This window comes from Lactobacillus sp. OTU4228, from assembly GCF_001006945.1.
GTDB lineage: Bacteria > Bacillota > Bacilli > Lactobacillales > Lactobacillaceae > Lactobacillus > Lactobacillus amylovorus.
The window spans coordinates 57,672-173,014 of record NZ_CDLD01000012.1; the positions used below are offsets into that span (position 1 = coordinate 57,672).

Annotated in this window: 105 protein-coding genes, 1 tRNA gene, 1 pseudogene, 1 riboswitch and 1 other annotated feature (2 of these 109 cut by a window edge); of the genes and pseudogenes, 88 read left to right on the forward strand and 19 right to left on the reverse strand. The window is 38.4% G+C overall.

Features of this window, described 5'->3' with window-relative positions:
* The 4 genes and pseudogenes from BN1206_RS02585 to BN1206_RS10305 all read left to right on the forward strand — a co-directional run.
* On the forward strand, window positions 1-1,713 hold the 3' portion of the coding sequence (locus BN1206_RS02585) for an ABC transporter ATP-binding protein (protein WP_013437387.1). 18 nt of this gene lie to the left of the window's left edge; the window shows 1,713 of its 1,731 coding nt (coding positions 19-1,731); its start codon lies beyond the left edge, outside the window; its stop codon occupies window positions 1,711-1,713.
* A complete protein-coding gene (locus tag BN1206_RS02590) occupies window positions 1,713-3,482 on the forward strand; it encodes an ABC transporter ATP-binding protein (protein ID WP_013437388.1) in 1,770 nt (589 codons plus the stop codon). The genes BN1206_RS02585 and BN1206_RS02590 overlap by 1 nt, the downstream gene beginning before the upstream one ends.
* Window positions 3,483-3,508: 26 nt before the next feature.
* A riboswitch (TPP riboswitch) is annotated at window positions 3,509-3,601 on the forward strand.
* A gap of 50 nt (window positions 3,602-3,651) precedes the next feature.
* Complete coding sequence (locus BN1206_RS02595; RefSeq protein ID WP_052542878.1) at window positions 3,652-4,230, forward strand: ECF transporter S component; 579 nt, start codon at window positions 3,652-3,654, stop codon at window positions 4,228-4,230.
* A gap of 88 nt (window positions 4,231-4,318) precedes the next feature.
* Window positions 4,319-4,671: pseudogene (locus BN1206_RS10305) on the forward strand (MFS transporter); the annotation flags it as partial.
* Between the two features lie 220 nt (window positions 4,672-4,891).
* Here BN1206_RS10305 and udk read toward each other — a convergent pair.
* Window positions 4,892-5,530: a uridine kinase gene (gene udk, locus BN1206_RS02605; protein WP_013437392.1), complete on the reverse strand. Its 639-nt coding sequence runs from the start codon at window positions 5,528-5,530 to the stop codon at window positions 4,892-4,894.
* 156 nt (window positions 5,531-5,686) lie between these two features.
* Window positions 5,687-5,929 (forward strand) — a binding site (T-box leader).
* A 219-nt stretch (window positions 5,930-6,148) separates the two neighbouring features.
* Here udk and BN1206_RS02610 point away from each other — a divergent pair.
* The 6 genes from BN1206_RS02610 (at window position 6,149) to BN1206_RS02635 (ending at window position 10,468) form a co-directional block, all read left to right on the forward strand.
* Window positions 6,149-6,889 (forward strand): amino acid ABC transporter ATP-binding protein, encoded by a 741-nt coding sequence (locus tag BN1206_RS02610; RefSeq protein ID WP_052542879.1) that lies wholly within the window; start codon window positions 6,149-6,151, stop codon window positions 6,887-6,889.
* An 11-nt stretch (window positions 6,890-6,900) separates the two neighbouring features.
* Window positions 6,901-7,716 (forward strand): transporter substrate-binding domain-containing protein, encoded by an 816-nt coding sequence (locus BN1206_RS02615; protein ID WP_052542880.1) that lies wholly within the window; start codon window positions 6,901-6,903, stop codon window positions 7,714-7,716.
* Complete coding sequence (locus tag BN1206_RS02620) at window positions 7,716-8,357, forward strand: amino acid ABC transporter permease (RefSeq protein ID WP_052542881.1); 642 nt, start codon at window positions 7,716-7,718, stop codon at window positions 8,355-8,357. Before BN1206_RS02615 ends, BN1206_RS02620 begins: the two co-directional genes overlap by 1 nt.
* Window positions 8,358-8,374: 17 nt before the next feature.
* The gene (locus BN1206_RS02625) at window positions 8,375-9,031 is read left to right on the forward strand and encodes an amino acid ABC transporter permease (RefSeq protein WP_052542882.1); all 657 of its coding nucleotides are present in this window, start codon (window positions 8,375-8,377) and stop codon (window positions 9,029-9,031) included.
* Between the two features lie 76 nt (window positions 9,032-9,107).
* Window positions 9,108-10,028, forward strand: a complete 921-nt coding sequence (locus BN1206_RS02630) for an alpha/beta fold hydrolase domain-containing protein (RefSeq protein WP_052542883.1) — start codon at window positions 9,108-9,110, stop codon at window positions 10,026-10,028.
* A complete protein-coding gene (locus BN1206_RS02635) occupies window positions 10,025-10,468 on the forward strand; it encodes a hypothetical protein (RefSeq protein WP_022087402.1) in 444 nt (147 codons plus the stop codon). Before BN1206_RS02630 ends, BN1206_RS02635 begins: the two co-directional genes overlap by 4 nt.
* Before the next feature lie 160 nt (window positions 10,469-10,628).
* On the opposite strand, the gene BN1206_RS02640 is transcribed toward BN1206_RS02635, so the two are convergent.
* On the reverse strand, window positions 10,629-11,933 hold the full coding sequence (locus BN1206_RS02640; RefSeq protein WP_014565657.1) for an extracellular solute-binding protein: 1,305 nt from the start codon (window positions 11,931-11,933) through the stop codon (window positions 10,629-10,631).
* Between the two features lie 157 nt (window positions 11,934-12,090).
* On the opposite strand from BN1206_RS02640, the gene BN1206_RS02645 reads away from it, so the two are divergent.
* The 6 genes from BN1206_RS02645 to BN1206_RS02670 all read left to right on the forward strand — a co-directional run bounded on the left by BN1206_RS02645 (window position 12,091) and on the right by BN1206_RS02670 (window position 18,535).
* On the forward strand, window positions 12,091-12,894 hold the full coding sequence (locus BN1206_RS02645) for a DUF4931 domain-containing protein (protein ID WP_013437400.1): 804 nt from the start codon (window positions 12,091-12,093) through the stop codon (window positions 12,892-12,894).
* 86 nt (window positions 12,895-12,980) lie between these two features.
* The gene (gene rbsK, locus BN1206_RS02650) at window positions 12,981-13,907 is read left to right on the forward strand and encodes a ribokinase (RefSeq protein ID WP_052542884.1); all 927 of its coding nucleotides are present in this window, start codon (window positions 12,981-12,983) and stop codon (window positions 13,905-13,907) included.
* Complete coding sequence (rpiA, locus tag BN1206_RS02655; protein ID WP_052542885.1) at window positions 13,907-14,599, forward strand: ribose-5-phosphate isomerase RpiA; 693 nt, start codon at window positions 13,907-13,909, stop codon at window positions 14,597-14,599. Before rbsK ends, rpiA begins: the two co-directional genes overlap by 1 nt.
* Window positions 14,600-14,749: 150 nt before the next feature.
* Window positions 14,750-16,765, forward strand: a complete 2,016-nt coding sequence (locus BN1206_RS02660; protein WP_022087400.1) for a KUP/HAK/KT family potassium transporter — start codon at window positions 14,750-14,752, stop codon at window positions 16,763-16,765.
* A 118-nt stretch (window positions 16,766-16,883) separates the two neighbouring features.
* Entirely contained in the window at window positions 16,884-17,810 is a 927-nt protein-coding gene (locus BN1206_RS02665; RefSeq protein WP_013437405.1) for a nucleoside hydrolase, read from the forward strand.
* Entirely contained in the window at window positions 17,810-18,535 is a 726-nt protein-coding gene (locus BN1206_RS02670) for a GntR family transcriptional regulator (protein WP_022087399.1), read from the forward strand. Before BN1206_RS02665 ends, BN1206_RS02670 begins: the two co-directional genes overlap by 1 nt.
* 32 nt (window positions 18,536-18,567) lie before the next feature.
* Here BN1206_RS02670 and BN1206_RS02675 read toward each other — a convergent pair whose 3' ends face one another.
* The 3 genes from BN1206_RS02675 to BN1206_RS02685 form a co-directional block, all read right to left on the reverse strand.
* The gene (locus BN1206_RS02675; RefSeq protein ID WP_013437407.1) at window positions 18,568-19,386 is read right to left on the reverse strand and encodes a Cof-type HAD-IIB family hydrolase; all 819 of its coding nucleotides are present in this window, start codon (window positions 19,384-19,386) and stop codon (window positions 18,568-18,570) included.
* A gap of 133 nt (window positions 19,387-19,519) precedes the next feature.
* Window positions 19,520-19,873, reverse strand: a complete 354-nt coding sequence (locus BN1206_RS02680; RefSeq protein WP_052542923.1) for a bacteriocin immunity protein — start codon at window positions 19,871-19,873, stop codon at window positions 19,520-19,522.
* 5 nt (window positions 19,874-19,878) lie between these two features.
* Window positions 19,879-20,643, reverse strand: coding sequence for a DeoR/GlpR family DNA-binding transcription regulator (locus BN1206_RS02685; protein ID WP_022087397.1), 765 nt, complete (start codon window positions 20,641-20,643; stop codon window positions 19,879-19,881).
* Between the two features lie 295 nt (window positions 20,644-20,938).
* Here BN1206_RS02685 and BN1206_RS02690 point away from each other — a divergent pair, with 295 nt between their 5' ends.
* The 11 genes from BN1206_RS02690 (at window position 20,939) to hpt (ending at window position 32,407) form a co-directional block, all read left to right on the forward strand.
* Window positions 20,939-23,335: a phosphoketolase family protein gene (locus BN1206_RS02690; protein ID WP_052542886.1), complete on the forward strand. Its 2,397-nt coding sequence runs from the start codon at window positions 20,939-20,941 to the stop codon at window positions 23,333-23,335.
* 67 nt (window positions 23,336-23,402) lie between these two features.
* Window positions 23,403-24,251, forward strand: coding sequence for a patatin-like phospholipase family protein (locus BN1206_RS02695; protein WP_013437411.1), 849 nt, complete (start codon window positions 23,403-23,405; stop codon window positions 24,249-24,251).
* A gap of 398 nt (window positions 24,252-24,649) precedes the next feature.
* On the forward strand, window positions 24,650-24,877 hold the full coding sequence (locus BN1206_RS02700; protein WP_231575953.1) for an immunity protein: 228 nt from the start codon (window positions 24,650-24,652) through the stop codon (window positions 24,875-24,877).
* 546 nt (window positions 24,878-25,423) lie between these two features.
* Window positions 25,424-27,304, forward strand: a complete 1,881-nt coding sequence (locus tag BN1206_RS02705; RefSeq protein ID WP_022087393.1) for a PTS sugar transporter subunit IIBC — start codon at window positions 25,424-25,426, stop codon at window positions 27,302-27,304.
* Between the two features lie 60 nt (window positions 27,305-27,364).
* Window positions 27,365-28,174, forward strand: a complete 810-nt coding sequence (locus tag BN1206_RS02710) for a MurR/RpiR family transcriptional regulator (RefSeq protein ID WP_013437414.1) — start codon at window positions 27,365-27,367, stop codon at window positions 28,172-28,174.
* Entirely contained in the window at window positions 28,161-28,658 is a 498-nt protein-coding gene (locus tag BN1206_RS02715; RefSeq protein ID WP_013641630.1) for a hypothetical protein, read from the forward strand. The genes BN1206_RS02710 and BN1206_RS02715 overlap by 14 nt, the downstream gene beginning before the upstream one ends.
* A 20-nt stretch (window positions 28,659-28,678) precedes the next feature.
* Window positions 28,679-29,164 (forward strand): PTS sugar transporter subunit IIA, encoded by a 486-nt coding sequence (locus tag BN1206_RS02720; RefSeq protein WP_013437416.1) that lies wholly within the window; start codon window positions 28,679-28,681, stop codon window positions 29,162-29,164.
* Window positions 29,165-29,310: 146 nt separating this feature from the next.
* Window positions 29,311-29,571, forward strand: a complete 261-nt coding sequence (locus BN1206_RS02725; RefSeq protein WP_013641631.1) for a hypothetical protein — start codon at window positions 29,311-29,313, stop codon at window positions 29,569-29,571.
* Between the two features lie 38 nt (window positions 29,572-29,609).
* Window positions 29,610-30,266, forward strand: a complete 657-nt coding sequence (locus BN1206_RS02730; RefSeq protein ID WP_013437418.1) for a nitroreductase — start codon at window positions 29,610-29,612, stop codon at window positions 30,264-30,266.
* Between the two features lie 105 nt (window positions 30,267-30,371).
* Complete coding sequence (locus BN1206_RS02735) at window positions 30,372-31,733, forward strand: hemolysin family protein (protein ID WP_022087392.1); 1,362 nt, start codon at window positions 30,372-30,374, stop codon at window positions 31,731-31,733.
* Window positions 31,734-31,837: 104 nt separating this feature from the next.
* The gene (hpt, locus tag BN1206_RS02740; RefSeq protein ID WP_013437420.1) at window positions 31,838-32,407 is read left to right on the forward strand and encodes a hypoxanthine phosphoribosyltransferase; all 570 of its coding nucleotides are present in this window, start codon (window positions 31,838-31,840) and stop codon (window positions 32,405-32,407) included.
* A gap of 48 nt (window positions 32,408-32,455) precedes the next feature.
* On the opposite strand, the gene BN1206_RS02745 is transcribed toward hpt, so the two are convergent.
* A complete protein-coding gene (locus BN1206_RS02745) occupies window positions 32,456-33,760 on the reverse strand; it encodes an APC family permease (RefSeq protein WP_052542887.1) in 1,305 nt (434 codons plus the stop codon).
* A 107-nt stretch (window positions 33,761-33,867) separates the two neighbouring features.
* On the opposite strand from BN1206_RS02745, the gene BN1206_RS02750 reads away from it, so the two are divergent.
* The 4 genes from BN1206_RS02750 to BN1206_RS02765 all read left to right on the forward strand — a co-directional run bounded on the left by BN1206_RS02750 (window position 33,868) and on the right by BN1206_RS02765 (window position 37,271).
* Window positions 33,868-34,575, forward strand: a complete 708-nt coding sequence (locus BN1206_RS02750) for a GH25 family lysozyme (RefSeq protein WP_013437422.1) — start codon at window positions 33,868-33,870, stop codon at window positions 34,573-34,575.
* Window positions 34,575-35,816 carry a DEAD/DEAH box helicase gene (locus BN1206_RS02755; protein WP_013641634.1) on the forward strand — a complete coding sequence of 414 codons (1,242 nt, stop codon included), beginning with the start codon at window positions 34,575-34,577 and terminating at the stop codon, window positions 35,814-35,816. The genes BN1206_RS02750 and BN1206_RS02755 overlap by 1 nt, the downstream gene beginning before the upstream one ends.
* Window positions 35,813-37,141 (forward strand): PTS sugar transporter subunit IIC, encoded by a 1,329-nt coding sequence (locus BN1206_RS02760; RefSeq protein ID WP_013641635.1) that lies wholly within the window; start codon window positions 35,813-35,815, stop codon window positions 37,139-37,141. The genes BN1206_RS02755 and BN1206_RS02760 overlap by 4 nt, the downstream gene beginning before the upstream one ends.
* A gap of 57 nt (window positions 37,142-37,198) precedes the next feature.
* Window positions 37,199-37,271, forward strand: a tRNA-Arg gene (locus BN1206_RS02765).
* A gap of 39 nt (window positions 37,272-37,310) precedes the next feature.
* On the opposite strand, the gene BN1206_RS02770 is transcribed toward BN1206_RS02765, so the two are convergent.
* Complete coding sequence (locus tag BN1206_RS02770) at window positions 37,311-37,499, reverse strand: hypothetical protein (RefSeq protein WP_013437425.1); 189 nt, start codon at window positions 37,497-37,499, stop codon at window positions 37,311-37,313.
* 112 nt (window positions 37,500-37,611) lie between these two features.
* On the opposite strand from BN1206_RS02770, the gene wecB reads away from it, so the two are divergent.
* On the forward strand, window positions 37,612-38,754 hold the full coding sequence (gene wecB, locus BN1206_RS02775) for a non-hydrolyzing UDP-N-acetylglucosamine 2-epimerase (RefSeq protein WP_013437426.1): 1,143 nt from the start codon (window positions 37,612-37,614) through the stop codon (window positions 38,752-38,754).
* Between the two features lie 16 nt (window positions 38,755-38,770).
* Here wecB and BN1206_RS02780 read toward each other — a convergent pair whose 3' ends face one another.
* Both BN1206_RS02780 and BN1206_RS02785 read right to left on the reverse strand, forming a co-directional pair.
* On the reverse strand, window positions 38,771-39,292 hold the full coding sequence (locus BN1206_RS02780) for a GtrA family protein (RefSeq protein ID WP_013437427.1): 522 nt from the start codon (window positions 39,290-39,292) through the stop codon (window positions 38,771-38,773).
* Complete coding sequence (locus BN1206_RS02785) at window positions 39,285-39,731, reverse strand: flavodoxin domain-containing protein (protein ID WP_013437428.1); 447 nt, start codon at window positions 39,729-39,731, stop codon at window positions 39,285-39,287. The genes BN1206_RS02780 and BN1206_RS02785 overlap by 8 nt, the downstream gene beginning before the upstream one ends.
* 134 nt (window positions 39,732-39,865) lie before the next feature.
* On the opposite strand from BN1206_RS02785, the gene map reads away from it, so the two are divergent.
* The 6 genes from map (at window position 39,866) to BN1206_RS02815 (ending at window position 46,235) form a co-directional block, all read left to right on the forward strand.
* On the forward strand, window positions 39,866-40,693 hold the full coding sequence (gene map, locus BN1206_RS02790) for a type I methionyl aminopeptidase (RefSeq protein ID WP_013641639.1): 828 nt from the start codon (window positions 39,866-39,868) through the stop codon (window positions 40,691-40,693).
* Window positions 40,694-40,701: 8 nt separating this feature from the next.
* Complete coding sequence (locus BN1206_RS02795; protein WP_013437430.1) at window positions 40,702-41,619, forward strand: YihY/virulence factor BrkB family protein; 918 nt, start codon at window positions 40,702-40,704, stop codon at window positions 41,617-41,619.
* A gap of 65 nt (window positions 41,620-41,684) precedes the next feature.
* Entirely contained in the window at window positions 41,685-42,584 is a 900-nt protein-coding gene (gene galU, locus BN1206_RS02800; protein ID WP_013437431.1) for a UTP--glucose-1-phosphate uridylyltransferase GalU, read from the forward strand.
* Between the two features lie 116 nt (window positions 42,585-42,700).
* Window positions 42,701-43,861, forward strand: coding sequence for a thiolase family protein (locus BN1206_RS02805; RefSeq protein ID WP_014565664.1), 1,161 nt, complete (start codon window positions 42,701-42,703; stop codon window positions 43,859-43,861).
* Window positions 43,861-45,072, forward strand: a complete 1,212-nt coding sequence (locus BN1206_RS02810; RefSeq protein WP_013641641.1) for a hydroxymethylglutaryl-CoA reductase, degradative — start codon at window positions 43,861-43,863, stop codon at window positions 45,070-45,072. Before BN1206_RS02805 ends, BN1206_RS02810 begins: the two co-directional genes overlap by 1 nt.
* A complete protein-coding gene (locus BN1206_RS02815; protein WP_052542888.1) occupies window positions 45,072-46,235 on the forward strand; it encodes a hydroxymethylglutaryl-CoA synthase in 1,164 nt (387 codons plus the stop codon). Before BN1206_RS02810 ends, BN1206_RS02815 begins: the two co-directional genes overlap by 1 nt.
* Window positions 46,236-46,282: 47 nt before the next feature.
* Here BN1206_RS02815 and BN1206_RS02820 read toward each other — a convergent pair whose 3' ends face one another.
* Window positions 46,283-46,567, reverse strand: a complete 285-nt coding sequence (locus tag BN1206_RS02820) for a hypothetical protein (protein WP_013437435.1) — start codon at window positions 46,565-46,567, stop codon at window positions 46,283-46,285.
* 96 nt (window positions 46,568-46,663) lie between these two features.
* On the opposite strand from BN1206_RS02820, the gene BN1206_RS02825 reads away from it, so the two are divergent.
* Window positions 46,664-47,584, forward strand: coding sequence for an alpha/beta hydrolase (locus BN1206_RS02825; protein ID WP_013437436.1), 921 nt, complete (start codon window positions 46,664-46,666; stop codon window positions 47,582-47,584).
* 438 nt (window positions 47,585-48,022) lie between these two features.
* Here the strand turns inward: BN1206_RS02825 and rlmD are convergent, their stop codons facing one another.
* Entirely contained in the window at window positions 48,023-49,402 is a 1,380-nt protein-coding gene (gene rlmD / locus BN1206_RS02830) for a 23S rRNA (uracil(1939)-C(5))-methyltransferase RlmD (protein ID WP_013437437.1), read from the reverse strand.
* 126 nt (window positions 49,403-49,528) lie between these two features.
* Between rlmD and recX the strand changes: the two genes are divergently transcribed.
* The gene (gene recX, locus BN1206_RS02835; protein WP_013437438.1) at window positions 49,529-50,341 is read left to right on the forward strand and encodes a recombination regulator RecX; all 813 of its coding nucleotides are present in this window, start codon (window positions 49,529-49,531) and stop codon (window positions 50,339-50,341) included.
* Between the two features lie 13 nt (window positions 50,342-50,354).
* Window positions 50,355-50,834: a hypothetical protein gene (locus BN1206_RS02840; protein ID WP_013437439.1), complete on the forward strand. Its 480-nt coding sequence runs from the start codon at window positions 50,355-50,357 to the stop codon at window positions 50,832-50,834.
* Between the two features lie 7 nt (window positions 50,835-50,841).
* Here BN1206_RS02840 and BN1206_RS02845 read toward each other — a convergent pair whose 3' ends face one another.
* Window positions 50,842-51,303 (reverse strand): hypothetical protein, encoded by a 462-nt coding sequence (locus BN1206_RS02845; RefSeq protein WP_013437440.1) that lies wholly within the window; start codon window positions 51,301-51,303, stop codon window positions 50,842-50,844.
* Window positions 51,304-51,407: 104 nt separating this feature from the next.
* On the opposite strand from BN1206_RS02845, the gene BN1206_RS02850 reads away from it, so the two are divergent.
* Entirely contained in the window at window positions 51,408-52,274 is an 867-nt protein-coding gene (locus BN1206_RS02850; protein WP_013437441.1) for a hemolysin family protein, read from the forward strand.
* Window positions 52,274-53,845, forward strand: a complete 1,572-nt coding sequence (locus BN1206_RS02855; protein ID WP_013437442.1) for a peptide chain release factor 3 — start codon at window positions 52,274-52,276, stop codon at window positions 53,843-53,845. The genes BN1206_RS02850 and BN1206_RS02855 overlap by 1 nt, the downstream gene beginning before the upstream one ends.
* A gap of 61 nt (window positions 53,846-53,906) precedes the next feature.
* On the opposite strand, the gene BN1206_RS02860 is transcribed toward BN1206_RS02855, so the two are convergent.
* Both BN1206_RS02860 and BN1206_RS02865 read right to left on the reverse strand, forming a co-directional pair.
* On the reverse strand, window positions 53,907-54,188 hold the full coding sequence (locus BN1206_RS02860) for a DUF1827 family protein (protein ID WP_013641645.1): 282 nt from the start codon (window positions 54,186-54,188) through the stop codon (window positions 53,907-53,909).
* Window positions 54,189-54,373: 185 nt separating this feature from the next.
* Window positions 54,374-56,557, reverse strand: coding sequence for an ATP-dependent Clp protease ATP-binding subunit (locus tag BN1206_RS02865; protein ID WP_041808183.1), 2,184 nt, complete (start codon window positions 56,555-56,557; stop codon window positions 54,374-54,376).
* 184 nt (window positions 56,558-56,741) lie between these two features.
* Here BN1206_RS02865 and BN1206_RS02870 point away from each other — a divergent pair, with 184 nt between their 5' ends.
* From BN1206_RS02870 to BN1206_RS02895, 6 genes are all read left to right on the forward strand, one after another.
* The gene (locus BN1206_RS02870) at window positions 56,742-56,930 is read left to right on the forward strand and encodes a hypothetical protein (RefSeq protein ID WP_052542889.1); all 189 of its coding nucleotides are present in this window, start codon (window positions 56,742-56,744) and stop codon (window positions 56,928-56,930) included.
* 113 nt (window positions 56,931-57,043) lie between these two features.
* Entirely contained in the window at window positions 57,044-57,310 is a 267-nt protein-coding gene (locus BN1206_RS02875; protein ID WP_005718606.1) for a phosphocarrier protein HPr, read from the forward strand.
* A complete protein-coding gene (gene ptsP / locus BN1206_RS02880; protein WP_013437447.1) occupies window positions 57,310-59,043 on the forward strand; it encodes a phosphoenolpyruvate--protein phosphotransferase in 1,734 nt (577 codons plus the stop codon). Before BN1206_RS02875 ends, ptsP begins: the two co-directional genes overlap by 1 nt.
* A gap of 234 nt (window positions 59,044-59,277) precedes the next feature.
* A complete protein-coding gene (gene spxA, locus BN1206_RS02885; protein ID WP_013641647.1) occupies window positions 59,278-59,676 on the forward strand; it encodes a transcriptional regulator SpxA in 399 nt (132 codons plus the stop codon).
* A gap of 94 nt (window positions 59,677-59,770) precedes the next feature.
* Window positions 59,771-60,514: an adaptor protein MecA gene (locus BN1206_RS02890; protein WP_013437449.1), complete on the forward strand. Its 744-nt coding sequence runs from the start codon at window positions 59,771-59,773 to the stop codon at window positions 60,512-60,514.
* 76 nt (window positions 60,515-60,590) lie between these two features.
* A complete protein-coding gene (locus BN1206_RS02895) occupies window positions 60,591-61,451 on the forward strand; it encodes a competence protein CoiA (protein WP_052542890.1) in 861 nt (286 codons plus the stop codon).
* Here BN1206_RS02895 and BN1206_RS02900 read toward each other — a convergent pair.
* Window positions 61,448-62,065 carry a DsbA family protein gene (locus tag BN1206_RS02900; protein WP_013437451.1) on the reverse strand — a complete coding sequence of 206 codons (618 nt, stop codon included), beginning with the start codon at window positions 62,063-62,065 and terminating at the stop codon, window positions 61,448-61,450. The two genes, BN1206_RS02895 and BN1206_RS02900, sit on opposite strands and share 4 nt — an antisense overlap.
* Before the next feature lie 85 nt (window positions 62,066-62,150).
* Window positions 62,151-62,759, reverse strand: coding sequence for a CYTH domain-containing protein (locus tag BN1206_RS02905; protein WP_013437452.1), 609 nt, complete (start codon window positions 62,757-62,759; stop codon window positions 62,151-62,153).
* Between the two features lie 73 nt (window positions 62,760-62,832).
* On the opposite strand from BN1206_RS02905, the gene BN1206_RS02910 reads away from it, so the two are divergent.
* From BN1206_RS02910 to BN1206_RS02925, 4 genes are all read left to right on the forward strand, one after another.
* The gene (locus tag BN1206_RS02910) at window positions 62,833-63,465 is read left to right on the forward strand and encodes a GTP diphosphokinase (RefSeq protein WP_013437453.1); all 633 of its coding nucleotides are present in this window, start codon (window positions 62,833-62,835) and stop codon (window positions 63,463-63,465) included.
* Entirely contained in the window at window positions 63,462-64,262 is an 801-nt protein-coding gene (locus BN1206_RS02915) for an NAD kinase (protein WP_013641648.1), read from the forward strand. Before BN1206_RS02910 ends, BN1206_RS02915 begins: the two co-directional genes overlap by 4 nt.
* Complete coding sequence (locus BN1206_RS02920) at window positions 64,255-65,160, forward strand: RluA family pseudouridine synthase (RefSeq protein WP_013641649.1); 906 nt, start codon at window positions 64,255-64,257, stop codon at window positions 65,158-65,160. Before BN1206_RS02915 ends, BN1206_RS02920 begins: the two co-directional genes overlap by 8 nt.
* Before the next feature lie 104 nt (window positions 65,161-65,264).
* Window positions 65,265-67,040, forward strand: a complete 1,776-nt coding sequence (locus tag BN1206_RS02925) for an oleate hydratase (RefSeq protein ID WP_013437456.1) — start codon at window positions 65,265-65,267, stop codon at window positions 67,038-67,040.
* Between the two features lie 37 nt (window positions 67,041-67,077).
* Here BN1206_RS02925 and BN1206_RS02930 read toward each other — a convergent pair whose 3' ends face one another.
* A complete protein-coding gene (locus BN1206_RS02930) occupies window positions 67,078-67,770 on the reverse strand; it encodes a TVP38/TMEM64 family protein (protein WP_052542891.1) in 693 nt (230 codons plus the stop codon).
* A gap of 92 nt (window positions 67,771-67,862) precedes the next feature.
* The gene (locus tag BN1206_RS02935) at window positions 67,863-68,891 is read right to left on the reverse strand and encodes a lactonase family protein (protein WP_052542892.1); all 1,029 of its coding nucleotides are present in this window, start codon (window positions 68,889-68,891) and stop codon (window positions 67,863-67,865) included.
* A gap of 150 nt (window positions 68,892-69,041) precedes the next feature.
* Between BN1206_RS02935 and BN1206_RS02940 the strand changes: the two genes are divergently transcribed.
* The 14 genes from BN1206_RS02940 to BN1206_RS03005 all read left to right on the forward strand — a co-directional run bounded on the left by BN1206_RS02940 (window position 69,042) and on the right by BN1206_RS03005 (window position 86,186).
* Entirely contained in the window at window positions 69,042-71,798 is a 2,757-nt protein-coding gene (locus BN1206_RS02940) for a cation-translocating P-type ATPase (protein WP_013437459.1), read from the forward strand.
* An 80-nt stretch (window positions 71,799-71,878) separates the two neighbouring features.
* Window positions 71,879-72,259 (forward strand): PTS glucitol/sorbitol transporter subunit IIA, encoded by a 381-nt coding sequence (locus BN1206_RS02945; RefSeq protein ID WP_013437460.1) that lies wholly within the window; start codon window positions 71,879-71,881, stop codon window positions 72,257-72,259.
* 16 nt (window positions 72,260-72,275) lie between these two features.
* Entirely contained in the window at window positions 72,276-73,478 is a 1,203-nt protein-coding gene (locus tag BN1206_RS02950) for an AI-2E family transporter (protein ID WP_013437461.1), read from the forward strand.
* 51 nt (window positions 73,479-73,529) lie between these two features.
* Window positions 73,530-74,090 carry a tRNA (cytidine(34)-2'-O)-methyltransferase gene (locus BN1206_RS02955; protein WP_013437462.1) on the forward strand — a complete coding sequence of 187 codons (561 nt, stop codon included), beginning with the start codon at window positions 73,530-73,532 and terminating at the stop codon, window positions 74,088-74,090.
* The gene (locus BN1206_RS02960; RefSeq protein ID WP_013437463.1) at window positions 74,090-74,479 is read left to right on the forward strand and encodes a DUF1149 family protein; all 390 of its coding nucleotides are present in this window, start codon (window positions 74,090-74,092) and stop codon (window positions 74,477-74,479) included. The genes BN1206_RS02955 and BN1206_RS02960 overlap by 1 nt, the downstream gene beginning before the upstream one ends.
* Window positions 74,480-74,499: 20 nt before the next feature.
* Entirely contained in the window at window positions 74,500-76,935 is a 2,436-nt protein-coding gene (locus BN1206_RS02965) for an FtsK/SpoIIIE family DNA translocase (protein WP_052542893.1), read from the forward strand.
* Window positions 76,922-78,136, forward strand: coding sequence for a M16 family metallopeptidase (locus BN1206_RS02970; protein ID WP_052542894.1), 1,215 nt, complete (start codon window positions 76,922-76,924; stop codon window positions 78,134-78,136). Before BN1206_RS02965 ends, BN1206_RS02970 begins: the two co-directional genes overlap by 14 nt.
* A complete protein-coding gene (locus BN1206_RS02975; RefSeq protein ID WP_052542895.1) occupies window positions 78,133-79,383 on the forward strand; it encodes a M16 family metallopeptidase in 1,251 nt (416 codons plus the stop codon). The genes BN1206_RS02970 and BN1206_RS02975 overlap by 4 nt, the downstream gene beginning before the upstream one ends.
* Before the next feature lie 6 nt (window positions 79,384-79,389).
* Entirely contained in the window at window positions 79,390-80,118 is a 729-nt protein-coding gene (gene ymfI / locus BN1206_RS02980; protein WP_013437467.1) for an elongation factor P 5-aminopentanone reductase, read from the forward strand.
* A gap of 67 nt (window positions 80,119-80,185) precedes the next feature.
* Window positions 80,186-81,301: a helix-turn-helix domain-containing protein gene (locus tag BN1206_RS02985; protein WP_052542896.1), complete on the forward strand. Its 1,116-nt coding sequence runs from the start codon at window positions 80,186-80,188 to the stop codon at window positions 81,299-81,301.
* 22 nt (window positions 81,302-81,323) lie between these two features.
* Window positions 81,324-81,884, forward strand: coding sequence for a CDP-diacylglycerol--glycerol-3-phosphate 3-phosphatidyltransferase (pgsA, locus tag BN1206_RS02990; protein ID WP_013437469.1), 561 nt, complete (start codon window positions 81,324-81,326; stop codon window positions 81,882-81,884).
* A gap of 188 nt (window positions 81,885-82,072) precedes the next feature.
* Window positions 82,073-83,167, forward strand: coding sequence for a recombinase RecA (gene recA / locus BN1206_RS02995; RefSeq protein WP_052542897.1), 1,095 nt, complete (start codon window positions 82,073-82,075; stop codon window positions 83,165-83,167).
* Between the two features lie 116 nt (window positions 83,168-83,283).
* Window positions 83,284-84,915 (forward strand): ribonuclease Y, encoded by a 1,632-nt coding sequence (rny, locus tag BN1206_RS03000; RefSeq protein WP_013641657.1) that lies wholly within the window; start codon window positions 83,284-83,286, stop codon window positions 84,913-84,915.
* A gap of 104 nt (window positions 84,916-85,019) precedes the next feature.
* On the forward strand, window positions 85,020-86,186 hold the full coding sequence (locus BN1206_RS03005) for a glycosyltransferase family 4 protein (RefSeq protein WP_013437472.1): 1,167 nt from the start codon (window positions 85,020-85,022) through the stop codon (window positions 86,184-86,186).
* A 33-nt stretch (window positions 86,187-86,219) separates the two neighbouring features.
* Here BN1206_RS03005 and BN1206_RS03010 read toward each other — a convergent pair whose 3' ends face one another.
* Window positions 86,220-86,882, reverse strand: a complete 663-nt coding sequence (locus BN1206_RS03010; RefSeq protein ID WP_013437473.1) for a YigZ family protein — start codon at window positions 86,880-86,882, stop codon at window positions 86,220-86,222.
* 46 nt (window positions 86,883-86,928) lie between these two features.
* Between BN1206_RS03010 and BN1206_RS03015 the strand changes: the two genes are divergently transcribed.
* The 21 genes from BN1206_RS03015 to rapZ all read left to right on the forward strand — a co-directional run.
* A complete protein-coding gene (locus BN1206_RS03015) occupies window positions 86,929-88,215 on the forward strand; it encodes an ATP-dependent helicase ComFA (protein ID WP_052542898.1) in 1,287 nt (428 codons plus the stop codon).
* Window positions 88,212-88,907 carry a ComF family protein gene (locus BN1206_RS03020; RefSeq protein WP_052542899.1) on the forward strand — a complete coding sequence of 232 codons (696 nt, stop codon included), beginning with the start codon at window positions 88,212-88,214 and terminating at the stop codon, window positions 88,905-88,907. The genes BN1206_RS03015 and BN1206_RS03020 overlap by 4 nt, the downstream gene beginning before the upstream one ends.
* Before the next feature lie 80 nt (window positions 88,908-88,987).
* Window positions 88,988-89,530: a ribosome hibernation-promoting factor, HPF/YfiA family gene (gene hpf / locus BN1206_RS03025; protein ID WP_013437476.1), complete on the forward strand. Its 543-nt coding sequence runs from the start codon at window positions 88,988-88,990 to the stop codon at window positions 89,528-89,530.
* A gap of 142 nt (window positions 89,531-89,672) precedes the next feature.
* Window positions 89,673-92,072: a preprotein translocase subunit SecA gene (secA, locus tag BN1206_RS03030; RefSeq protein ID WP_046433309.1), complete on the forward strand. Its 2,400-nt coding sequence runs from the start codon at window positions 89,673-89,675 to the stop codon at window positions 92,070-92,072.
* Between the two features lie 58 nt (window positions 92,073-92,130).
* A protein-coding gene (prfB, locus tag BN1206_RS03035) for a peptide chain release factor 2 (protein ID WP_165443882.1) occupies window positions 92,131-93,247 on the forward strand; the annotation gives its coding sequence in 2 pieces (ribosomal slippage) (window positions 92,131-92,202 and window positions 92,204-93,247; 1,116 coding nt in all).
* A gap of 8 nt (window positions 93,248-93,255) precedes the next feature.
* Window positions 93,256-93,534 carry a hypothetical protein gene (locus tag BN1206_RS03040; RefSeq protein ID WP_013437479.1) on the forward strand — a complete coding sequence of 93 codons (279 nt, stop codon included), beginning with the start codon at window positions 93,256-93,258 and terminating at the stop codon, window positions 93,532-93,534.
* 15 nt (window positions 93,535-93,549) lie between these two features.
* Window positions 93,550-94,518, forward strand: coding sequence for an HPr(Ser) kinase/phosphatase (gene hprK, locus BN1206_RS03045; protein WP_013437480.1), 969 nt, complete (start codon window positions 93,550-93,552; stop codon window positions 94,516-94,518).
* Window positions 94,511-95,350, forward strand: coding sequence for a prolipoprotein diacylglyceryl transferase (lgt, locus tag BN1206_RS03050; protein WP_013437481.1), 840 nt, complete (start codon window positions 94,511-94,513; stop codon window positions 95,348-95,350). The genes hprK and lgt overlap by 8 nt, the downstream gene beginning before the upstream one ends.
* Window positions 95,351-95,395: 45 nt before the next feature.
* Window positions 95,396-96,415 (forward strand): NAD(P)H-dependent glycerol-3-phosphate dehydrogenase, encoded by a 1,020-nt coding sequence (locus BN1206_RS03055; protein ID WP_013641660.1) that lies wholly within the window; start codon window positions 95,396-95,398, stop codon window positions 96,413-96,415.
* Between the two features lie 76 nt (window positions 96,416-96,491).
* Window positions 96,492-97,421: a thioredoxin-disulfide reductase gene (gene trxB / locus BN1206_RS03060; RefSeq protein ID WP_013437483.1), complete on the forward strand. Its 930-nt coding sequence runs from the start codon at window positions 96,492-96,494 to the stop codon at window positions 97,419-97,421.
* 181 nt (window positions 97,422-97,602) lie between these two features.
* Window positions 97,603-99,510: a 1,4-alpha-glucan branching protein GlgB gene (gene glgB / locus BN1206_RS03065; protein ID WP_022087385.1), complete on the forward strand. Its 1,908-nt coding sequence runs from the start codon at window positions 97,603-97,605 to the stop codon at window positions 99,508-99,510.
* 11 nt (window positions 99,511-99,521) lie between these two features.
* Window positions 99,522-100,667 carry a glucose-1-phosphate adenylyltransferase gene (locus BN1206_RS03070; protein WP_013437485.1) on the forward strand — a complete coding sequence of 382 codons (1,146 nt, stop codon included), beginning with the start codon at window positions 99,522-99,524 and terminating at the stop codon, window positions 100,665-100,667.
* Window positions 100,657-101,799 (forward strand): glucose-1-phosphate adenylyltransferase subunit GlgD, encoded by a 1,143-nt coding sequence (gene glgD, locus BN1206_RS03075; protein WP_013641662.1) that lies wholly within the window; start codon window positions 100,657-100,659, stop codon window positions 101,797-101,799. Before BN1206_RS03070 ends, glgD begins: the two co-directional genes overlap by 11 nt.
* Before the next feature lie 10 nt (window positions 101,800-101,809).
* Window positions 101,810-103,240, forward strand: coding sequence for a glycogen synthase GlgA (gene glgA, locus BN1206_RS03080; protein WP_022087384.1), 1,431 nt, complete (start codon window positions 101,810-101,812; stop codon window positions 103,238-103,240).
* A gap of 25 nt (window positions 103,241-103,265) precedes the next feature.
* A complete protein-coding gene (locus tag BN1206_RS03085) occupies window positions 103,266-105,677 on the forward strand; it encodes a glycogen/starch/alpha-glucan phosphorylase (RefSeq protein WP_052542925.1) in 2,412 nt (803 codons plus the stop codon).
* Window positions 105,677-107,470, forward strand: a complete 1,794-nt coding sequence (locus BN1206_RS03090) for a glycoside hydrolase family 13 protein (RefSeq protein WP_052542900.1) — start codon at window positions 105,677-105,679, stop codon at window positions 107,468-107,470. Before BN1206_RS03085 ends, BN1206_RS03090 begins: the two co-directional genes overlap by 1 nt.
* 108 nt (window positions 107,471-107,578) lie before the next feature.
* Window positions 107,579-109,303, forward strand: a complete 1,725-nt coding sequence (locus BN1206_RS03095; RefSeq protein ID WP_013437490.1) for a phospho-sugar mutase — start codon at window positions 107,579-107,581, stop codon at window positions 109,301-109,303.
* Between the two features lie 100 nt (window positions 109,304-109,403).
* A complete protein-coding gene (uvrB, locus tag BN1206_RS03100) occupies window positions 109,404-111,452 on the forward strand; it encodes an excinuclease ABC subunit UvrB (RefSeq protein ID WP_052542901.1) in 2,049 nt (682 codons plus the stop codon).
* The gene (gene uvrA / locus BN1206_RS03105) at window positions 111,442-114,282 is read left to right on the forward strand and encodes an excinuclease ABC subunit UvrA (RefSeq protein WP_052542902.1); all 2,841 of its coding nucleotides are present in this window, start codon (window positions 111,442-111,444) and stop codon (window positions 114,280-114,282) included. The genes uvrB and uvrA overlap by 11 nt, the downstream gene beginning before the upstream one ends.
* Window positions 114,283-114,340: 58 nt before the next feature.
* On the forward strand, window positions 114,341-114,883 hold the full coding sequence (locus tag BN1206_RS03110; RefSeq protein ID WP_013641667.1) for an HdeD family acid-resistance protein: 543 nt from the start codon (window positions 114,341-114,343) through the stop codon (window positions 114,881-114,883).
* An 88-nt stretch (window positions 114,884-114,971) separates the two neighbouring features.
* A protein-coding gene (rapZ, locus tag BN1206_RS03115) for an RNase adapter RapZ (protein ID WP_052542903.1) crosses the window boundary here: on the forward strand, window positions 114,972-115,343 show its 5' portion. The gene runs 510 nt beyond the window's last position; 372 of the gene's 882 nt are visible here — the first part of the coding sequence; it begins with the start codon at window positions 114,972-114,974; the stop codon falls past the right edge of the window.

Here is a 115,343-nt window from a genome sequence, read left to right on the forward strand (position 1 = left end):
TTAATGCCGTACTTTAAACGCTATAAAAAAGATGTTTTTGCGGCTTTTGTAGCGATTATCGTATCAGCGTTTGCGACACTTTATCAACCACGTTTACTTGAAAATATTCAACGTGCAATCATGGCTGATCAAAGACAATCAGTCATTCGCTACGGGATTATCTTAATCGTTTTAGGAATTGTGGCAATTATTTCAGGTATTTTCAACGTTTACTACGCTGCCCGTATCGCCCAGGGTGTAACGAGTGACTTGCGTGAAGATACATATGCTAAGATTCAAAGCTTTTCTTTTGGTAATATCGAAAAGTTCTCAGCAGGGTCACTTACTACACGACTCATCAACGACATGAACCAGATCATGAACATGATTATGCAGCTTTTTATGCAGCTGCTTAGAATGCCGATTTTAATCGTCGGTTCCTTCATTTTCTGTATTGTCATCATTCCACGTTACTGGTGGGCAACAGTTGTGATGGTCGTCTTGATCATGGTTTTTGGTACTTACGTATTACGCCAAATGAATAGCTTGTTTGAAAAGTTCCAAAAGACCATGGATAAAATTTCTGGTCAAGCACAAGAAACTTTACAAGGTGTACGTGTAGTTAAGTCCTTTAACCAAGGTCCACAAGAAATTAAGAAGTTTGATCAGACCTCAGATAAGTTGAATGACTACAACATCGTAATTGGTTACTGGTTTTCTGCCATTATGCCAGCCTTCCAATTGATTGCTTACCTGGTAATTACTTTGGTTGTTTACTTAATTGGCCGCAGCATTACACAGCACCCAACCGATGTCGCCGTAGTTAGTCCTTTTGTTAACTATATTTTGACACTTCTTTGGACCATCATGATCGCCGGAATGACCATGATGCAATTTGCCAGAGGTAACATTTCTCTTGGCCGTATTAAAGAAGTGCTTAATACCGAACCAGACGTTAAGTTCGTTACTGAAGGTTCAACTCAACCTTTGAAGGGTAGCGTCGAATTTGATCACGTTTCCTTCACTTATCCTGATGGTGATGATGAAACCTTGAAGGATATTTCTTTCAAAATTAAGCCTGGTGAAATGGTGGGTATCGTTGGTGCGACCGGTTCAGGTAAGTCTACTTTGGCCCAATTGATCGCCCGACTTTACGATCCAACCAAGGGTGAAATCAAAATCGGTGGCGAAAACGTTAAAGATGTAACTGAAGACGCTTTGCGTAGCACCGTTTCATTCGTCTTGCAGCGTGCCGTTTTATTCTCAGGAACGATCGCTTCCAACTTGCGTCAAGGTAAATCACATGCACATTTACATGAATTGCAACGTGCTGCCAACATGGCGCAAGCTTCAGAATTTATTGAACGCTATAACGACTCATATGATCACGAAGTTGAAGAACGTTCTGCCAACTTCTCTGGTGGTCAAAAGCAAAGATTATCAATTGCTCGTGGTTTGATCGCTAAATCACCAATTTTGATTTTGGACGATTCAACTTCAGCCCTTGATGCCGAATCCGAAAAGAAGGTTCAACAAGCCTTAGAACATGACTTGCCAGATACAACGACCTTCATCATTGCGGAAAAGATCGTCTCAGTAGTTCATGCAGATACTATTTTAGTTTTGGATGATGGTAAGTTGGTTGCTCAAGGGACTCACGAAGAATTGCTTAAGACTTCACCTGTTTACCAAGAAATCTTCAAGACGCAAAAAGGCAAGAAAGGGGTGGAATAATGGGAGACACAAGAAAAGAAATCAAGTACTTTGTTAAATATTTAAAGCCCTACTGGAAAGGTATCACCATCGTTGTTGTTCTTTCCCTAGTTTCAAGTGGTGCACAAGTTATCGCGCCAACTTTCTTGGGTAGAGCCGTAACTGATTTGACCACATACTTATCCGATTTAAGAAAAGGTACTGCTAGTTTAAATACTTTCTATGGTGCATTATGGTCAATGCTGGCCTTTTACGTATTGAGTCAAGTTGCCATCTTTATTGCTTGGATGGTCATGTCCAAATTTAACGCGGACTCAACCAATGATATGCGTGAAAATCTTTTCGCTAAGTTACAAAGAATGCTCGTGCGTTACTTTGATACGCACCAGGACGGTAAGCTGCTTTCACTCTTTACTTCTGACCTGGACAACATTTTCAACGCGATGAACAACGCGATTTTTGAAATTATTTCCCAGGGAATCATGTTCATTGGAACAATTGTGGTTATGTTTATGGTTAATGCTCAACTTGCTTGGACGACCATTGCCGCCACGCCATTAATCTTGATCGTCAGTGTTTTAATTATGAAAAAAGCTCGTGTATATCTTGATAAACAACAAGATGAAATCGGGGACTTGAATGGTTACATCACTGAACAAATCAACGGTGAAAAGGTAATTATTACCAACAACTTGCGTAAAGAATCAATCGGCGGTTTTAAGACCTACAACAATCGCGTAAGAAACGCTATGTTCAAGGGACAATTCTACTCAGGTATCTTGTTCCCATTAATGAACGGTTTGAACTTGCTTAACTTGGCGATCGTTATTGCCATGGGTGCCTGGATGATTATTTCAGGACAAGTTACGCAAGCAATCGGTCTTGGTTTAATCGTAACTTTCGTTGAATACTCACAAACTTACTTCCAACCTTTAACGCAAATTACTTCAATCTACTCTATGATCCAACTTGCCTTAACTGGTGCTAGAAGACTTGCGACAGTTGAAGAACAAAAAGATGAAGATGATGTGCCAAATGGTAAGCAAATTCACGGCTTAAAGAATGGCGTTAAGCTTGAAGATGTTCACTTTGGCTATGACAAGAATAAGGAAATCTTGCACGGTGTGAACATTTCCGTAGATAAGGGTCAGTCTGTGGCCCTAGTTGGACCAACCGGTTCGGGTAAAACTACTATCATGAACTTGCTTAACCGTTTCTACGATGTCAATTCCGGTAAGGTAACGTTCGATGGTACGGACGTGCGTGATATTCAATTGAAGTCGCTGCGTGATAACGTTGGGATCGTGCTCCAGGATTCTGTTTTATTCAGCGGTACGATTGCCGACAATATCTGTTACGGTAAGCCGGATGCTTCAATGGATGAAGTAATTTCTGCAGCTAAGCAGGCTAATATCCACGACTTTATCGAAAGCTTGCCTGACGGCTATAACACTGAAGTAAACGACAGCAGTTCAGTCTTTTCAACTGGTCAAAAGCAGCTAGTTTCAATTGCGAGAACGATTTTGACTGATCCAGACTTCTTGATCTTGGATGAAGCTACTTCAAACGTTGATACTGTGACTGAAGAGAAGATTCAAAAGGCGATGAATGCCGTGATTGCAGGGAGAACTAGTTTCGTGATTGCGCACCGTTTGAAGACAATTTTGAATTCCAACAAGATTGTCGTCTTAAAAGACGGTAACGTCATCGAAGAGGGCAGTCACGAACAACTTTTGAAAGAAAAAGGATTTTACTACAAACTTTACACAGACCAGACATCATTTAGTTAAAGTGGTATACTGAGACTAATTGAATAGTTAGTCACTAGGGGTGCTTGAATAAGCTGAGAAATACCCTTTGAACTTGAACAAGGTAATGCTTGCGATAAGGAAAGTGTAAATTAAAATAGATTATTAATGTACTCCTACTGGCTAGAATAGTTAGTTAGGAGTATTTTTTATGTTTACACGTTCATCGAAATGGAATGTTAAGTCGATTATTTTAGTAGCCTTGATTGGGATCATCATGGGGGTTATCTACACCTATGGTTTCAACAATGTGTATAACTTGGTTAAGTTGAGTTTTTTGCCAACGGGTTATGCACCAGTTGTGGATAATATCTTCACGGGTCTTTGGTACATGGCAGCACCGCTTGCAATGTACTTTGTGCCCACAGTGGGTTCCGGTACGATTGGCGAATTAATTGCTGCGACAGTAGAAATGGCGATCGGTGGCCAATGGGGCACACTTACTATCTTGGAAGGTTTAATTCAAGGTGCTACTAATGAAATCGGCTTTTTCCCTAAAAAGTCCCGCTATGAAAGATTTTCTTGGGGTAGCGTTTTAACCGGTGCTTTCTTTGCTAACCTTGGTGGTTTTATCCCATCATATTTCATCTTTGGCTGGAGTCACTATCGTCCAAGTTTGCAGATCTTGATGTTTATCACCAGTATGATTTCTTCATTATTGTTTGATGGTGTTTTGGTCAAATTAATCACTAATTTATTTGATAAAGCACTTAAGCCTAAGACAAAGTAACTATAACCAATCCCTTTTTAACGTATACATATAACTATGCTAGAATGAAGTCAAAAGATGTATGCGATTTCATAACGAAGGGGATAGTATGAAACGATCTAATGAAGAAAAAGAAGCTGAGGCGGAAGCCATAAGGAACTGGAATCCGCGTTATAAGCATAATGTCATTATTTATTGTGGATTTATGGCATTTTAGGTGCGGTTACTGGGATTACCAACGATGCAGCTTTGTCATATTATAAAATCGTTGCGCCGCACCTGATTTCCGGGTTAAACATTTTTAATGCAGCAACTGCGATTTTGATGTCCATTATGATCGCAACGGTGCACAAGTGGGGTTATCGTAAGATCTTGTTTATTTTGCCGCCAATGACCGCGATCTTTATGGCTTTAACCTGTGTAACGACCAATCAGTTTATTATCATGATCGCCTATGCCATTGTGGGTGTCATCGATGGTTTGTTCACTGAATTCTACTTGTTCAATACACCAAATGGCTATGCTAATGCTTACTACATTGCAGCTGTCATTTATGTCATTGCCAGTGTCTTGCTTCTGGTCTTCTTTGCCAAGAAGTACAACAGAATTTTGGATGATGAAAATAAATAATTGAAAGTGCAAAAATAGCATGGGCAATTTTCCCATGCTATTTTTTTATTTTCTATTGATTCAAAACTGATTGAATCTTTGTAGTTAACATATCGATAGCTACGTCGTTTTCTCCGCCTTCAGGAACGATGATGTCGGCGTAACGCTTAGTTGGTTCGATAAATTGGTTGTACATTGGCTTAACTGTGCCTAAGTATTGGTTGATAACTGAATCAAGTGAACGACCACGTTCCTTCATGTCACGTTCAAGACGACGGATAAAACGAATGTCGTCATCAGTATCAACGTAAACCTTGATATCCATTAAGTTACGGATGTCTTCGTTAAATAAAACCAAGATACCTTCTAGAATAATAATGTCGGCAGGTTCAACGTGAATGGTTTCATCGCTTCTTGTGTGAGCAGTGAAATCATAAGTTGGCATTTCAATTGGCTTTCTGTGCATCAATTGACTAAGTTGTGCTTCAAGTAGAGGCATATCAAAAGCGTCAGGGTGATCGTAGTTGATCTTCATTCTGTCATCCATTGATACGCCGGTGTTGTCTTTGTAGTATGAGTCCTGCGTCATGATCATAATACGGTCATGATCAGTGTCATTAATATTGTCAGCAATCTCGTGGGCAATGGTAGTTTTGCCACTTCCTGAACCACCAGCAATTCCGATAATAACGGGTTTTTCAAGTTTTCCCATGTCAAGCTCCTTTATTTTTCTATACATCATTAAATATTTTAAAGCATTTTCCGAATATTAACAGCAAAATTTTGCATTAAAAACGGATTCATTCTCAAATAAGCAAATATTGCTTGCTTTTTTGAGCAAAATACTGTTAAATACATATAAAGAAATTAAAAAGCTATGAAAAAGAAGAGTAGATGATCCATTCTTACAGTGAATTGGCGTTAGTGCGAAGCCAGTAGACCCTGAATTATTGAATAACACTTTTAGCAGCTCATCGAACTAACAATTCTTATAGTAGGTTGAGACGTCTCCGGTACGTTACCATGCCGGTAAAGCATGATTGTGCTTTATGAGGAGGTCTATTTTGGATAGACAATTTGGGTGGTACCGCGGAAAGCTTTCGTCCCTGCACAAGGGATGAAGGCTTTTTTTATACTCAAAAAAAGCCATAGTCATTTCTTGAAATAAGTTCGTAAAATAGCTAAATTGAGATTGCTTTCACTTGACAAATAGAAAGGAATATTGCCTAAAAGCGAATAAAAACAACAATTTTATCTACAAATGTATCATTTTAGCTCGAAAAAAGGTAGAATAAGATTATTATGAAAAAATGGAGGAAAGATATAAACCATGACAGCAATTATTGAATTTAAGCATGTTGATAAGTACTACGGAAAGCTTCATGCATTGAAAGATATTAACTTGAAAATTGATGAAGGCCAAGTGGTTTCAATTATTGGTCCATCAGGCTCTGGTAAGAGTACTTTAATTAGAACGATGAACGGCTTAGAACCAATCAACAGTGGTCAACTTATTGTGACTGGTCATGATTTAGCCGATAAAAAGACAGATATTAATAAGATTCGTAAAAATGTCGGCATGGTGTTCCAACACTTCAACCTTTACAACAACCACACTGTGCTTGAGAACGTAATGCTCGCACCTAAGATCGTTTTGAAGCGTCCTGACGACGAAAACCGTAAGATCGCCATGCAATACCTTGAAAGAGTTGGTATGGCTGACAAGATCAATTCTTACCCACGTCAATTATCAGGTGGTCAACAACAACGTGTAGCCATCGCTAGATCACTTGCCATGTATCCAAAGGTTATTTTGTTCGACGAACCAACTAGTGCCTTGGACCCAGAAATGATCGAAGAAGTGCTTGAAGTTATGCGCTTCGTTGCCGAACAAGGTATCACAATGGTTGTGGTTACTCACGAAATGGGCTTTGCTAGAAAAGTAAGTAATCGTTTGATCTTCTTAGATCAAGGTCACATTTTGGAAGACCGTGATCCAAGTGAATTCTTCGATCATCCAAATACTGAACGTGCACGTCAATTCTTAAGTAAGATTATTTCTAAAGACTAAGGTGGCGCGCCATGAAAAAATTAAGAAAATATCTTTTCTTACCTTTACTAGTGCTGCTGGCTTTCACTTTATCAGCCTGTGGCCATAAGGATCAGAATGTTTACCAAAAGGTAGAAGCAAATAAGCATATTGTTTGGGGCGTTAGAGCAGATACCAGATTGTTTGGTTTGACCAACGTTAAGACCGGTAAGATCGAAGGTTTTGAAATGGACCTGGCTAAGGCTTTAACTAAGCAAATGTTAGGTAAAAAGGGTACTGCAAGTTTTGTTACTACTACTGCCAACACGAGAATTCCACTACTTAAGAATGGTAACGTGGACGCGGTTTTGGCAACAATGACGATTACGCCAGAGCGTGCAAAGCAAGTAACTTTCACCAAGGCCTATTTCCCAGCTGGTTCATCTTTGCTTGTACCAAACAATAGCAAGATTACTAACGTTAAAGATTTAAATAATAAAACTGTACTTGCCGTAAAAGGAACTACTGCAGTTGATGATGTGCATAAGTCGGCACCAAAGGCACGTGTGCTTCAATATGATGACTATGGTCAAGCTATGTCAGCACTTAAGGCCAACCAAGGTGTGGCTTTAACTACTGATAACGGCTTGCTTGCCGGTATTGCCCAAGAAAATCCAGGCTACAAGTTAGTCGGTGGCGTTTATAGTGATGCTCCTTATGGTATCGCTGTTAATAAAGGTCAAACTGAAATGGCTGATCACCTTAATGAGGCTCTGAAGGAACTTGAAGAAAACGGCACTTACAACCGCTTAATTAAGAAGTGGTTCGCAGGAATTCCTGGTTTTAGTCTTAAGGGGGTATTGAAATAATGTGGCAAATTATTACGAACAACTGGGGAGCCTTTTTAACAGGCTTCTGGAATACTATTTTATGTAGTATTATTGCTTTGATTTTTAGTTTAATCTTAGGTGTATTCTTCGCACTACTTAAAGTTGCTCCACCTAAATTTGGTCGCGTAATTGCTAAAGTTTATATTGCAATTTTCCGAAACATCCCGTTATTGGTTATCGTAATGATCTTCTACTTAATTGTGCCACGCTATATTGTGAAACTTTCAGGTTTTCAGGCAGGTACAATTGGCTTAACTTTATATACTTCTGCCTTTATTGCAGAAACGGTTCGTGCCGGGATTAATTCGATTGGTACGGGACAAATGGAAGGTGCCCGTTCTAACGGGATGACTTATACGCAAGCAATGCGTTACGTTATTTTGCCACAAGCAATGAAGATTGTGATTCCACCACTTGGCAACCAATTTATAAACTTAGTTAAAAACTCTTCAGTTTTGGCCTTTGTAGCTGGTTTTGACTTAATGTACCAAGCACAGCTGATTGCATTTTCAACTTTCCAAACGATTGATACTTATATCATTGTTGGTCTGTTTTACTTGATCTTGACTTTGCCACTCAGTTATTACATGCGTCACCTTGAAAAGAAATTGGCTAACTAATAGGGAGGGGATAGAAAATGGAAACTTTTATTCATGCTTATTCATGGGTCGATATCCGCTTCTTATTACAAGGTCTTTGGGTAACGATTTATGTATCACTTATTTCAATTGCGCTTAGTTTTGTAGTGGGTTTGATCTTAGGACTTATCCGTTACATGAAGGTGAAATATCTTTCCGCAATCGTGGGCTTTATTATCGATATCATTCGTAACTTGCCGCTACTTTTGATCATCTTCTTTACTTACTTTGGTTTGCCACAATTGGGGATCGTCACGAACCCAACGACGGCTTCGATTACGGCCTTGGTAATTTTCGAAGGTGCGATGTTAGCCGAAATCGTTCGTTCAGGTATTGGCTCAGTTGACCCAGGTCAAATGGAAGGTGCTCGTTCAAACGGGATGTCATATGGCCAAGCAATGTATCACGTAATTATGCCACAAGCTTTGCACAACATGATTCCTGCGCTTTTGTCACAGTTCGTATCCTTGGTTAAGGATACTTCACTTGCAACAATCATCGTGTTGCCAGAACTTCTTTACCATGCACAAATCATCTACAGTCAAAATACGACTTACTTGATTCCAATTTACGTAATCATTGCGGTAATGTACTTCATCATCTGCTTCTGCTTGTCACAAGTGGCCAACTACTTACAAAAGAAGTACAACAATTAGTGGTTATAATCTTATTCAAAAAACTAACTCATGCTACTATGGTGGTAAGGTTAGTTTTTTTAGTAGGAAAAATATCATGGGCATAAACGAACAATTAACCGACCGTGAACGGGTCGAATTAACTAAGAAATCTTATGAACATTTGCAATTAGGCGATAGCATAACGATTGGCCAATACCATGTTGGCGTTGTTTGCCGAGTAGAACATGCTAAAGACGGGATGAGTGCGTTCGTCATTAGTAATCCTAGTGAAATTACGATCCTGTTTAAGGGATCTTATGGCATCAAAAAAGGCACTCCGCAGACTTGGCGTGATGAATGGTTTAAGACGAATATCCCGATTTTAAGGGCGATGCTATCACAGGAAAGACGCATTCCGAGTCAGTTAAAGACGGCAAGCACGTTTTTGAACCACGTGATTAATCAATTTAGAGGAAGCAGATTCTATATTTATGGACATTCCTTGGGTTCAATTAATGCGCAGTTTGCTTTGGCTAATTGTACGCATCCGGAGGCGATAGCGGCAGCTTATTTGTATGAAGGTACCAATATTTGGTTATTGCTTACACCGAAGGAGAGAAGACGTGTAGCACAGATGCGCGAACGGATTTTTAACTATGTGGATATTTATGATCCGGTAACTTTGGGCATTACGGAAACGCACCATATGGTTGGTAAGTTATGCTATGTTGATAGTGAGCCAATGCAGCCGATTAAGCAGCACATGTGGGGCGGCTACCAGTTTAATCCGGATGGCAGCTTGAAGTTGCGTAAGATTGACCAGGCGTTTTTAGCAGAAAGCCGCAGTGAGCATAAGCTGCTTAGCCGGTCGGGTGAATTGACGGACTTTATCGAAAAAATCAGCTCTAGCGATGAGATTAAAAAGATGGCAACGGAGAAGATAGATGAGCTGACGAAGCGTTATCCAGATCATAAGAGTCTGGTGAAGTTGGCTGAACTATTTAAGAATGAATTGTTAAAGGATGAAGATAAGTGAAACTAGATGAATTAGCAGCAAAGCAAGTAATTAATGATAAAGTGATTGATCATTTCGATGAAGATTTTTATGGCGACTTTTATGATTTCTTCGTGAACTTTATGAAGTTCAAGGAATTGACGGGGCAAATGAAGAAGAACCCTGATGAGGTGGAATTCGTTTTTTATTTGAAAAATGATGATAATCATTATGGCTATAAGTTGGTTTTTGATCATGATTTACGGTTTTTGCCCGAGGAGTCGGATATTAGTGCTGCAGTGCTTGGAGCAGAGTCGGTGGAAGATTTTGAGAAGAGTAGGGATGTAGTGATTGAGGAGTTTGCGCGGAAGTTTAGTGCGGAGAATCAGCATGATTTGATTCAGAATTTTAATGTGGAGATTGGTAAGCTCTTTGATAAGTATGACTTGGGTAAGGATAATACTTGCTATGTGTTGAGGTAGGAAATAATTCCCAATAGTGGGAATTCTGTACACTAATTTTCAAAATAATGGTGTAATTTAGTATGGGCTTTGAGTGAATAATTTAGAGTCCGACATTCTGACCACATAAAAAAGGGCATCCTTCACGGATGTCCTTTTGCTTATCTAAATTAATCTATCTTTATTGCTTCCAAGAAGCGTCAAGCTTAGCCTTACCGGCCTTAATATCACTGGTCCAGTTTTGACCCTTGCTTGCCTTAGCCAAAATATTTTGCATATTTACATTAACTTGGTCATATGCAGTGATGGAATTCTTAGTAACAGGTAAGAAGTAAAGTTTCTTAGAAGTCTTAGATAAAATTGCTGGAATCTTGCTGTCCTTAGCTTGTTGGTAAGCTGAGTCGTTCAAAGCAGCAGTGTTAACTGGCATGTAACCAGTTTGCTTTGCCCAGTAAAGTTGTGATGACTTAGAAGTTAAAAACTTAAGGTACTTGAATGCGGCAGCCTTTTGCATTGCGCTAGCCTTCTTGAACATGTAGATGTCAGTACCTTGTTGTACGTTCATTTGACTTGGACGAGGAGCTACACCATAAACATAACCCTTCTTAAGTCCTTGCTTCAAGTATGCTTCGTTAGCAGTAGAACCGATGAACATGGCAACTTGACCATTGTTGAATGGAGTTGACATGTACTTTTGTGTACCAGCTTGCATGAAGTAGCCAGCCTTAACACCATTTGCGTAGTAGTTGATAGCCTTGACAGAATCCTTAGTTGCAAAGTTCAAGTTCTTGTTGAAGTCCTTGCCGTAAGTTTCCTTCATTTGCATCATGTAGTAGTTGTTAAGTGCGTCGAAGCCCATACCGCGTACCTTGTGGTGACTCTTACGGTAAATTTCAGCAGATGCACTAGCAAGTTGACTCATGTTGCTTGGTACCTTTACGCCATATTTATCAAGCAAAGTCTTGTTGTAGAAAAGTACTTCAACAGACTTGTTAAATGGTACACCGTATTGAGTACCGCCAATGTTGGCACCATCCCAAAGTGCCTTCTTAATCCCACTGTTCTTGTATGAGCCCCAGCCGACTGACTTGTTGTTAACGTATGGAGTTAAGTTAACAAGCATGTTGTTCTTAGCCGCATTGTAAAGCCAACCTGGGTAAGCTTGCGTAATAGTTGGCAAGTCCTTTGGTGATTGTAAACCTGACACAAGCTTTGCTTGCAAGTCAGAGTAGTTACCACCTTGGCTTTGCAACTTAATGGTGATGTTAGGGTTCTTCTTTTCAAAGTCCTTAGTTAACTTTTTTAAAGCACTTTGTGAAGTACCAGTTAATGAATACCAGAAGTTAACAGTAGTCTTCTTGCTGATCTTAGTAGGGATCTTTGCAGAAGAACTTGAACTAGAATTATTATTGTTTGAACATGCACTAAGTCCAACTAAGCCAAGTGCTGCTGCACTAACAAGTGCGAGCTTTTTGTAGAATTTCATTCTTTTTTTGCCTCTCAATATTTCTTTCCTTCAAGTAGAAGTTTAACATAATTATACGTACTATTCATAGACAAATTTAATATAATATTTTTAAATTGATAATAGAGAAAATAGATATCAAGATGAGATTTAGTAGTTGATTTAACAGGTGAGAATTATGGATAAAAACCCTTTAGTTTATGAATATTCAATCGGTAAGCGTAAGCCTTATGACTACGACTACGGCAATCGTCAAGGTAACCAAAGCGCTGGCTGTCCCTTTTGTGATGTACGTCATTTAGTTAATATTTTCGATAAAGACGGTGACAAGATCTGGCTGAAAAACAAGTACCCAACTTTGAAGGATACCGATCAAACAATTTTAATCGAATCAAGCGACCACCAAGGTGATATTTCCACTTATACGCGTGAAGACAATCAAGAATTGATGAAGTTTGCCTTGAAATGTTTCCAAAAGATGTACAATTCAGGCAGATACAAGAGTGTGTTATGGTACAAGAACTTCGGTCCCAAATCCGACGGTTCTTTGACTCACCCACACATGCAGATCGTTGGGCTTTACCACAAAGATGGTTATAACGACATTGAGCCTGATAACTTTAAAGGCTTTGAGGTGGGCAAGTCCGGTTCAGTTGAAATGAATTTATCCGCTTATCCTGTGCAAGGCTACCAAGAAGTGAACATTATTACACGTGACAATACGAACTTAGATACCTGGGCTGATTTAATTCAAAAGGGGACGCAATATGTTCGTTCAGTTTTGTCACACGGTGTAGATTCCTACAACTTATTCTTTTATCCAATTAACGATGGCGAAGGTACTTGCTGCAAGATCATCCCACGTTTTTATGCTTCACCTTATTTTGTTGGTTACAAGATTTCGCAAGTCGACGATTCCGATACTTTAAAGTGGGAAGCCGAACGTCTCAAGGGCTTTGTAAACGGCGGTATTTTACATTAGGATTTCAAAAAACGCATTCGAAATACTGAATGCGTTTTTTTGTTATAATTAGAAAGGATTAAATACATTTCTAAGAAGGGATGCTCATGAAGAAGATTGTAGTTATTGGATCAAGCAATGTTGATACCACATTGCACGTAAAGGATTTCCCAAAACCTGGTGAAACGATTAATGCCACAGATGTTACTACTGCTGGTGGTGGTAAGGGTGCTAACCAAGCCATTGCTGCAGCTAAGAGTGGCGCAGAGGCTTACTTTATTAACCGTGTAGGTGAAGACAGCGATGGTGGCTACATTACCCACCAATTGAAGAGCTACGGTGTCGACACCACTTATGTTCAAACCACGATGGGTGCCAAGACTGGCCATGCTTACATTACTTTAAATGAAGCTGGTCAAAACGATATTATTATCGACCACGGTGCCAACTATGAATTGACCGTTGAAGATCTTAAGGCCGCTAGCGATTTGATTAATAATTGGGACTGCATTATTGCTCAATTTGAAACGCCAATTGATGTTACTACTTCAGCTTTCAAGATGGCTAAAAAGGCAGGCAAGGTTACTATTTTGAATCCTGCTCCTGCAATTGATAAGATTCCAGCAGACTTATTGAAATATACTGATATCATCATGCCCAATGAAACTGAAAGTGCTAAGATCACAGGTATTCCAATTAAAGATAATTCTACTTTGGCTACTAACGCTGAAAAATTGCACTTGCTTGGCGTAAAGAACGTCATTATTACTTATGGTGATAAAGGTGCATATATTTCTACACCAGATGTTGAAACATTAGTACCGGCTTACAAGGTAGATGCTACCGATACTACTGGTGCCGGTGACACCTTTATCGGTTACTTTGCAAGTAACTTGAATGCCGATATGTCTAACTTTGAAGAAGCTGCTAAGATTGCTAGCCGTGCTTCATCAATTGCTGTGCAACGTTTGGGTGCACAACCATCAATTCCTACTGAACAAGAAGTAAAGCAAGCAATGGAGGATGAGGAATAATGGATAAGACTGAGCAAGATCGTTTGAAAAAAGAAGTTGCCGAAAAAGCAGCCGACATGGTAAAGAGCGGGATGATCTTAGGTGTTGGTACTGGATCTACTGTCGCATTTTTCATTGATGCTCTGGGCAAACGCAAGGATGAAGATGGCTTAAAACTTAAGGCCATTGTTACTACCAGTAACAGAAGTAAGAAGCAACTTGAAGGCTTAGGCTTTAAAGTTAGTGAACTTGCGGACATCGATCAGGCCGATTTGACTGTTGATGGCTCAGACCGTGTTGCCGACAACCTTGATGGTATCAAGGGCGGTGGCGGTGCTTTAACCCTTGAAAAGAACGTTGCCATCAACTCAAAGAAGATCGTTTGGATCGTTGATGAATCTAAGTTGGTTCACCGTTTGAGCGGATTCCCTCTTCCTGTTGAAGTATTACCAATCTCTTGTGAGCAAAACTTCAGACGCTTTGAACAAGAAGGCTTGAAGCCACAATGGCGGATGGATGGTGACAAGCGTTACATCACTCACTATGGCAACTACATCATTGATTTAGCAGTTGATCCAATTCCTGCCCCTCATAGTTTAGCAGACTACCTTGATCATACTGTTGGTGTAGTTGAACATGGTTTGTTCCTTGATATGTGTGATGAAGTAATTATTGCTCATAGCGATGGTACGATTGAAGATAAGATTAAATAATAATTTTTAGCAAAAATGGTTAACTTTAACCATTTTTTATTTTGCCTTTTTAATATCTTTTGTTAAAAATATATTTTTATTGTAAACACTGGATTAATTATCTATACTAGTGAAGATTTTATTTTTAAGTGTTGTAGAGGATTATTAGACATGAATAAAATTACTAAAAAGCAAAAGATGAGTTTTGCGGGATTGTTGATCGCCATAGGTATTGTGTATGGTGATATTGGAACAAGTCCGTTATATGTAATGAAATCAATTGTGACTGAAAATGGCGGGATTGCCAACGTTAATCGAGAATTGATCGTTGGTTCAATCTCGTTAATTCTTTGGACAGTAACTTTGTTGACTACTGTCAAATATGTCATGATTGCTTTGAAGGCAACTAATCATGGCGAAGGAGGAATCTTCTCTCTTTATGCTTTAGTTAGAAAAAGAGCCAAGTGGCTGGTTATCCCGGCTCTGATTGGTGGTGCAGCTCTGCTTGCCGATGGTACTCTGACACCAGCAGTGACCGTTACCACTTCGATTGAAGGGTTAAAGAATATGCGCTTTGGTGATGTGATTCCGGTTCCTTCTCAAGAAGTTGTAATTATGATTACTATCATCATTTTGGTAATTCTATTCTCAATTCAGAGGATGGGAACCAGCGTTATTGGTAAAGCATTTGGTCCAATTATGTTGGTATGGTTTACCTTTTTAGGAGTAGTTGGCATTGCTAACTTGAGCCATGATTGGAGTCTTTTGGAAGCGATTAATCCCATTCATGCTATTCGAATTTTGTTTAGTCCAGCTAATAAAGTCGGGATTCTAATTTTGGGTTCTGTCTTCTTGGCTACTACTGGTGCTGAAGCGTTATATTCGGATGTTGGACACGTAGGTAAAGCGAATATTATAGGCTCTTGGCCATATGTATTTGTTTGTCTTTCATTAAACTACCTAGGCCAAGGCGCTTGGATTTTGCATAATGCTAGCTATCATGCTGGTAATGGTGACTTCAATCCATTCTTTGAAGTTGTTCCTAGCAATTTACGTCTTTTTGCCATCGCCTTGGCTACGATCGCAGCTATCATTGCTTCCCAGGCATTGATTACTGGATCGTTTACTTTGGTCGCTGAGGCCAGCAGTTTAAAGTTTTTACCAAGAATGAATATTATTTATCCTTCAACTGAAAAAGGACAAATTTATATTCCATCAATTAACAAAATGATCTGTGTGGTAACTGTAGCAATTGTGTTCTTATTCAGAACTTCACACCACATGGAAGCAGCATATGGTTTGGCAATTACTGTCACTATGTTGATGACTACAATATTATTGTTTGAATACTTGGGTAAAAAAGGCAAACCACTTTACTTACGCTTGATCTTTTTGATTGCATTCGCTTTTATTGAAGGGATGTTCTTAATCTCCAGTTTGACTAAATTCTTACACGGCGGTTACGTAACTGTTTTAATTGCTGGCTTTATCTTGGCAATCATGTATGTTTGGTTTTATGGAAATAAGATTCGTGACAAGCGTGAATCACGCAATGCCTACGTTCGTCTTGACGAATACACCGACATGTTGACTAACTTGAGTCACGATGAAGATTATCCTACCTACGCAACTAACTTGGTTTACATGGCTAACGTTAAGTACAACAAGTTCATTAAACGTGAAATCTTGTACTCAATTTTGGATAAACGTCCAAAGCGTGCTAAAGCCTATTGGTTTGTTACTGTCAATGTAACAAACGAACCATATACTGCAGAATATGCAGTAAATACGTACGGTACTAAGAACGTAATCAACGTTCAGCTTTATCTAGGTTTTAGAAAGCAAACTAGCGTTAACGTCTACTTACGGCAAATTGTTCATGAATTGATTGCAGATGGTACTATTGAGGCTCAACCACAAAGATTCACTACTACTCCTGGTAGAGATGTAGGTGACTTCTCCTTCGTCATTGTTAATGATGTAATTAGTCCATTAACTAAATTGACTGGTTATGAGAAGTTTATGGTCGAGGCTAGAGTCTGGCTGCAAAATTTATCTTCTAACCCGGCTTCTTGGTTTGGTTTAGAGTATGCAGATACTGTGGTAGAACGAGTACCATTGATCTTAGGCAAGCATCAAGAAAGCTATATTAAGCGAATTAAACCTAAGAAACAAACTAAAAAGTAACTGAAAAAAGTCTAGCCAAGCTAGGCTTTTTTCAGTTAGATTAGATCGAACCACTTTAATTATTGGTTCGGTTTTTGTATCATTAAGATAATGAATACGCTTAGAAGAGGTAAATTTTATGAACAAAAAACCTTTAATCATTAGTACAGATCCGGGTATTGATGATATTGCAGCAATGACAATTAGTCTTTTTGCCAAAGAACTTGATGTCAGAATGATCGTGCCAACCTGGGGCAACGTTGCACTTGAATATACTTTGCAAAATGCTTTGAATTTGGAAAAGTTTTTGCATACTAAAGTTCCTGTAGTAGTGGGGGCCAATCAACCGTTAGTTGCACCAATGATTAGTGCAGCATCAGTACATGGCAAAACGGGCATTGCTGGTTTTGATTTTGAAGAAGCAGATCGCAGTTTGGTTAAGCCAGGCCTTGCCGCAACTGTCATGGCTGAAGAAATTAAGAATAGCCCTGAAAAAGTAACTTTGCTTGGCATTGGTCCATTAACTGATTATGCTTTGCTATTTAAGCAATACCCAGAAGTAAAGAAAAATATTGATCAAATTGTGATCATGGGTGGTAACATTGGTCGCGGTAATCATAGTCCACTTGCAGAATACAATATTGCAGGAGACCCTGAAGCTGCTCAAGTTGTCTTTCACAGTGGTTTGCCAATTAAAGTGGCTCCCCTTGAAATCGGCAATAAGGCTCATTTAACCCAAGATCAAATGAGTAAGGTAAAGGAATGCGGTGAAGTCGGCAACATGCTTTACTCATTATTTTCACACATTCATGAGCCAGATGGTGATCCTCGCATTAAAATCTATGATCCAACAGCTGTGGGAATTTTACTTCATCCGGAAATGTTTACCCTGAAAAAAGCTAACGTAGAGATTGAATTGCGCGGTCAATTTACATATGGTGCAAGTGTAATTAATTTTATGGATCAAGAAAATGTTAATGCAGAAATTGCAACAGATGTAGATTTAGATCAATTTTCAAAATGGTTTATTGATAGTATTAAAAATTCTGATCAAGGAAGAGAATAATGGCAGATTACGTTTATCGGACAGTAATGCAGGATATTAAACAAAATATTTTAAATAATAAATATAATGGGATGCGGATTCCCGATGAGCGTAGTTTAGCTAAGCATTATGACGTTAGTCGTTCATCGATGAAGCGAGCCCTAGAATTATTGGCCCAGCAAGGAATCATTTTTAAAAAGCGAGGCAGTGGCACGTTTATTAACCCACTGTATTTAAAAAATCAGGCCATGTTTCGTTATGACGGCTCGAATTTGGGAATCACCGATAGTTTTAAGGTGCCTGGTAAAAAGCAGAAAATAAAGCTGTTAGATTTTCAAGTGATTAAGGCCACTAAGGAAATTGCGGAAGACTTATTTTTAAATGAAAATGCTTTTGTTTATGAATTCAAGCGCCTACGTTTACTCGATGAACAGCCATTTTTGATTGAAACAGGGTATTTGCCTATTAAGATTATGCCGGAATTGAAGCCTGAAACGTTGCAGAGCTCTTTGTTTAATTATTTAGAAGATGAGCAAAGCCAAACCGTAACTAAGGCGTTTTTGAATATTACGGTTGAACCTTCGAATGCTGAAGATCAAAAGCAAATGCATTTAAAGGGAAATGAACCAGTCGGCGTTATGGAGGGTATTTTCTTTTTAGATGATGGAACGCCGTTTGAAGTGTCTAACATGCGAGTTCATTATCATTACATGAATTTTAATACCTTTGTTAATTTGGGTAAATAAAAAACTAGACGATTTTTCGTCTAGTTTTTTGATTAATTATTTAGATATTTATCTAATACTTGTAAAACACCATCATCATTATTGCTTGGTGCAATATATTTAGCTACCTTTCTAAGTGCAGGCTCAGCATTTTCCATAGCGTAGCTATAGCCAGCAAGTTCCAGCATTTCTTTGTCATTCATGCCATCGCCAAACGCAATTAATTCGCTAGGCTTAGCATCGAAGTAACGTAAGAAGTATTTTAATGCATTTCCTTTATTTACACTGTAAGGGACAATATCAAGCAAGCCGAATCCGCTTGAAGTACAGTGGATTTTTTCCGCATGATGAGTATTAAATTCACGCTCTAGTTCCTCTGAAAAATCATGTTGATAGCTCAAGGTCAGCTTGGTAATTTGATCATGAGGACTTACGGCAGTCATTAAGTCGGGTACTTCCACACGATCAGGATAGTAGAAGTTCATTGTTTGTTTAAAGGCAGGGGATGCATCCATCGTTGTATATGAGCTATTGATACCAGTGACGATGACGGAACTCTCAGGATAATGAATTTGAATAAATTCTAGTAATTCCATTGTAGTTTTGTGAGTTAATAGGTGAGTGCTAATAATGTTGTCATCTTGAATAAGAAGTGAGCCATTGTCGGCAATCATATCGATTCTATCTAAAAATCCAGTGAAATCTTTTCTCAAACGAGAATATGGCCGACCACTTGAAACAATAAAGTGGGCTTTATTTTCATGAATTTGATCTAAAATTCGGTCAAATCTTTTATGATCAAAAGTCTGATTATCACGCATGAATGTACCATCCATGTCTACGGCAATAACTTTAAAAGGTAATTTGCTCATTTAATTTGTCCTCTTTTTATAAAATCTATATCTTTTCTATTTATTTACTATTATAAAGTAAAAAGCCGAGTAAATGTTCTACCCGGCTTTTTGGATTTCATTTTTTTGATCTAGAGCAGATATACTTTTCACTTTAGATCTTAACAAATTGTTCTGCTGAATTAATTGGACTTAAATAAACGTAAGAAAGATTTACATATTTTGTTTTTTCTGTTAAGTTTTTCATTATTTTTTCTTGATCAGGGGTTAAATGTAAATGATTCAATGCTACCTTGGCTTCAATATACATTACTAATTTACTTGTATATTCAAGTGGATGGTCATTACTATCGAATTTGTTAATAACCAGTCCAATAGCATCGCGAATAGGACGATAGCGTCCAATATTCATTTCATTATAAATATTGCTGAAAAAACTATTATAGAATTTTTTTAAATCTTGATAAACCTCTTTGGTATCTGAGCTATGTTTAAAAATGCCGAACATCATAATCACTCCTTTAAAACCGGTAGGATTTGTGTTTTATGATTAAACCAACTTCTCTGCTCATTGGTTAAAGGAGTATCTGTTATTAAGACATCCACCTTATCCAATGGAGCGGACATATATGGAGAAGATGAATCATTAGTGAATTTATATTTTTCTGCTACTAAAACAACTTGATTAGCGCGTGCAATTGCCGTACGTACAATTTCCGCGTCTTCCATTTTTGGCGCATATACGCCATCTGCTCTAATGCGGGAAGCACCAATGAAAGCTGTATTGAAATGAATCTTACGAATCGTTTCAAGAGCGACTTCCGAGTAAATGTAGCGCTGCGACTTATTGATTAATCCGCCTAGCAATCTAACAGAAGGGATTTCGGTTGTTAACATGCTTAAAGCATTGTCGATTGAATTAGTAACTACTTGCATATCGATTCCGTTAAGCATAGGACAAAGTTGCTTCAAAATAGTAGAAGAACCAATAAAATCACATTGACCAGGATGAACGAATCGTTTAGCCATTTTAGCCATCTTGAGTTTGATTGGAGATTGGACTTCGTTTCTAGCTAAAAAATCAGGTACGCTATTTTGATTGATTTCCATCAGCCCGCCGTGTACTCGGATTGCTTGTCCAGTTGTCGTTAAATGAATTACATCACGACGTGCAGTATCAAAAGATACATTAAAATGTTGGGCAATCATTCTAGTTGAAAGCTGATGTTTTTCTTTCAATAGCTTTTTAATTTGAATTAATCGTTCTTCTTGAGTCATTTTCTCTCTCCATGAATAAATCTAGCATTTTTATAATAAATTGTAATTGCTTAATCAGTACTTTATATTTATTAATCAGTGCTTTTAAGCATATCAAAGTATAAACACTTATATTCAATTATAAAAAGATGATCAGTTCAACTATAAGGCTATTCGGATTTAAAAATTAAGACTTATTTAAATTGGTAGGATCCAATTATAAAAATGATTGAATTATGAATAATAATTGGTATGATATAAGTATAAAGAAAAGGATTACAAAATAGAGTACTTAAACTTGCTCAAAGGAGAAAAAATGACGAATTACGACTCAAAAGAATATTTAAAGAGCGTCGATGCTTACTGGCGCGCTGCCAATTATTTATCAGTTGGACAATTATTCTTAATGAAGAATCCACTACTTAAGAAACCTTTGACAGCTGAAGACGTTAAGCCAAAGCCAATTGGTCACTGGGGTACCATTGCTCCACAAAACTTTATTTATGCTCACTTAAACCGTGTCCTTAAGAAATACAATTTGGACATGTTCTACATTGAAGGTTCAGGTCACGGTGGCCAAGTAATGGTTTCTAACTCATACCTTGATGGTTCATACACTGAACGTTATCCAGAAATTACCCAAGACGAAAAGGGTATGGCTAAGTTGTTCAAACGCTTCAGTTTTCCAGGTGGTGTTGCTTCTCACGCTGCTCCTGAAACTCCGGGCTCAATCCACGAAGGTGGGGAATTAGGTTACTCACTTTCACACGGTGTTGGTGCTGTTTTGGATAACCCAGACGTAATTGCTGCTGTTGAAATCGGTGACGGTGAAGCTGAAACTGGCCCACTTGCAGCAAGTTGGTTTAGTGACAAGTTCATCAACCCAATTAAAGATGGTGCTGTTTTACCGATCCTTCAAATCAATGGCTTCAAGATTTCTAACCCAACTATCGTTTCACGCATGAGTGATGAAGAATTAACCGAATACTTTCGTGGTATGGGTTGGGATCCACACTTTGTTTCAGTATTTAAGGGTGGCCGTTTCGATGGTGAAAAGGATCCAATGCAAGTCCACGAAGAAATGGCTAAGACCATGGACGAAGTAATCGAAGAAATCAAGGCCATTCAAAAGCATGCTCGTGAAAATAACGATGCAAGTTTGCCACACTGGCCATTGATCATCTTCCAATGCCCAAAGGGTTGGACTGGTCCAAAGAAGGATCTTGACGGTAACCCAATTGAAAACTCATTTAGAGCACACCAAATTCCAATTCCTGTCTCACAAGGTGATATGAAGCATGCCGACATGTTGACTGATTGGCTTGAAAGCTACAAGCCTGAAGAATTATTCAACGAAGATGGTTCACCTAAGGAAATTGTTACTGAAAACACTGCTGAAGGCGACCACCGTATGGCAATGAACCCAATCACTAATGGTGGTAAGGATCCTAAGCGTTTGAACTTGCCAGACTACCGCGACTTTGCTCTTAAGTTTGACAAACCAGGTTCAATGAAAGCTCAAGACATGGTTGAATGGGCTAAATACTTAGATGAAGTTGCTAAGCTTAACCCAACCACTTTCCGCGGCTTTGGTCCTGATGAATCTAAGTCAAACCGTTTGTTCCAACTTTTGGATAACCAAAAGCGTCAATGGGAACCAGAAATCCACGAACCAAATGATGAAAACTTGGCTCCAAGTGGTCGTGTGATCGATTCACAATTATCAGAACACCAAGATGAAGGCTTCCTTGAAGGCTACGTATTAACTGGTCGTCATGGTTTCTTCGCAACTTACGAAGCATTTGGTCGTGTAGTAGACTCAATGCTTACACAACACATGAAGTGGCTTAGAAAAGCTAAGGAACAATACTGGCGTCATGATTACCCATCACTTAACTTTGTTGCTACCTCAACTGTGTTCCAACAAGACCACAACGGTTACACTCACCAAGATCCAGGTATTTTGACTCACTTATACGAAAAGAATCGTCCAGATTTGATTCATGAATACTTGCCATCAGATACTAACACTTTGCTTGCTGTTGGTGACAAGGCTTTTAAGGATCGTGAATGCATCAACGTTTTGGTAACTTCAAAGCAACCTCGTCCACAATGGTTCTCAATTGAAGAAGCTCAAAAGTTGGTTGACAAGGGCTTAGGCTACATTGACTGGGCTTCAACTGATAAGGGTGCAAAGCCAGATGTTGTCTTTGCTTCAACTGAAACTGAACCAACTATCGAAACTTTGGCAGCCATTGACATTTTGCACGACAAGTTCCCAGATCTTAAGATCCGTTACATCAACGTTGTCGACGTGATGAAGTTAATGTCACCGAAGGACAACAAGAATGCTATTTCTGATGAAGAATTTGACCGCTTATTCCCAAAGGATGTTCCAGTAATCTTTGCATGGCATGGCTACAAGAGCATGATGCAATCAATCTGGTTCGACCGTAAGCGTTACAACGTTCACATCCACTGCTACGAAGAAAATGGTGACATTACCACTCCATTTGACATGCGTGTCTTGAATCACCTTGACAGATTCGATCTTGCAAAGGACGCTGTTGAAAGCGTTGCTAAGTTAAAGGGTAAGAACGCTGACTTCATTAGTCACATGGATGATTTACTTGAAAAGCACCACCAATACATTCGTGATAATGGTAAGGATATGCCAGAAGTTACCGAATGGAAATGGAAGGGCTTGAAGTAATTTCTAAATAAGAATAAATTAGACCTATGTTAGAAACATAGGTCTTTTTGTTTTTGGAAAGGAAAATATGGCAAGCGGATTGGTTCTAGAAGGTGGCGCAATGCGGGGACTTTTTACTGCAGGTGTGCTCGACGTGTTAATGGAAAATAACGTTACGTTTGACGCAGCGGTTGGTGTTTCAGCTGGTGCAGCTTTTGGCGTGAATATGAAGTCAAAGCAAATTGGAAGAGTATTGCGTTATAATCTGCGTTTTGCTGGCAAGCCTTATTATGCTAGCTGGAAGTCATGGCGCAGATCAGGCAATTTATATGCGGGAAATTTTTGTTTCCATATTATTCCTGATAAGTTGGATGTGTTTGATAAGAAAACTTTTGTTGAAAATCCAATGCAATTTTGGTGCGTGACAACGGATGCGGCAACGGGTGAGCCGGTTTACCATAAGTTGAGAGATGCTGGCTATGTTGACCTAGAGTGGATTAGAGCATCATCATCGATTCCATTTTTTGCTAATCCTGTTGCAATAGGCGGCAACTACTATTTTGATGGTGGTGTCTCGGATTCTGTTCCGTATGATTTTTTAATGAAAAATAATTTTGATAAAAAGGTAGTAATTACGACACAGCCTAAGGAATATCGCAAGAAGCAGAGCAAGCTGTTTCCGATTGAAAAGGTAGTTTTGCGTGAATATCCTGCTGTTTTGAAGAAATTGGCGACTAGAGCGGAGGACTATAACGCTGTTTTAGACGAGATACAGCGAGATGAGGATGATGGCCAGACTTTTGTAATTAGACCGCCGTATCCGCTTAATATCGGTACTGTCGAGTCAGATAAGAGTGAGATCAAGCGTGTGTATGAAGTTGGGCGTGAAGAAGGAAAAAAGATTTTGCCAGGATTGGTGGAATATTTGAAAGATTAATAGATAAAAAATCGGTATCAGTATTGATACCGATTTTTTTACCGAACAGGAGTCAAAAATGACCGAATTAGAATTCTTAGTCTTATTCTGAGCCAATAATTAGATAATAATGTTGAGCAAAGAAAAAGGAGAATGTAGATTGATGGATATAAAAAAGTGGAATATCTGGCTTAGGGCACTTGAAGCAGGAATTTTTGAGGAAACCTTCCGCTATTGATGATTATCGCATTGATTGCCGGTTTAGCTAAAAATAAGTATCGGCTGGAATGGACAATTATTATTAGTTCGGTGATTTTGGGGTTGATGCATTTTACCAACTTAGGGATGCAAAAATTCGCTGCAACCTTATCTCAGGCAACTTATGCTGAGCTGCAGGATTATTGTTTGCTGTCTTATATTTGTATACTGTCAAAATCCGGGTACCAATGTTGTTCCACTTTGCTAATGATTTCTTGAATTATGCTCAAGTTGGCGGCATGACGGCGCAAACTTGGAGAGGGGATGCAAACGACTGGCTCAATTTATTAGTTCAAGTGGTTGTTCCTATTGCCATAACTATTTGGATGCTAACAGGGCAAAGAAGATTGGTAATGGAACAAAATATTATGCGTTTGCTAGAAAATTAGTTAATTGAATAAATAAAGAAACGAGTGTGAAATTTTGCACTCGTTTCTTTTGTTTCAGATAAACCGAAATATTTTGCATTTATTTTTATGTGTATTGATAGCTTATATGAATAGCATATTTCTTGACAGACCAAAAGCGTATGTAAAGCAAAATGTTAAACATAGACCAGTAAAGGGCTGAAGGACCTTGAAATAATTGGTCTAGATGGGCCATAAGCGTCGAAATAAATTTCGGCAAGTGAAATAATCCCGCAATGCTATGAAACACCAAGTCAGCATTTGTAAAAACGCTTACATAAGGAGGAAGCTATGGTATAAATAAAATGTAAGCTAGCTACGAGAGATAGAGCAAGATCTAAATTTGATATCACTTAGGTTTCTATCTCGATCGATTTATTCGAGGAGTAATACTTATGAGCTATTTCATAAGTAGATGTTAGTTGTTCTTGAGCACCTTCCAACTAACTGGATTTAATGAAATAAGATATAGGTGTAAGCAATAATCAGTTAATTTATTTAATTTCTTTCTTTGAGAGGTAAATTATTATGATGCAAAAGATTCAGCGGTTTGGGGCCGCTATGTTCGTCCCAGTTATGCTGTTCTCGTTTGCGGGTATTGTCGTAGCTTTAGGTAGTTTGTTCAATAACCCGACTCTGTTTGGTTCAATTGCCAACCCGGGAACTACATGGAACTCAGTTTGGGACACAATTTCAGCTGGTGGTTGGACAGTGTTCAACCAAGAAGGTATTTTGTTTACTGTAGGTTTGCCAATCGGTTTAGCCAACAAGGCTAGAGGTAGAGCAGCCATGGAAGCAGTTATTGCTTACTTGACTTACAACTACTTCATCGGTGCAATGCTTACCCACTGGGGTGCAGCATTTGGCATTCCTAACTTTGACAAGATTCAAATTGTTGCTAACGCTACTAACCACGGTTTAACTAACATTGCTGGTATCAAGACTCTTGACACTAGTATTTTAGGTGCCTTGGTTGTTGCTTTGATCGTTGTATGGTTACACAACAAGTACTTCGACAAGAAGTTGCCTGACTGGCTTGGTACTTTCCAAGGTTCAACTTATGTCTACGCTTTAGCATTCTTTGTAATGATTCCTTTAGCACTCATTACTTGCTGGGGCTGGCCAAAAGTTCAAATGGGTATCACCAGCATGCAACACTTCATCGTAGGTAGTGGATTTATCGGTGTTTGGATTTACCAATTCTTGAACCGTGTATTGATTCCTACTGGTCTTCACCACTTGGTATACATTCCATTCCAATTCGGTCCAGCCGTTGTTGCCGGCGGTTTGCAACCATACTGGTTGAAACACCTTGCTGAATACGCTGCAAGTACTAAACCACTTTCACAAATCGCTTCAGTTGAAGGATTCCAACTTTACGGTAACGAAAAGGTATTCTTAGTACCATTTATCTGTCTTGCCTTCTACGCAACTGCTAAGAAGAACAAGAAGAAGCAAACTTCAGCTTTGCTTATTCCAGCTGCTTTAACTTCTGTTTTAGCAGGTATTACTGAACCTATTGACTTTACTTATTTGTTCGCTGCACCTGTACTTTGGGTAGTTTACTCAGTATTGTCAGCTACGATGAACACTGTTATGTGGGCATTCGGCTTAAGAGGTTTCATGTCAGACGGTGCCATTGGTATCGCATCAATGAACTGGTTGCCACTTTGGGAACACCACTGGCAAACATATGTAATGCAATTTATCGTTGGTATTATCTTCGGTATCATTACTTACTTCGTATTCAAGATCATGATTGAAAAGTTCAACTACATCACTCCAGGTCGTGAAGCTGATGACGAAGACGTTAAACTTATCAACAAGAAAGAATACAAGCAAAAGATGGCTGCTAAGGCAGCAGGTAAGGATGCAAACGACCCTTACATCGCAAGAGCTACTGCATACCTTGACTTATTAGGTGGTGCTTCAAACATTACTGAATTGTCATCATGTGCTACTAGATTACGTGTATCTGTTGCTGATCCAAGCAAGGTTGCTCCAGATTCACAATTTAAGGCTAACAAGGCCGTTAACGTTGTTCACCACGGTAAAGCATTACAAGTTATTGTGGGTCTTGACGTTCCTCAAGTTTTGGACGAAATGACTCAATTGATGCAACAAAGCGGCGGTGACGCTAAGGTTTCAACTGAACAAGATAATCCATACATTGAGAGAGCTACAGGTATCGTTGACCTTCTTGGTGGTAATGAAAACATTAAGGACGTTATCGCTTGCTCAACTAGAGTAAGAACCCACGTCTTTGACACTAATAAAGTGGCTCCAGATTCTGAATTCAAGAAGATCGCAGATTCATACGAAGTACAACGCAGAGACGACAACGAAATTGACATTGTTGTTGGATTGGATGCCGATCAAGTTGTTGATCAGATGAAACAATTACTATAACTGTAAGCGCTTGTGGTATTATTAATATATAAATTATATATTGATAAGGACACAGCAATTATGGCAAATTTAAGATCAATGGTCTATAACAGTAATACTAAACTGAATGACTCTGAAAAACAGATCATTCAGTACGTATTAAATAATCCAAATGACTGTAGCAAATTAAGTCTAGCCAAGTTAGCTAAAAAGCTATATGTATCCGAATCAGCAATATTTCGTTTATGTAAAAAGCTTGGCTTGAGTGGTTACAGTGAACTGAAATTTGATTTAGTGGAACTCGCTGAATCAAATCAAAAGCCAATCAAAATTGAAAATAATTTTGCAAAAGAGCTTAGCAAGGTAAATATAGATGTCTTAAAGTATTTCAAACAACGAGACTTCAATAGTTTGTATCGTGATTTGGATAATGCAAGTACTATCTACATTTATTCTACTGGTTGGCAGCAAGAACTGATTGCACAATACCTAGCTCACGAACTCTTTGTGGTAGGTAAGAATGCAACAGTTTTGCCATCAGCTCTTGATGAGTTAAAAGCAGCAGCCCGTTTTGCTAAAAAAGGCGACGTCTTATTCATCATCTCTTTCACTGGTGATAACAACACCATCAATGAAGAGATTACGAAGTTGGAATTAATTAACGATAAGTTTAAATATGTTTCCTTCACTAACATGATGCAAAACAAATTAGCTTCGCTTGCTCAGCATAATATTTATTTTCCAACAATCGCTTTTACTGACGACGCTGATTTTAAGAGTGGCAAGGTTGCTTTTACTCCTGCTTACTATCTGATTGACTTGCTTATTAGTGAATATGTAGCTTGGCAACAAAACCAAGGAGAGGATGTTGAGATTAATGTGGGCAATTAGCAAACAAAAAGTGGAAAACTTTTTCGGCCGAATGACACAGAGCATGCATTTGGATGCCAAGAAAATTATTAATTGGTATTCTTACATACTTTTCATTGCTCCATTATTATTCTGGGCATTGATCGCGATGCGCAGTGGAGCTTCGAGAGAATCGATTCAGTCGATTATTATGAAGCAGCCGGCCGTCGCAATTGGGACAATCATTGCGATTATAGACTTTGTGTTAGGTTACTACTTACTGCTTAATAAAAAGAAGTTCATGGTTAACCGCCAGACTTATCGCTTCTTTATGGTGAGTCAGTTAATTGGACAGATTGTTGTCGGCAACTTGCTTTGTGCAATTTTAGCTGTCTTGGGAATGTACAAGGCAACTGCTTTGAAGAAGACGCAAGATAATGTAAATCCCGTGATTATAGCTATTTCAATCGCATCAGCTGTAATCCTTGCCGGATGTCTTGTGTTGATATTGTTACTTGAATTTTAGAAATCCAGAGGTTATGAATTATGTTTAATTTCTTTAAGAAAAAGAATAAAGGTTTAGAAGTAGATGCAGTAGTTGATGGTACAGTAATGCCAATTACTGATGTAAATGATGATGTCTTTTCAACAAAGATGTTGGGTGACGGTTTTGCAATTAAGCCTAATGATACTCAAATTTATGCACCAGTTGCTGGTACTATTTCAACGCTTTTCCCAACCAAACACGCCATTGGCATTAAGACTGACGAGGGATTGGAAATTCTGATCCACTTGGGTCTTGATACAGTAGAATTAAAAGGTGCTCCGTTTACAGTAGATGTTAAACAAGGCGATAAGGTGGAACAAGGCCAACCTTTAGCAACCATGGATTTCAAGCAAATTACAGATAAGGGCTATGATGATAGCTGTATCGTTGTTTACACCAACATGGATATGGTTAAATCAGTTACTCCTGTTGAAAAGGGTACAGTTGAACATTCCCAAAAAGTACAAACTGTTGAATTTAATTAGTTGCTTTCCCCCTCTCTTATATAGAACTTTTTATAGTGCTAATTAAAAAAAGATAGTTGAAAAGCTTAGCTTCTTAATGGAAGTTAAGCTTTTTTTTGGCAATTTTTGTTAAGATATAGGTAATATAGGAAGCGAGGGTTTAGCCGATGAAAAAATATCGTCCAAATACTAAGGCAATTATTGTAGGAATAATCTTTATGCTGGCAGGGATTGCTTGCTGGGTCATTAAGGCCTCATTTATACCCAATGGTGCCGTATTTTTATTTCCAGTAGGATTGCTATTAATTTGTATTGGCGGACTGACGATGACTATTACTGCTTTTGTTGCTATGCGTAAAAATGATCGGGCAATGAGTGCCTTTTTAAAGAAGCAAGAGCAAGAACGAAAAGAAGCAGAAAAAAAGTAAATATTGTCGAGTAATTTTTTAGAAAGATTTGGTGAAAAATGAATTTTAAAGAAGTTTTTCAAAATGAACATGTAACACGGAAATTTACCAACAGGAAAGTGCCTGAGAAAGCTATTGCTGAAATTGTTGAACAAGCACAACAATCTCCATCATTGCTTAACTCTCAGCCTTGGCGTGCATATGTCTTGATGGGGGATGCTTTAGCAGAGTTTAAAAAGGCCGCAATCGAAAATTCTGATAACAAGGTTAAGCCAAACGAAGATTTTGCTTCAATGCTTTCACTTGATTGGGATACTTTCCCAAGCAGCAATATGGCTACTATGGGTGCATCCCAAAGTTTCTTCTTTAGAAACAAGTTGAACTTGTTTACTGAAGCTAATAAGAACATGTTTAATGCACCAGCAATTATCTTTTTAACTATTCCAAGAAAATCACCAGCTTGGTCAGTTTTTGACTTAGGGATTTTTGCACAAAGCATTATGTTGTTAGCTGTTAACCGCGGTTTAGGTATTATGCCAGCTCACTCAATGGTGTCATATCCTGATTTGGTAAGAAAATATGCTGGTATTCCAGAAGATGAATACGTAGGAATGGCCATTGCCGTAGGCTACATCGATAAAAACGCGGAAATCAATGATCCAGTCTTTATTCCTAAGCGTGTACCATTTAATAAAATTTATAAAGTAAGTAATTAGAAAGTATAAAAGCAAGCTCTGTAGAATGAACTTTTTTGGTCATAAATGGTAAAATATAGATTAGTTAATGTTTGTAAATAATTTGTAAAAAAAGGTGAGAATGTTTTGAGTACAGCTCAAATAGTAACTAATTTAGTTGCAACTGTATTAATTTTTATAGTTGCTTCATTCTTTGTTGCTGCAGAATTTGCTTTAGTACAAACAAGACCAAGTCAGCTTGAAGATATGTTGGCTAAGGGTCAAGGCAATAAGAAAAAGCTGCAACGTGCACTTCATATGACGCACAACTTGAATGAATATTTGTCGACCACTCAGGTTGGTACTACTCTTGTTGGTGTAGTATTGGGTTGGTTCTCTGCAGATACGTTTGCAGTTATCTTGGAAGATTTATTCCATTTAACTCCAATGAGTGAGTCACTTATTAAGTCAGTAAGTGCCATTTTGGGTGTGATCTTGTTAACTTACTTGGAAGTTGTGTTAACAGAAGTCGTACCTAAGAATATTGCGATTGATAAGCCTGTGGGCATGATGATGATGATTGTAACGCCGCTACATATCTTCCACACAATCGTTTATCCATTTGTTTGGCTGCTTAATACTAGTTCTAACGGTATTTTGAAGTTGATGGGTTTTGCCCCAGCCGATGAAGAAAACGAAGTATATTCTCAATCCGAAATCATCAAATTGTCACGTAACGCTGTGCATGGCGGCTCTCTTGATAAAGAAGACCTCACCTACATGGAAAGAGCCTTCGAGTTAAATGATAAGATCGCCAAGGATATCATGACAGACAGAACTAGATTGTCTGTTCTTGATTCCACTGATACGATTGCCTATGCTTTGAAGAAGTACCTAGAAGAAGGCTACAGCCGTTTTCCTGTTGTCCGCGACAATGATAAGGATGATGTTGTAGGTTACGTCTACGCTTACGATATCGTCCAACAAAGCCAAATTGATGCTAAGGTTCCCGTAACAAGAATCATCAGAACAATCATTACTGTGCCAGAATCAATGCCAATTCAAGATATCTTGCATTTAATGATTTCTAAGCACACGCCAGTCGTCTTGGTTGTTGATGAATACGGTGGTACCAGTGGTATCGTGACGGATAAGGATATTTATGAAGAACTCTTTGGTTCTGTTAAAGATGAAATTGATGATGTTTCTGATGACTACATCATCAAGGATAAGGAAGGTAATGTTCACGTTTCTGGTAAAACTACCTTGTATGACTTTGAACGTTACTTCCACACTGATTTGAAGGCCTTCCAAGATAGCGACATCATTACTATCGGTGGTTATATGATGGAACATTATCCTAACTTAAAGAAGGGCGAATCAGTTGAGCTTGAAGGCTACAAGTTCGTGCTTGACAGTATTGAGCAAGGATTCATGCGTTGGTTTATTGTGGAACCAATTAAGAAGAATAAGAAAGCCGATTCCGATCAATCCAAGACGGAAAAATAATGAATATTCAGTGAAAGCGTCGAATTTGACGCTTTTTTTGTATAAAGATGTTATAATTTCAATTATCAGAATAGTTAATTATATAGGATTGAAGGGTAGATTAAATGGTTAAAGGCGACAATATTAACGATATTATTGATCACAAGTTATTTTCTGAAGACGATATTCATGAAATGTGCGTGCGACTTGGCAAGCAATTAACTGAAGATTATGCTGGCAAGAAGCCATTAGTTGTCGGTGCACTTAAGGGTGCAATTTATTTCTTAACAGATTTAACCAGACAAATGGATGTTGCTCACCAATTAGATTTCTTAGATGTATCTAGTTATGGTGATGGCTTTGAATCAACTGGTAAGATCAAGGTTGTTACAGACCTTGCAGCTGATGTAAAAGATCGTGATGTATTAATTATTGAAGATATTGTTGATACTGGTCTTACTTTAAAGTTCATGAAGGATCTGATTAAGGGCCGTGGCGCTAAGAGTGTTAAGTGCTGTGCTATGCTTAATAAGGAAGCTCGTAGAAACGTCGACGTAGACGTTGATTACTACGGCTCAAAGGTTGGTAACGAATTCGTAGTTGGTTACGGCTTGGACTTCTTGAATATGTATCGTAATCTTCCTTACGTTGGTGTATTGAAACCTGAAGTTATCCAAAAATACGTTAACAAGTAATTTTAAAGAGCAAAAAAATATCTATCGCAAATTTTGCGATAGATTTTTTTAATTGCGATTTTGTTTTTGTTTGTAGTAGTAAATTGGCAAACCTAGCAAAGTCAAACTAATACCAATAAGCGATAGGATGAACTGATTGATAATCGTGGAAACGACGATGAAGATACCACCTATAATTGAAATAAGTGGAATGATTGGATACCAAGGTACTTTAAATGGACGAGTAAGTTCTGGTTCATGCTTGCGCAAAATGATCACGGCAATTGAAAGCATGGTGTTGAAGAGCCACATAACGAAGACCAACATGTCGGTTAAGACTGAGAAGTTGCCTAGCAGAATCATGATGATGGCAATTGCATCGACGATTAAAGCACCAAAGACTGGCACACCGGTATGAATATTGGCCTTACCGATTTTTTCAGAGAATGGCAATAAGTTGTCTTGAGCCAAAATGTAAGGTGTCCGCATCCCCGTGAGCATAAAGGCATTAACAGCCCCGTAAACCGAGATCAGAATTCCTACCGTTACCAATTTGCCGCCGAACTGACCAAACAATTTCATCGAAGCCTCAAAGGCCGCATTATTGTTGTTAACAAGTTCGTGGATTGGCAAGATCGTCAAGAAAGTATAGTTGATTAAAATATAAATCAATGTGATCGCAGACAGGCCAAAGATAATCGCTTTTGAAAGGTCACGTTCTGGATTTTTAACTTCGTTAGCTAAATTAGTAACGACGATCCAGCCTTCAAAAGCAAATAAAGCAGAAAGCAAACCTTGGCTGATTGCACCTGAGAATGATTTGCCGGCGCCAACTGTTAATGGCAAGAGCGGAGCAGCAATCTTATTTTGATTAAACATTCCCCAAATGATGATTAAAGCAATGGGGATGATCTTTAAAACAGTAATAACCGACTGCATTTTGCTTGAAAATTTAGTTCCAATTAGGTTGATGCCTAGTAAAAATAATACCAGTAAAATTGCGACTAGATTCGCATACTTGGCCTCAATGCCAAATAAGGAGACAAACTGTACGCCAAAGATTGAACTCAGCGCCCCGATTTGTGCAGGAAAGTAAACGATCATTTGCGCCCAGCCAAATAAGAAGCCCCAGACGCGGCCATAAGTATAATCTAAATACTTAATCGCACCATTAATTTTTAAACTCGCCGCAATTTCTGAAATGGTTAAGCCAGAAGCAATTGAAATAATCCCGGCTAGCACCCAAACAAAAATCGTCATGGAACTGCTGCCAGTTTGGGCCGTAATTACGCCGATCTTGAAGAAAACACCGGCTCCAATTACGGATCCAACTACAGTTGCCAATGCTTGACCAAAAGAAATTTGTCTTTTCACATACTTCACCTTCGTAAAATAAATATCTAAATTATTTTAGCACATCCATGTTACAAGTATTGGTGTGACGATTAGGTTCGGGTAAAATAATAGCAGGGGGGAAAGAAATGAAAAGGTATCATCATAAATATACTTTGCCAGCAATTATAACTTTACTGTTATTAGCGATTGCATTTCTTTTAATTGGCTTTTTTAATTTTAAAAGACAAACCACTCTTCCGCCGAATTCTAACTCGAGTGCAATTGGGATTCAGCTTAACCAAGATGTTGACTATGTGGATTTGCATAAATTGCAGGCGAACGGTATTTCCTTCGTTTATTTAAAATCAACGCAAGGCAGATCATACTTTGATGAAAATTATCTATCCTATCGTGATCAGATTTTGGGAACCAAGCTTGCTTTTGGCAGTATGATTCTATATAGTAATGAATCGACGCCCTTGCAGCATTACCGCTACTTTTTTGAAAAAGTGGGCGATAACACGGGCAGCCTGCCAATCCTGCTTGAGCCGGCCGTAACTAGCCGCAGCAAGCGTTATTTAGAGTCGATGAGCCAGTTTGCCAGCATGCTTGAGCAGCGCAAAAAAGAGGTAATTGTTGACGTGGACTATAAGTATCATAAATACTTCACGCCACAAACAAAATTTATGTCAGTCGATGGAAAAACGCCGGATAAATTGAAGTATTCATTTTGGCGTTATACAACTAACGGACGCGTCAAGAACGTCAATGGTCTAGAAAAAGGCGTTACAATGTATGCGTATAACGGAACCGTTGGTCAATATAGACAGAAATATGGACAATTAACACAATAATGTATCAAGAAGAAACAAAACAAGTATTAATTAAGCAACATAAAGAAAAGCCGACTTTGATTCAAAAAGAAACTTATGATGCCATTAGAAATGGTGCTTCTTTAGTCGGTTTAGCTAAAACTGGAACGGGTAAGACTTTGGCCTATGCACTGCCTAGTTTGGAAAGAGCGCAAAAAGGCAACGCCAACAGTGTAGTCATTATCGCGCCAACAACTGAACTGGCCGTCCAGATTCGCCATGCCATCAATCCATTTGTGCACGCGTTAGGCTTAAAGGGTGCAAGTCTAGTTGGTGCCGGCAACCGTAAGCGCCAAGAAGACAACTTGAAGAAAAAACATCCAGAAGTAATTGTGGCGACGCCAGGAAGATTTTTTGATTTCTTTTCTAGTGGCCGAATTAAGCTTGGTCAGATTAAGACTTTAATTATTGACGAAGCTGATGATATCTTGGAATTTACCAAACTAGAATTATTGTCTTCATTAGGACAAAACTTGGGTCCCGACAGCCAAGTATTATTGTTTGGAGCTACTGATTCTGAAATCACTAGGGATGCAGAAGAAATCTTTAACCGTCATTTTCTTTTAGTCGATGTCAGAAATGAACAAAAATCTACAACCAAGCATTATTTCTTGCAAGTTGATAACCAACACAAGATTGAATTTTTACAAAGAATGACCAAGCTTGATCAATTCAAGGGGATTTTGTTCTTTGATTCAAACAAGACAATGATGCGTTTTGCCGGAATCTTTGGTCATACTAAGACTCGATTTGAACTATTATCAAACGAATTTGGTAAGCAAAAGCGTGAGCAAGCTTTGCAAGATTTAGCTACAGGTAAAACTAAATTGCTTTTGGCAACAGATTTGGCTGCACGTGGTTTGGATATTCCTGATCTTACGTATGTGATCAATTATGAAATTCCAAGTGAAACCAATACTTATTTGCACCGTGCCGGTCGTACTGGCCGTATGAATGCGGAAGGTTATGTCGTTACTTTAGGTGATGATCACGACTTCAGAGATTTAAAGAAGCTATTGGCAGATCAAATAAAATTGGAAAGAGTCTACTTTGCAGGCTACCATTTGACGACTACTAAGCCGAAGGATAAAAAGCAAAAAGACGAAGAAAAAGAAAAAGCAGCTAATGCTAACAAGGTAGTTAAGAATAAGAAAAAGAAGGGCAAAAAGAAGCGTAATAAGAATAAGGGGTATCACCCACATTATTTGAAGGTGAATAAATGAGTCGGTTAGTAAAGTGGCTAGAAGATTACGTGTTGCCGGTAGCTAACAGATTAGGCCAGGTAAGATGGTTAGTGGCATTGAGGGATGCCTTTATTTCTCTGATGCCAATTACAATTGCTGGCTCGCTGGCAGTCTTAATCAAAAGTTTAATCACGGCAGCTAAGGTTCATTTAGGCTGGAATACTTTTGCCTTTGCGATGCAGCCACTAGTTTCAATTAGCGATTTAGTTTGGCGTGGTACCTTTTCACTGTATGCCTGCTTCTTTGCACTCGCATTAGGTTATCAACTAGCTAAAAACTTTGAAGGCAATCGGCTGGCTGCGGCAATTGTTTCACTGTCATCTTTTTCATTGAGCATTGCCAACTATGCCAAGGTTAGATTTCATGGTGAAAGCGTCGTAATTAAAAGCGCCTTTGATATCAGTCAATTTTCAACGACAGGTTTGTTTACGGCGATCTTGTTTGGCTCACTGGGGTTTGCTATCTATTATGCCTGCTACAAGGCAAGGTTTATGTTGCATTTGTCCACCAATTTGCCTCATGCGGAACAGGCTGCCTTTGATTCGTTGATTCCAGCGATGGTGTCTATTTTTAGTATCGGTGGAATTAATTATCTGTTCCAAGTGGCAACGGGCAACTATTTTGGCGATTGGCTATTAACTACCATCCAAATGCCATTAGTAAAATGGGGTCAAGGCTTCGGTACCGTATTATTAGTTACCTTGATGGTTCAAGTCTTTTGGTTCTTTGGTATCAATGGCTTGGGTGTGTTATCACCAATTCTTGATTCTATTTGGCTGACAGCTCAAAACGGCAACATCACGGCTGCGACTAGTGGAAAAGTGCCACCTTACGTTTGGGTAAGAGGCTCGTTTGACGTATTTGCCTGGTTTGGTGGTGCCGGTGGTACCCTGATGTTGATTGTCGCCATTTTGGTATTTTCAAAGCGAAGCGATTATCGTACGATTGCTAAAATTACGTTAGCACCAGGTATCTTTAACATTGGTGAGCCGATCTTGCTGGGACTGCCCGTAGTGCTTAATCCGGTTTACTTAATTCCATTTTTGCTGACGCCGGTTGTAAACGTTGCTTTTTCATACTGGGTTAGTGTCATGGGCTTGGTCAATCCGGTACAAGTGGCGGTGCCAAGCATCATGCCGCCGATTATTGGACCGTTTTTGGCATGTAACTATGACTGGCGTGCAATCGTTTTGAGTATTATTGATATGTTAATTGCGTTTGCTATTTGGAGTCCATTCGTAATTGCGGCTGATAAGATCGCAGATACCAACAATCCTAAGACTTTCTTTACTACACAATTTTAATTTAAGAAAAAAGATTAACTATTTACCTAATTTCTGGTAAAGTTAATCTTGTGTTTTGGCCCCGTAGTTCATCTGGATAGAACAATGGTCTCCTAAACCGTAGAGGTGAGTTCGAATCTCACCGGGGTCATCGAAAAAAGCCATCTGATTTTTTCAGATGGCTTTTAATTTAGCCCATTGGATTGAGCATGATAAAAGTAATTAGTCCCCAAACAAGGAATACGCAAATTAATGCAGTGTAAAGCAGTCTTCTTCTTGTTCTAGGTAGCTTGGATTTATCTAAGCCGAAGACTAAACAGAAACAACCGATGATGATTACAAGTGCGGTTGTAATTAAAACTAATAAACCATTATTCATAAATATACCCGTCTTTCTTTAGTGACATATTCATTAAAGCATATTGTATAAATGGAGTGCAAGATAGTCCTAAATCAGTTATAGTAAGATTAGGTTTTCGGAGGATTTTTTTATGCAAAAAATTAAAGTAATGACTGTTTTTGGCACGCGTCCAGAAGCAATTAAGATGGCACCACTTGTTTTGAAATTAAAAAAAGACGACCGCTTTGAAGAAGTGACCGTTGTTAGTGCACAGCACCGTGAAATGCTTGATCAAGTGCTTGATATTTTTAATATTAAACCTGATTATGACTTCAATATCATGCATAAGAATCAGACTTTGGAAGAAATTACTTCTAAGGTAATGATTGATTTATCTAAAGTGATTAAAGAGGAAAAGCCAGATATTGTTTTGGTTCACGGCGACACGACTACAAGTTTTGCGGCAGCTCTTGCGACATTTTACCAACAAACGACTTTGGGTCACGTGGAAGCAGGGCTGAGAACTTGGAATAAGTATTCGCCATATCCTGAAGAAATGAACCGTCAAATGACTGACGATTTAACTGACTTGTATTTTGCGCCAACCGAATTGTCCAAGAGTAATTTGCTTAAGGAAAATCATAAGGCTGACAATATTTTCGTAACTGGTAACACTGCAATTGATGCTTTGGAACAAACCGTGCAAAAAGATTACCACCACGCAGTAATGGATGATATTACTCCTGGCAATAAAGTAATCTTGGTTACTATGCACCGTCGTGAAAACCAAGGTGAGCCAATGCGTCGCGTCTTCAAAGTGATGCGTCAAGTAATCGATTCACATCCTGATGTGGAAATTATTTATCCAGTGCACTTGTCGCCAAGAGTGCAACAAGTAGCTAACGAAGTTTTAGGCGGCGATCCTCGCATTCACTTGATTGAACCGCTTGACGTTGTTGACTTCCATAACTTGGCTAAACGCAGTTACTTTATCATGACTGATTCAGGCGGCGTACAAGAAGAAGCGCCTAGTCTTGGTAAGCCAGTGCTTGTATTGCGTGACACAACTGAACGTCCAGAAGGTGTGAAGGCTGGTACTTTGAAGCTGGTTGGGACTGAAGTAGATAAAGTAAGAGAAAGTATGCTTAAACTTCTTGAAAATAAAGAAGCATATGACAAGATGGCTAACGCCAAGAACCCATACGGTGATGGTTATGCTAGTGATCGCATCATGGATGACATTTACTACTACTTCCATAAAGACGAAGTAGCTAAGCCAGCAGATTTTGAATAGAAAAAAGAAGCAGTTTTTACTGCTTCTTTTTTGCTTTTTGTTCTTGAATGCGCCTTTTTGCACGTTCAATCATGGTATGTTCTTGTTTTTGAAAGACAGATCTAGTAGTTAGATAATTGAAAATTCCGACTAAAACTTGGTCAATAATTTTAACCAAGAGGGCATTTAAGTGAAGCCAGGACAAACCAACCAACATGATTAAGGTATCGGGAATTAAACTGATTACTCTGTAAGTAAAGAAAACAATTAGCTTGTGCCACGTACTGTGTTCATGATCTACGTTGTTAATAAAAACGGCTTTTTGGTTAAAGTAAAACGAAGCCAAGTTGGAAATGATGAACGCAATGGTGTTGGAAATCACCATTACGTTGTGCCACCAAGAGTGTAGAACCATGAAGACTACGGTATTGATCAGCGCAGCTACAAAGCCAAAAATCGTGTAGACCCATAAATTACGGTGCCTTTTGATTAGCTTTTGTCCTAATTTGCGAATCTGAGCTTGATCACCAATAGTAACTTCTTTTTTATTTTTAGTCATTTAATTTATCGGCCATTTCTTTTGCAGCTTGATCGATTAAATCGATCGCATCATCGTCAGGTGCGTTTTCGATGGTAACAGGTTTGGTGATTTCTGTGGCATGACAAGCCTTGAATGCCTTTTCGAAGTCGAATACATTCTCACAGAAGTGTTCGCCATAAGTCTTGTCACCTGATCCCATCACTGCAAAGTACTTATCGGTAAGATCAAGCTTCTTTAATTCGTCATAAAAGTCTGCAATTTCGTCGGTCATTACACCTTCACCGTAAGTGTAAGTTATGAAAATGCAAAGATCGCTATCTAAATAATCGCTTGCATCGGTGAAACCTACATCGCTTGTTTCAACATCAACGCCATAATCTTGTAGATCTTCCTCTAAAATATCTGCCATATCTTCATCATTACCAGTCATACTGGCGTAGACAATTCTTGCTTTCATGATTTTTCATACCTTTCACTGCGTTATACGACACCTTATTATACATGAAACTAGGCGTTTTTAGCTAAACTTTTAAAAATCTTCATTAAAACGTTATAATAGGAGAGAATATATTTTTTAAAGGAGAAATTATTTTGATTACAATTAAATCAATTCGTGAACTTAAAGGCATGCAAGCTTCAGGCCACCTTCTTGCCACAATGTTTGAAGGCTTGCGCGATGTTATCAAGCCAGGCATCTCAACCTGGGAAATCGAAGAATTCTGCCAAGACTTCGTTAAGAGCCGTGGCGGCCGTCTTTCAGAACAAGGTTTTGAAGGCTACAAATACGGTACTTGTATTTCAGTTAATGATGAAATTGCTCACCAAACTCCTAGAAAAGACCGCATTTTAAAGGAAGGCGACATTGTTAAGGTGGATGTTACCTGCAACTTGAACGGTTATGAATCAGACTCATGTACTACTTACCCAGTAGGTAAAATTTCAGACGCTGATAAGAAGTTAATTGAAGTAACTAAGAAGGCTATGTATCTTGGTATCGATCAAGCCGTTTTAGGTAACAGAATTGGTGATATTGGTGCCGCAATTCAACACTGGGTTGAAGACGAAAACCATTACGGTGACGTTCGTGAATTAATCGGTCACGGTATTCAACCATCAATCCACGAAGATCCAGAAGTACCACACTGGGGTAAGGCTGGTCACGGTATCCGTCTTCGTGAAGGTATGACTATCACCTGTGAACCAATGGTTGAAGCAGGTGGCGATTGGCACATTGACCAAAGAACTGTTGATGATCCTAACGATGACTGGGTTTACTACGCAACTCCAGATGGTTCAAACGCAGCTCAATTTGAACACACCTTTGCCATTACCAAAGATGGCCCTAAGATTTTGACTTTACAACGTCCTTACGATGGTTTAGAAAAGTACATTCCTCACTTTGACGAAATGGACGATTAGGTTTTTGAATGAAAAATAAGAATCGACTCGATTCCAAGCTGGGCCAATTTTTTCTTACTTTACGTACCATTCTGTCTCAAGGTGAAATTCTCGATAGTTCGATCGTCATCGCCTACTATATTTTGTTTTCGATTTTTCCCATCATCATTATTATTGGGAACATTTTGCCGTTGTTTCACATTGATACGGCACCGATTGCTAATTATTTGGACTTTGTGTTTCCAGATCAGATATCAAAGTACATTATGCCGATTATTAATTCGCTGCTAAAAACGACTTCGACCGGATATATGTCTTTTGGTATTGTGTTGGCCGTTTGGTCGTTTTCCAGTTTGGTTAACGCGATTCGGTTAGGCGAAAATAGATTATATGGCGTCCGACAAATTGAACTTAAACTTTCCATAGTTAATTTCCTTTGGACTAGAATGATTACAATCGCATTTACGACGCTAATGATCATACTTTTTACAGGCGCTACTTTAGCATTAGTCTTTGGTCAGCAGCTATTGCATTTTTTGAGTCCAATTTTTCAATTGCCTGTAGAAGAAATCGACAAGATTTTTAGTTATCGTTATCCAGTTGTGCTTTTAATGATGATCTTGGCTGTTTACTATCTCAACTATGTATTGCCAAATATTAAGCTGAAGAAAAGAGTAATTTGGCCAGGGGTAATTGTAACTGTGATTGGCTGGCTAGCACTGTCGTTTTTATTTAGCTTTTATTTGCATCACTTCCCGATTACCTGGGAAAATTACGGCATCATTGGTACTTTTATTATCTTTATGCTGTGGCTAAATATAGCGGCAATCTTATTCCTGCTTGGCGTAGGCGTAAATGCGACAATCGTGCACAATCGCGAAGGAGAGTTAGAATATTCTGCTGGTAGGGTAGCAAGTTATATTCAAGATAGAAGAAAACAAAAGTAGCTGAAGATTAATAAATTTGCTATGATTATTTCATAAGATAGAAAAAAGAAAGTGTATTTGCATCAATGAAAGTAAGAAAAGCTGTTATTCCTGCAGCCGGCTTAGGTACTCGATTCTTGCCTGCTACTAAGGCTTTACCTAAGGAAATGCTGCCAATCGTTGATAAACCAACTATTCAATTTATCGTTGAAGAAGCTAAGAAGTCTGGTATCGAAGATATTTTGATCGTTATCGGCAAAAACAAGCGCCCAATTGAAGATCACTTTGATTCTAACCCAGAACTTGAACAAGACTTAGCTGAAAAGGGCAAGAACGAACTTTTGAAATTAACTCAAGGCATTACTAATCTTGGCGTTAATTTATACTACACTAGACAACCACATCCAGCTGGCTTAGGTGACGCTATTTACCGTGCTCGCAGTTTCGTAGGGGATGAACCATTTGTCGTTATGTTAGGTGACGACTTGATGGACGATGAAACGCCACTTACTAAGCAATTGATTGATCGCTACAACAAGACTCATGCATCAACCATTGCCGTTATGCCAGTACCACATAAGGAGGTTTCAAAATACGGTGTAATTGAACCAGAAAACGAAATTATGCCAGGTTTGATCAACGTTAAGTCATTCGTTGAAAAGCCAGACATTGATAAGGCACCTAGTGATTACGCAATTATTGGTCGCTACCTCCTTACACCAGAAATTTTTGGTATTTTAGCTCATCAAAAACCTGGTCGTGGCGGCGAAATTCAATTGACTGATGCCATTGATACGATGAACAAGACGCAAAGAGTTTTTGCTCATGTATTTAAGGGTGAACGTCACGATGTTGGTAACAAGGAAGGCTACCTTGAAACTTCAATTGAATATGGTTTGAAGCACCCTGAAATTAAGGAACAACTTCGTGCTTATATTCAACGCTTAGGCAAGCAATTTGAAGCTGAAGATAAAGCCAAAAAGTAAATGATCTTTAAAGATTCTGACAGACTACACGAAAGCGTAGTCTTTTTTATGTATTCTTAATAATTTTTTGTTATGATCATATTTATCGAATTTTACATGATGGAGAGAATAAATAAGTGAAGGATATATATATTGTTGCAGCCAAAAGAACACCTTTTGGCAAGTATCGTGGCTTTTTTAAGGATACTTCCGCAATTGAGTTGGGAGTAATGGCATTAAAGGGGACTTTGAAAGCGGGAAATATTAATCCGCAAGATGTTCAAGCTCTTTTTATGGGTAATGTTTTAGGTACAGGTCTTGGTGAAAATATGGCCCGTCAAGTTGCTCTTAATTCAGGGATGAAGCAAGAGTCAGCTGCAGTGACAATCAATGAAGTTTGTGGTTCAAGTTTAAAGGCTGTTCGTTTGGCCCAAGGTCAAATGGAAATGGGCGACTTGGATTTGGTAGCTGTTGGTGGTAGTGAAAACATGACACGCGCACCATACTTTGTTAAAAAAGAATACAAGGCTGATCCAGCAGATCACTTAACCAGTACGATGATCAACGATGCCTTAATGGATGCTTTTTCTGGCAAACACATGGGAATTACAGCTGAAAACGTTGCTGAGAGATATCATGTTTCGCGCAAAGAAATGGACGAATTCAGTTTACGTTCACACCAACTTGCAACAAAAGCAACTAAATCTGGCTTTTTCAAAAATGAAATTTTAAAGGTTGAACTTAACGGTCAAACCTTGGATCATGATGAATCAATTCGTCCTGATACTAGTCTTGAAGCCTTAAGCAACTTAAAGCCCGTCTTTAAGGAAGATGGTCAAGTAACAGCCGGCAATTCATCCCCATTGAATGATGGTGCCAGCATGTTAGTACTTGCTACTAAAGAAAAGATGGAAGAATTGCATTTAACTCCAATTGCTAAGTTAGGTGCATTTGCGGAAGCCGGTTTTGATCCGGCTTACATGGGCTATACTCCTTACTATGCCGTTAAGAAGTTGTTAGCTAAGACTGGCCGCAAAATTGATGATTACGACATCATCGAATTAAACGAAGCTTTTGCTGCTCAAGGCCTTGCAGTGGCAAGAGACTTGCACATTCCAATGGATAAATTGAATATTATGGGCGGCGCGATTGCATTAGGTCACCCATTAGGTGCAACAGGTACGCGTTTAGTAGCTTCCGCAATTAGTGGATTAAAGAATAGAAATGGCAAGAGAGCTTTGGTTACCTTGTGTATCGGTGGTGGCCAAGCGGTTGCTTATGAAATCGAGAATGCCTAATGAAGTTTTATCAATTACAGCCTGAGCAAAGAAGAAAACTTTTACAAGACGAAGGCCTTGAATTAGAAGATATTGATGACCAGGTATTAAAACGTTTGGATGAATTGAGCGAAAACGTGATTGGTCAACTGCGTTTGCCATTAGGTGTAGTTCAAAACTTGATTATTGATGGACAAAAATACATGGTGCCAATGGCAACCGAGGAACCATCTGTAGTCGCTGCTGCAAATCACGGTGCCAGTATTTTTGTCAAAAACGGCGGCGTAAGTACTGTCAGCCATAGGGATGGGATCTATGGTCAAATTGTTTTAAAGGTTGATGAACAATTTTCTTTGGCAGACTTGAAAGATGAATTTTCTAATTTAGTTGATTTGGCTAATCAAAAATTTGCCAGCTTGGTTGGTCATGGTGGTGGTACTCGCTCTATTTCGGCTAGACAACAAGGTAATTTAGTTTATCTTAAAGTTTTGGTAGATCCAGCCGAAGCTATGGGAGCTAATAAGACTAATTCAATTCTTGAATTTTTGAGTGCAAAATTAGGACAGTTGGATCATGTTGAAGAAAAACTTTTCGCCATTTTGTCTAACTATCCGAGTCAATTGACCAAGGCTGAAGTAAAAATTGATCCAGCGACTATCGGTGGCGAAAAAGTGGCTGAACGGATTGTTTTGCTTAGTCAAATTGGCTATGAAGATCCGTATCGTGCGGTAACCAATAACAAGGGGATCATGAATGGCGTCGACGCTGTTTTAATAGCGACCGGCAATGACTACCGAGCAATTGAAAATGCTACTGCCGTTTTAGCAAATCAAGACGGACAATATCGCAGTTTGTCAAAATGGACAATGAAGGATGACAAGTTGGTGGGTGAATTAACCTTACCGATGGCAATTGGTGTTGTGGGTGGTTCAATCAAGGCTCGCCGCGATGTCCAACAAAGCTTTGCCATTTTAGGTAAAGATATCACCAGCAAAGTTTTGGGTGAAATTATCACCAGTATTGGGTTAGCCAATAATTTGGCTGCTTTGTTAGCTATTTCAACAGTGGGCATTCAAGCAGGTCATATGAAATTGCAGGCTCGCAACGTAGTAGCTGAGCTGAAAGCGACTAAAGAAGAGAAAAAGACAGTTTTAAATAGGATGATTCAAGAAAAGAATTATTCAGAAAGTCATGCAAAGGATATTTTGGAGAAATTAAGAGAGGAAAAATAATGCAAGTAGGTATTGATAAGATTGGATTTTTTACGCCAAATAAGTATGTCGATATGGTTGATTTGGCACATGCAAGAAACCAAGATCCTAACAAATTCTTGATTGGAATTGGTCAAAATGAAATGAGTGTTGCTGACCAAACTCAAGATGCAGTTTCAATGGGGATCAACGCCACCATGCGTTATATTAACCGCATCGACAAGGATAAGGTTGGTCTGTTGGTCTTTGGTACAGAAAGTAGCGTTGACCAATCTAAGTCTGCTTCTTTATTTGTCAAAACCGCTTTGAAGTTAAAACCAGAAGTTAGAACTTTTGAAGTTAAGGAAGCTTGCTTTGGTTTAACTGCCACCTTGATGATTGCGCGTGACTTTGTTAGAGTTCATCCTCATCAAACCGCTATAGTAATCGGTAGTGATATTGCGCGTTATGGTGTAGGTACTCCGGGTGAAGTTACGCAAGGTGCCGGCAGTATCAGTATGTTGATCAAGGCTGATCCAAGCATTGTTGCTTTAAACGATGGTCACAGTGCTTACAGCGAAGATATCAATGACTTCTGGCGACCAAACTTCTCACGTGTAGCGATGGTTGAAGGAAAATATTCAACTCAAGTTTACTTGGACTTCTTTACTAAGACTTTCAATGCCTACAAAAAGCAAAAGAATCTTAAGACTAGTGATTTTGATGCGATTACTTATCACATGCCATTTACTAAGATGGCGCTTAAGGCAAACAGAATTGCGGTAGAAGGTCAAGATGAAGAGACGACTAAGAAACTAGAAAATAGTTTTGAAGCTGCCAAGCAATTATCACGCCGCGTTGGTAATGTTTATACTGCATCATTATATTTGAGTTTGCTTAGTCTGCTTGAAAATGCCAACTTGGCCGCAGGTTCATTAGTTGGGCTATTTTCATATGGCTCAGGTGCGATGGGTGAATTCTACAGTGGCAACTTGGTCACAGACTATGAAAATGAAATTGATCAGGCCAAGGATATGGCACTACTCGACCGTCGTAAGAAGTTGACTATTCCTGAATATGAAGATGTCTTCAATGCTGCCTTAGAAGATCCAGAAGATGGTCAGGAATTAGATAGTGATGATGAAAAGGGTACTTGGTATTTCGCAGGTACTAAGGACCATGTACGTCAATACAAAGAAAAGTAGCATAAAGATAGAAAAATAAAACGTTTGGCTTAGCCAAACGTTTTTTATTAGAGCAAGATTGCTTTGCGTTCATCTTCAACTATTTGCAGGCCAAAAAGAGGATATTCTTTTTCGGCTACTACGGCGATAAGAGGGATGCCGCGGCCATGCATTTTGCCCACTAATTTTACTATTTTCTTTTTGGTTAAAGCTTTTTGTCCTGGATAAAGCAGACATTTTTCTCCTGCTAAAGTTAATTTGCCCCAGGGCATAGTTTTACCAGCTATTTTTAAATAAAAACTTGTATTGAGATTAAGATCATCAATTAATTGTAATAAGTCCGTTAAGCGCATTTTTCTCGTATAATTAAAGTAAAAATATTCAATATTCAATATTCTTTTGATAATTATAAAATAAAACAGCTTAATTTATTTAGAAAGTGCACGCATATGAAGAAAAAGCTATTATTAACATCACTTCTAGTAGCAGGTACTGGTTTTGCAATTGCTAGTGACTATTTCTTTAAGATGGCAATGACGCCATTTAATAAAAAGCCGGATTCAAAAAAGTTATCAGGTAAAGATTCACTTTATCGCAATAAAGTTTGGTTTAGAGATTTTCCAAAAGAAAAATGGAGTCTTGAAACTAAAAGTGGCTTGACGCTATTTGCCCAATATTTAAATCATGATTCAGATAAAACGGCTATTTTGCTACATGGTTTTATGAGTGATAGCGATAGCATGGGCGGTTTTGCCAAAATGTTCTATGATTTTGGTTATAATGTGCTTTTGCCTGATGCTCGTGCGCAAGGCAGAAGTGCTGGTAAATATATCGGCTATGGCTGGGTTGAAAAAGAAGATATTCGCAATTGGATTAGGCAAGTGATTGCCAAAAATGGTCAAGATAGCAAGATTATTGTGATGGGCCAAAGTATGGGCGGTGCTACCACAATGATGGTCAGCGGTATGAAATTGCCTAGCCAGGTTAAGGCATTTATCGAAGATTGCGGCTATTCAAGCGTTAAAGAGGAGATCATGTATCAAGCCGGTAATTTGTGCAACTTAAATAAGATTGCTCGTATGCCTTTGGTTGAAGCTATTAGCGGAATCAATAAAGTTAAGAATGGCTTTTTCTTGGGACAGGCTTCATCGGTTGAGCAGTTAAAGAAGAATACCAGACCATTCTTGTTTATTCACGGTGGTAAGGATCATTTTGTGCCGACCGAAATGGTTTATCAAAATTATGCTGCAACTGATGCGCCAAAGGAAATCTGGATTGCGCCTTTAGCAGGACATGCCTTGTCTTATCCAATGTATAAAAAGGAATATCAAAAGACAGTTAAGGCTTTTTTGGATAAATATAAGCTCTAATTATTGCAAGCGGTTACACAACCGGATATAATTAATGGTGTGGAAGAGGTAGAAATAAAGTTAACAAATGTAAAATGAACAATAAGTTTTTATCTCCAGAATTGTATTATTGGAAACTTGAAAGATTCTCTATATGTAGAGGTGTCAGCCATAAATCACTTAATTAAATGCTATTTATTAACTGTCTGTGGCTGTTCGCAGAAAACTCCAATTCATTAAAAAGTTACGTTTTATGTAAAGACCCGAACAAGTGAATGTTAATATTGATTGCGATAGCCAATGTTTTAACACAAATCAAACAACTGAAAATCGTGACTATCAATTGATGAGCTGCCTCATCCACTTGAAATTGCGGCTGCAAAGAGACAGGATTGTCCGGCAGCTGCTTTTTTATGGCACAAAAAAAGCCTAGTCGTTTGACTAGGCTTATTATTGTTATTATTTACGTAAAACTAATTTAGCAATAGCTTCACAACGAGGTGTTTGTGGCAACATATCGACATTTTGGATTAAGCGAACGTCGTATGCTTCGCTAAGTAAAACTAAATCTTGAGCTAAAGTTGAAGGATTACATGAAATGTAGACAAAGGTTTCTGGTTTAACGCGTAAGATTGTCTTGATCAAACTCTTTGCTAAACCAGTTCTTGGTGGGTCCACGATCAAAGCGTCGATTGATACGCCGCTGTTTTGCAATTCAGGCAATACCTTTTCGGTAGCACCTTGAATGTAATCAGCGTTTTTAATGTGGTTCAATTCAACGTTGTGTTGCGCATCCTTAACTGCTTCAGGAATAGTTTCAATACCGATAACTTGCTTAACGCGATCAGCTGCTAAAATGCCGAGTGTACCTACACCACTATAGGCATCGATTAAAGTTTGATCTGGAGTTAAGTCAAGGTATTTTAAGGCTTCTGAATAAAGGTTAACGGTTTGAACAGGGTTGAGTTGGAAGAAAGCACGTGGAGACAAAGCGAATTTCTTGCCCAAAATTTCTTCAACGATTTGGTTTTTGCCCAATAACTTTTCAGTCTTGTTGCCCCAAACTTGTGGGTTTTGCCATTCAGTTTCGTTTTGATAAACGCTGACTACATGATCGAGCTTCATGATTTCTTTTGCAAGTGGGATCAAGTTCTTGAGCTTGTGGTCGATAGTAATTAAGGTAACTTGAATTTCTTTAGTAGCTTCTGATTGACGAACAACCACTGTCTTAATACCTGGCAAATGACGACGATAGTTTGCGACTGGAACGTGCAATTTTTCGATTAATTCCTTAATTTCACGTTCTGTTTTTTGGGTGTCTTCATTTTGGGTTGGCATCTTAGGCAAGTCAATTAGACGGTGAGAATTTGGTGCAAAAAGACCCAACTTGGTTTTGCCATGGACGCTTTCAATTTGATATTGTGCCTTGTTGCGGTAGTGCCATGGATCTGGAGCAGGAATAGTCTTTTTAACCTTGTATTTAGCGTAGCCACGTGGGTGATATTTCTTAAGTGACTCAAGCATATTGTTGCGCTTGAATTCAAGTTGCTTGTCGTAGGACAAATGCGATAGCTCTAAACCGCCGATTTCTGGATCAACGCCTTCAGGGAAGTCCACACGATCAGGGCTTTTTTCTTTAATGCGTACTAATTCGCCTTCAATGTAATGAGGGTAGCTCTTCACGATTTTGGCTACGACTACTTCACCTGGCAAAGCACCAGGGATGAAGATGATCTTCTTTTTGTAATAACCGATGCCTTCACCATTGATGCCTAAGCGTTTAATGGTAATGATGACATCTTTTTCGCGTTGTTTATTCTTGGAAAATTTTCTATTCATTATCCTTATTCTTTCTACTAAAAACTAAATTACATTGCTACTAATTGTACTACCTAAAAAAAGTTCTTAGCAAGCATTACAAAAATTTGCTAGCATGTAATTTAGAATATTGCGAGGTGAAAACAAGTGTTGATAACCAAAGTAAGTGCACAACGGCGCCCAGGACGTTATAATATTTTTTTGGATGGCAAGTATGCTTTTTCTGCTAGTGAAAAGACTATAGCTGAATTTGTTTTACTAAAAGGAAAAGAACTAAATGATGATCAAATTGAACAAGTTCGTCAATTTGATGCAGATGCTAAAGCCAGTGATTTAGCCGCTCATTTTTTGAGTTATGAGCCTCGAACCGTGTTTGAAGTTTTACAGTATTTGAAAAAGCACGAGATTTCCGATGAAGCAGCCAATAGCGCTGTTAGTCAGTTAAATGAATTGGGCTATTTGGATGACCGACAATATGTTAGACTTTTTATCAAAAATGACCTTCGTGTTGGTTCCGATGGTCCTAAGAGCCTGCTCCGCAAATTAACGCAAAAAGGTGTTGATCCCGAAATTAGTCAGGTAGAGCTTGATGAAATAGATGATGAGGATTGGATTGACGTCGGCCAGAGAGTGATTAAGTCAATGGTGCATCAAGTGGGAAAAATCTCACAAAGAGAAATTGAACGCAAGATGAGAAGCAAACTGCTGGCTCATGGTTTTGATGGCGGCATTAGCAGCGAAATCATTTCTTCTTTGGATTTGGCAGATGATGAAGATATGCAAATGGAAGCTTTAAAAAAGCAGGGCATTAAGGCATATAAGAGATTCCGTCGTTTTGATGAAACAGAGCGCAAATTTAAGATCAAAAAGTATTTATTCAGTCATGGCTTTTCATCAGGAGAAATTGATGCTTTCTTAAATGGAGAAGTAATTGATTTAAGTGAATTAGCTGAATATTAGTTGAGGAGAAAAAATGAAGAAAACTATCGATGAAAAAATATTTGTAGGTCGTCCTTTTCCATCTAGCTTGATGAATGCACAAAAGAGTTTCATGGAAGCTAACCAACAAATGGAAAATGATGAAACTTTTCAAAAGTTTTTAGCTGACAACGACTTAGAAAATAAACGTACTGCATTGATCGTCTCAGGAGAAGATAATTTCATGTACTGGTACGGCGTGATCGCTAATGCAGATAGCAAAGTGCCAACTGGCTTGATGAAATTTGACTTGCCTAAAGCTGAAGTTGATGAAGAAGTTCAAGAAAATCAAAACCTTGTTTTCTTCAATTTGCCTTTAACTAGCACTGTTTCTACTTTTGTTAAAAAAGTAATGGACAACGGTGTTAAGGTTTACCAAAACTTAGGTGACAGCGATACACCATACATGGTTTGGGATCTTGATCTGGATACAAAAAGACTGACCCAAGATTTCTACTTAAAGGTCAGTGAATAAATAAAAATTAATGTTGTTGCGGATCGATTGATAAGTTGTCGTATTCGACGTAAGCTCCAAGACAAGTTGAAACGAACATAATCAACAACACGAATCCGATTGAATTGCCTACGATTTGGTCTAGGGTCATAATTGAACGGACTAGATATGTTGATGCAAAGCATAAAATGAAGTCTAGAACAATATTAGCGAACAGCAAGAAGTAGCGTCGTCTAATACTGAAGAAACGCAAAAGTTGTTTTAACAAGCCATCATTGGTTTGAACGGCTAATAAATCAACTGGACGTTGAATTGTTGCCTTAACAGCAAACATGATGATTGAGCCAACTAAAGCTCCGATGATCGTACGGCAGATCTCTGCTGAGTGCAGTACCAATGCATTATAGCCAATACCAATAATTGCTAGACTGCAAATATATGGGATAAGCAATAAAAATGTGAAAACAAGCAAGACGTGGCTTTTTTTCATTGTATCCAACCTCCTTAGTCTTATGTGCTATTTTAACATAATGACACTTGCTGTATGCTATAATATCTTTATTTAGATGACTTTTTAAGAAAGAGAGTATACAAATGAGTAGTGATCCTGGAGCGGATAATTTTTTTGACCGCCTGAAAAATAAACTATCAGGCGATAAAAAAGAAGAAACTAAAGATCATTTAGAAAAAGAAATCGTTAATTTACATGATAGTCATAAAATTGACGACAAAGAATTTTCAATGCTTGAAGGAATCCTTGAATTTCAAGGTAAAACGGCCCGTGAAGTAATGGTGCCAAGAACGGATGCATTCATGGTTGATGCGGAAGTGAGCCTTCAGGATAATTTGGATGAGATTTTACGTGAGCCTTATTCACGTGTCCCAGTTTATAAACGAGATAAAGATAAGATCGTTGGCGTCATTCATATCAGAAGCGTTTTGCGCATGGCTAAGCAAAAAGGCTTTGAAAATCTCGATTATGAAGACGTAATGATCGAACCATTATTTGCACTTGAAACAGCTGAATTAGGAGACTTGCTGATGGAAATGCAGCAGACACAAAGGCAGCTGGCTATTTTGATGGACGAATATGGCGGTGTTACTGGTCTAGCAACAATTGAAGACTTGGTTGAAGAGATCGTCGGTGATATCGATGATGAAGTCGATCATACAGAAGTTTTGTATAATCAAATTGCACCTCATAAATACATTATTTACGGCAAGATGCCACTTGATGAATTTAACGAGCAATTTGGTACGCATCTTGAAATGGAAGATGTCGATACAGTAGCTGGGTACGTTATCAATACTCTAAAGGTAATTCCAGCAAAAGGGGAAAAGTTGACAGTTGATATTGGAGATGGCAAGACGCTTACCACCAGAAGAATGAAGGGCTCGAGATTGTTGACAGTATTGCTGTCAGAAGATGGACTAAAAAAGGAAGAAGATAAAAAGGACTAATGGATAAAGAGTTAGCAGATAAAGTAAATAAAAGAAGAACCTTTGCGATTATTTCACACCCTGACGCAGGTAAAACGACTATTACTGAACAAATGCTGCTTTTTGGTGGGGTAATTCGTAAGGCAGGTACCGTTAAGGCACGTAAGACAGGTAACTACGCAACTAGTGACTGGATGGAAATCGAAAAAAAGCGTGGTATTTCCGTTACTAGTTCAGTTATGCAGTTTGAATATAAGGGCAAGCGGATCAATATTTTGGATACGCCAGGTCACCAAGACTTCTCTGAAGATACTTACCGTACATTGATGGCCGTTGACTCAGCAGTCATGGTAATTGACTCAGCTAAGGGTATCGAACCTCAAACTAAGAAATTGTTTAAGGTTGTTAAAAAACGTGGTATTCCAATTTTTACCTTTATGAACAAGCTTGACCGTGATGGTCGTCCACCACTAGATTTGATTGCTGAACTAGAAGATTTGCTTGGCATCGAAGGTGTGGCAATGAACTGGCCAATTGGTTCAGGTCAAACCTTGAAGGGTCTTTACGATATTGCTAGCAAACGCGTTGAACTTTACCGTAAAGATGGTCAAGATCGTTTCTTACCATTGAACGATGAAGGTACTTTGCCTGATAGTGAACCACTTAGTCAAGATCCACAATTTAAGGATACCCTTGATGAAATCGACTTGATTAAGGAAGCTGGTAACAAGTTTGACCGTGAAAAGATTGCGATGGGTGATCAAACTCCTGTCTTCTTTGGTTCAGCTTTGACCAACTTTGGTGTAGAAACATTCTTGAATAGCTTCGTTGATTTGGCTCCAGCTCCAGAAAGCCATACTGTAAATGGGGATGAAGAATTGAGCCCAGAAGATCCTGAATTTTCAGGCTTTGTCTTCAAGATTCAGGCTAACATGAACCCACACCACCGTGACCGTATTGCCTTTGTTCGTATTGGTAGTGGTGAATTTAAGAAGGGCTTGGATGTAACCTTAGCTAGAACTGATAAGCCAATCCGTTTGAATAATGCAACAGAGTTCATGTCTAGTGAACGTGTGCAAGTTTCAGATGCGGTTGCAGGTGATATCGTTGGTTTGTATGATACTGGTAATTTCCAAATTGGTGACAGTATTTATGCTGGCAAGCGTAAGATTGTTTATCCACCACTTCCAGAATTTACCCCTGAATTGTTCATGCGTGTAACTGCTAAGAACGTGATGAAGCAGAAGTCATTCCATAAGGGGATGAACCAGTTGGTTCAAGAAGGTGCCATTCAGCTTTACCGCAATTACCAAACTGATGAATACATTTTAGGTGCTGTTGGTCAATTGCAATTTGAAGTATTCCAATTCAGAATGAAGAACGAATATAATTCAGAAGTTGAAATGAACAGTATCGGTCACCGTGTGGCTCGTTGGATTGATCCAGATCAACTTGATCCAAGAATGTCTAACAGCCGTAACTTGCTGGTTAAGGACCGCTATGGCAATCCATTATTCTTATTTGAAAATGAATTTGCAGAACGTTTCTTCCACGACAAATATCCAGATGTTAAATTAACTGAAAAGTTATAATAGACGTAAAAAAGGAGAACTACAAACGTAGTTCTCCTTTTGTTATCTTTAAATTCTGTAATTATTTGTCAACGTGAATTTCAATTACGTGACGGCTCTTATCAACAGTTAAAGTGTATGAAGAATCATAATTCTTGAGCAAACGTTTAATAATGAATTCAACTTCATCTTCACGAACGCGGCGATCGTGGTTTTCAAGCGCAATACCGATCGCATTTTTGCTTTCAGTATAAATGACTGAAGTATTGCCTAAAGAATATACCTTAACGTAGTTGGCATCAGTAGTGTTAAGCTGACTTTGAACCAAATCAGAATAGTTATTGGTTACATCGATTAAATGCATGGATTTCACCTGTCTCTCTTAGCTTTTTCTCTTAATTTTAGTATACCGCAAAACAAGATACATATATTTATTTTTACTTATAAAACTTGTATTAATTTTAGTAATTAACAAAAAAGGTTCTAAGATATTAATCTCGGAATCTTTTTGCGTATAACTTGAATGAGTTTTGTTTATTTGTTTGTTAATTATTCTTCGCTAATTACGATCTCGTCATCTTTGACATCAGCCTTTAAGTTCTTGCTGTCAGTGTGGTCGAGCTTGTAGTCAGCAACCTTATCTTCGATTTCTTCTTGAATGGTACGACGAAGTGGACGTGCACCTAAAGCAGGGTTGAAGCCTTCGTCAACTAATTTTTCTTTAGCTGCGTCGGTAACATCAATGTGCAAACCTTGATCCTTAACCATGTTGTTGGTGTTAGCAAGCATCAAGTCAACAATCTTAAGTAAGTCAGGTTTAGTCAATTCGTTGAATTCAATGACGTCATCAAGACGGTTAAGGAATTCAGGCTTGAAGAATTGACTCATGTTGTTTCTAGCTGATTCATTACTTTCGTCTTCATTTTCAGCAGCGAAACCAACGCTAGCATTCTTGATGCCTTGACCTGCGTTAGAAGTCATGATGATGATTGTATCTTTGAATGAAACAGTTCTACCTTGTGAATCAGTCAAACGACCATCATCTAAGATTTGCAAGAAGAGGTTCAAAACGTCTGGGTGAGCTTTTTCAATTTCGTCAAGCAAAATCAAGCTGTATGGGTTGTGACGAACTTGTTCAGTCAATTGACCAGCTTCTTCGTAGCCAACGTAACCAGGAGCTGAACCAATCAACTTAGATACAGAATATTGTTCCATGTATTCAGACATATCGAAACGAATCATGGCATCTTCTGAACCAAACATTTGCTTAGCAAGTTGTTTAGCAAGTTCAGTCTTACCAACACCAGTAGGTCCTACGAATAAGAAGGAACCAATTGGACGACCAGACTTGTTGAAACCGATTCTGTTACGACGAATAGCACGAGCAACTTTGTCAACAGCCTTGTCTTGACCGATAACGTGAGCTTTCAAATCACTAGCCAAATTTTGCAATTGATTTTCTTCTTGCTTTTGAATATCGCCGACAGGGATGCCAGTCTTTTCTTCAACAATCTTGTTCATGATCTTGCTGGTAATAACTGGGGATTTGTCAGGGTCAACTTTTTGATCCTTTACCTTTTTGTATTTATCAATTTGATCACGGTAGTAAGCAGCCTTTTCGTAGTCTTCATTCTTCAAGGCTTCTTCCTTTAATTGTTCAGCTGCATTGATTCTTTCTTGCATCTTATCCTTATCAATATAAGGAATAGTTAAGTTCATTCTTGAACCAGCTTCATCAAGTAAGTCAATGGCCTTGTCAGGCAAGAATCTATCTTGAATGTAGCGAGCAGAAAGCTTAGCGGCAGATTCAATAGCATCGTCTGTGTAGTGAACGTGGTGGTAATCTTCGTAACGCTTTTGAATACCCTTTAAAATACGGGTAGTTTCATCAATTGAAGGTTCCTTAACTTCAACAGGTTGGAATCTTCTTGCTAAAGCTGAATCCTTTTCAATATCGCGGTATTCCTTAATAGTAGTAGCACCTACTAATTGCAGTTCGCCACGAGCTAGGGCAGGCTTAATAATGTTGCCGGCGTCCATACCGCCTTCAGCATTTCCGGCACCAACAATTTCGTGAATTTCATCAATAAATAGGATGATATCGTCATTTTGTTGTAATTCCTTGATCAATTGTTCCATTCTTTGTTCGAATTGACCACGGATACCAGTACCTTGAACAAGTGATACTACATTTAAGGAAATGATACGCTTTTTTTGCAGTTTAGCTGGAACAGAACCGTCAACGATTTCTTGAGCAAGTCCTTCAACTACAGCAGTCTTACCAACACCAGCTTCACCAATTAAAACTGGGTTGTTTTTAGTTCTTCTGTTTAAAATTTCAATGACACGGGCGATTTCTTTATCACGGCCGATTACTGGGTCGATTTTGCCTTTCTTAGCAAGGGCGGTTAAATCTGTACCATATTGATCAAGCAAGCTTCTGCCGCCTTGACCACCGTTTCCGTTGCCACCACCCATTTGCATTCTTGGGTCGTTGTTTCCCATATTATTGTTGTTTGCGGCATTGTTGTTATTTCCGTTTAATGCGTTGAATAAATCATCAAAGTCGCCAAAAAATTCGTTATTATCGTTATTCATATTTTCTAGATTTCCTTGTTGATTTCTTAATTCTTGATAACAGTGTTGACATAAATTAATCTCTCGGCTTTGGCCGTTCACCTTGGTAAAAAGATGAATAGAGGCAGGCCGTTCATGACAATTTTGGCAAAGCAAATATTCTTACCGCCTTTCATTTAAACTGTACCAAAATTATATTATTAGCACTCGCCTTAGTCAAGTGCTAAGCACTAATGAACTTATTTTTTGTAAGAATAGACAAAATATTAATATTTTTGAAAATTTAGTATAAAGAGTAGAATAAAGTGTAAAAAAATTATAAAATTTAAAAAGTGTGGTGATGTTTTTGGATTATCAAAAAATTTTGGACCAATTGGTTTCAGGCAAAATCAAAGAGTATGAGGTCAAACCTGAAGATGCCTTTGAGCTTCAAAAGACTATAAGGAATTATGGCAAGCGACAGTATATTACTGGTAGGGCTAAAAGAGGCGGTTCTATTGTTTATACCGCGACGAATACTGGTAAGTAAATGATGTAAACTGTTACATTGTTGTTGTCTTAACCGTAAAAACATGATAATCTAGTACTCGAATGGGTATTTATTACCAGTTTAATTTTTCAATTTTAAAGGAGATATTCATAATGGAAAAACGCGATTTTCATATTATTGCAGAAACAGGTATTCATGCACGTCCAGCTACTCTTTTAGTACAAGCTGCTTCAAAGTTCGGTTCAGATGTTAACTTGGAATACAACGGCAAGTCAGTAAACTTGAAGTCAATCATGGGCGTTATGTCACTTGGTGTTGGCCAAAACGCAGACGTTACTATTACTGCTGAAGGTGACGACGAAAAGGACGCATTAGACGCAATTGCTGACACTATGAAAAAAGAAGGTTTAGCTGAATAATGACCAAGACTTTAAAGGGAATTGCTGCAAGTGATGGTATTGCCATTGCTCCAGCATATCTTCTTGTAGAGCCTGATCTTTCATTCTCAAAATCTTCAATCAGTGATGTTGATTCAGAAGTATTACGTTACAAGGATGCTATTAAGGAATCAACTACTGAAGTTGAAAAGATTCGTGATACAGCTAAGAAGAGCTTGGGTGAAGAAGAAGCCCAAGTTTTTGAAGCTCACTTAATGATTTTAAATGACCCAGAATTTACTGGTGCTATTGAGAATGAAATTAAGGACTCCAAGATTAATGCAGAAGCTGCTCTTGATGAAACTGCTCAAAAGTTCATCTCAATTTTTGAAGGCATGACTGATAATCCTTACATGCAAGAACGTGCTGCTGATGTACGTGACGTTTCAAAGCGTATTATGGCTCACCTTCTTGGCAAGGAATTACCAAACCCAGCTTCAATTGATCATGAAGTTATTGTTGTAGCTCATGACTTAACTCCTAGTGACACTGCTCAACTTAACAAGAAGTACGTTAAGGGCTTTGTTACTGATGTAGGTGGTCGTACTGCTCACTCAGCAATTATGGCCCGTTCACTTGAATTACCAGCCGTAGTTGGTACTGATTCAATTACTAAAGACGTTAAGAACGGCGATATGTTAATTGATGACGGTCTTGATGGTACTGCAATCATTGCTCCAAGCGATGACCAAATTGCAGACTACAAGAAGAAGGGTGAAGACTTCCTTAAGCAAAAGGCTGAATGGAAGAAGTTGAAGGATGAACCTTCACTTACTGCTGATGGTAAGAAATTTACCATTGCTGCTAATATCGGTACTCCTAATGACATGCCAGGTGTACATGAAAATGGTGCTGAAGCCATTGGTTTGTACAGAACTGAATTCTTGTACATGGATTCTTCAGACTTCCCAACAGAAGATGATCAATTCGAAGCTTACAAGAAAGTTATCGAAGGCATGAACGGCAAGCAAGTCATCATTAGAACTATGGATATCGGTGGTGACAAGCACCTAGATTACTGGGACTTGCCAGAAGAAATGAACCCATTCTTAGGTGTACGTGCTATTCGTCTTTCACTTAAGAACGAAAAGATCTTCCGTACCCAATTAAGAGCTTTGCTTCGTGCTTCAGCATACGGTAAGCTTGGTATTATGTTCCCAATGATTGGTACATTGGCTGAACTTCGTCAAGCTAAGGCCATTTTGAATGACGAAAAGCAAAAGTTAATCGAAAAGGGCGTTAAGGTCGGCGATGACTTACAAGTTGGTATGATGATCGAAGTTCCTGCAGCTGCTGTTTTGGCTGATCAATTCGCTAAGGAAGTTGACTTCTTCTCAATCGGTACTAACGACTTGATCCAATACACTATGGCTGCTGACCGTGGTAACGACAACGTATCATACTTGTACCAACCATATAACCCATCAGTACTTCGTTTGATCAAGCACACTATTGATGCTGCTCACGAAAACGGTATTTGGTGTGGTATGTGTGGTGAAGCTGCCGGTGATAATACCATGTTCCCAATCTTACTTTCAATGGGACTTGATGAATACTCAATGAGTGCAACTTCAATCTTACGTATCAGAAGCTTAATGAAGAAGCTTGATACTAAGGATCTTAAGGAATTGGCTAATGAAGCATGCTTCGTTTCAGAAACTGCTGAAGAAAATGAAAAATTAGTCGAAGACTTAATGAAGAAGATTAACAAGTAATTTTCATATTAAATCAAAAAATGAGACCAGTTTTGGTCTCTTTTTTGTGTCTATTTGTTAATTTTTAAATAAAACAAATAAATTCTTCACAAATAATTCACGCTTTTTCTTTAGGATATACTAGGAATTAATATAAAAGATAAAATAGGCACTTACAAAAAAGAAGTTAGTGTGTTATACTGGTTATAAATTAAAGAACGTATACAATTAGTTGTTCTGAGGAGCGTGATTTTTATGGTAGATTTATATGTATCTCCTAGTTGTACCTCATGCCGTAAAGCCAGAGCTTGGCTTGAAAAGCACAATATTCCTTTTAAGGAAAGAAACATCTTTTCTGAGCCATTAACTAAGAAAGAATTGTTGAGAATCTTGCGTATGACCGAAAATGGTACAGAAGAAATCATTTCTACCCGCTCAAGAGCTTTTCAACAATTGAAAATCAATTTAGATGATTTATCAATTGATCAGTTACTTGATTTAGTAGAAAAGAATCCAAGTCTTTTGAGAAGACCAATCATCATGGATGATCGTCGACTTCAAGTAGGTTATAATGAAGATGAAATTCGTCGATTCTTGCCACGCAAGGTGCGTCGCTTAGAATTGGCTGAAGCACAAAAGATTGCAGATTTATAAAATTTTCGAAAGTGTTAGTGTTAATGCTAACACTTTTATTTTAGACAAAAAGTACGCTACAATATACTATAATGATTCATGGAGGTGAGATCCTGTGCAAGTAGATCATATTAATAAAAATACAATTAGGGTCAGAATTGATAAGGAAGAATTAGCACGTCGCGGCCTTAAAGTCCTTGATCTTTTGGGTGATAAAGATAAGATTCAACAATTCTTTTACTCAATCCTTGCAGAAGTTGATACAGATCATACCTTTACCAAGGGTGTGCCTGTAACTTTCCAAGTAATGCCAAATAATGGCGGCCTTGATTTAATGATTACTAAAGTTCAACCCGAAGACGCAAATAATTTGCGTAAGATGATGGGTGATTCAATGAGCGATGATAGTGATTCAACACAGGCGGACTCCGATTCAAGAAGAAGCTTTTTCGATCTTGATCCCAAAGACGATTTAAATACCGAAGTTGATCCGCTAACGCAAGAAGAAAATGAAGCTAATGTCAGTGCAGCTGGTAATAATGAATATTGGAAGTTCCAAAAGCGTCACGCATATCAATTTACTGAGTTAGGCAATGTAATTGAACTAGCTGATAATTTGAGAGTGAGCGATTTGGCTTCAAGTTTGTATTATCAACGTGGTCAATACTATTTGGAATTGGCTTTTCTTGATGAAGATTATGCTGAATTAAAGCCTGCTGATGCTTGGGCAATTGCCAATGAATACGGCATTAAGATTGATGATGAAGAAATGAACACAGTTAAAGAAACTGGTAAGTGCTTGATGGGTCAAGACGCTTTAGGTCATATTCGCTATTACTTTCTTAAACAAGCTAAATGATTAAGAATTTATAAAGAAAAAGAGACGGAAGAAAAATCCGTCTCTTTTTTGCGTAATAAAACATGGGTGAAAAAATATGTATGCAGCCATGTTAGATAAAAAATTAGTGCTTGCGGTAAGTGAAGCTTACCTTGTTAATTCAAGACAAAAGAAATTAAATCAAGAAATATATCGTTGTCCGCACTGCAATAAGAAAGTAATTCTGATTGTTTCGGAGAAAAAATCTGCTTTTTTTAAACATTTGACTAGTTACACTAATTTAATGGGTGAAAAAGAAGAACATCATCAATCAAAAATGCTGTTTAAGGCGGCATTAACTGCTGTGGGATTTGATGCGGCAGTAGAAATACCACTAGCCGATGGTCAGCTTAGAGCAGATGTGTTAGTTGCTGAAAATTTAGCATTCGAAATTCAGTGTGCACCGTTAAGTGATGCTGAATTTAAACATCGGCATTCTTTATATCAGAAAATTGGCGTAACTGATATTTGGGTCGTAGGACAGCTCCACTATTTAAAGCACAGTTTAAAACATACGCAATTGATCTTTTTTAGGAGAAACAAAAGATGGGGTAACTATTATTTAGAAGTTAATCCAGCAAAGAATTGCTTTTGTCTAAAATTTAATGTTTTGCAAGAAGCAGTTACGAAAAAGCTTCGCTATCAAACTAAATATTTCGTACTCGATGAAATAGGTATTAGACAGTTCTGGAATTTTAGGCCGAAGTTGAAAAAGTATGTGGGCAATCCCGTTAACCAAAGAAAATATGTCCAGCGTCAGATTAAGCAGAAAAGCAAATTGGGTTTAAAAGTAGCAGAGCTGCTTTATCAACAGAAATTAAGCTTAGAGGATTTACCTAATAGTATCTTTATTAAATATCGCAATCCTGGAGATGAGAATGTATTAATCAATTACCTACAAAAAAAGCGTCTTAATTAGATGAGACGCAAGTGATTTTGCAAGGGTAGAAAATCGGAAAAGTCTTTTTCACAGCCCGGCATTAGTAGGGTAACCAAATCTTGTTGACTAACTGGGCCATCCAATAGCACGCCGTTTTGATCATCATTTTCATCAAATAAAACGATGGTTGGCGTAGATTTAACGTTCCATTGGTTGGCTAGTTTTTGATCGTCTTCAATTGAGGCTTTTAGATAATCTCCCTGTTTAATGGCATTAATCGTTGACGCTTTAATGTTCAACTTGTCGATGATTTTTTGGAACAATTCCGGTGTATATACTGAAGCATCTTTACTTAGATGTTTTTGCAATTCGTATAAATATCTGCGTGCCTTCTTGTTGCCATAGCTTAATTTAATAGCATGGTAGTTGCGCAAAGCTTCGTAAGTTGCAGTAGAAATACTGCTGATATCCGATGATTTTTGGCCATCTTGGCGTCTGCGAATCATATCATCTTTAACTAAACAAACATTAGCAATGGGAACGTAGTGGTAGCAAACATCAATCCCTAATTCATCAACAGTATTGCGAATTAGTTTTTCTGTATCAAAACAGTAAATCCCTATTGGATTGATGAATAGAAAAATCTCAAACATACTCTCGACCTCTTTGTGGTTTATTCATTGTTACTTTAGCAAGAAAAAAAATCAGTGACAAAAAATATGCTTTATTTTCTATATACTATTTTCTGTGAGCGCTTGCGCGGGCAATTTTATTTTGATTAGTGTTGGCTTTTGTTTGCTTAAAGCCATAATCATGCTCAAGTTCAGTTTGCACTTGTTTGATTAAAGCCGGATCGGTGTTTTCAATTTCCAATTCAAAATCTTGATAGCCATCAGGATAAGATGTAGCATCTAAAGTTAGTTCACAATTTTGTAGGCCGTTCATTAAAATACGACGGGTTTTACTCCAAGTGAAAAGTTGTAGTTGCTCTTTTTGGTCAGAGAAGTGTTGGTCAAGGTAGTCTCCAATGTTGCCTTGAAAATCAACGTGTTCTTGTGCAACTAGCTTTTTGGCTTGGTCATGAGTTAAATTGTCGTTGATTTCGATAACTTCATGGAATTTCTTTTGGACAGGATTAAGGTCAGGCACCTTCATTGTTTGTTCCGCATGATCAGCGTAAATTCTAATTCTGAGGCTGATGCGATGATCTTTTAACAAGTCGTCTGGCGTATCAAAATAATAATTTTCCTGAACAAAATCTGCTCTAATGGGAAAACTATTGACGATTTTTTGATAGACATCTTGTGCTAATAACGTTTTTGCTTCGATTTCACGATTTTTACTCATAATTTTTCCTCCAAACTTATGACTTAATTATATGTTAAAATTATATTGTTTGCTAAGAAAGGGATGTTTTCTCATGGACATAGATTGGGATACTTTCTTGTGGCCTTATAATGAAGCAGTTCGCGAATTAAAGGTTAAATTTCGTTCCCTTAGACAAGGCTTTTTAACTAGGGGAGAACATTCACCAATTGAATTTGTAATTGGTAGAGTAAAAACAGTAGATTCAATTAAAGAAAAAATGACTCGAAGAGTAATCAGTCCTGATGTAATTGAGACTGACATGCAAGATATTGCCGGAATTCGAATCGTTACTCAGTTTGTGGATGATATCTACAAGGTAGTTGATTTGATTCATGCTCGCGATGACATGGAGGTAGTTGAAGAGCGTGATTACATTCAAAATGCCAAGCCTTCAGGTTATCGTTCCTACCATATGGTAATTAACTACACGGTATATTTGCCAGAGGGTCCTAAGACTTTAATTGCAGAAATTCAAATCAGAACTTTAGCAATGAATTTCTGGGCTACTGTTGAGCATACTTTGAATTATAAATACAAGGGTGTTTATCCAGACGATATTTCTAAGAGACTAAAGTCTACCGCTGAAGCTGCTTATAAGCTGGATGAAGAAATGTCATCAATTAAGGATGAGGTCCAAGAAGCTCAAAAGATTTTTACCAAAAACAAGGGTAAGGAAAAATCATGAAAGTAACAATTGCGCATAATAACTATGATAAGACGTTGCAAACAGTGGCCTATTTGAAAAAATTGCTTAAAGAAAAAGACGTCATTTTTGATGCTAAATATCCAGATGTGGTAATTAGTGTTGGAGGAGACGGTACACTGATCAACGCTTTTCATCGTTATGAAAATCAAGTTGATTCTGTGCGCTTTGTTGGTGTTCACACAGGGCACCTAGGCTTTTATACTGATTGGCGTAATTATGATGTCGATAAAATGGTTGACGCATTGCTGTTAACTGATGGCGAAGTTGCTAAATATCCATTGCTTGAAATTAAGATGCTAACGGAATCTGGTGAAACGCGTTATCATCTAGCAGTCAATGAATCTGCCGTTAAAAGAGTATCGCATACGCTGGAAGCTGATGTTTATATCAACGATGAATTGTTTGAAAACTTCCGTGGTGACGGCCTCTGTGTTTCAACTCCTACAGGTTCGACTGCTTACAGCAAGTCGCTAGGTGGTGCGGTTATCCATCCTCGCTTAAAAGCACTGCAAATGACAGAAATTGCTTCAATCAACAACCGTGTGTTTAGAACATTGTCTGCTCCAATCGTGATTGCACCTGATCAATGGATTACAATTGTTCCTAACGCAGATCACTTTGTAATGACAGTAGACGGGGCCAGAATTGATGTTAGAAATGCCAAGAAGATTGAATATCGTATTTCACATCATTCAATTCAATTTGATCGTTTTGGTCACCATCGTTTCTGGTCACGTGTACAAGACGCATTTATTGGAGACAGTAAAAATGACTAGTTTATTTAAACTAATTGTGCAAGAAAGAGACCCAAAAAAATTGGGCTCTTTTTTGTTAAAAAAAGGATTTTCACATCAAGCATTGAAACATGCTCGATACAATAATGGCTTAATTTTGGTCAATCATAAAAGACGATATACCAGCTTTCGCTTGAAAACGAATGATGAAGTGATTTTTGTGACTGGCGAAGAAAAGAAAAATGATTTTTTAAAGCCGTCTAATAATCCGGTAGAGCCAGTTTTAGAAACGAAGAATTATATTATTTTGAATAAACCAGTAGGTGTGTTGTCAATTCCATCACGCTATGAGGATAATGATGCCATCGTTAATCGTTTGATGGGCTATTTTACTCGCAAGGGGGCAAAAGATTTAAAGCCGCACGTAATTACTAGGCTAGATCGTGATACGTCAGGTTTAGTGCTGGTCGGTAAAAATGCTGTAGCCCATGCCCGTTTTAGTAAGATGGGCAAAGAGCGATTTATCAAAAAATATCATGCGATTGTACATGGCAACTTTGAATCTACTGAATTAACTGGTTTAATTGATGAACCAATTGGCAAAATCGATTCAGGTGTAAAACGAGGGGTGATTCCAGATGGTAAATCTGCTCAGACAGAGTACAAGGTGCTTAAACAAGTGCCGGGAGCTAGTCTAGTGGAATTGCGCTTATTAACTGGTAGAACGCATCAAATCCGTGTTCATATGGCCTATTTAGGTCATCCCCTTTATGGCGATCAATTATATGGAGTAAAGGATTCTTTTTCCCGTCAGGCTTTAAACTGTTTTTATTTAAGCTTTCCTGATCCTGTTAATAGCGAAAAAGATAAAACCGTTGAAATTTCTGATCCAAGTGATATGCAAAATCTCTGGCAAAAGCTAATTAATAAAAAATTCTAAAGCTATTAGAATTCACTACTAAAAAACTTGCATAAAGAAAACGTTTTCTTTAAAATTAGAAGTGTAATATAAAACTATTCGTGTACAGAAAAGAGGATATCTTTATGTATTATTCCAATGGTAATTATGAAGCCTTCGCAGATCCTAAAAAGCCTGAAGGTGTAGATAAAAAGTCTGCTTACATTATTGGTAGTGGATTGGCTGGTCTTTCTGCAGCAGTATTCTTAGTACGTGATGCCCAAATGAAGGGCGAACGTATTCATGTCTTAGAAGAACTTCCTGTAGCAGGTGGTTCACTTGACGGTGCTGATCGTCCAAATGCCGGATTCGTTGTTCGTGGTGGACGTGAAATGGAAAACCACTTTGAATGTTTGTGGGATATGTATCGTTCAATTCCAAGTTTGGAAATTCCAGGTGCATCATACCTTGACGAATACTACTGGCTTGATAAAGAAGACCCTAACTCATCAAATTGTCGTTTGATTTACAACCGTGGTGATCGTTTACCAAGTGATGGTCAATATGGTTTGGGCAAATGCGCTAACGAAATTGTTAAATTGATCATGACCCCTGAAAAGGAACTTGAAGGAGAAACAATTGAAGAATTCTTCAGCGATGACTTCTTTAAGACTAACTTCTGGTCATACTGGTCAACTATGTTTGCCTTTGAAAAATGGCACTCAGTAGCTGAAATGCGTCGTTATGCAATGCGTTTTATCCACCACATTGATGGTTTGCCAGACTTCACTGCTTTGAAGTTCAATAAGTACAACCAATATGAATCAATGGTTAAACCACTTCTTGCTTATCTTAAAGATCATGGCGTTCAATTTGAATATGATTGCCATGTACAAAACGTCGAGGTAGATCACGAAGGCAATGAAAAGATTGCTAAGAAGATCATTATGACCCAAAACGGTAAGGAAACTGAAATTCCATTAACTCCAGATGACATTGTCTTCATTACCAATGGTTCAATTACTGAAAGTTCAACTTATGGTAACCAAAATACCCCAGCTCCAATTACTCACGCTAAGGGTAGTTCTTGGAAGTTATGGGAAAACTTGGCCAAACAAGATCCTGAATTTGGTCACCCAGATGTCTTCTGTGAAAACATTCCAGAACGTAGTTGGTTTGTTTCTGCGACGGCAACTTTGGAAAACAAGAAGCTTGCCCCATACTTTGAACGTTTGACTAAGCGTAGCTTGTACGATGGCAAGGTTAACACTGGTGGTATTATCACTATTGTTGACTCTAACTGGGAACTTAGCTTCACCATTCACCGTCAACCACACTTCAAGAGTCAAAAGCCAAACCAAATTGTTGTTTGGATCTACGCACTTTACTCAGACACTGAAGGTAACTACATCAAGAAGAGAGTTGTTGACTGTACTGGTAAGGAAATTGCAGAAGAGCTTTTGTACCACTTAGGTGTTCCAGAAAGTCAAATTAGTGAAATGGCTAGTGAAGAAAACATGAACACTGTTCCTGTTTACATGCCATACATCACTAGTTACTTCATGCCTCGTCATGATGGTGACCGTCCAGCTGTTGTTCCAGATGGTTCTGTAAACATTGCCTTCATTGGTAACTTCGCTGAATCACCAACCAGAGATACTGTCTTCACCACTGAATACTCAGTAAGAACTGCTATGGAAGCTGTCTACACACTTCTTAACGTTGATCGTGGTGTTCCAGAAGTATTTGACTCAATCTACGACATTCGTCAACTTCTTCGTGCTATGTACTACATGTCAGACAAGAAGAAGTTGGTTGATCAAGACATGCCACTTCCTGAAAAATTAGCTGTGAAGACCGGGATGAAGAAGATCAAGAGAACTTGGGTTGAAGAATTACTCAAGGAAGCTAACTTGATTTAATTTGAAATAAACCATAAATAAAAAGCTTGAGCGATGCTCAAGCTTTTTTTGCGTGCTTTTTAAGACTTTTCATGATTAATAAAATTACTGCGGCAATCAAAGCAATGACGATAAACATGATCACGGCCTTGATGATACGGCTGCTGTCTAAGTGCAGGATGGAGTCGCCACTGTAGGCGTAAATATAAGCAAATGGGGCAACACCAATGATAATTGGAATGATTTGCTTCTTGAATTGTTTTTTGTTAATCATGACATTGACATAACTAACCGTCGCACTCGGGATGAATGGAATCAGATAACCAATCGTTAAAGCAATCATTGGATATTTTTGCGTCGTTAGCAATTTATAAATCTTGCTGTGCGAGATGTTTCTCAGATCATATAATTTCCGCAATAGTTCCATCAGAATGATCTGACCTAAGATATCACTGATCCAATTAATAATAAAGCCAAATGCCGGTCCGTACAAAATACCGTTTAACACACAGAAGATACCATTGGATAAACCAGGAATGGCTACGCAAATAGCGTTTAAAACGAATAGAAAAGCTAGATCTTCAATACCATGGCTACGGACCATTTTTACTAGCAGCTCTTCATTGTGGTGATCAAAGTTAGTCAATAATCTTAATTCAGGCAGGTAGCTTAAATACAGTTTATATAAAAGAAGCAAACCTAATATGCCGCCTAAAATAAATAAACTAATACGAATAATTTTTCGTTTCACTTCGTCACCTTCTATACATAGTCTTTAACTCTATTCTACTTTAATTTTTGACAATAAAAAAGCTATGACGCTTTTGCCATAGCTTGAAAAAATTATTTAGTGAATAAAACACGGGTACCTTCAGGCACTTCGATATCTTTTTGAATAGGTGTTAAAGTTCCAGTACCAGTATTTCTCAAGTAGAGAGTTGCGTTATCAGAATTTTGGTTTGCGGCTACAAGGTATTTTTCACTTTCATCCCAGTTAAAGTCACGTGGGAAGTCACCGAAAGTAGAAACGCGTTGAACTAAGCTTAAAGTATGATCATCGTTTACTTTGAAGACAGCGATCGAATTGTGACCACGGTTAGAAACGTAGATGTATTTGCCATCGTTGCTAATGTAAACGGCAGCAGCACCGTTGTGTTCAGTGAAGTCGTCTGGAATAGTCTTGTAGGTAGCAATATCTTCGAAATCCCAGGTGTCTTCATTGAACTTGACTACGTTAATCCTGCTGGAAAGTTCACCAACAACGTAGAAGTAGTTGCCGTCTTTAGAAAAGACAATGTGACGATCACCAAAACCTGCTTCGTTCTTGTATTGTGCTAGGTGCTTTAATTCGTTGTCTTCAAGACGATAAAAATCAACAGTATCGTTACCCAAATCGCAGCATACTAAGTTGCCAGCAGGAGTTTCGTCGAAGAAGTGTGGGTGAGGACCGTCTGCTTGTTCTGGACGAGGACCTAAGCTTTCTGGCTTGTGAGTTGTGGTAGTGATTAAATCAAGCTTGCCGCTGTCATTATAACGAAATACTGATAAGACTGCGGTGTGGTAGTTAGCAGTGTAAAGCCATTTCTTATCGCGGTTAATGCCTACGTAAGCTGGGGAAGAACCAGGTGTTAAGTAGCGATCAACTTCGTTTGAGCCACTTTCGTTTACTTTAAAGACACTAATACCACCTTTATCGCCGGCATTGTTAATTGCAAAAATTAAATCGCCATCTTTTTGGAAGTAAGTAGGGCCGCCAATACTGACAATATTTTCAGCCTTGCCTAAACGAGAATCGCTATTTTCACCAGTAAACGGTAATTCGTAAATTCCTTTTGAAGTTTTTTTAGTATATCCGCCGATTAAAACCTTCATATATGTGGCCTCCATTTTAGATATAAAAAATATTAACTAAAACAAGTATACCATGGGAAAAGGGAGCCTGATTATGACTATTTTGCATAAAAAGTGATACAGTTAGAACTATAAGTATAAGCGAATAATTTTTAAGGAGGCGTATGTAGAATGGACGAAAAAAAGATCCGTGAACTATATGCTCAAACTGATATTAAAGACGTTTTTGACAATCTACATTCCTCTGCCGATGGCTTGACGCCAGAAGAAGCTGAAAAGCGACTGAATAAGTATGGCGAAAATACTATTAAAAAGGTCGCTGCAGAATCTGAATGGAAAACATTTTTTAAAAACTTTATTAGTACAATGGCAATTTTGCTTTGGATTTCCGGATTCATTGCAATAGTTTCAGGTACTGTTGAACTAGGAATTGCTATTTGGCTGGTTAATATTATCAATGGTTTGTTTAGTTTCTGGCAGGAACGTGCCGCTAAAAAAGCCACAGATGCACTGAATAATATGTTGCCGACGTACGTTGATGTAATCCGTGGCGGTAAAAAAATGCAGATTGATAGTAAAAAGCTGGTTCCAGGAGACGTGTTTGTTCTACAAGCAGGTAATTCTATTCCAGCAGATGCCAGAATTATTTCAGCTAGTTCAATGCAAGTTGATCAAAGTGCATTGAATGGTGAATCAGTACCAGAATCTAAGACAACTAAATATGATCCTGGTGAAGGTAGTTATGCAGAAAGTAACCTGGTTTATTCAGGTACTACCGTTGGTGCCGGTAATGCACGGGCAATTGCCTTTGCGACTGGTATGAATACTGAATTTGGTCGAATTGCTAGTTTGACACAGAAGCAAACGACGACGTCCAGTCCATTAACAGCTGAACTTAATCGTTTGACCAAACAAATTTCAATTATTGCGATTACGATTGGTGTCATCTTCTTAATCGCTGCAATTTTCTTTGTTAAATATCCTTTTGCTAAAGCCTTTATCTTTGCATTGGGTATGATCGTTGCCTTCATTCCAGAAGGTTTGCTTCCTACGGTAACTTTGAGTTTGGCTCAAGGTGTAAGACGGATGGCCAAAAAACATGCTTTGGTTAAGGAATTAAATTCCGTAGAAACTTTGGGTGAAACGACAGTTATTTGTTCAGATAAAACTGGTACGTTGACTCAAAATCAAATGACCATTCACTATATTTGGACTCCAAGCAATGAATACCAAGTAACAGGTAGCGGCTATGTTAACAATGGTCAAATTGAATTAAACAAAAAGCAATTGTGGTATGAAGAAAATCCAGACTTGCACAAGTTAGTTCAAATTGCTGCCTTGGACAATAATACGTCTGTTGAACCAGTTAAGGATGGCGGTAAGCCTAAGATCTTGGGTACACCAACAGAAGCATCATTGATCATCATGGCTGAAAAGGCTGGCTTTGATAAGCAAAAAGTTTTGGTTAAATACCCACGTTTGCGTGAATTGCCATTTGATTCTGATCGTAAGAGAATGTCAACGATTCACCGTTGGAATGATACACAATACATTATTTTCACTAAGGGGTCATTTAGTGACACGATTAAGCAATGTGATCGTATTCAGGTTGATGGTAAGGTTCGTGAAATGACCGATGATGATCGTCTTCGTGCTAAAAAAGCAAATGCCGAATATGCTTCACGTGGCTTGCGTAGTATGGCATTAGCTTATCGTGTAATTGATCGTGATGTAGATATTAACAAGATGCCAATTGATGAGGCAGAAAGTCATTTAATCTTTGTTGGTTTGACTACAATGAGTGACCCACCTCGTCCAGAAATTTACGACGCCGTTAAACGTTGCCACCAAGCTAAAATTAGAATCATCATGGTAACTGGTGACTCTAAGTTGACTGCTAAATCAGTTGCGGTTCAAATTGGTTTAACCTCTGGTAAAGCTCGCGTAATTTCAGGTAATGAACTCGAAAAGATGAGTGATGATGAATTACGTAAAGCCTTGAAGGGCGAAGTAATCTTTGCTCGTGTTGCACCTGAACAAAAGTATCGGATCGTTAAGAACTGTCAAGCAAATGGTGAAGTTGTTGCTTCAACTGGTGACGGTGTTAATGATGCCCCAGCTTTAAAACAAGCCGATATTGGTATTGCAATGGGACAAACTGGTACAGATGTTGCTAAGGAAGCAGCTAATATGATTTTGACAGATGATAACTTTGCCTCAATCGTCGCTGCTATTGAAGAAGGACGTGCCGTTTACAGCAACATTCGTAAGTTCTTAACTTACATTTTGACTTCAAACGTTCCGGAAGCTATTCCTTCAGTATTGTTCTTGTTCTCAGCTGGTCTTATTCCTTTGCCAATGACGGTTATGCAAATTTTAACCGTTGACTTAGGTACTGATATGTTACCTGCATTGGGATTGGGTGCTGAAGCTGCTGATCCAGATATTATGAATCAGCCACCACGTAAACGTAGTGAGCACTTGTTAAACAAAGGCGTTATGATTAAAGCCTTCTGCTGGTATGGTTTGTTATCTAGTTTAATTTCAAGTGGGGCATACTTCTTTGTTAACTGGCAAAATGGTTGGCCAGCTAAAGGTTTAGCTGCAAGTGGTTCAGTTTACATGCGTGCCACTACCATGGTTTTGGGTGCGATTGTCTTTACTCAGATTGCCAACGTTTTGAACTGTCGTACCAATAAGACTTCTATTTTCAAGAAGGGCTTGTTTAGTAACAAGAATATCTGGTACGGTATTGTCTTTGAAATCTGCTTGTTCTTTGTTTTGACAGTAACTCCAGGTATTCGTCAATTATTTAACACTACGCCATTATTCGCTTCAGATTGGCTATTCTTGTTCTTATTGCCAATCCCATTAGTACTTCTTGATGAAGCAAGAAAATGGTTAATGTATCATAAGCAAAATAATTAAAATAATCAATGATTTTTAAGCTGCTTAAGTTTTTAAGCGGCTTTTCTTATGCTAAAATTATTTTTAAGGAGATAATTATTATGAAATGGATTTCAACTATTAAGAAAATTGGTAAAAAAGCTGTTGATAGCAAAGATGGCATGGTAATTTTATTCGGTGAAGGTGCTAACAAGGAACTTGAAGATGTTTCAGTTATCCAAAAGTTCGACGAAAGCACCCCAGTTAGTGGCTTTGTCTTCAAGAAAGGCGACACCATTACTGTTGACGGTCAAACTTATGTAGCAAACTATGTAGGTCCAATGGTTGAAAGCAACATGAAGGCCTTGGGGCACGCTACTTTATTCTTCAACCGTCCAGTATCAAAGGCACCTTTAGCTAACGCTGTTTACTTTGATCCAGATGTAGCTCAACCAATGCCTAACTTTAAGGTAGACGATGATATTGTTTACGAGCACATTTAATAATTAGGACAGGTAGATGGATTATAAACAAAAACATAAGGGCGAAACAGTATTTAAAAAGTGGTTTTTAAATAATCGTTTTAGTATTGTTTTAGTCAACATCTTATTGTTCTTTTTAATTATCTGGGTTTTCAATAAAATATCATTTGTCTTAAATCCAGCTTGGGTTTTCTTTAGTGCAGTTTTGCCACCACTATTATTGGCGGTTATTCAGTACTATATTATGAATCCCTTGGTTGATTGGCTGGAGAGAAAGGCGAGGGTACCGAGAGTATTAACAATTGTTGTTCTGTTCTTATTCGTAATTGTTGTCCTGATTTGGATTATCAATATTTTGGTACCTATTGTTCAAAACCAGATCAATTCTTTGATTAAGAATTGGCCGCATATTTGGGATGATGCTGTTAATGCAACGCAGAATGCCTTGAGCGATCCGCGTTTGCATCCCGTAAGAGGCAGCATTAAAAACATGATCGACAATACGCAGAAAACTTTATTTAAATCAGGTCAAAGTGCGATTAACACTACTTTAGGCAATATTTCATCTGCCGTAAGTATTATTACGATGGTCGTGATGACTTTAATCACTGCACCGTTTATTTTGTTCTTCATGTTAAAAGACGGTCACCAGCTTCGTCCATACATTACAAAATTCGCACCAGAGAAATGGCAACCTAGTTTCAGCAAATTGCTTTATGACATCAACTATGCATTAGCATCATATATTCGTGGTCAGATTACTGTTGCCTTCTGGGTTGGCGTAATGTTTGCAATTGGCTATTCAGTTGTTGGCTTGCCTTATGGGGCAGCACTAGCAATCTTAGCTGGTTTCTTAAACTTGATTCCATACTTTGGTACGCCGATTGCTTTGATTCCGGTAATCGTAATTGCGATCATGACTTCTGGCTCAATGCTGGTTAAAGTTTTAGTTGTCTTTGTAATTGAACAAACAATTGAAACAAGAGTTTTGAGTCCATTGGTGATGGGCAACAAGATGGCCATGCACCCTGTTACTACGATCTTGCTTTTGATCGGTGCAAGTTCCGTTTGGGGACTTTGGGGCGTAATTTTTGGAATTCCAATTTATGCAATCTTGAAGATTATTGTGTCTCGCGTGTACAATTATTATCGAAGAGAATCTGAAATTTTTAGCGAAACGGATGCTGCTTCTTTAACCACGGGGGATGCAGATAAAACAACGAAAAATACTGCTAAATAGTTTTAAAGCGTGGCTTAAAAGCTACGCTTTTTTGATTAAGGAGCTGTTTGAATGACAAATCACGTAGTTTTATATGAACCATTAATGCCAGCAAATACTGGTAATATTGCACGTACCTGTGCTGGTACAAACACTGTCTTAGATTTGATTGAACCATTAGGCTTTCAAATTGATAATAAAAAGATGAAGCGTGCAGGGCTAGACTATTGGGATAAAGTTGAAGTGCATATGCACGATGACTTAAATGCATTTTTAAAGACATTGGGTCCAGACGATGAAATGTATCTTATTTCTAAGTTCTCATCAAAGAATTATTCTCAAGTGGATTACACTGATAAGAATAAGAATTATTACTTTGTTTTTGGTAAGGAAACTACTGGTTTACCTGAGACATTTATGCGTGAATATTACGACCGCAATTTAAGAATTCCAATGTCTGATAATATTCGTTGCTATAATTTATCCAATTCAGTGGCCATGGTTTTGCTTGAAGCACTTCGTCAACAAGGCTTTCCAAACATGGAAACAACCCACCACTATGAGAATGATAAGTTAAAAGACGATTATGACCGTCCAGAAAGATATGAACGTAATTTAGGAGAAAATAAATAATGGATTTTGAAAAACAAACACCCGTAACAGTACAATCATTTCACTATGATTTAACTGACGAAAATGCCAAAGCTAAGAGTGAAGTTAACCCAGGAATCAGAAAATTAGACGTCAGTGGTGATGATGAACACTCAGAAGAAAATGGTAGCTACTACGATGTTGCTGTCTTCTTTGACGTAATTCCTGAACCAGTTGAATTCGAAGTAAGCGGAGCAATTCACCAAATTGTTCAAATTAAGGATTATCACGGTGATGGTTCTGATATTGATAACGCTGACTGGCAATTACTTAGCAGACCACTAGTTGAATATATTGAAACTTTGACTTACGAAGTTACGCAAGTTACATTCGATAAACCTGTCAACTTGAACTTCAAGGCCAACTTTTAGTCACTAATTAAGGTGAGTACATGCCTGTAAAAAGGAAAAAGAGAAAGATAAAAACTAAAAGAAAATATAATAAAAGCAAGGCTAAAAAGCAGAGCTTAAATTGGAGCATTGTAGGACTGGTACTAATTTTAGTATCAGTTTTGGCGTTTATGAGGTTCGGCATTTTAGGCAAGCAAATTGCTAATGTGATTCGTATGCTTTTTGGTGACTCATATCTGTTTGCAAGCGGCTTATTGGCATTATTTGGCCTAGTAAACTTGATTTATAATCAGCCGATTCATTTAACCGTTAAGCGTTCTATTGGTCTGAGTTTAACTTTTATTGGGGTGCTGCTATTACAAAGCAATTTATACTTTGAACATGAACTGGTTAATAGCGGTTTTTTGAACTCATTTTGGCATGCAATGTCTGCAGAATTTGGCCGAGCTGGCGTAACTGAAAGCGTCGGGGGCGGTTTTGTAGGTGCATTAGGCTATCAAATTTTTTATCCATTGCTTGGGCAAATCGGCCTCAACGTTTTTGCCGTGCTGCTTTTGCCGATCGGTGTTCTCATGTTCTTTGACGTTAAGTTCAGAACGATTATTGAGAAGTTTCAATCGATCAGTCAACTCTTTATTCAGAGAAATAAAGAAGCCGGAGCCAAATTAAAGGATAAGTATGGGGATGCCATTGAAAAGAGAAAGCAGGCGCATTTAGCCAAAAAAGAAGATGAGCCTGCCGATCCAGATAAGCCAATCTTTCCTGACGTAGCTGATTTTGATCCTGATGATGACGATGAAAAGGAGAACACGGAAGATACTACGCCAGCTGTACAAGATGTTGCTCCTGAACCCGAACCAGAGCCAGAACCGCAGATTCAAATTGCCCCTCAACACGGTGAGGCTGAAAAGGATTTGCCTAAATCTCATTCATTTGCCGATGAAGATAAAAAATTAGAGCAAGAATTAGGCCAGGTAGATCATGGGGAACTCAAGACAAACGAACCCGTTAATAAGGCATATAAAATGCCGCCGCTTAGCTTGCTTGATCCAATTAAGTCGACCGACCAAAGTGCTGATCGTGATTTGATCAAGAAAAATACGCAGATCTTGCAATCTACGTTTAAGAGTTTTGGCGTCAAAGTTATCATTAAAAAGGCTATTTTAGGACCAACAATTACGCGGTATGAAGTTCAGCCTGCCGTTGGTGTAAAAGTTAGTCGAATCGTTAACTTGGCAGATGATTTAGCCCTTGCTTTAGCAGCTAAAGATATCAGAATTGAAGCGCCTATTCCAGGCAAACCTTTTATTGGTATCGAAGTTCCTAACCGAGCAACTTCCGTAGTATCCTTTAAAGATGTAATGGAACATCAAGATAAAAAGGCTAAAAAAGTTCCAATGGATGTGCCTTTGGGTAAGGATGTTACAGGAAGCATCATTTCAGCTAATTTAACTAAAATGCCGCACTTGCTGATTGCCGGTTCTACTGGGTCAGGTAAGTCTGTAGCGATTAACACGATTTTAGCCAGCATTTTGATGAAGGCTAGACCAGAAGAGGTTAAGCTGGTTTTAATCGATCCTAAAATGGTAGAATTGTCGGTTTATAATGGCGTACCTCATCTGCTGATTCCAGTCGTAACGGACGCTAAACTGGCTTCTAACGCTTTACGCAAAGTCGTTAAAGAGATGGAGCGCAGATATAAATTATTCGCTGCTGGCGGCGTTAGAAATATGGATGAGTACAACCGCAAAGTTGCTGAAAACAACCAGGATAAAACTAAGCCAGCTATGAAACCATTGCCTTATATTTTGGTCGTGGTTGACGAACTTAGTGATTTGATGATGGTGGGTGGCCACGATGTTGAAGGAGCAATCGTTCGTTTAGGTCAGATGGCCCGTGCTGCCGGAATTCATATGATCTTGGCTACTCAGCGTCCTAGTGTTGATGTTATTACTGGTTTAATTAAGGCCAACGTCCCATCACGTATTTCATTTGCCGTTTCCAGTGGTGTAGATTCAAGAACTATTTTGGATCAAACTGGTGCGGAGAAACTACTGGGTCGTGGTGATATGCTTTATATGCCAATTGGTGCTTCCAAACCTGAACGTGTTCAAGGAGCTTATATTGCTAGTGATGAAGTTGAACGCGTGATTGATTGGGTTAAGAAACAGCAAAAAGTCGATTACGATGAAACAATGATTCCTAAAAAAGGTGAGAGTACATCAAATGATGTAGGCAATAATGACGAACCAGAAGATGAGTTCTATAATCAAGCTGTCGATTTGGTTCGTCGTCAGCAAACTGCCAGTGTATCAATGCTGCAAAGACGCTTTAGAATAGGCTATAACCGTGCGGCTAGAATCGTTGATGAGATGGAAGCCAAAGGAATCGTTGGCCCATCAGAGGGATCAAAGCCGCGCCAAGTATTGGTGCCACCAGTAAAGAATGAAGGTAACTCAAACAATGCTAACAACTAATATTGAAATTAGAAAAAATAAAAAATTTACAACAGCCGTAGTGGGCTGTTTTTTGCGTTTGCCACTTACTAGTCATAATCTTGCCTTTTCTAGTTTGCTTGCACGCTTGCAGATGAACACTTCATTGGCTTATCCAACGATTGCTACTCAGCAACAGAAGTTGGCCCAGCTGTATGATCTGCAATTTGATGTATTACCACAGCTTTTTGGTAAAGAGATCATTCTTACTTATTATGCTAATTTTGTAGAACCAGCTGAAATTCTTGATCCAGATTATACATATGATGAAATAATTGAGACGCTTAGTCAAATCATTAAGTCGCCTTCATATGATCAAAATCTACTTGCTTATGCAAAGCGCCAGCTGGAAGAAGATTATAATGAACTAATGGAACAGCCAGCTAATTATGCCATTGATCGTTTCTTTAAATTATGGTATCGAGATCACCCTGATTATGCGGAAAACTTTATGGGGCCAATTCAAGAAATCAAAGATGCTGGCTTAGACGAAATGAACAATTTTGTTAGCAGCTTGCGCGACGTGCCCATGGCAGTACTAGGCATGGCCCGCGACAATAATCAATTAACCAAATTGGTTAACCAATACTTTAGAGGCGCCGGCATTATCAAACAATTTGAGGTAGACGATTTAACTATTCCGGCAGAAAATAATCCACTTGAAAAGACGGAAGAGCAAGATAATGCTCAAGCACAATTATTAATGGGCTTTGGTTTTAAGCAAAAAATCACGTATCAAGGTCAAATTGCCGGTTTACTATTAAGTCAATATTTAGCTGGTGATCAATCTTCAAAGCTATTTAATCAAATTCGTGAAGAACTAGGCGCAGCTTATGATGTAGAAGCAAATAGTTTTGCTAATAACAATTTGTTTTTGATAAATGCTGGACTTGATCCGGCTAAAATCGAAGATGCTAAACGAATCGTATTTAATGAAATGCAACGGATAGCAGATGGAGAGATTGATGAGGCTTTGTTTAAGAAGTCTCAAAAATCGCTTGAGCGTAACACTAAGATTGGCTTAGACGGACAAAACTGGCAGTTAGGACAGGCCCTGCGCAGTGCACTATTTCCTGAGTATACGAATTTTGATCGTGCAGCTGCAATTAAACGAGCAACGTCTCATCAATTAGTCGATTTTGTTAAAAATCTATTCTTTAATGAAAGCTATATTTTAAAATGATCATACCTAAGATAATTAAAAGAGAATATAAATCAGGCTTTAAGGCCGAAGTGATTTTAAAACCGCATTTTTATCAACGTTTTTTTGGCATTATTATTGATTTTGGTAGCAGTGATCCACAAAAAGTTGCCGGTTCAGCCCATTTTTTAGAGCATAAGTTATTTGCTAAAAAAGATGGTGACATTTCTCATAAATTTGAAGAAATCGGTGCAGATGTAAATGCCTTTACTTCGTTCAATGAAACAATGTTTTATTGCAGCGGTATTGACCATACACCTAAAATGATTGATCTGTTGTTTGAACTAGTTGGCCAGCCATATTTCACCAAGCAAAACATCGCTAAGGAAGCACCAATTATTACGCAAGAGCTGGCAATGTATAAAAACGATCCTATTTGGGGCCTCAATAATGCCATTATGACTGAGATGTTTGGTCATTCTAACTTAGGCATCGAGGTAGTTGGTACAGAAAAATCAATTGCTAGCGTAAATAAAAGTAATTTAACTGATGCTTATAGTAAGAATTATGTCCCAGCAAAAATGCAGTTTATTGCATGTGGTGATTTCTCAGATAACCAAGTTAAGACGATCTTGAGACAAGTTGGAAAATTACAAGAAAAATACTTCCAAGCTGCTAAGGCAGAACTAGATCAAAAAGAAGCACCCGTGGGTGAAATGAAGGACATCGTTTTGCCTGTAAAGGGAAATTCTAGAGCGTTCGGAATTGGTATTCGTTTTGAAAACTTTAAAAAAGTATTATCAAGTTTTGATTTGACTCAAATTCTGCTTGAAATAATGTTAGAATCAAAATTAAGTGTGATGGGAACTTGGTTTGAAGAGATGCGAGATAAACAAATATTGACCAATCCGCTTCAAATCTCAGTTAATTACACTAGACAGGGCGATTTTACGACCATTTTTGGTGTAAGCCAACAAGCTGACAAAGCAATTCAAGAAATAAAGCGTGAGTTGACTAGGCCAGTAGCTAAGAATTCTGAAGAATATCATTTTCTTAAGAAGAATTTTGCTTTGCAAAAAGAAGAATGGTTAGCACGTACTGTTAGGACAATGAATGATCTTTCATCTTTGGCAATTGAAATGATTGAGGAAAATCTGGATCATGAAAATTTGGATTTGAATTTGAGGAAGCTACAAGTAATGGGCTTTGACGAATTTAATCAGTTATGCAAACAATTGATGAAAGATAGTACAATTTGTTCAGCTTATTTAGATCCTGATAGGGAGTGATATTGAATGAAGCGAGCAATTGTGTTTGGTGCAACCGGTGGAATCGGGCAAGAGATTTGCCGAGATTTAGCCGCTGAAGGCTGGTCGCTCTACTTGCACTACAATTCACATGAGCAAACGGCATTAGACCTAGGCAAAGAGTTATTTGCTAAATATCCTAGTCAAGATTTTTTACCAATTAAATTGGATTTTGCATCAAGTGATGCTGAGCTGGCAGACTTTGTAAAAAAGCTTTTGCCAGTAAATGCAGCTGTCTTTGCTCAAGGAATTACCAAGTACGGTTTTTTAGGCGATGAAACACTTGATAACATTACTAAGTTAATCAATGTAAACCTTACTGTACCGATAAAACTGACTAAGCTGTTAGAATCGCAATTAATGCGGCAAGACTATAGTCGGATAGTTTATCTAGGATCCGTTTATGGCGGCGCAGGCAGCGCGCTTGAGGCTGTTTATAGCGCAACTAAAGGCGGGTTAACGCGTTTTGCCCAGGCATATGCTCGTGAAGTCGCATCTAATAATTTAACGGTTAACGTGATTGCTCCAGGTGCCGTTAAAACTAACATGAATGCCATCTTTTCTGAAGATACGATTCAGGAAGTACAAGATGAGATTCCTATGGGGCGTTGGGCTAAAGCAAATGATATTTCATATTGGGTAACGACTTTGTTAAATAAGCGTAGCGGCTACTTAACAGGACAAACTATTTATGTAACTGGCGGCTGGCTTTTATAACTAAGACGTTGCAAGTGAATTTTTATGGTATACTCAATTTGTTAAACTTAATTTTGAAGAGGTAAATATGGCAGACATCGGAGATAAATTAAAGAGCGCCAGAGAGGCTAAAGGACTTTCAATTCAAGATATCGAAAAGGCAACTAAGATTCAAAGCAGATATCTTGAAGCAATTGAAAACAATGAATTTGATAAGCTTCCAGGTGATTTTTACGTTAGAGCATTTATTAGACAATATGCTCAAGTTGTTGGCTTAGATGGTAAGGAACTTCTTAGCGACTATCATGAAGATATTCCTGAATCCAAGCCGGATGAATACGTAGAAAACTCGATTGACAATAAGAGTGAAGAAGTACGTGAGACTACTGATAATAAGAAGAATCTGTGGAAGAATTACTTGCCACGGATTGCGATCGTCCTTGGTGTTATTATCGTAATCTTGGTTGTATATGGCTTATATGCACGCTTATCATCTGGTGGTCAACAAAATGAAGCAGATAATAGTGGTGTAACTGTTTCATCACAAAAATCATCATCTTCTTCATCAAAGAAGCCAGCTAAGAAGGTGGCTGTAAGTCAAGTTAGGGTTAAGAAGATCAGTGATAACGAATACCGTGTTACTGGTTTGAAGAATAACCGTCGTTTAGTTGTTCGTGCAGGCTCAACTCAAAATATTTCTGCCAGCGTATCTACTGACGGCAACACTACTTGGCAATCAACTTTAATCGCTAAGCAAAAGCATACTGTGGCTCTCCCATCTAATGTACAACGAGTAGTAGTAACTTTAGGTAACGACAATGGTACTTCAATTACCATCGGTGGCAAGAAGATTCCTTATGCACCAAACAATGCATACCGTACCATTACTTTGTTGATTGGTAAGGCTAAGAGAACTTCACACAATTCTAATACCCAAAACGATTCAAACAACACAAACGATAACAATTCTACTAACAACGGTGGTTCAAATACTCAAAGCAGACAAACTCAAAGTAGCACAACCACTACTAGCAGAACTGAAAATCAAAGTAGCCGTACGCAATCATCAACTACTCAAAGTAGTCAAGCTAATGAACAAAGCAGACAAACACAACAATCATCTGCTGCGCAATCATCAACTACTACCCAAGGTAACGCTGGTGGTAACAACAGCGGTGGCGACAACGGAAACAATGGTAATTAAGGCTTAGGAGAAGTAAAGAATAATGAATTTACCTAATAAACTTACTGTATTTAGAATCTTTTTGATTCCAGTATTTATGTTAATTATAATTTTTGGTGGGGATGCACATACGGTAGCTGCAGGTTACACCGTTTACTGGAGTAGAGTAATTGCTGCAATCGTATTCGCAATTGCTTCAGCAACCGACTGGTTTGACGGTCATATTGCTCGTTCACGTAACATGGTTACTAACTTTGGTAAGTTTGCTGACCCATTGGCAGACAAGATGTTAACTATGACTGCATTTATTTACTTAGTTGACTTAAAGCTTGCTCCAGCATGGGTTGTAGCAATTATCGTTTGCCGTGAATTAGCAGTTACTGGTTTGCGTTTAATCTTGGCAGAAAACAAAGGCCAAGTTTTGGCAGCTAAGATGCCAGGTAAGATTAAGACCACTTGCCAAATGCTTTCAATCATTTTCTTGTTGATTGGTAACTTCTGGTACATTGGTACTATCTTACTTTACTTAGCATTGATCTTTACTATTTACTCAGGTTACGACTACTTCCACCAATCATGGGGCGTATTCAAGGGTTCAATGTAATAGATTATTAATAATTGATTAAAAGAAGCAAGTTTTTGCTTCTTTTTTTATTTTCTCAGAAAAAAATGAGCCTTTTTTGCGTAATAAAAAGTGTGGGGAAAATGATTTGAACATTCGTTTGCATTTTGCTTGCAAATTGGTTGTTGAACAAAGTATAATTATTAAGTACGAAAATTTAGGAGGTAGCAATGGCCAAAGATGAAAAGCAAGCTGCATTAGACGCAGCTCTTAAGAAAATTGAAAAGAACTTTGGAAAAGGTGCCGTTATGCGTATGGGTGAAAAAGCAGATACGCAAATTTCAACAGTGCCAACCGGTTCACTTGCCTTAGATGCCGCTATTGGTGTTGGTGGTTATCCTCGTGGCAGAATTATCGAAATTTATGGTCCAGAATCATCTGGTAAGACTACTGTAGCCCTTCATGCAGTTGCTGAAGTGCAAAAACGTGGCGGAACAGCTGCTTATATCGATGCCGAAAACGCAATGGATCCGGCTTACGCAGAAGCTTTGGGCGTGGACATTGATTCATTGATTCTTTCACAACCTAATACTGGTGAAGAAGGTTTGCAAATTGCCGATACCTTGATTTCCAGTGGTGCGATTGACATTGTGGTAGTTGACTCTGTAGCTGCCTTAGTACCACGTGCCGAAATTGAAGGTGAGATGGGGGATGCTCACGTCGGCTTGCAAGCTCGTTTGATGAGTCAAGCTTTGCGTAAATTATCAGGTACCATTTCTAAGACTAAGACAATTGCGATCTTTATTAACCAGATCCGTGAAAAAGTTGGTGTCATGTTTGGTAACCCTGAAACCACACCAGGTGGTCGAGCACTTAAGTTCTACTCAACTATTCGTCTTGAAGTAAGAAGAGCAGAACAAATTAAGCAATCAGGTGATGTTCTTGGTAACCGCGTTAAGATTAAGGTTGTTAAGAACAAGGTTGCTCCACCATTCAAGGTTGCCGAAGTTGATATCATGTATGGCAAGGGTATTTCACAAAGTGGTGAATTGCTTGATATGGCTACCGACAAGGATATTATTGATAAGGCTGGTTCATGGTACTCATACAAGAATGACCGAATTGGCCAAGGGCGTGAGAATGCCAAGAAGTATCTTGAAGATCACCCAGATATTTATCAAGATATTCAAGAACAGGTTCGTAAGGCTTATGGAATTGACGAAAAGTCAATTGCTGATCGCGAGAATCCTAAAAAGATCAAGGAAAAGCATGAAGAAGCACAACAAGAAGAATCTGATGCCAAAGATGCTGAAAAAACTAAATAATATTAGTCTTTACCTTGGAATTTATTCCAAGGTTTTTTTATCATGATTGACATGGACTCATAGGTTCTTTATCATAAAAGTTGTGTGAATAATTCTAAAAAAAGGCGATAGTAATCATGAATACAATAATTATGATTCCCGTCGCAACTGCCATTGTTTCACTTTTGGTGGGTACAGGCATTGGTTATGCAATTCGTAAGCATTCTTGGGAACAAAAGGCCCAGAATGCGCAAAATGATGCAGACCATATTTTGGCTGATGCTAAAGCACAGGTAGCTGCCGCTGAAGCAGAAGTCAACGCACAGAAGCAAGCAGCAGAAGCTGTTAAGCAAAGTGCTGAAAATACTAAGAAAGAAAAGATTCTTGAAGCTCAAGAACAAATTCGTGATTTTAGGCAAAAAACCGAAGATGAGTTAAATGTCAAAAAGGACAACTTAGCTCGGGAAAAGAACCGTTTACAACAACGTGAAGATACCTTAGATCATAAGACTTCTTTGTTAGATGAAAGAGAAACTGGACTCACGCAAAAAGAAGATCAATTAAAGCAGCAAGATGCTAGCTTACAGGCGAAGTTAACTGAGGCTGATGAATTAGTTGAAACCAGACGGCAAAAACTTTATGACGTAGCTAAATTAGACAAGGAACAAGCTAAAAAGATTGTTCTTGATCAATTATCTGATGAATTAGTTAAAGAACGGGCTGAAATGATCAGAAACAGCAATGAAGAAGTTAAAGCTAAAGCTGATCATTTTGCCAATCAAGTCATTGTTGATGCCATTCAAAGCAGTGCAGCAGATACTGTAGCCGAGACTACCGTATCTGTTGTTGACTTGCCAAATGAAGAAATGAAGGGACGGATTATTGGTCGTGAAGGTCGCAACATCCGTTCATTTGAGGCTTTAACTGGAATCGATCTAATTATCGATGACACACCAAAAGTTGTCACACTGAGTGGTTTCGATCCTATTAGACGTGAAATTGCCAAGAGAGCAATGGAACGATTAATCAAGGATGGTCGAATTCACCCAGCTCGCATTGAGGAAATGGTTGATAAGGCCAGAAAAGAAGTAAACGACGATATTTACGAAGCTGGTGAAAGTGCCTTGATGGAATTAGGTATCCATCGAATGAACCCTGAATTGGTTAAGACACTTGGTCGTTTGAAGTATCGTACTTCATATGGACAAAATGTTTTGTCTCACTCAATTGAAGTCGGTAAGCTAGCAGGTACTATGGCTGCGGAACTTGGTCTAGATGAAAAATTAGCGGTTCGCGCGGGATTATTACACGATATTGGTAAAGCCATCGATCATGATATCGAAGGTTCCCACGTAGAAATTGGGGTTGAATTAACCAGAAAATATCATGAACCCGATGTTGTAGTTAACGCGATTGCTGCTCACCACGGTGATGTGCCTAAGTTATCGTTTATTGCTGAACTTGTTGTTGCAGCAGATACGATTTCTTCAGCTCGTCCAGGTGCAAGAAGCGAGAGTTTGGAAAATTACATTAGACGTTTAACTGAACTAGAAAAAATTGCTAAGAGCTATCAAGGCGTTAAGCAAGCTTATGCTATTCAAGCAGGGCGTGAAGTTCGAGTTATGGTTGAGCCTGATGAAATTTCAGATGATCGAACAGTAATTTTGGCACGTGATATCCGTAATCAAGTAGAAAAGGAACTGGATTATCCAGGAAATATCAAGATTACCGTTATCCGTGAAAAACGTGTTGTAGCAATTGCTAAATAAAGAAAAAGGTTTGGAATGCAAAGTTCCAAACCTTTTTTCGTTATTTGTACAAAAGCTTGTCTACTTGTATAATTAGAACAAGTATATAAGGAAAGTAGCCACATATGTTTAAAATTATTGTTGAATTATTCTTATTAGTAATTATTTCAGCGGCCATTACACCTTTTATTAGGCGTCTTGCCTTTGTACTGGGTGCCGTTGATAATCCTAATGCTCGTCGTGTTAATAAGAAACCAATGCCAACTATCGGGGGACTAGGCATTTTCGTTACTTTTAACATTGGCGCTTTTGTGCTTTTAAGAGAGCAGTTCCCTACTCATGAAATTTTTTCAATTCTGCTAGCTTCCAGTGTAATCGTGCTGACAGGATTAATTGATGATATTTTGGAATTGAAGCCTAGACAAAAAATGTTTGGTATTTTTATTGCCGCGCTGATCATCTATTTCTTAGCGGGCATCAGAATGAACGTGTTGAAGCTTCCTTTCATTACACATGAAATCAATTTGGGCTGGTGGAGTTTTCCAATTACCATTTTCTGGATATTAGCGTTAACTAATGCTGTTAACTTAATCGATGGATTGGATGGACTAGCCGATGGAGTTTCGATGATTTCTTTAACTACAATGGGAATTGTCGGATATTTCTTCTTGCACACGCATCAGCTTTACGTGCCAATTGCTTGTTTCATGCTGGCAGCTTGTTTATTAGGCTTTTTGCCATATAATTTCCACCCAGCTAAGATCTTTTTAGGCGATACTGGTGCGCTCTATATCGGTTTTATGATCGCGGTTTTATCGTTAAAAGGCTTGAAGAACGTCACCTTTATTTCATTGCTCGTACCAATCATTATTTTAGGTGTGCCAATCACCGATACGGTTTATGCAATGATTAGACGTAAGCTTAATAAAAAGCCGATTTCAGAAGCTGACAAGCACCACTTGCACCACCAGTTAATGCGAATGGGGTTAACTCATAGACAAACAGTGTTAACTATTTACGCATTATCATTAGTCTTTTCATTTATTTCACTATTATTCTTGCTTTCACCAGCTTGGGGTACTTGGCTCTTGATTATCGGCTTGCTATTTGCTCTTGAGTATTTCGTGGAATCGATTGGATTATTAGGTGAAAAATATCATCCTTTGATGCATGTAATTCAAAAGATTATTAACCAAAAGAGTAGAGTAGATCCTACTGTTGAGGTCTGGCACTTAGGGGATGAAAAACCTGATCAATTGAAGAGTAAGAAAGATCAAGATAAAAAAGAATAAAATAAAAGGTTTAGCATCGTTGCTAAACCTTTTTTATTGCTCATGGAAATTATTATCTTTGACAGGAATTTCATTGTAGCGTTTTTGTCCCTTAGTAAATTTAATTTGACCAGATAATAAGTTAGTCAGATCAGTCTTAGTTTTTTCTTGATCGTCATCATCTAAGAAAATATGAATTTTTACATCTACGCCATATTCAGTATCGGCAATAAAGACGTCATTGGTTTTTAAATAATGATCTACCTCGTCAAAGCGGTTATAAGGAACGCTGAAAAGTAATTCTTGTTGCAGTACGCGTTTAATTACGCCAACTTTTTCTACAGCATTAGTTACGCTGTTAGAATATGCACGAATTAAGCCACCCGCACCTAATTTAATGCCGCCAAAATATCTGGTGACGACTACGGTAACGTTCTTTAGCTTCATCAGCTGCAATGCTTTTAATTCAGGAATACCAGCGGTACCGGAAGGTTCACCGTTATCACATTTTTTGACTTGCTCGTCGTTTAAACCGATCGTGTAAGCAAAGGTATTGTGGGTAGCATCACGATATTTCTTCGAAATTTCTTGAATAAAAGCATTTGCTTCTTCAACGGAATTGGTTCTAGCAATGCTGGCAATAAATATACTCTTTTTAATGATCAATTCGCCGCTGCCGTTTTCTTTAATAGTTAAAAAATTTTCTTTTTCTGACAAAAAAATCGCCTCTTTTTGCGTAATAAATAATAGAGGGGTGAAAACAATGGAAGATTCAACTCTATTATTTGGTCGTCAATGGGTTGTTAGTCAAAAGGATTCTAGCATACTTACGCTTTCTAGCAAAATTCCCGCAATTGAAAACGAAAAATGCAACCGATGCGGCACGAAGGTTGAACATAAATTACCGAGTGACAAATATTATTGCCGCGGCTGCATTGGAATTGGTCGGATTGTTGAAGGTTGTTTTTTAGTAAGACAAAACGAAAATTATGAGTATCCTGAAAAAAAGAAAGGTGGCCTGACCTGGGCCGGACAATTAACGCCACTGCAGCAGAAAATTTCTGATGAACTAGTCAGTAATTTTAAACAGAGGAAAAACAGTTTAGTTCATGCAGTAACTGGAGCAGGTAAAACGGAAATGCTGTTTCAATTAATTGCCGAATGTATGAAAAACGGCAAAAGAGCCTGCATTGCTACGCCAAGAATTGATGTGGTTAATGAGCTGTTTCCTCGTTTTCAAGCCGCTTTTGCAGAAATTGAGATTGGTAAATATCATGGCCGAGAATTTAAAGAGCCAGGACTAGAACAGCTGACGATTTGTACCACGCACCAGTTAATGAAATTTTATGAAGCGTTTGATTTATTGGTTATTGATGAGGTGGACTCGTTTCCCTATGTAGGCGATCCGCAACTGCATTTTGCGGCTAAGGCAGCCGTTAAGAAGACTGGCGTGAGGGTTTATCTAAGTGCAACGCCAACCGAAGATCTGCTGGAAGAGGCAAAACAAGGAAAGATTCAAATTTTAAAGTTAAATCGACGCTTTCATGGAGGACTTTTACCAGTACCGCGAGAAAAATTATTTATTAAACCATTCTTAGATAAGAAAAAGCAGATTCATCCAAAATTGCTGCTGGAAATAAAAAAGGTGATTAAAAGTGGACACCCATTATTGGTCTTTGTCCCGAGAATTGAAGAGATCTCTGTTTATTTACAAATTTTACAAAAAAGTTTAAAGGATAAACAAATCAAAATTGCTGGTGTGCACGCTCAAGATCCTCAGCGACTAGAAAAAGTACAGGCATTTCGCGAGAAAAAAGTTGATTTGCTTTTAACGACGACTATTTTGGAGCGAGGCGTAACTTTTAAACACGTTTGGGTAATTATTATTGCGGCAGATGATTCGATTTATACGGCCGCAAGTTTGGTGCAGATTGCAGGACGAGTAGGTAGAGCTAAAGACGATCCTAGTGGACTAGTGCTGTATTGTTACCATCGCTATACCAAGAATATCCGCAGCAGCATTAAGCAAATTAAGGAGATGAATAAATGAGAAAGTGCCTGCTTTGTGAACAGATTTTTACGCCTGATATTTTCTTTGCCGAGATTTTTTCGCTAAAAAAGTATCGAGAAAGAAAAATCTGCCTGCACTGTCTAAAACAATTTCGACGTTTGACAGATAAAAAGTGTGCCATTTGTTCCAAAATGCTGGACAAAGGAATTATCTGCACTGACTGCGTGAGATGGAAAAAGATCTATCAAGGAGATGTTTTACGTAATCATGCACTGTATCGCTATGATGCGACTTTTCATGATCTGATGGTTTCTTATAAGCGGCGCGGCGATTACGCGATGCGCGAGATTTTGCAGGAATTATGCTATGAATATTTGAACAAAAATAAATACGATTATTATGTTCCAGTACCTACATCGCCTGAGCATCAAATGAGACGGCAATTTGATACAATTTCTGCCATTTATGGTGATATTTTGCCGCTTACGCCGATTTTAATTAAGAAGGAAGGCAGTCATGCCCAGGGGGAGAAAAACAAAGAAGAAAGGCTAAAAACGCCGCAAGGGTTTTTAATTGATAAAAATATTAATATAGGAGAAAATATACAGACAGGGAAAGTATTAATTTTGGATGATATTTACACTACAGGACGAACGCTTTATCACGCACGGGACTGCTTAAAAGAGGCTTTTCCAGGGATGCAAATTGAAAGCTTTTCAATTTGTCGATAGATTTGTTATGAAACGCTTTCATTTTTTGGTATAATGAAAGAGTAAAGAAAAACCGTATAACGGTGAAAGGAGAATCTTATATGTTAAAGTACAATGTTCGTGGAGAAAATATTGAAGTAACTGACGCTTTAAGAAGCTATGTTGAAAAACGTTTAAACAAATTGGAAAAATACTTTGAATTGAATCAAGACGTGCTCGCACACGTAAACTTAAGAGTTTACCGTGATCACTCTGCCAAGGTCGAAGTCACTATTCCTTTACCATACTTGGTTTTGAGAGCTGAAGAAACCACGGATGATATGTATCGTAGCATTGACTTCGTTTCAGAGAAACTTGAACGTCAAATCAGAAAGTACAAGACTCGTGTTAACAGAAAGAGTCGTGAAAAAGGTTTACAAGATTTCTTCGTGGAAGAACCTCAAGAAGAAAAGAAGCCTAGTGAATTCGATATCGTTCGTAACAAGCGCGTAAGTTTGAAACCAATGGATCCAGAAGAAGCAATTTTGCAAATGGATATGTTGGAACACGACTTCTTCGTATTTGAAGATGCTGAAACCAACGGCACTAGCGTTGTTTACCGTAGAAACGATGGTCGTTACGGCTTGATTGAAACTAACGAATAATTGAGTTGAAATACTCGTTACATAAAAAACCTCGCGTTTGTTTGAGCGTGGGGTTTTTTATTTAGAATATTTTTATTTTGTAGATAAACATGTTAAAATTATTCTGTATTTTTAGACTTTACGACATATAAGGACCGATTTAATGGTAAACATTTTAAAGAAACTATATAACGATGATAAAAGAGAACTTAAGAAATTTGAAAAAATCGCAGCTAAGGTAGAATCTCATGCAGATGAAATGAGCAAGCTATCTGATGAACAATTGCAAGCAAAGACACCAGAATTTCGTGACCGGATTAAGAAGGGCGAAAGCTTGGACGATCTTTTGCCAGAAGCATTCGCAGTTGCTCGTGAAGGTGCTAAGCGTGTCTTAGGCCTTTACCCATTCCACGTACAAATCTTGGGTGGTATTGCACTTCACTATGGTAACATTGCCGAAATGATGACTGGTGAAGGTAAGACTTTGACAGCAACCATGCCTGTATACTTAAATGCGCTTGAGGGCAAGGGTGTACACGTTGTTACTGTTAACGAATACCTTTCAAGTCGTGACGAAGAGGAAATGGGTCAACTTTACAAGTGGCTTGGTTTAACTGTTGGCTTGAACTTGAACTCAATGTCACCAGATGAAAAGCGTGCAGCTTACAACTGTGATGTTACTTACTCAACTAACTCAGAACTTGGCTTTGACTATTTGCGTGACAACATGGTTGTTTATAAGGAACAAATGGTTCAACGTCCATTGAACTATGCAATCATCGACGAAGTTGACTCCATCTTAATTGATGAAGCTAGAACTCCATTGATCATTTCTGGTGAAGCTGAACAAGCAAACAGCGACTACATCCGTGCTGACCGTTTTGTAAAAACTTTGACTGAAGATAAGAGCGATGATGACGCCGACGATGATGAAGATCACGGTGATTACAAGATTGACTGGCCAACTAAGACCATTTCTCTTACTAGAACTGGTATTGAAAAGGCTTGTCAACACTTTGGCTTAAAGAACTTGTACGATGTTGAAAACCAAAAGTTAGTCCACCACATCGATCAAGCTCTTCGTGCTAACTACATCATGCTTAAGGATATCGACTACGTTGTCCAAGATGGCGAAGTTTTAATCGTTGACTCATTCACTGGTCGTGTAATGGAAGGCCGTCGTTACTCAGATGGTTTGCACCAAGCTATTGAAGCTAAGGAAGGCGTAAAGATTCAAGAAGAATCAAGAACGCAAGCTACTATTACTTACCAGAACTTCTTCAGAATGTACAAGAAGTTGTCAGGTATGACTGGTACTGCCAAGACTGAAGAAGAAGAATTCCGTGAAATCTACAACATGCAGGTAATCACAATTCCAACCAACCGTCCAATTGCCAGAAAAGACATGCCAGACATCTTGTATCCAACTTTGGATTCTAAATTCCATGCTGTAGTTGAAGAAATCAAGAAGCGTCACGCTAAGGGACAACCTGTTTTGGTTGGTACTGTTGCTATTGAAAGTTCAGAACGTTTGAGTAAGATGCTTGATGAAGCAGGCATTCCTCACGCAGTTTTGAACGCTAAGAACCACGCTAAGGAAGCTCAAATCATCATGAACGCTGGTCAACGTGGTGCTGTAACTATCGCTACTAACATGGCCGGTCGTGGTACTGACATTAAGCTTGGGCCTGGTGTTAAGGAACTCGGTGGTTTAGCAGTTATTGGTACTGAACGTCACGAATCACGTCGTATTGATAACCAGCTTCGTGGTCGTTCTGGTCGTCAGGGTGACCCAGGTTACACTAGATTCTACTTATCACTTGAAGATGACTTGATGAAGCGTTTCGGTGGAGACCGTGTTAAGGACTTCTTGGACCGTTTGTCAGGCAATGATGAAGACAAGGTCATTGAAAGTCGTTTGATTACTCGTCAAGTTGAATCTGCTCAAAAGCGTGTTGAAGGTAACAACTACGATACTCGTAAGCAAACTTTGCAATACGATGATGTTATGCGTATTCAACGTGAAATCATCTACGGCGAAAGAATGCAAGTTATTGAAGCCGACAAGTCATTGAAGAATGTTTTGATTCCAATGATTCACCGTACAATTAACAGTCAAGTTGACATGTTTACGCAAGGTGATAGAAGTCAATGGCGTTTGGATTCATTGCGTGACTTTATTTCATCAAGTTTAACTTCTGAAAAGGTAACTGATTCAATTGAATTCAAGACTATTAGTGTTGAAGATTTGAAGAAGAAGTTATACGACATCGTTGAAAAGAACTTTGAAGACAAGGAAAAGGCTTTGGGTGATCCAAGTCAAATGCTTGAATTCGAAAAGGTCGTTATCTTGCGTGTTGTAGATGATCGCTGGACTGATCATATCGATGCAATGGACCAATTGCGTCAATCAATTGGTTTACGTGGTTATGGACAACTTAACCCACTTGTTGAATATCAAGATTCTGGTTACAGAATGTTTGAAGAAATGATTTCAAATATTGAATTCGATGTAACTCGTTTGTTCATGAAGGCTGAAATTAGACAAAATCTTAGTCGTTAATAAAGAAAAAGGGGAGTTAACAGCTTCCCTTTTTTTGTAATAGAAAAAGGAAAAAACTATGGAAATTAGTGAAATTCAAAGTGCGTTAGACGAGTTGAAAAAGCGTCTAAATCACTTTAGGGGGTCTCTTTGACCTTGATGCGATTGATGAAAGCATTGAAATAAACGAAGCTAAAATGGCCCAGCCTGATTTTTGGAATGATCAGGAAAAAGCGCAAAAGCTGATCAGTGAAAACAACGTTTTAAAAGAAAAACGTGACTCTTTTTTGAAACTGCAAAAAGGCTATGAGGATGAAAGCACCGCAGTTGAGTTATTGCGTGAAGAGCCTGACCCAGATTTGCAAAAAGAAACAGAAGAAGACTTGGCCACTCTGCAAGATGAATTCCACAATTATGAGCTAGATTTGTTGCTATCAGGCAAATACGATAGTCATAATGCGCTGATGGAAATTCACCCAGGTGCAGGTGGTACAGAAGCGATGGACTGGGGTCAGATGCTTTTGCGGATGTACCAACGTTATTGCGATAGTGCAGGTTTTAAATTTGAGATCAATGACTATGAACCTGGTGAAGAGGCAGGACTAAAGAGTGTAAGTGCCAGAATTGTCGGCAAAAATGCTTACGGGATGCTTAAATCTGAAAATGGTGTCCATCGGTTAGTCAGAATTTCGCCGTTTGATGCAGCTAAGAGACGGCACACTTCTTTTGCTTCCGTTGAAGTGATTCCAGAAATCGATGACAGTATTAAAATTGATATTGATCCTAAAGATCTGCGAATCGATGTTTATCGTTCAAGTGGTGCCGGTGGTCAGCACATTAACAAGACTTCTAGTGCCGTTAGAATTACGCACTTGCCAACTGGAATTGTGACAACCTCACAGGCTCAGCGTTCACAGCTTCAAAACCGCGAAACTGCCATGAATGAATTGAGAGCCAAGCTTTTCCATTTGGAAGAAGAGAAAAAGCGTAAGCAAAAACAAGCTTTGAAAGGCGATCAAAAGGAAATCGGCTGGGGTTCGCAAATTCGGTCATATGTTTTCCATCCTTATAATTTGGTAAAAGATTTGCGTACGGGCTATGAAACTGCCGATGCTAATGGTGTAATGGATGGGAAGCTACAACCATTTATTTATTCATATTTACAATGGCTGCTTAGTCAAGAAAATCCGGAATAGGTGAAAAAATGAGTTTTTTAGGAATTGTAACACTTGTTTTAGTAGCATTAATTATTTTGAGTTTGTTGTTTGTATTTTTTAAAGCATTTATTTTGCTTTTGCCGGTAGCTTTAATTGCCATTGGAGTTATGTGGTTGGTTCTTTGGATTTCAGGTAAGAGAAATAAAAATAGAGTACCAGCTAGTGGAACTTACTTTGATTGGTTTAAAGCTAGTGAGCCTGAACCAAAAAATACTAGAAAACGGGCTCGTAATGTGACTATCAAAGATATTGATGATGATAAATAGTTAGGAGGCATTATCATGGCCAGTGAAGTTAAGTTAAGCAAATTAGTTCAAGATAACAGAAGCATTCTTGAGATTTATCAAGGCGAAGAATACATCAAGGATAAAGATGTTTTGGTTTCAGATATTTATCGTCCAGGTCTAGAATTAACCGGCTATTTTGATTTTTATCCTGCACAACGTATTCAACTTCTCGGACGGACTGAAATTTCTTATGCGGCTCGACTTGATCATGATATTAGAAAACATGTATTTACTAAGATGGCTACTAAAGCCACTCCTTGTTTTTTGATTTCACGTTCACTTCCAGTTCCAGAAGAATTATCGGATGCAGCAGAAAAAGCACACATTCCAATTTTGCAAACTAGTGAATCAACGACCTATATTTCTAGTGTCATGACCGAATACTTGCGTGCCCGTCTTGCAAAAAGAACTAGTATCCACGGTGTATTGGTCGAAATTAAGGGTATGGGTGTCCTTTTAACAGGTGCTTCTGGTGTTGGTAAATCTGAAACCGCCTTAGGTTTGGTTCAAAGAGGCCACAGATTAATTGCGGATGACCGTGTAGATGCCTTCCAAAAGGATCACAACACAGTTGTTGGTGAAGCACCAAAGATCCTAAAGCACCTAATGGAAATCAGAGGAATCGGTATTATCGATGTTATGAACTTGTTTGGTGCTGGTGCTGTTAAGAATAGAACCGAAATTCAACTAGTCATTAATTTGGTTAACTGGGATCCTAAGGCTAACTACGACCGTTTGGGCTTCCAAGAAAATACGCGTGAAATCTGCAACGTAGCTATTCCACAAGTTAATATTCCAGTTAAGGTAGGACGCAACATCGAAATTATCATCGAAGTAGCAGTTATGAACTTCAGAGCTAAGAAGATGGGTTACGATGCAACTAAAACCTTTGATAATAATTTGACTAGCTTAATCTCAAAGCACTCTAAAGAAGATACAAATAAGGTGCATCACGATGACTAAACTAGTGATTAACTCGGTGGCATTTCAATTAGGAAATTTAAGTGTCAAATGGTACGGCATCATTATGGCAGTAGCCATTATTTTAGCCGCTTTTATGGCGATTAATGAAGGTAAAAAAAGACACATTATCCCTGATGACTTTGTAGATCTGCTTTTATGGGCCGTGCCGTTAGGCTATGTTGGTGCACGAATTTACTATGTCATCTTTGAATGGGGCTATTATTCGCAGCATCCTGATCAAATAATCGCTATTTGGAATGGCGGAATTGCCATTTATGGTGGTTTGATCGCGGGTTTGATAGTGCTGCTGGTCTTTTGTTATAAAAGAGAATTGCCACCATTTTTGATGCTCGATATTATCACGCCAGGAGTGATGGCCGCCCAGATTTTAGGACGCTGGGGCAACTTCATTAACCAGGAAGCTCACGGTGGTCCTACAACCTTGCACTTTTTACAAAGTTTGCACTTGCCAGAATTTATTATTCAGCAAATGAAGATTGGTGGAACCTATTATCAACCAACATTCTTATATGAATCATTTTTCAATTTGATTGGTCTGATTTTAATTTTATCCTTGCGTCATAAAAAACACGTTTTTAAACAAGGTGAAGTTTTCATGACGTATCTTCTTTGGTATAGTGTAGTTAGATTCTTTGTTGAGGGGATGAGAACGGATAGCCTATACATTTTTGGTATAATACGTGTATCACAGGCATTAAGTTTAGTCCTCTTTATTGCTACAATTATTTTATGGATTTATCGACGCAAAGTTGTTAAACCTAAATGGTATTTAGAGGGTAGCGGGTTAAAATATCCGTATACAAGAGATTAGTTAGATTATTAAAGGTACTAGTTTAGAAGGATAGAGAGATAAAAAATGACAAAGATTGCAGTTTTAGGTAACGGTTCATGGGGTTCAGTATTAGGCTCAATGTTGGCCGACAATGGCAATGACGTAACTTTTTACGGTAATATTGAAAGCGTTAATGAAGAAATTAATGCTAAGCACACTAACAGTCACTACATGAAGGACTGGAAGTTAAACGAAACTACTAAGGCAACTGGCAACTTGGAAGAAGCACTTGACGGTGCAGAATTGGTATTATTTGTTTTGCCAACCAAGGCTGTTAGAATTGTTGCTAAGCAAGTACGTAAAGTTTTAGACAAGACTGGCAACAAGCCACTTTTAGTAACTGCTACCAAGGGTATTGAACCAGGTACTAAGAAGCTTATTTCAGAAATTTTAACTGAAGAAATTTATCCTAATGACCAAGACAAGATCGTAGCTATCTCTGGTCCAAGTCACGCAGAAAACGTAGCTCAAAAGGACTTAACCGCTATTGCATGTGCTTCAACTGATGAAGAAAATGCTAAGAAGGTTCAAAAGATCTTTTCAAATGATTACGTTCGTTTCTACACTAACGACGATTTAATTGGTGTTGAAGTTGGTGGTGCCGTTAAGAACGTTATTGCTATCGCTGCTGGTATTTTAGTAGGCCAAGGCTATGGCGATGATGCTAAGGCTGCCCTTATGACTAGAGGTTTAGCAGAAATTACTCGTTTAGGTGTTAACTACTTTAACGCTAAGCCAATGACTTTCAGTGGTTTGTCAGGTATTGGTGACTTGATCGTAACTTGTACCTCAGTTAACTCACGTAACTGGCGTGCTGGTAAGCAAATTGGTGAAGGTAAGACTCTTGACTACGTACTTAAGAACATGGGTCAAGTTGTTGAAGGTGCTACTACAGTTAAGGCTGTCCATGAACTTAGCGAAGAAAAGCACATCGATATGCCAATCAGTGAAGCTATTTACCGCGTTCTTTACGAAAATGCAGATGTAGCTACTGAAATCAAGAAAATGATGGGTAGAGCACCAAAGCCAGAAATTAGTTTATAATTTGTAAGCAAAACAATTGCAAAAATTTAAATCTATAGTATGATTTACTTATAAAAAATAAGTAAAGGAGAAAATTATGGCTGATAAATATGATGCAATTGTTATTGGTGCGGGCCCTGGTGGTATGACATCTGCCTTATATGCTACGCGTGCCAACTTAAACGTATTAGTACTTGACCGTGGTCCATACGGCGGCCAAATGAACAATACTGATGCAATTGACAACTATCCTGGTTTCACAGAAATTAAGGGACCAGAACTTAGTCAAAAAATGTATGATACTTTGATGAAATTTGAGCCAGATTATAAGTACGGCAATGTCCAATCCGTTGAATTGGATGGGGATGAAAAAGTTGTCAAAACTGATGATGACAAGGAATACCGTGCACCTATTTTGATCATTGCCACTGGTTCAGATCATCGTCATTTGAATGTCCCAGGCGAAGAAGAATATTCAGGCCGAGGCGTTTCATACTGTGCTGTCTGCGATGCTGCATTCTTTAAAGATGAAGATGTAGTTGTGATCGGTGGTGGTGACTCAGCTATTGAAGAAGGAATCTACCTTTCACAATTAGCTAAGAGCGTTACTGTAGTTCACCGTCGTGACAAGTTACGTGCACAACCAACTTTGCAGAAGCGTGCTTTTGCTAACAAGAAGATGAAATTTGTTTGGAATGCTCAAACAGAAGAAATTCTTGGTGATGGAACTCGTGTAACTGGCATTAAGTGTCGTGATAAAGAAACTGGCGTAGAAAAAGAAATTAAAGCTGCTGGTGTATTTATCTATGTTGGTGTTTTGCCACAAACTAAACCATTCGAAAACTTGGGTATTTTGAATGAACAAGGTTGGATTCCTACTAACGAGCATATGGAAACCAAAGTTCCTGGTATTTTTGCTTTGGGTGATGTTCGTGATAAAGATTTACGCCAAATCGCTAATGCTGTTGGTGAAGGTTCTGTAGCTGGCCAAGCTGCTTACAATTACTACCAAGATTTAAAAGATTAACTAAATCTAGTAAAAGATAAATAAGAGTTTGCTAATAATATAGTAAACTCTTATTTTTTTTGCTTAAAAGGAGGATAATTAGTTTATAATAGAAGTCGAAGTGATAACTTATTTTTTTACAATGAAAAGTAAGCGCTTTCTGAAAATTAACATTTATTTTAACGATTCTGGAGAAAGCAGGATGGGAAAGATGGTGAAAGTTAAACAACGAATTGAGGATTTTGCTTCGGGTCATGAGCTAAAATTGCAAGAAATTTTAGGTTGCCATCGTAAAGATAGCGGCTATGTTTTTAGAGTTTGGGCTCCTAATGCACAAGCAGTATGGCTAGTAGGCGATTTCAATGATTGGAATAAGACACTGGCGATGCAGCTCACGAGTAATGGAGTTTGGCAAATAAAAACTGATCTGCCACAGACTGGGCAACTGTATAAATTTTTGGTTAAACAGGCTGATGGCCGTGAAGTCATGAAAATGGATCCGATGGCAGTAGAACTTGAACCACGTCCAGGCAATGCGGCAGTAGTTACTGAATTACCTGACAAAAGCTGGCATGATGGGGCCTGGCTGGGACGCAATAAACGCTCTAACCACTTTGCACGTCCAATCAATATCTATGAAGTACATGCTAGTTCGTGGAAAAGACATGAGGATGGTTCTCTTTACACCTTGAGAGATTTGCAGCGAGAATTAATTCCTTATGTGAAAAAGCAGGGATTCAATTATATTGAATTTTTGCCGCTGACAGCGCATCCCCTTGATGCATCTTGGGGCTACCAGACTATTGGCTATTATGCATTGGAGCGTACTTATGGAACGCCACAAGAGCTGCAAGACTTTGTGGAGGCATGCCATCAGGAAAATATTGGCGTGTTGTCAGATTGGGTACCTGGACATTTTTGCATCAATGATGATGCATTAGCTTATTATGATGGAACACCATGCTATGAATTTAGTGAAAAATGGCGTGCAGAAAATAAAGGTTGGGGCGCATTGAATTTTGATTTGGGCAAACCAGAAGTTCAATCGTTTTTACTTTCAAGTGCGCTATTTTGGCTTGAATTTTATCACCTTGATGGTTTGAGAGTAGATGCCGTTTCCAATATGATTTACCGCGATTATGATCGTGGACCTGGTGAATGGAAGCCGGATAAATATGGTGGCAACCGCAACTTGGAAGGAATGGAATTTTTACGCAGACTTAATCGCACCATTAAAGGATTGCACCCTGAGTGCTTGATGATTGCGGAAGAAAGTTCTGCTCAAGTAAAAATTACCGGTCGAATTGAAGATGGTGGCTTAGGCTTTGACTTTAAGTGGAATATGGGCTGGATGAACGATATTCTGAACTTTTATCAAATGGACCCACTATTTAGAAAATACCACTTTAATTTGACGACATTTTCATTTATGTATCGGATGAGCGAAAACTTTATTTTACCTTTATCACATGATGAAGTAGTTCACGGCAAACGTAGCTTAATGAATAAAATGTTTGGGCCAAGGGATAAACAATTTGCACAACTGCGAAATTTATTGACGCTGCAAATGACTTATCCAGGTAAAAAACTACTCTTTATGGGTAGTGAATTTGGTCAGTATTTGGAATGGCGCTATAACGAAGCGCTCGATTGGGCCGAATTAAATGATGAGCTTAATTCAAAAATGCAATATTTTGATCAAAAGCTGAACGAATTTTACTTAAATGAGCCATCATTATGGCAATTAGAGCAAAAAGATGAGTCTGTACAAATTATTGATGCAGACAATAAAGACGAATCGGTTTTAACATTTATTCGTCAAGGGAAAATTAGACATGATTTTGTCATCGTTATTTTGAACTTTACGCCCGTAGAAAGAAAACACTTTTCAATTGGTGTGCCATATTCTGGCAAGTATCAAGAAGCATTTAATACTGCTAGAAAAGAATTTGGCGGCACCTGGGATAAAAACATTCAGACTATGACGACCAAGCAAGAGAAATTTAAGAATCTGGATTATCAGATTGAGCTAGATTTGCCTGGCTTTAGCGCAATAATTTTAAAACCACTCGATGCTCACATCAAAAGAAGAAATAGAAGAAAGAAATAGAGGAAACAGAAATGAGTACCAAAATGTTGGGCTTAATTTTAGCTGGAGGAAAAGGAACAAGATTAGGAAAGCTGACGAATAATCAAGCAAAACCTGCTGTACCGTTTGGTGGATGTTACAGAATTATTGACTTTACATTGAGCAATTGTGCTAATTCTGGTGTAAAAAATATTGGCATTATTACTCAGTATCAACCACTTTTACTGAATAAACATATTGGTAATGGGGCAAGTTGGGGCTTAGATGGTCTCGATTCTAGTGCCACTATTTTGCAGCCATATACTGATAATGCTGGAAGCAAGTGGTTCAAGGGAACGGCACACGCTATTTATCAAAATATTGATTATATTGACAGCCAAGATCCTGAATATGTCTTAATTTTGTCAGGTGACCACATTTATAAGATGGATTACGAAGATATGTTGGAAGAACATATCAAAAACAATGCTTCATTAACTGTGGCTGTAATTGATGTACCTTGGGAAGAAGCGTCTCGTTTCGGTATCATGAATTCAGACATTAGTGGCCGGATTACCGAATTTGAGGAAAAACCAGCAAAACCTAAGAGCAATCACGCTTCAATGGGAATCTATATTTTTAACTGGAAGAGATTGCGTGATGTTTTAACCACGGCCTTTACTACCAATGATGACATGATTGACTTTGGTAAAAATGTCATTCCATATTACTTAAAGAGTGATGAACGTGTATTTTCATACCAATTCTCTGGTTACTGGAAAGACGTTGGAACAATTGATTCTTTGTGGGCAGCCAATATGGAATTTCTTGATGGTAGCGACGGATTGAATTTGCATGATCGTTCATGGCGTATCTATTCTAAGAACCCAATTGCACCACCACAAGTAATTACTGAAAATGCTCAAGTTTCAAATTCAATGATCGTTGATGGTTGTTATGTTGACGGTGTAATTGAGCACTCTATTCTTTCGACTAATGTTGACGTACAAAGAAATTCAAGAATTGTCGATTCTGTCATCATGCCAGGTGTAAAGATCGGTAAAAACGTAGTGATCAAGCGCGCGATTATTGGTGAAAATGCTCAAATTGGTGATGGAGCAGTAATCGAAGGAAATGAAGATAAGATTGAAGTAGTCGGTAATTCAGAAAGAATTGGAGTATTGCCAAATGAAAACTAATAAGATGGCTGCTATTTTTAGTAATCAACATGAATATAATGAACTGCTCCCATTAACAGAAGAACGTTCATTGTCAACTTTATATTTTGCAGGGAAATATCGTGTGATGGATTTCCCACTTTCAAGTATTGTTAATGCTGGGGTTAATAGTGTTTACACTTTGATTAACCAAGAAAAAGTTAGATCCTATTTAGATCACTTAGGTGGCAGTAAAGAATGGGGCTTAGATACCATTGGCTCATATGAGTATCTTGATTTTTATCAAAAACTAATGCAAAAACAAGCCAGCGGGAATGCCTATTTTGATGATTTATTAAACTTCTTAAGAACTGCCAACACCCCATACACTGTTTACATTGAAAATAAGATGATTGGTAATTTTGATTTACAATCAGTGCTTAATTTTCACCAAGAAGATGGAAATAAAATCACGGCGGTATTTAAGCGCGTAAGCGAAGATAATATTGCTCCAGATGATCAATTGTTTATTTTGGATGAAGAAAATACCATCATGTCTTGTCAACAGGCTCTTGATACGCAAAACCCAGATCGCTACAACTTAGATTTGAGTATTTATGTAGCGGATACTAAATGGTTGATCACTGAACTAGAAAAGGCCCAAAGAAGTGGTGCTTCAACAGATATTGGTCAAAGATTGGCTAGCTTAGCTGCTAAATATCGTACCCATGCTTACGAATATACTGGTTACTTACACAACATTCATGATTTGGCTAGCTACTACAAAGCAAATATGGAAATGTTAGATAAGAAAAAGCGCGATTCATTGCTGTATGGCAATCAAAAGATTATCACTCGTATTCGAAATGAAGTCGGCACATATTTTGCTAAAGGTTCACAAGTGAAGAATTCAATGCTAGCAACTGGATGTAGAATAGAGGGGACAGTTGACTCTAGTGTCGTTTCAAGAAGAGTTGAGGTTGCTAAGAATAGTCAGGTTAAGAGCTCAATTGTAATGGCAAACTGCAAATTTGAACCTGGAAGCCAGGTTGAATATGCAGTCATCGATAAAAATGTAGTAATCAAGAAAAATGTAACAGTTAAAGGAACGCCTCAACAGCCTGTTGTAGTTAAAAAAGGCACCATTTTAACTAAAGATTTGATTAATGAATAAGGAGACAATCGTGAGAGTTTTATTTGCAGGCGCAGAATGTGTACCATTTTTTAAAACAGGTGGTTTAGGAGATGTTTTAGGCTCCTTGCCTAATCAATTGGCTAAGGAAGGCGTAGATGTTGGCGTTGTTCTTCCTTTGTATCAAGATTTGCCTGAAAAATATCGCAAGCAATTAGAATATCAAGGCAATTTTATTGTCCCTGTAGGTTGGCGTAATCAATATTGTGGCGTGTTCACCTTGAAGCGTAAGGGTGTAACTTACTTCTTTATTGATAATGAATATTATTTCAAGCGTCCAGGTATCTATGGCTACTACGACGATGGTGAAAGATATGCATACTTCCAACAAGCAGTAATTATGATGATGGAACGCTTTAACTTTATTCCAAATGTCTTGCATTGTAATGACTACCATACTGCTTTTATTCCATTTTTATTGCGTGAAAAATGGGGTTTTGTTGGTGCGTATAAGGGCATTAAAACCGTTTTGACAATTCACAATCTTGAATTTCAAGGAAAATATAATGCCAAGACTTTGCCAGACTTCTTTAGTTTAGGTTATGACTGGTTCGACAGCGGTATCGTTAGAATGGATAACGATGTTAACTGGATGAAGACAGGAATTTTATATGCGGACCGGGTTACTACGGTTAGTCCATCATATGCGTGTGAAATTCAAACTCCTGAATTTGGTCAAGGGCTAGATGGAATTTTACGCATGTGTTCACACAAGTTGACAGGTATTTTAAACGGGATTGATTTTGAAAAATACGATCCAAAGACTGATCCAATTATTAAAGCCGATTACAGTGTTTACCATTTGCACCGTAAGTTAAAGAACAAGATTGCTTTGCAAAAGGAAGTTGGGTTGCCAATTAAACCAAAAGTTCCTTTGATTGGGATGGTTTCACGCTTAACTGCGCAAAAGGGATGTCAGCTTTTGCTTGAAGAATTGGATAATATTATGCAATTCAATGTTCAAATGGTGATCTTAGGTAATGGTGATCCATACTATGAACACAATTTGACTGAGATTGCTAAGCGTTACCCTGACAAGTTAAAGGTGATTTTAGCCTTTGATGTTAAATTAGCGCAAAGAATCTATGCAGGTGCCGATAGTTTCTTGATGCCTTCCGCATTTGAACCATGTGGTTTATCACAATTAATTTCCTTGCGTTATGGTACTTTGCCAGTTGTCCATCAAATTGGTGGTTTGGCAGACACTGTTTGGATTTACGATAAAACCAAAAACGAAGGTACCGGTTTTGGCTTTAGAGAATTCAATGGCTATCAAATGGTTCAAGCAATCAAGAAGATGCTGACAGTTTATGAGCAAAAAGATAATTGGCTTAAGATGCAAAAAATTGCAATGAAATCCGACTTCTCATGGAAGAATTCCGCTGATAAATATAAGTGGATGTACGGAGAATTGATTGGCTAAATATTTAGCAGAACACGAGAGAAAAATGCAATTAACAAAAGAAGAATTTAAAAATAGACTTAAGCGTAAATTAAACGACTACTATGAAGAGGATATCGATACCGCTTCTACTAGTGAGTTGTTTGCGGCAATTAGTGCAATTGTTAGAGATGGTTATGCACCACAATGGCGTCGTACTCGTATTGCAGAAACTAAGCAAAAAGAAAAACAAGTTTATTACTTCTCAATTGAATTTTTGCCAGGTACTTTATTAAAGAGCAATTTGCTTAATTTAGGCTGGTTAAAGACAGTTAGAGAGGCTTTGAGCGACTTAGGTTTAGATTTAGATAAAATTGCAGAGTATGAGCCAGATATGGCTTTAGGTAACGGTGGTTTAGGCCGTTTGGCAGCCGCCTTTATGGATTCACTAGCTTCTACTGGCTATACAGGAAATGGTAACGGTATTCGTTACAAGTATGGTTTGTTTAAGCAAAAGTTCGTTAATGGTTACCAACGTGAATTGCCTAATGATTGGCTTAAAAAAGAAGGCCACTGGGAAGTTAGAAGAGAGAGTAAATCTGTCTTAGTAAGATTCGGTGGCAAGGTCAACATGGTTGAAGACAATGGTTGGCTGATTCCGCAATATGAAGGCGAAAGAGTAGTCCGTGCCGTACCATATGATGTTGCGGTTGTCGGCTATCAAGATGGTTTGACTAATACCTTGCGTTTATGGGATGCAGAAATTCCACCTGAGGAAGAATTAAACTATCCAACTATTTCAGATCGTCGTCGTGTAGAAGATTTAACCTCAATTCTTTATCCAGATGACTCAAACTACGAAGGCCGTTTATTAAGGTTAAAGCAAGAATACTTCTTTGTTTCAGCTGGTTTGCAAAGTATTTTGGACTACTACATTACCAAATTAGGTAATAAGAACTTTGCTCAATTGTCAGACTACGTTGCAGTGCATATTAACGATACTCACCCAGCAATGGCAATTGCCGAATTGATGCGCTTGTTGGTTGATGAACATCGCGTGGACTGGGATACTGCTTGGAATATTACTCAAAAGGTAATGAGCTACACCAACCACACGATTATGGCAGAAGCAATGGAAAAATGGGACGTCAACATGATGTCAGAACTTTTACCAAGAATCATGCAAATCATTACTGAAATTGACCGTCGTTATTGTGAAGGTCTAAAGGGTCGTGTGTCAGATGCAGTAATTGATCGAACTAGAATTATCAAGAATGGTCAAGTTCAAATGGCCCACTTAGCTATTATTGGCTCACATTCAGTTAATGGTGTGGCTGCTCTTCACACGCAATTACTAGAAACTGAAGTTTTGAAAGACTTCTACAATCTTTATCCTGAACGCTTCAACAACAAGACCAATGGTATTACCTTGCGTCGCTGGCTCCAGATCGCTAACCCTGAATTGTCTGATTTACTTGATCAAACTATCGGTAAAGAATGGCGTAGCGATAGCAATAAGATGCTTAATTTTGAAAAGTATTACCACGATACCAAGGTCTTGAACCAACTTCATGAAATTAAGTTAGACAACAAGAAGAAGCTGGCTAAATTTGTGAAGGAACAAACTGGTATTGAGATTGATCCAACTGCAATCTTTGATGTTCAAGTCAAACGAATGCACGCATATAAGCGTCAAACTTTGAAATTGTTGCATATTTTGAAACTGTATCAAGATTTGAAGGCTGGAATTGATCACCCAAAGAGAGTGATAATTTTCGGTGCCAAGGCTGCTCCAAGTTATGTATTTGCTAAGCAAATTATCAAGGTAATCAATGAAACAGCCAATATGATCAACAATGATCCAGATATTCACGGCAAGCTAAAAGTTGTTTTCCTTGAAAACTATAACGTTTCATTAGCTGAAAAAATTATTCCTGCGGCAGATATCAGCGAACAGATTTCTACTACAACTAAAGAAGCTAGTGGTACCAGCAATATGAAATTGATGGCTAACGGTGCTTTAACTGTAGCCACAATGGATGGTGCAAATATCGAAATCAAAGATGCTGTTGGTGAAGAAAATATCTTCACGTTTGGTTTGAACAAGGATCAAGTTTACAAGTATTATGCCGAAAAATCATATCATCCTAGAAAGATGTATGAGGAAGATCCTGTAATGAAGAAGGCTGTTGATGCGTTAATTGATGGTACGGTTCCTAACTGCTCATCAGAAGGACAAGCTTTGGTAAACAACTTCTTATCAGATAACGAGCAATTCTTGGTATTAGCTGATTTTGAAGCTTACTTGAAGGCACAAAAAAAAGTTGAACAAACTTGGGCACAAAAACGCATATGGCAACAAATGAGCTTAGTCAATATTGCGCACTCAGAACGGTTTGATTCAGATAAAACAATTGAACGCTATGCTCAAGATATTTGGCATTTAAAGAAACTAAAGATTGAAAAAGTTGATCGCTAATGAAAGTAACTTATGATTCTTGGCAAAAACAATATAAAACTCCTTTTGGAGCAATTCAGGCCAATACTTTAGTAACGTGGGCAATCGCAATCGATCAGCCAGTGCAAGAAGCAGATCTGTGGCTAACTAAACTTAATGAAGATCCAGTCGCCTATCCCATGAATTACAATGATGAGACTCAAAAGTATGAGACTCAGGTAAGAGTTGGCAGCTCCGGTCTATATAATTATTATTTTGCCATTAAGCAGAATAATCAGATGTTTTATGTAGATCAAGGGCTCTTCGGCCAAGGCAGATTAAGGCAGGATGATCACAACTTGAAGCAATATCAATTAATTTGTTATGAGCGCAAGGTACCGCAAGTTGATTGGTATGATCAGGGCGTAGTTTATCAGATTTTTCCTGATCGTTTTGCTAATGGTAATCCTTATGGTGAAGTCACGGGACGCAAGAAGAATAGTTTCTTGTATGCAACTGAAGAAGATACGCCATATTACATCAAGAATAGTCGAGGAGAAATTACGCGTTGGGACTTTTTTGGTGGCAACTTGGCCGGAATTCGAAAAAAGCTGCCGTACCTAAAAAAGCTAGGCGTAAATACTATCTATCTGAACCCGATTTTCTTAGCTACCAGCAATCACCGCTACGATACGGTTGATTATATGAAGATCGACCCCATGCTCGGGGATGAAGATGATCTGCGCGGTTTGATTCATGATTTGCATCAAAATGGCATGCATCTTTTACTAGATGGCGTGTTTAATCACGTAGGACAAGAGAGTATTTATTTCCAAGAGGCTATTAAGGATAAGAGCAGTCATTATTATTCTTGGTTTAACTTTATTAATTATCCTGAAAAATACCAATCATGGTGGGGCGTATCGTCTTTACCTGAAGTTAATAAGAGTAATCCAGAATACCAAGATTTTATATATGGTGATCATGGCGTATTAGCCAAGTGGATGAAGGATCAAGTAGATGGTTGGCGCTTAGATGTCGCCGATGAATTGCCGATGGACTTTTTACGCAATATTCGCAACCGTCTGATGAAGGAAAATTGTCAGGTGATGATTGGTGAAGTATGGGAAGATGCCTCAGACAAATTCGTAAATAGTGAGTATCGGCCGTATACTTTCGGTGATAATTTAACCGGAGTTATGAATTACCCCGTACGTAACTTTATCGTTGGTCTGTTAACAAGTGAAAATAGTGATGCCGAGATAGCGTTGATGAATAAGCTGGCTTTATTAGTAGAACACTATCCAACTAACTTTTTAAGAAACTGTTTGAACAACATTGGTACGCATGATACTGTGCGGATTAAAACAGCACTGCAAAATGATGAAAAGCTGGTGCTATTGGCCTTTGGCTTAATGTTTATGCTGCCAGGCGTACCTTGCATTTATTATGGGGATGAAGCCGGATTAATTGGTGATAAAGATCCTGATAATCGACGCTTCTTCCCATGGGGACGCGAGAGTCGTAGTCTAATTGCACAAGTTAGCAAATGGATTAATGTGCGAAAACAAAATCCGGTGCTGGTAAAAAGCAAGATTGGCTTTTTGCGTATAGCAACAGGAATTAATGCAATTGTCAGATATGATGAAAAAGTCATTATGGTTTATTGTATTAACAAAAATAAAGCAGAAACTGTTTTAGCTAAAGAAAACTTTGCTTTCTATTGTTTGCCTAAAACTATTGCAGAAGAAGTGGCAGCTGAGTTAGATCAGACGAAACTCTCCGGTGAAGATAGCATCCTTAGGAAAATACCAAGAAAAGCAAATATAGGTTAAACAAATAAATTTTTAGTTTTATAATTATAAGAGATAATAGAAAACATTGATAGTAAAAAGACAGCGTTAATCCATCAATTATGTAGATTTAATGAAATAGAGGACAAAATGGACGCTAAAGAAATTTATGAAGAATGGCAAAATGCTACTAACTTACCTGATTATTTAAAGGATCAATTAAATAAATTGGGCAAAGATGAAAAATGGGTTGAAGATGCCTTTGGTCAAGATATTAATTTTGGTACTGCAGGGATGAGAGGACGCCTTGAACCGGGTACCAATAGAATCAATTTATTCACTGTAGGCCGAGTTACTGAAGGCTTGGCACGTTTAATTGAAGAAAACGGTGAAGAAGCTAAAAAACGTGGTGTCGCAATTTCCTTTGACTCAAGATATCACTCAAGAGAATTTGCAGGACATGCAGCTCGCGTACTTGGAGCACATGGCATTCACGTTTACTTATTTGATGACTTAAGACCAACCCCTGAACTTTCATATGCGGTTCGTCATTTACATACTTTTGCAGGGATTAACATTACTGCTTCTCATAATGCTAAACAATACAATGGTTACAAAGTTTATGGTGAAGATGGTGCACAAATGGCACCAGAACATGCTGATCGTTTGTTTAGCTATGCTCAAAAAGTTACCGATATTTTTGGTGTTAAAGCTGCACCAGTTAAGGAACTTCGTGCAAACGGCACTTTACAATTAATCGGTGAAGACGTCGATGAAGATTACTTGAACGAATTGAAGCAAGTTACTGTTGATAAGGACATGGTTAAGGCAAATGCCGATAAATTGAAGATTATCTACACACCACTTCATGGTACTGGTAAGATGCTTTACGACCGTGCCTTTAGACAAGGTGGTTTTGATAACGTCATTCCTGTTCCAAGCCAATCAATTATCGACCCAGAATTTCCAACAACTATTAAGCCAAACCCAGAATATCGTGATGTATTTGAGCCAGGATTCAAGCTTGCTGATAAAGTAAATGCTAATGTCATTATTGCTACTGACCCAGATGCAGATAGAATGGGTGCTGCAGTTAGAAAAGCTGACGGCGATTTTAAAGTTTTAACTGGTAACCAAATCGCTACTTTGATGGCTTACTACTTACTTGCTCACCTTAAAGAAAATGGCAAGTTGAGTAGCAACTATGAAATTGTTACTTCAGTAGTTTCAAGTGCTTTGCCATTTAAGATTGCAAAGGCCTTTGGCATTAAGACCAAGCATGTTTTGACTGGTTTTAAGTATATCGGTGAAGAAGTTGACCGCATGAACAAGGCTGGCGATGCTAAGTTTTTGATGGGCTTTGAAGAAAGTTATGGTTACTTGTTCAAACCATTTGCACGTGATAAGGATGCTATGCAAGGCGCACTGATGTTTGCTGAAGTTGCTAGCTACTACGCTTCACGTGGCATGACTGTCTTCGATGGTTTACAAGAAATCTGGAAGAAGTATGGTGTCGCATATGAAATCACCAAGGCCATTGAAATGCCAGGTATTGGCGGTCAAAAGAAGATGGCAGAATTGATGAGCAAGTTGCGTAATGAACACTTGACCGAAATTAATGGTCACAAGGTACTCAAGATTCAAGACTTCTTGAAGAAAGAAACTGTTGAAGATGGTAAGGTAACTCCACTTGAAGGTTTCCCAGAATCAAACGTTTTGAAGTACTTCTTGGACGATGAAACTTGGGTTGCACTTCGTCCATCAGGCACTGAACCTGTTATTAAGGCTTATGTAGGTGTCAACAAGAAGGACATTGCAACTGCAGAAAAAGCTGCTGAAGATTACCAAAAAGCTTTGGCTGAGCTTCTAAAATAATTAAGCATATTTAGTGCGAAAGCACGTTCGCGGTAGTAAAATATAAATACTAGTTGAAAAGTTGGGCATCAAGTCCAACTTTTTTCTTGAGGAGAAATTTATGATTAAACGACAAAAAGATCGGAAGTTTGAGTTAGTATCTAAATTTAAACCCGCTGGAGATCAAGAGCAAGCTATTGATGAATTAACAGCTGGTTTTAAAAAAGGTTATAAAGAACAAATCCTAGAAGGTGCAACTGGTACTGGTAAAACTTTTACTATGGCCAATATTATTGCCAAGCTTAATAAACCCACTTTGGTAATTACGCACAACAAGACCTTGGTTGGTCAGCTTTACGGCGAGTTTAAGGGCTTTTTCCCACATAATGCCGTTGAGTATTTTGTGTCTTACTATGATTACTACCAACCAGAAGCTTATGTACCACAATCTGATACCTATATTGAAAAAGACTCATCAATTAACGATGAAATCGATCAGTTGCGTCACGCCACGACATCAGCTTTGATGGAACGTAACGACGTGATTGTGGTAGCTTCAGTATCATGTATTTATGGTTTGGGTGATCCTAAAGAATATGCTCGCAGCGTGTTAATGATTCATGAAGGTCAAGAATATGAACGCAATACCTTATTGCGTGATTTGGTTAACTTGCAATATGACCGTAACGACATTGACTTTCAACGTGGACGTTTTCGTGTGCGTGGCGATGTGGTTGAAATTTTCCCTGCCGGTAACTCTGAGCACGCTTATCGAATTGAATTCTTCGGCGATGAGATTGATCGTATTGTGGAAGTTGATTCTTTGACTGGTGAAGTAATTGGCGAACGTGAAAGTATTTCGCTTTTCCCAGCAACGCACTTTATGACTAATGACGAACAAATGAGGCGCGCACTTAAGGCGATTTCTAAGGAAATGAAAGTGCAAGTCAAAAAGTTCGAGGGCGAGGGTAAATTGCTTGAAGCTGAAAGAATTAAGCAAAGAACCACGTATGACATGGAAATGATGGGCGAAGTTGGCTATACTAATGGGATTGAAAACTATTCTCGTCATATGGAAGGTAGAAAAGCCGGCGAACCACCATATACTTTGCTCGATTTCTTCCCAGATGATTTCTTAATTTTAATTGACGAATCTCACGCGACTATGCCAGAAATTCGTGCGATGTATAATGGTGACCGCAATCGTAAGAAGACTTTGATTGATTATGGTTTCCGTTTGCCATCAGCTTTAGACAACCGTCCACTTAAGTTGTCTGAATTTGAGAAACATGTAAATCAAATTTTGTACGTATCTGCTACTCCTGGTGATTATGAACTTGAAAGAACGGACCACAAGGTAGAGCAGATTATTCGACCAACTGGTTTACTAGATCCAAAGATTGAAGTAAGGCCAATTGAAGGGCAAATCGATGACCTGGTTGGTGAGATTAACAAGCGAATTGATCGCAACGAGCGTGTATTTGTTACTACTTTAACTAAGAAGATGGCTGAAGATCTGACCGATTATCTGAAGGATTTAGGAATAAAGGTCCGTTACTTGCACTCAGATATTAAGACGCTAGAACGAATGCAAATTTTGCGTGATCTGCGACTAGGCAAGTTTGATGTCTTAATCGGTATCAACCTTTTGCGTGAAGGGATCGATGTACCAGAAGTTTCCTTAGTGGCAATTCTAGATGCGGATAAGGAAGGCTTTTTACGTGCATATCGACCATTGGTTCAAACGATGGGACGTGCTGCTCGTAATGCCAACGGTGAGGTAATTATGTATGCTGATACGATTACTGATTCCATGAAGGCAGCGATTAAGGCCACTAAGAGACGGCGTAAGATTCAGGAAGAATTTAATAAAGAGCATGGTATTACGCCTAAGACGATTATTAAACCAATTCAAGATGTAATTTCGGTTACTAAGCCTGCTGGAGATGCTAAGGAAGAAAAATCCGATAGCTTTGCAGATTTGAACTTTGATGAGTTAACAGCCAAGCAAAAGAAGAATATGATCAAGAACTTGCAAGAGCAGATGAAGGAAGCTGCCAAGAAGCTTGACTTCGAAGAAGCTGCTAATTTGCGGGATGCAATTATGGAATTGCAGTCATCATCAAGAAAGCCGAAGACAAGAAAAGGGAAGAATTTTAATGGCAAATGATAAAATTGTTATTCGCGGTGCACGTGAACATAATTTAAAAGATATTAATTTAACCATTCCTAAAGACAAGTTAGTAGTAATTACCGGTTTGTCTGGTTCTGGTAAAAGTTCTTTAGCATTTGATACGTTGTATGCCGAAGGTAGACGTCGTTATGTACAATCACTGTCTAGTTATGCTAGACAATTTTTGGGCCAAATGGATAAGCCAGATGTTGATTCAATAGATGGCTTAAATCCTGCTATTTCAATTGACCAAAAGACTACTTCACATAACCCTCGTTCAACTGTAGGAACGGTTACTGAAATTAACGATTATTTACGTCTTCTTTGGGCTAGAGTGGGTCACCCAATTTGTCCTAATGATGGCACTTTAATTGAAAGACAATCCGTTGATCAAATGGTTGATCGAATTATGGCGCTGCCCGAAAGAACCAAGATTCAATTACTAGCTCCTGTAGTTCGTGCTAAACGCGGTGAACATAAGGAAGTCTTCAAGCGAGTTCAACGTGCCGGATATGTCCGTGTCATCGTTGACGGCGAAATGCATGAGATTGGCGAAGAATTTAATCTTGAGAAAAATAAGCGTCACTCAATCGATATCGTGGTTGACCGTTTAATCGTTAAAGACAGTATTAAGTCTCGTTTATTTGATTCAGTTGAAGCCGCATTGCGTTTGTCAGATGGTTACATGAACGTTGATGTCATTGGCGGCGAAATGATGAACTTCTCTGAATACTATGCTTGTCCTAAATGTGGTTTTACAGTTGGTGAAATGGAACCAAGATTGTTCTCATTTAATGCGCCATTTGGTGCTTGTCCTGACTGTGATGGCTTAGGAGTAAAGCTTGCCGTTGATGAAGATTTGGTTGTTCCCGATAAAAGTCTGACTTTAGCTGAAGGGGCACTTGCTCCATGGAAGACTTCTAATTATTATTCAGAAATGCTTGAACAAGCTTGTACCGCATTGAAGATTCCAATGGACAAGCCATTTAATAAATTAACTAAGCGTCAAAGAGACATCGTTTTGCATGGTTCTACTAAATCGGTAAAATTCCATGTTACTGGCGATTTTGGTGTTAATGATACAACGCAACCATTCGAGGGCGTAATGGCTAATGTTGAACGACGCTACAGACGACCAATGTCTAAATTTATGCGTGACGTAATGGGCAAGTACATGACTGAATTAACCTGTGCTACTTGTCATGGCAAGCGTCTTAATGAAAAGGCATTGGCAGTCAAAGTTATGGGCAAGGATATTGCCGAAGCTTCAGATTTGTCTATTAATAAAGCATTGGCATTCTTTAAGAGCGTAAAGTTTAGCGAACAAGAAACTGTGATTGCCAAGCCAATTCTAAAAGAAGTAAAAGATCGTCTTTCATTCTTGGATAGTGTTGGACTTGATTATTTGACCCTTTCTCGTTCAGCCAATACTTTGTCTGGTGGAGAAGCTCAGAGAATTCGTTTGGCTACGCAGATTGGTTCTAACTTGTCTGGTGTTATGTATGTCTTAGATGAACCTTCAATTGGTTTGCACCAACGTGATAATGATCGTTTGATTGCATCACTTAAACGCATGCGCGATTTAGGCAATTCACTGATTGTGGTTGAACACGATGATGAGACTATGCGCCAAGCCGATTATTTGGTAGATATGGGACCAGGTGCCGGTGTCTATGGTGGTAAAGTGATGGCACAAGGTACGCCAGAAGAAGTAGAAAAGAATCCTAATTCACTAACAGGTCAATATCTTTCTGGTAAAAAGTTCGTGCCAGTGCCATTAAAACGTCGTAAGGGCAACGGCAAATTTATTACAATTACTGGCGCACAAGAAAACAATTTAAAGAATATTGATGTTAAATTCCCATTAGGTAAATTTATTGTAGTTAGTGGCGTGTCTGGTTCAGGTAAATCAACTTTAGTTAATATGATTTTGAAGCGAGCTTTAGCACAGAAACTAAATAATAATTCCACTAAACCTGGTAAATATAAGTCGATCAAAGGTTACAAGAATATCGAAAAGATTATTGATATTGATCAAAGTCCAATCGGTAGAACTCCTCGTAGTAACCCTGCAACTTATACCAGTGTCTTTGATGATATTAGAACGCTTTTTGCTCAAACCAATGAAGCAAAGATGCGTGGTTATACCAAGGCACGTTTTTCATTCAATGTTAAAGGCGGACGTTGTGAAGCCTGTCACGGTGATGGTATCATTAAAATTGAAATGAACTTTTTGCCAGATGTTTATGTACCTTGTGAAGTGTGCCATGGCAGCAGATATAATTCAGAAACACTTGAAGTAACCTACCGTGGTAAGAATATTGCTCAAGTGCTAGATATGACGATCAATGAAGCATGCAAGTTCTTTGAAAATATCCCTAAGATTCAACGCAAGTTGCAAACGATTGTCGATGTAGGTTTGGGCTATGTTAAATTAGGTCAGTCTGCTACGACACTTTCTGGTGGCGAAGCTCAAAGAATGAAGTTGGCCGCAGAACTGCAAAAATTATCTACCGGTAAAAATTTCTACATTCTTGATGAACCAACTACTGGTTTGCATACAGATGATATCAAACGCTTGCTTAAAGTATTGCAACGCTTGGTTGATGAAGGAAACACCGTTTTAATCATTGAACATAATCTTGATGTAATTAAGAATGCCGACTGGTTAATCGACTTAGGTCCTGAAGGCGGTGATGGTGGTGGTCAAGTTGTTGCCACAGGTACACCGGAAGAGGTCGCTCAAGTTAAGGAAAGCTATACTGGTCAATACCTTAAGCCAGTACTCGAGCGTGATACGAAGTTAACCGAAGAAGCGCAAAAATAAATTAGAAGTTATCTTTTATCCTCAAATAAGTGTAAAATATGTAGCAAGGAGGATAAAAATGGATATTTTTTCAAGTTCTAGAGATAACCGCAGTTTTGACTGGGGTGCCTTTATTGCAGGTATCTTAATGGTAGTTGTTTCATTTATTCTTTTGAGACACCCTGCTAAAGGTTTACATGCATTCGTTTTAATTTTTGCAATCATTTCAATCGTACAAGGCTTAGTATGGCTTGCCGGCTATTCACGTTTTAGAAGCTTTTTCTCACGTAGCTGGGTAGCACTTATTTCAGGTATTTTGGACATTATCGTTGGTATTTTGTTCTTATGCTCATACGATGTAGGTGGCTTAACCATTGCATACTTGTTCGCAATTTGGTTCTTTGTAGACTCAATTGTGGGTATTGCCTTTTCATGGCACTTACGTGATTTCTCAGGTGGCTACTTCATCTTTAACCTAATTTTGAATATCATCAGTTTGATCATCGCAATTTGCTTGATCTTTAACCCAGTTTTAGCAGCATTAAGCTTGGTATGGCTTGTTGCCTTCTGGCTTTTGGTATTCGGAATCAACGAAATCGTTTTAGCATTTATGCATCGTTAATATTAAAAGAAGCCGTAAGGCTTCTTTTTTTGCTGTCAAAATGAAACGCCCGGGTGTATGATATAATTTATGCAAGGAGGAACTAACGATGGCTGATGAGAAAAAACAATTATTAATTGTCACGGGGATGAGTGGTGCAGGTAAGACTGTTGTTGCTCATGACCTTGAAGATATGGGCTATTTTGTAGTCGATAATCTTCCTCCCACATTGCTAGGAAGCTTTTGGGATTTAATCAATAATTCCAATGATTTCCATAAGGTAGCAGTAGTAATTGATTTACGAGTAAAAAGTTTTTACACAGATTTATTAGATGAAGTTAATTCATTAGAGGATAACGGCAATGTCCAAGCAACTATTCTCTTTTTGGATGCTTCAGATGATGTTTTAGTAGCTAGATATAAAGAAACAAGACGTTTGCCTCCATTAGCTAATAATGGTAAGGGACGATTGCTTGATGGT

Bases quoted from the DNA above. Each gene is read 5' to 3' on its own strand.
- BN1206_RS02660 (WP_022087400.1), top strand. From the start codon at position 14,750: ATGAATAAAATTACTAAAAAGCAAAAGATGAGTTTTGCGGGATTGTTG.
- BN1206_RS02900 (WP_013437451.1), bottom strand. From the start codon at position 62,065: ATGTTTGAGATTTTTCTATTCATCAATCCAATAGGGATTTACTGTTTT.
- ptsP (WP_013437447.1), top strand. From the start codon at position 57,310: ATGACCAAGACTTTAAAGGGAATTGCTGCAAGTGATGGTATTGCCATT.
- hprK (WP_013437480.1), top strand. From the start codon at position 93,550: ATGGCCAGTGAAGTTAAGTTAAGCAAATTAGTTCAAGATAACAGAAGC.
- BN1206_RS02850 (WP_013437441.1), top strand. From the start codon at position 51,408: ATGAGTAGTGATCCTGGAGCGGATAATTTTTTTGACCGCCTGAAAAAT.
- rpiA (WP_052542885.1), top strand. From the start codon at position 13,907: ATGGATAAGACTGAGCAAGATCGTTTGAAAAAAGAAGTTGCCGAAAAA.
- BN1206_RS02675 (WP_013437407.1), bottom strand. From the start codon at position 19,386: ATGAGCAAATTACCTTTTAAAGTTATTGCCGTAGACATGGATGGTACA.
- BN1206_RS02815 (WP_052542888.1), top strand. From the start codon at position 45,072: ATGCAAGTAGGTATTGATAAGATTGGATTTTTTACGCCAAATAAGTAT.
- BN1206_RS03040 (WP_013437479.1), top strand. From the start codon at position 93,256: ATGAGTTTTTTAGGAATTGTAACACTTGTTTTAGTAGCATTAATTATT.
- BN1206_RS02825 (WP_013437436.1), top strand. From the start codon at position 46,664: ATGAAGAAAAAGCTATTATTAACATCACTTCTAGTAGCAGGTACTGGT.
- BN1206_RS03095 (WP_013437490.1), top strand. From the start codon at position 107,579: ATGGACGCTAAAGAAATTTATGAAGAATGGCAAAATGCTACTAACTTA.
- BN1206_RS02785 (WP_013437428.1), bottom strand. From the start codon at position 39,731: ATGAAAGCAAGAATTGTCTACGCCAGTATGACTGGTAATGATGAAGAT.
- BN1206_RS03005 (WP_013437472.1), top strand. From the start codon at position 85,020: ATGTTTAAAATTATTGTTGAATTATTCTTATTAGTAATTATTTCAGCG.
- BN1206_RS02680 (WP_052542923.1), bottom strand. From the start codon at position 19,873: ATGTTCGGCATTTTTAAACATAGCTCAGATACCAAAGAGGTTTATCAA.
- recA (WP_052542897.1), top strand. From the start codon at position 82,073: ATGGCCAAAGATGAAAAGCAAGCTGCATTAGACGCAGCTCTTAAGAAA.
- BN1206_RS02975 (WP_052542895.1), top strand. From the start codon at position 78,133: ATGATCATACCTAAGATAATTAAAAGAGAATATAAATCAGGCTTTAAG.
- BN1206_RS02595 (WP_052542878.1), top strand. From the start codon at position 3,652: ATGTTTACACGTTCATCGAAATGGAATGTTAAGTCGATTATTTTAGTA.
- BN1206_RS02725 (WP_013641631.1), top strand. From the start codon at position 29,311: ATGAAAAAATATCGTCCAAATACTAAGGCAATTATTGTAGGAATAATC.
- BN1206_RS03085 (WP_052542925.1), top strand. From the start codon at position 103,266: ATGCAATTAACAAAAGAAGAATTTAAAAATAGACTTAAGCGTAAATTA.
- BN1206_RS02905 (WP_013437452.1), bottom strand. From the start codon at position 62,759: ATGAGTAAAAATCGTGAAATCGAAGCAAAAACGTTATTAGCACAAGAT.
- BN1206_RS02955 (WP_013437462.1), top strand. From the start codon at position 73,530: ATGACAAATCACGTAGTTTTATATGAACCATTAATGCCAGCAAATACT.
- BN1206_RS02935 (WP_052542892.1), bottom strand. From the start codon at position 68,891: ATGAAGGTTTTAATCGGCGGATATACTAAAAAAACTTCAAAAGGAATT.
- BN1206_RS02915 (WP_013641648.1), top strand. From the start codon at position 63,462: ATGAAAGTAACAATTGCGCATAATAACTATGATAAGACGTTGCAAACA.
- BN1206_RS02875 (WP_005718606.1), top strand. From the start codon at position 57,044: ATGGAAAAACGCGATTTTCATATTATTGCAGAAACAGGTATTCATGCA.
- BN1206_RS02615 (WP_052542880.1), top strand. From the start codon at position 6,901: ATGAAAAAATTAAGAAAATATCTTTTCTTACCTTTACTAGTGCTGCTG.
- BN1206_RS02750 (WP_013437422.1), top strand. From the start codon at position 33,868: ATGAAAAGGTATCATCATAAATATACTTTGCCAGCAATTATAACTTTA.
- BN1206_RS02705 (WP_022087393.1), top strand. From the start codon at position 25,424: ATGATGCAAAAGATTCAGCGGTTTGGGGCCGCTATGTTCGTCCCAGTT.
- BN1206_RS03020 (WP_052542899.1), top strand. From the start codon at position 88,212: ATGAGAAAGTGCCTGCTTTGTGAACAGATTTTTACGCCTGATATTTTC.
- trxB (WP_013437483.1), top strand. From the start codon at position 96,492: ATGGCTGATAAATATGATGCAATTGTTATTGGTGCGGGCCCTGGTGGT.
- glgB (WP_022087385.1), top strand. From the start codon at position 97,603: ATGGGAAAGATGGTGAAAGTTAAACAACGAATTGAGGATTTTGCTTCG.
- ymfI (WP_013437467.1), top strand. From the start codon at position 79,390: ATGAAGCGAGCAATTGTGTTTGGTGCAACCGGTGGAATCGGGCAAGAG.
- BN1206_RS02710 (WP_013437414.1), top strand. From the start codon at position 27,365: ATGGCAAATTTAAGATCAATGGTCTATAACAGTAATACTAAACTGAAT.
- BN1206_RS02730 (WP_013437418.1), top strand. From the start codon at position 29,610: ATGAATTTTAAAGAAGTTTTTCAAAATGAACATGTAACACGGAAATTT.
- BN1206_RS02670 (WP_022087399.1), top strand. From the start codon at position 17,810: ATGGCAGATTACGTTTATCGGACAGTAATGCAGGATATTAAACAAAAT.
- rny (WP_013641657.1), top strand. From the start codon at position 83,284: ATGAATACAATAATTATGATTCCCGTCGCAACTGCCATTGTTTCACTT.
- BN1206_RS02780 (WP_013437427.1), bottom strand. From the start codon at position 39,292: ATGACTAAAAATAAAAAAGAAGTTACTATTGGTGATCAAGCTCAGATT.
- galU (WP_013437431.1), top strand. From the start codon at position 41,685: ATGAAAGTAAGAAAAGCTGTTATTCCTGCAGCCGGCTTAGGTACTCGA.
- secA (WP_046433309.1), top strand. From the start codon at position 89,673: ATGGTAAACATTTTAAAGAAACTATATAACGATGATAAAAGAGAACTT.
- BN1206_RS02855 (WP_013437442.1), top strand. From the start codon at position 52,274: ATGGATAAAGAGTTAGCAGATAAAGTAAATAAAAGAAGAACCTTTGCG.
- BN1206_RS02860 (WP_013641645.1), bottom strand. From the start codon at position 54,188: ATGCATTTAATCGATGTAACCAATAACTATTCTGATTTGGTTCAAAGT.
- BN1206_RS02770 (WP_013437425.1), bottom strand. From the start codon at position 37,499: ATGAATAATGGTTTATTAGTTTTAATTACAACCGCACTTGTAATCATC.
- BN1206_RS02985 (WP_052542896.1), top strand. From the start codon at position 80,186: ATGGCAGACATCGGAGATAAATTAAAGAGCGCCAGAGAGGCTAAAGGA.
- BN1206_RS03055 (WP_013641660.1), top strand. From the start codon at position 95,396: ATGACAAAGATTGCAGTTTTAGGTAACGGTTCATGGGGTTCAGTATTA.
- BN1206_RS02755 (WP_013641634.1), top strand. From the start codon at position 34,575: ATGTATCAAGAAGAAACAAAACAAGTATTAATTAAGCAACATAAAGAA.
- rlmD (WP_013437437.1), bottom strand. From the start codon at position 49,402: ATGAATAGAAAATTTTCCAAGAATAAACAACGCGAAAAAGATGTCATC.
- BN1206_RS02945 (WP_013437460.1), top strand. From the start codon at position 71,879: ATGAAATGGATTTCAACTATTAAGAAAATTGGTAAAAAAGCTGTTGAT.
- BN1206_RS02920 (WP_013641649.1), top strand. From the start codon at position 64,255: ATGACTAGTTTATTTAAACTAATTGTGCAAGAAAGAGACCCAAAAAAA.
- BN1206_RS02845 (WP_013437440.1), bottom strand. From the start codon at position 51,303: ATGAAAAAAAGCCACGTCTTGCTTGTTTTCACATTTTTATTGCTTATC.
- BN1206_RS02940 (WP_013437459.1), top strand. From the start codon at position 69,042: ATGGACGAAAAAAAGATCCGTGAACTATATGCTCAAACTGATATTAAA.
- BN1206_RS02715 (WP_013641630.1), top strand. From the start codon at position 28,161: ATGTGGGCAATTAGCAAACAAAAAGTGGAAAACTTTTTCGGCCGAATG.
- BN1206_RS02760 (WP_013641635.1), top strand. From the start codon at position 35,813: ATGAGTCGGTTAGTAAAGTGGCTAGAAGATTACGTGTTGCCGGTAGCT.
- glgD (WP_013641662.1), top strand. From the start codon at position 100,657: ATGAAAACTAATAAGATGGCTGCTATTTTTAGTAATCAACATGAATAT.
- BN1206_RS02970 (WP_052542894.1), top strand. From the start codon at position 76,922: ATGCTAACAACTAATATTGAAATTAGAAAAAATAAAAAATTTACAACA.
- BN1206_RS02795 (WP_013437430.1), top strand. From the start codon at position 40,702: ATGAAAAATAAGAATCGACTCGATTCCAAGCTGGGCCAATTTTTTCTT.
- BN1206_RS03090 (WP_052542900.1), top strand. From the start codon at position 105,677: ATGAAAGTAACTTATGATTCTTGGCAAAAACAATATAAAACTCCTTTT.
- BN1206_RS02695 (WP_013437411.1), top strand. From the start codon at position 23,403: ATGGCAAGCGGATTGGTTCTAGAAGGTGGCGCAATGCGGGGACTTTTT.
- BN1206_RS02590 (WP_013437388.1), top strand. From the start codon at position 1,713: ATGGGAGACACAAGAAAAGAAATCAAGTACTTTGTTAAATATTTAAAG.
- BN1206_RS02965 (WP_052542893.1), top strand. From the start codon at position 74,500: ATGCCTGTAAAAAGGAAAAAGAGAAAGATAAAAACTAAAAGAAAATAT.
- BN1206_RS02645 (WP_013437400.1), top strand. From the start codon at position 12,091: ATGGATAAAAACCCTTTAGTTTATGAATATTCAATCGGTAAGCGTAAG.
- hpt (WP_013437420.1), top strand. From the start codon at position 31,838: ATGGTTAAAGGCGACAATATTAACGATATTATTGATCACAAGTTATTT.
- BN1206_RS02685 (WP_022087397.1), bottom strand. From the start codon at position 20,643: ATGACTCAAGAAGAACGATTAATTCAAATTAAAAAGCTATTGAAAGAA.
- hpf (WP_013437476.1), top strand. From the start codon at position 88,988: ATGTTAAAGTACAATGTTCGTGGAGAAAATATTGAAGTAACTGACGCT.
- BN1206_RS02630 (WP_052542883.1), top strand. From the start codon at position 9,108: ATGGGCATAAACGAACAATTAACCGACCGTGAACGGGTCGAATTAACT.
- BN1206_RS02810 (WP_013641641.1), top strand. From the start codon at position 43,861: ATGAAGTTTTATCAATTACAGCCTGAGCAAAGAAGAAAACTTTTACAA.
- lgt (WP_013437481.1), top strand. From the start codon at position 94,511: ATGACTAAACTAGTGATTAACTCGGTGGCATTTCAATTAGGAAATTTA.
- BN1206_RS02840 (WP_013437439.1), top strand. From the start codon at position 50,355: ATGAAGAAAACTATCGATGAAAAAATATTTGTAGGTCGTCCTTTTCCA.
- BN1206_RS02665 (WP_013437405.1), top strand. From the start codon at position 16,884: ATGAACAAAAAACCTTTAATCATTAGTACAGATCCGGGTATTGATGAT.
- rbsK (WP_052542884.1), top strand. From the start codon at position 12,981: ATGAAGAAGATTGTAGTTATTGGATCAAGCAATGTTGATACCACATTG.
- BN1206_RS02950 (WP_013437461.1), top strand. From the start codon at position 72,276: ATGGATTATAAACAAAAACATAAGGGCGAAACAGTATTTAAAAAGTGG.
- pgsA (WP_013437469.1), top strand. From the start codon at position 81,324: ATGAATTTACCTAATAAACTTACTGTATTTAGAATCTTTTTGATTCCA.
- BN1206_RS02720 (WP_013437416.1), top strand. From the start codon at position 28,679: ATGTTTAATTTCTTTAAGAAAAAGAATAAAGGTTTAGAAGTAGATGCA.
- BN1206_RS03110 (WP_013641667.1), top strand. From the start codon at position 114,341: ATGGATATTTTTTCAAGTTCTAGAGATAACCGCAGTTTTGACTGGGGT.
- BN1206_RS03015 (WP_052542898.1), top strand. From the start codon at position 86,929: ATGGAAGATTCAACTCTATTATTTGGTCGTCAATGGGTTGTTAGTCAA.
- uvrB (WP_052542901.1), top strand. From the start codon at position 109,404: ATGATTAAACGACAAAAAGATCGGAAGTTTGAGTTAGTATCTAAATTT.
- BN1206_RS02960 (WP_013437463.1), top strand. From the start codon at position 74,090: ATGGATTTTGAAAAACAAACACCCGTAACAGTACAATCATTTCACTAT.
- BN1206_RS02925 (WP_013437456.1), top strand. From the start codon at position 65,265: ATGTATTATTCCAATGGTAATTATGAAGCCTTCGCAGATCCTAAAAAG.
- BN1206_RS02640 (WP_014565657.1), bottom strand. From the start codon at position 11,933: ATGAAATTCTACAAAAAGCTCGCACTTGTTAGTGCAGCAGCACTTGGC.
- BN1206_RS03070 (WP_013437485.1), top strand. From the start codon at position 99,522: ATGAGTACCAAAATGTTGGGCTTAATTTTAGCTGGAGGAAAAGGAACA.
- BN1206_RS02895 (WP_052542890.1), top strand. From the start codon at position 60,591: ATGTATGCAGCCATGTTAGATAAAAAATTAGTGCTTGCGGTAAGTGAA.
- BN1206_RS02610 (WP_052542879.1), top strand. From the start codon at position 6,149: ATGACAGCAATTATTGAATTTAAGCATGTTGATAAGTACTACGGAAAG.
- udk (WP_013437392.1), bottom strand. From the start codon at position 5,530: ATGGGAAAACTTGAAAAACCCGTTATTATCGGAATTGCTGGTGGTTCA.
- BN1206_RS02620 (WP_052542881.1), top strand. From the start codon at position 7,716: ATGTGGCAAATTATTACGAACAACTGGGGAGCCTTTTTAACAGGCTTC.
- BN1206_RS02820 (WP_013437435.1), bottom strand. From the start codon at position 46,567: ATGCGCTTAACGGACTTATTACAATTAATTGATGATCTTAATCTCAAT.
- BN1206_RS02690 (WP_052542886.1), top strand. From the start codon at position 20,939: ATGACGAATTACGACTCAAAAGAATATTTAAAGAGCGTCGATGCTTAC.
- BN1206_RS02910 (WP_013437453.1), top strand. From the start codon at position 62,833: ATGGACATAGATTGGGATACTTTCTTGTGGCCTTATAATGAAGCAGTT.
- spxA (WP_013641647.1), top strand. From the start codon at position 59,278: ATGGTAGATTTATATGTATCTCCTAGTTGTACCTCATGCCGTAAAGCC.
- wecB (WP_013437426.1), top strand. From the start codon at position 37,612: ATGCAAAAAATTAAAGTAATGACTGTTTTTGGCACGCGTCCAGAAGCA.
- BN1206_RS02870 (WP_052542889.1), top strand. From the start codon at position 56,742: ATGTTTTTGGATTATCAAAAAATTTTGGACCAATTGGTTTCAGGCAAA.
- BN1206_RS02625 (WP_052542882.1), top strand. From the start codon at position 8,375: ATGGAAACTTTTATTCATGCTTATTCATGGGTCGATATCCGCTTCTTA.
- uvrA (WP_052542902.1), top strand. From the start codon at position 111,442: ATGGCAAATGATAAAATTGTTATTCGCGGTGCACGTGAACATAATTTA.